Origin of the sequence: Saccharomonospora sp. CUA-673, assembly GCF_001942305.1 — a bacterium.
Lineage (GTDB): Bacteria > Actinomycetota > Actinomycetes > Mycobacteriales > Pseudonocardiaceae > Prauserella.
Genome location: NZ_MKKE01000077.1, coordinates 56288 through 171630, shown reverse-complemented (window position 1 = coordinate 171630; position 115343 = coordinate 56288). Strand labels below are relative to the sequence as shown.

The 115343-nt window shown below is 70.0% G+C and carries 96 protein-coding genes, 4 tRNA genes and 16 pseudogenes (2 of these 116 running past the window's edge); 44 read left to right on the top strand and 72 right to left on the bottom strand.

The genetic code is table 11. The features are described 5' to 3' along the window. The 4 genes from BJF85_RS24465 to BJF85_RS24450 all read right to left on the bottom strand — a co-directional run. Nucleotides 1–565, bottom strand: the start of a protein-coding gene (locus tag BJF85_RS24465; protein ID WP_075850277.1) for a glycosyltransferase family 4 protein. It extends 701 nt beyond the left edge of the window; 565 of the gene's 1266 nt are visible here — the first part of the coding sequence; it begins with the start codon at nt 563–565; the stop codon falls past the left edge of the window. Further along, nucleotides 562–1512 carry an NAD(P)-dependent oxidoreductase gene (locus BJF85_RS24460; protein WP_255375906.1) on the bottom strand — a complete coding sequence of 317 codons (951 nt, stop codon included), beginning with the start codon at nt 1510–1512 and terminating at the stop codon, nt 562–564. The genes BJF85_RS24465 and BJF85_RS24460 overlap by 4 nt, the downstream gene beginning before the upstream one ends. Before the next feature lie 150 nt (nt 1513–1662). After that, on the bottom strand, nt 1663–2160 hold the full coding sequence (locus BJF85_RS24455) for a hypothetical protein (protein WP_075850276.1): 498 nt from the start codon (nt 2158–2160) through the stop codon (nt 1663–1665). A 197-nt stretch (nt 2161–2357) separates the two neighbouring features. Next, nucleotides 2358–2714 carry a hypothetical protein gene (locus BJF85_RS24450; protein WP_255375905.1) on the bottom strand — a complete coding sequence of 119 codons (357 nt, stop codon included), beginning with the start codon at nt 2712–2714 and terminating at the stop codon, nt 2358–2360. Between the two features lie 1003 nt (nt 2715–3717). Here BJF85_RS24450 and BJF85_RS24445 point away from each other — a divergent pair. Continuing rightward, a complete protein-coding gene (locus BJF85_RS24445; protein WP_158057141.1) occupies nt 3718–4641 on the top strand; it encodes an XRE family transcriptional regulator in 924 nt (307 codons plus the stop codon). Further along, the gene (locus BJF85_RS24440) at nt 4638–5201 is read left to right on the top strand and encodes a GNAT family N-acetyltransferase (protein WP_255375904.1); all 564 of its coding nucleotides are present in this window, start codon (nt 4638–4640) and stop codon (nt 5199–5201) included. Before BJF85_RS24445 ends, BJF85_RS24440 begins: the two co-directional genes overlap by 4 nt. Nucleotides 5202–5462: 261 nt before the next feature. Here the strand turns inward: BJF85_RS24440 and BJF85_RS29275 are convergent, their stop codons facing one another. The 11 genes from BJF85_RS29275 to BJF85_RS24395 all read right to left on the bottom strand — a co-directional run bounded on the left by BJF85_RS29275 (nt 5463) and on the right by BJF85_RS24395 (nt 17183). After that, nucleotides 5463–6083, bottom strand: a complete 621-nt coding sequence (locus BJF85_RS29275; RefSeq protein WP_222844663.1) for a hypothetical protein — start codon at nt 6081–6083, stop codon at nt 5463–5465. 107 nt (nt 6084–6190) lie between these two features. Then, a complete protein-coding gene (locus BJF85_RS24435; protein ID WP_222844662.1) occupies nt 6191–8530 on the bottom strand; it encodes a type I restriction endonuclease subunit R in 2340 nt (779 codons plus the stop codon). A 5-nt stretch (nt 8531–8535) separates the two neighbouring features. Beyond that, complete coding sequence (locus BJF85_RS24430; RefSeq protein WP_083666676.1) at nt 8536–9546, bottom strand: restriction endonuclease subunit S; 1011 nt, start codon at nt 9544–9546, stop codon at nt 8536–8538. A 184-nt stretch (nt 9547–9730) separates the two neighbouring features. Further along, complete coding sequence (locus tag BJF85_RS24425; protein WP_075850273.1) at nt 9731–11737, bottom strand: class I SAM-dependent DNA methyltransferase; 2007 nt, start codon at nt 11735–11737, stop codon at nt 9731–9733. Nucleotides 11738–12196: 459 nt separating this feature from the next. After that, nucleotides 12197–12272, bottom strand: a tRNA-Arg gene (locus BJF85_RS24420). A 62-nt stretch (nt 12273–12334) separates the two neighbouring features. After that, nucleotides 12335–12424: transfer RNA gene (locus BJF85_RS24415), tRNA-Ser, on the bottom strand. A 99-nt stretch (nt 12425–12523) separates the two neighbouring features. Continuing rightward, nucleotides 12524–14560, bottom strand: a complete 2037-nt coding sequence (locus tag BJF85_RS24410) for an acetoacetate--CoA ligase (protein WP_075850304.1) — start codon at nt 14558–14560, stop codon at nt 12524–12526. Between the two features lie 10 nt (nt 14561–14570). Next, on the bottom strand, nt 14571–15329 hold the full coding sequence (locus BJF85_RS24405) for an ESX secretion-associated protein EspG (protein WP_075850272.1): 759 nt from the start codon (nt 15327–15329) through the stop codon (nt 14571–14573). Nucleotides 15330–15335: 6 nt separating this feature from the next. Next, complete coding sequence (locus BJF85_RS28285) at nt 15336–15479, bottom strand: hypothetical protein (protein ID WP_158057139.1); 144 nt, start codon at nt 15477–15479, stop codon at nt 15336–15338. 235 nt (nt 15480–15714) lie between these two features. Next, nucleotides 15715–16668, bottom strand: a complete 954-nt coding sequence (locus tag BJF85_RS24400) for a PPE domain-containing protein (RefSeq protein WP_075850271.1) — start codon at nt 16666–16668, stop codon at nt 15715–15717. Then, the gene (locus BJF85_RS24395; RefSeq protein ID WP_075850270.1) at nt 16665–17183 is read right to left on the bottom strand and encodes a hypothetical protein; all 519 of its coding nucleotides are present in this window, start codon (nt 17181–17183) and stop codon (nt 16665–16667) included. The genes BJF85_RS24400 and BJF85_RS24395 overlap by 4 nt, the downstream gene beginning before the upstream one ends. 155 nt (nt 17184–17338) lie before the next feature. On the opposite strand from BJF85_RS24395, the gene hisC reads away from it, so the two are divergent. Further along, nucleotides 17339–18415, top strand: coding sequence for a histidinol-phosphate transaminase (gene hisC, locus BJF85_RS24390; protein WP_075850269.1), 1077 nt, complete (start codon nt 17339–17341; stop codon nt 18413–18415). Here hisC and BJF85_RS26910 read toward each other — a convergent pair. Genes BJF85_RS26910 through BJF85_RS24380 form a run of 3 tightly spaced genes read right to left on the bottom strand, consistent with a single transcriptional unit; the run spans nt 18390 to nt 20132 of the window. After that, entirely contained in the window at nt 18390–18764 is a 375-nt protein-coding gene (locus tag BJF85_RS26910) for a ketopantoate reductase family protein (RefSeq protein WP_158057137.1), read from the bottom strand. The genes hisC and BJF85_RS26910 overlap by 26 nt on opposite strands. Next, nucleotides 18713–19300, bottom strand: a complete 588-nt coding sequence (locus BJF85_RS24385) for a ketopantoate reductase family protein (RefSeq protein ID WP_139320835.1) — start codon at nt 19298–19300, stop codon at nt 18713–18715. Before BJF85_RS24385 ends, BJF85_RS26910 begins: the two co-directional genes overlap by 52 nt. Nucleotides 19301–19322: 22 nt before the next feature. Beyond that, nucleotides 19323–20132 (bottom strand): sulfite exporter TauE/SafE family protein, encoded by an 810-nt coding sequence (locus tag BJF85_RS24380; RefSeq protein ID WP_075850268.1) that lies wholly within the window; start codon nt 20130–20132, stop codon nt 19323–19325. A 261-nt stretch (nt 20133–20393) separates the two neighbouring features. Here BJF85_RS24380 and BJF85_RS24375 point away from each other — a divergent pair, with 261 nt between their 5' ends. The 5 genes and pseudogenes from BJF85_RS24375 to BJF85_RS24355 all read left to right on the top strand — a co-directional run bounded on the left by BJF85_RS24375 (nt 20394) and on the right by BJF85_RS24355 (nt 24953). Continuing rightward, nucleotides 20394–20855, top strand: a complete 462-nt coding sequence (locus BJF85_RS24375; protein ID WP_075850267.1) for an ATP-binding protein — start codon at nt 20394–20396, stop codon at nt 20853–20855. Then, a pseudogene (locus BJF85_RS24370) lies at nt 20852–21645 on the top strand (SigB/SigF/SigG family RNA polymerase sigma factor). The gene BJF85_RS24375 and the pseudogene BJF85_RS24370 overlap by 4 nt, the downstream one beginning before the upstream one ends. A 73-nt stretch (nt 21646–21718) precedes the next feature. Continuing rightward, nucleotides 21719–23208 (top strand): annotated as a pseudogene (locus tag BJF85_RS24365) (adenylate/guanylate cyclase domain-containing protein). A gap of 537 nt (nt 23209–23745) precedes the next feature. Beyond that, nucleotides 23746–24639, top strand: a pseudogene (locus BJF85_RS31775) (DUF222 domain-containing protein); the annotation flags it as partial. A gap of 77 nt (nt 24640–24716) precedes the next feature. Continuing rightward, the gene (locus BJF85_RS24355; protein WP_075850266.1) at nt 24717–24953 is read left to right on the top strand and encodes a hypothetical protein; all 237 of its coding nucleotides are present in this window, start codon (nt 24717–24719) and stop codon (nt 24951–24953) included. A 28-nt stretch (nt 24954–24981) separates the two neighbouring features. On the opposite strand, the gene BJF85_RS24350 is transcribed toward BJF85_RS24355, so the two are convergent. Further along, complete coding sequence (locus tag BJF85_RS24350) at nt 24982–25644, bottom strand: response regulator transcription factor (protein ID WP_075850265.1); 663 nt, start codon at nt 25642–25644, stop codon at nt 24982–24984. 96 nt (nt 25645–25740) lie between these two features. On the opposite strand from BJF85_RS24350, the pseudogene BJF85_RS24345 reads away from it, so the two are divergent. Continuing rightward, a pseudogene (locus tag BJF85_RS24345) lies at nt 25741–26639 on the top strand (oxidoreductase). Between the two features lie 11 nt (nt 26640–26650). Here BJF85_RS24345 and BJF85_RS24340 read toward each other — a convergent pair. The 3 genes from BJF85_RS24340 to BJF85_RS24330 all read right to left on the bottom strand — a co-directional run bounded on the left by BJF85_RS24340 (nt 26651) and on the right by BJF85_RS24330 (nt 30568). After that, on the bottom strand, nt 26651–27655 hold the full coding sequence (locus tag BJF85_RS24340) for a beta-ketoacyl-ACP synthase III (protein ID WP_255375903.1): 1005 nt from the start codon (nt 27653–27655) through the stop codon (nt 26651–26653). Between the two features lie 162 nt (nt 27656–27817). After that, complete coding sequence (locus BJF85_RS24335; protein WP_075850264.1) at nt 27818–30136, bottom strand: beta-glucosidase; 2319 nt, start codon at nt 30134–30136, stop codon at nt 27818–27820. 75 nt (nt 30137–30211) lie between these two features. Beyond that, entirely contained in the window at nt 30212–30568 is a 357-nt protein-coding gene (locus BJF85_RS24330) for a hypothetical protein (protein ID WP_075850263.1), read from the bottom strand. 939 nt (nt 30569–31507) lie between these two features. Here BJF85_RS24330 and BJF85_RS24325 point away from each other — a divergent pair. Beyond that, a pseudogene (locus BJF85_RS24325) lies at nt 31508–31917 on the top strand (SsgA family sporulation/cell division regulator). A 28-nt stretch (nt 31918–31945) separates the two neighbouring features. Here BJF85_RS24325 and BJF85_RS24320 read toward each other — a convergent pair. Continuing rightward, nucleotides 31946–33091, bottom strand: a complete 1146-nt coding sequence (locus BJF85_RS24320) for a glycoside hydrolase family 3 protein (protein WP_075850262.1) — start codon at nt 33089–33091, stop codon at nt 31946–31948. A 650-nt stretch (nt 33092–33741) separates the two neighbouring features. On the opposite strand from BJF85_RS24320, the gene BJF85_RS24310 reads away from it, so the two are divergent. Genes BJF85_RS24310 through BJF85_RS24300 form a run of 3 tightly spaced genes read left to right on the top strand, consistent with a single transcriptional unit; the run spans nt 33742 to nt 35326 of the window. Then, nucleotides 33742–34143 carry a helix-turn-helix domain-containing protein gene (locus BJF85_RS24310; protein WP_075850260.1) on the top strand — a complete coding sequence of 134 codons (402 nt, stop codon included), beginning with the start codon at nt 33742–33744 and terminating at the stop codon, nt 34141–34143. A gap of 4 nt (nt 34144–34147) precedes the next feature. Then, complete coding sequence (locus BJF85_RS24305) at nt 34148–34771, top strand: ImmA/IrrE family metallo-endopeptidase (RefSeq protein WP_075850259.1); 624 nt, start codon at nt 34148–34150, stop codon at nt 34769–34771. A 48-nt stretch (nt 34772–34819) separates the two neighbouring features. After that, nucleotides 34820–35326, top strand: coding sequence for a DinB family protein (locus tag BJF85_RS24300; protein WP_075850302.1), 507 nt, complete (start codon nt 34820–34822; stop codon nt 35324–35326). Between the two features lie 94 nt (nt 35327–35420). Here the strand turns inward: BJF85_RS24300 and BJF85_RS28280 are convergent. The 5 genes and pseudogenes from BJF85_RS28280 to BJF85_RS31770 all read right to left on the bottom strand — a co-directional run. Next, nucleotides 35421–35509 (bottom strand) — tRNA-Ser (locus tag BJF85_RS28280). Nucleotides 35510–35906: 397 nt separating this feature from the next. Further along, nucleotides 35907–36128, bottom strand: coding sequence for an HAD family hydrolase (locus tag BJF85_RS26900; RefSeq protein ID WP_158057135.1), 222 nt, complete (start codon nt 36126–36128; stop codon nt 35907–35909). Between the two features lie 8 nt (nt 36129–36136). Continuing rightward, on the bottom strand, nt 36137–36544 hold the full coding sequence (locus BJF85_RS26895) for an HAD family hydrolase (RefSeq protein ID WP_083666672.1): 408 nt from the start codon (nt 36542–36544) through the stop codon (nt 36137–36139). 3 nt (nt 36545–36547) lie between these two features. After that, the gene (locus BJF85_RS24290; RefSeq protein WP_369822294.1) at nt 36548–37102 is read right to left on the bottom strand and encodes a hypothetical protein; all 555 of its coding nucleotides are present in this window, start codon (nt 37100–37102) and stop codon (nt 36548–36550) included. 78 nt (nt 37103–37180) lie between these two features. Then, nucleotides 37181–37393, bottom strand: a pseudogene (locus BJF85_RS31770) (GntR family transcriptional regulator); the annotation flags it as partial. Between the two features lie 201 nt (nt 37394–37594). Here BJF85_RS31770 and BJF85_RS24285 point away from each other — a divergent pair. The 5 genes from BJF85_RS24285 (at nt 37595) to BJF85_RS24265 (ending at nt 42009) form a co-directional block, all read left to right on the top strand. Then, nucleotides 37595–37855 carry an AlpA family transcriptional regulator gene (locus BJF85_RS24285; protein ID WP_255375901.1) on the top strand — a complete coding sequence of 87 codons (261 nt, stop codon included), beginning with the start codon at nt 37595–37597 and terminating at the stop codon, nt 37853–37855. A gap of 1 nt (nt 37856) precedes the next feature. After that, on the top strand, nt 37857–38312 hold the full coding sequence (locus BJF85_RS24280) for a hypothetical protein (protein WP_075850257.1): 456 nt from the start codon (nt 37857–37859) through the stop codon (nt 38310–38312). A gap of 193 nt (nt 38313–38505) precedes the next feature. Beyond that, on the top strand, nt 38506–39699 hold the full coding sequence (locus BJF85_RS24275) for an AAA family ATPase (protein WP_083666671.1): 1194 nt from the start codon (nt 38506–38508) through the stop codon (nt 39697–39699). A gap of 739 nt (nt 39700–40438) precedes the next feature. Then, on the top strand, nt 40439–40654 hold the full coding sequence (locus BJF85_RS24270; protein WP_075850256.1) for an excisionase family DNA-binding protein: 216 nt from the start codon (nt 40439–40441) through the stop codon (nt 40652–40654). Next, the gene (locus BJF85_RS24265; protein ID WP_075850255.1) at nt 40654–42009 is read left to right on the top strand and encodes a site-specific integrase; all 1356 of its coding nucleotides are present in this window, start codon (nt 40654–40656) and stop codon (nt 42007–42009) included. Before BJF85_RS24270 ends, BJF85_RS24265 begins: the two co-directional genes overlap by 1 nt. Nucleotides 42010–42066: 57 nt before the next feature. On the opposite strand, the gene BJF85_RS24260 is transcribed toward BJF85_RS24265, so the two are convergent. The 3 genes from BJF85_RS24260 to BJF85_RS24250 form a co-directional block, all read right to left on the bottom strand. Then, nucleotides 42067–42151, bottom strand: a tRNA-Ser gene (locus BJF85_RS24260). 22 nt (nt 42152–42173) lie between these two features. Continuing rightward, complete coding sequence (locus BJF85_RS24255) at nt 42174–42605, bottom strand: MarR family winged helix-turn-helix transcriptional regulator (protein ID WP_255375900.1); 432 nt, start codon at nt 42603–42605, stop codon at nt 42174–42176. 239 nt (nt 42606–42844) lie between these two features. Next, on the bottom strand, nt 42845–44347 hold the full coding sequence (locus BJF85_RS24250; RefSeq protein WP_075850253.1) for a M20/M25/M40 family metallo-hydrolase: 1503 nt from the start codon (nt 44345–44347) through the stop codon (nt 42845–42847). A 170-nt stretch (nt 44348–44517) separates the two neighbouring features. Between BJF85_RS24250 and BJF85_RS24245 the strand changes: the two genes are divergently transcribed. Further along, nucleotides 44518–45492: an NAD(P)H-quinone oxidoreductase gene (locus BJF85_RS24245; protein WP_075850252.1), complete on the top strand. Its 975-nt coding sequence runs from the start codon at nt 44518–44520 to the stop codon at nt 45490–45492. Nucleotides 45493–45507: 15 nt separating this feature from the next. Here the strand turns inward: BJF85_RS24245 and BJF85_RS24240 are convergent, their stop codons facing one another. Then, complete coding sequence (locus BJF85_RS24240; RefSeq protein WP_075850251.1) at nt 45508–46707, bottom strand: cysteine desulfurase-like protein; 1200 nt, start codon at nt 46705–46707, stop codon at nt 45508–45510. A gap of 304 nt (nt 46708–47011) precedes the next feature. Between BJF85_RS24240 and BJF85_RS24235 the strand changes: the two genes are divergently transcribed. Beyond that, nucleotides 47012–47563, top strand: coding sequence for a bacterial proteasome activator family protein (locus BJF85_RS24235; protein WP_075850250.1), 552 nt, complete (start codon nt 47012–47014; stop codon nt 47561–47563). A gap of 1 nt (nt 47564) precedes the next feature. Here BJF85_RS24235 and BJF85_RS24230 read toward each other — a convergent pair whose 3' ends face one another. After that, entirely contained in the window at nt 47565–49064 is a 1500-nt protein-coding gene (locus tag BJF85_RS24230) for a hypothetical protein (protein WP_075850249.1), read from the bottom strand. Between the two features lie 324 nt (nt 49065–49388). Here BJF85_RS24230 and BJF85_RS24225 point away from each other — a divergent pair, with 324 nt between their 5' ends. From BJF85_RS24225 to BJF85_RS24215, 3 genes and pseudogenes are all read left to right on the top strand, one after another. Continuing rightward, nucleotides 49389–50309 (top strand): ABC transporter permease, encoded by a 921-nt coding sequence (locus BJF85_RS24225; RefSeq protein WP_075850248.1) that lies wholly within the window; start codon nt 49389–49391, stop codon nt 50307–50309. 5 nt (nt 50310–50314) lie between these two features. Further along, a complete protein-coding gene (locus BJF85_RS24220; RefSeq protein WP_075850247.1) occupies nt 50315–51190 on the top strand; it encodes an ABC transporter ATP-binding protein in 876 nt (291 codons plus the stop codon). 12 nt (nt 51191–51202) lie between these two features. Continuing rightward, nucleotides 51203–52090: pseudogene (locus BJF85_RS24215) on the top strand (glycosyltransferase); the annotation flags it as partial. A gap of 110 nt (nt 52091–52200) precedes the next feature. On the opposite strand, the pseudogene BJF85_RS24210 reads toward BJF85_RS24215, so the two are convergent. Then, nucleotides 52201–52976 (bottom strand): annotated as a pseudogene (locus tag BJF85_RS24210) (ESX secretion-associated protein EspG). Nucleotides 52977–53149: 173 nt separating this feature from the next. Between BJF85_RS24210 and BJF85_RS24205 the strand changes: the two are divergent. Further along, nucleotides 53150–53392 carry a hypothetical protein gene (locus BJF85_RS24205; RefSeq protein ID WP_075850245.1) on the top strand — a complete coding sequence of 81 codons (243 nt, stop codon included), beginning with the start codon at nt 53150–53152 and terminating at the stop codon, nt 53390–53392. A gap of 69 nt (nt 53393–53461) precedes the next feature. Here the strand turns inward: BJF85_RS24205 and BJF85_RS24200 are convergent, their stop codons facing one another. Together BJF85_RS24200 and BJF85_RS24195 are read right to left on the bottom strand one after the other, a co-directional pair. After that, entirely contained in the window at nt 53462–55336 is a 1875-nt protein-coding gene (locus BJF85_RS24200; protein WP_255375910.1) for a glycosyltransferase, read from the bottom strand. Nucleotides 55337–55525: 189 nt separating this feature from the next. Then, nucleotides 55526–55957 (bottom strand): GtrA family protein, encoded by a 432-nt coding sequence (locus BJF85_RS24195; protein ID WP_075850243.1) that lies wholly within the window; start codon nt 55955–55957, stop codon nt 55526–55528. Between the two features lie 152 nt (nt 55958–56109). On the opposite strand from BJF85_RS24195, the gene BJF85_RS24190 reads away from it, so the two are divergent. Further along, nucleotides 56110–57510, top strand: a complete 1401-nt coding sequence (locus BJF85_RS24190) for an FAD-binding oxidoreductase (RefSeq protein ID WP_075850242.1) — start codon at nt 56110–56112, stop codon at nt 57508–57510. Continuing rightward, on the top strand, nt 57507–58262 hold the full coding sequence (locus BJF85_RS24185; RefSeq protein ID WP_075850241.1) for a decaprenylphospho-beta-D-erythro-pentofuranosid-2-ulose 2-reductase: 756 nt from the start codon (nt 57507–57509) through the stop codon (nt 58260–58262). Before BJF85_RS24190 ends, BJF85_RS24185 begins: the two co-directional genes overlap by 4 nt. 68 nt (nt 58263–58330) lie before the next feature. On the opposite strand, the gene BJF85_RS27770 is transcribed toward BJF85_RS24185, so the two are convergent. The 3 genes from BJF85_RS27770 to BJF85_RS24170 form a co-directional block, all read right to left on the bottom strand. Next, nucleotides 58331–58552, bottom strand: coding sequence for a hypothetical protein (locus tag BJF85_RS27770; protein WP_075850240.1), 222 nt, complete (start codon nt 58550–58552; stop codon nt 58331–58333). 11 nt (nt 58553–58563) lie between these two features. Further along, nucleotides 58564–60615 (bottom strand): glycosyltransferase family 39 protein, encoded by a 2052-nt coding sequence (locus tag BJF85_RS24175; protein ID WP_075850239.1) that lies wholly within the window; start codon nt 60613–60615, stop codon nt 58564–58566. A gap of 61 nt (nt 60616–60676) precedes the next feature. Beyond that, nucleotides 60677–62191: a hypothetical protein gene (locus BJF85_RS24170; RefSeq protein ID WP_075850238.1), complete on the bottom strand. Its 1515-nt coding sequence runs from the start codon at nt 62189–62191 to the stop codon at nt 60677–60679. A 186-nt stretch (nt 62192–62377) separates the two neighbouring features. Between BJF85_RS24170 and BJF85_RS24165 the strand changes: the two genes are divergently transcribed. Beyond that, the gene (locus tag BJF85_RS24165) at nt 62378–65221 is read left to right on the top strand and encodes an arabinosyltransferase domain-containing protein (RefSeq protein ID WP_075850237.1); all 2844 of its coding nucleotides are present in this window, start codon (nt 62378–62380) and stop codon (nt 65219–65221) included. A 226-nt stretch (nt 65222–65447) separates the two neighbouring features. Here BJF85_RS24165 and BJF85_RS24160 read toward each other — a convergent pair whose 3' ends face one another. From BJF85_RS24160 to BJF85_RS24135, 6 genes and pseudogenes are all read right to left on the bottom strand, one after another. Continuing rightward, nucleotides 65448–66035 carry an arabinofuranosyltransferase gene (locus tag BJF85_RS24160; RefSeq protein ID WP_075850236.1) on the bottom strand — a complete coding sequence of 196 codons (588 nt, stop codon included), beginning with the start codon at nt 66033–66035 and terminating at the stop codon, nt 65448–65450. Further along, nucleotides 66014–67540 carry an arabinofuranosyltransferase gene (locus BJF85_RS24155; RefSeq protein ID WP_075850235.1) on the bottom strand — a complete coding sequence of 509 codons (1527 nt, stop codon included), beginning with the start codon at nt 67538–67540 and terminating at the stop codon, nt 66014–66016. The genes BJF85_RS24160 and BJF85_RS24155 overlap by 22 nt, the downstream gene beginning before the upstream one ends. A gap of 13 nt (nt 67541–67553) precedes the next feature. Then, on the bottom strand, nt 67554–68504 hold the full coding sequence (locus BJF85_RS24150; RefSeq protein ID WP_075850234.1) for a decaprenyl-phosphate phosphoribosyltransferase: 951 nt from the start codon (nt 68502–68504) through the stop codon (nt 67554–67556). A 29-nt stretch (nt 68505–68533) separates the two neighbouring features. Beyond that, the gene (locus BJF85_RS24145) at nt 68534–69022 is read right to left on the bottom strand and encodes a phosphatase PAP2 family protein (RefSeq protein ID WP_075850299.1); all 489 of its coding nucleotides are present in this window, start codon (nt 69020–69022) and stop codon (nt 68534–68536) included. A gap of 127 nt (nt 69023–69149) precedes the next feature. Beyond that, nucleotides 69150–70285, bottom strand: a pseudogene (gene glf, locus BJF85_RS24140) (UDP-galactopyranose mutase). 333 nt (nt 70286–70618) lie between these two features. After that, nucleotides 70619–71527 carry an LLM class flavin-dependent oxidoreductase gene (locus BJF85_RS24135; RefSeq protein ID WP_075850233.1) on the bottom strand — a complete coding sequence of 303 codons (909 nt, stop codon included), beginning with the start codon at nt 71525–71527 and terminating at the stop codon, nt 70619–70621. 142 nt (nt 71528–71669) lie between these two features. On the opposite strand from BJF85_RS24135, the gene BJF85_RS24130 reads away from it, so the two are divergent. Further along, nucleotides 71670–72488, top strand: coding sequence for an HAD family hydrolase (locus BJF85_RS24130; protein ID WP_075850232.1), 819 nt, complete (start codon nt 71670–71672; stop codon nt 72486–72488). Nucleotides 72489–72506: 18 nt separating this feature from the next. Here the strand turns inward: BJF85_RS24130 and BJF85_RS24125 are convergent, their stop codons facing one another. Together BJF85_RS24125 and BJF85_RS24120 are read right to left on the bottom strand one after the other, a co-directional pair. Further along, complete coding sequence (locus BJF85_RS24125) at nt 72507–74207, bottom strand: glycosyltransferase family 39 protein (protein WP_083666669.1); 1701 nt, start codon at nt 74205–74207, stop codon at nt 72507–72509. A 172-nt stretch (nt 74208–74379) separates the two neighbouring features. Then, nucleotides 74380–75015, bottom strand: coding sequence for a TetR/AcrR family transcriptional regulator (locus BJF85_RS24120; RefSeq protein WP_075850231.1), 636 nt, complete (start codon nt 75013–75015; stop codon nt 74380–74382). A 143-nt stretch (nt 75016–75158) separates the two neighbouring features. Here BJF85_RS24120 and BJF85_RS24115 point away from each other — a divergent pair, with 143 nt between their 5' ends. Together BJF85_RS24115 and BJF85_RS24110 are read left to right on the top strand one after the other, a co-directional pair. After that, nucleotides 75159–76124: an ABC transporter ATP-binding protein gene (locus BJF85_RS24115; RefSeq protein WP_075850230.1), complete on the top strand. Its 966-nt coding sequence runs from the start codon at nt 75159–75161 to the stop codon at nt 76122–76124. After that, the gene (locus BJF85_RS24110; protein WP_075850229.1) at nt 76121–77731 is read left to right on the top strand and encodes an ABC transporter permease; all 1611 of its coding nucleotides are present in this window, start codon (nt 76121–76123) and stop codon (nt 77729–77731) included. Before BJF85_RS24115 ends, BJF85_RS24110 begins: the two co-directional genes overlap by 4 nt. 85 nt (nt 77732–77816) lie before the next feature. Here BJF85_RS24110 and lhgO read toward each other — a convergent pair. Together lhgO and serS are read right to left on the bottom strand one after the other, a co-directional pair. Next, nucleotides 77817–79012 (bottom strand): annotated as a pseudogene (gene lhgO, locus BJF85_RS24105) (L-2-hydroxyglutarate oxidase). 58 nt (nt 79013–79070) lie between these two features. Further along, a pseudogene (gene serS / locus BJF85_RS24100) lies at nt 79071–80336 on the bottom strand (serine--tRNA ligase). Nucleotides 80337–80487: 151 nt separating this feature from the next. On the opposite strand from serS, the gene BJF85_RS24095 reads away from it, so the two are divergent. Both BJF85_RS24095 and BJF85_RS24090 read left to right on the top strand, forming a co-directional pair. Next, nucleotides 80488–80931 (top strand): SRPBCC domain-containing protein, encoded by a 444-nt coding sequence (locus BJF85_RS24095; RefSeq protein ID WP_255375899.1) that lies wholly within the window; start codon nt 80488–80490, stop codon nt 80929–80931. Then, complete coding sequence (locus tag BJF85_RS24090; protein WP_075850227.1) at nt 80928–81248, top strand: helix-turn-helix transcriptional regulator; 321 nt, start codon at nt 80928–80930, stop codon at nt 81246–81248. Before BJF85_RS24095 ends, BJF85_RS24090 begins: the two co-directional genes overlap by 4 nt. 199 nt (nt 81249–81447) lie before the next feature. Here BJF85_RS24090 and BJF85_RS24085 read toward each other — a convergent pair whose 3' ends face one another. From BJF85_RS24085 to BJF85_RS24070, 4 genes are all read right to left on the bottom strand, one after another. Next, nucleotides 81448–82350: a haloalkane dehalogenase gene (locus BJF85_RS24085; protein ID WP_075850226.1), complete on the bottom strand. Its 903-nt coding sequence runs from the start codon at nt 82348–82350 to the stop codon at nt 81448–81450. Between the two features lie 16 nt (nt 82351–82366). Beyond that, nucleotides 82367–82813, bottom strand: coding sequence for a DUF350 domain-containing protein (locus BJF85_RS24080; RefSeq protein ID WP_075850225.1), 447 nt, complete (start codon nt 82811–82813; stop codon nt 82367–82369). 94 nt (nt 82814–82907) lie between these two features. Then, entirely contained in the window at nt 82908–84071 is a 1164-nt protein-coding gene (locus tag BJF85_RS24075; RefSeq protein WP_075850224.1) for a glutathionylspermidine synthase family protein, read from the bottom strand. Nucleotides 84072–84076: 5 nt separating this feature from the next. Then, nucleotides 84077–84703 carry a hypothetical protein gene (locus BJF85_RS24070; protein ID WP_369822289.1) on the bottom strand — a complete coding sequence of 209 codons (627 nt, stop codon included), beginning with the start codon at nt 84701–84703 and terminating at the stop codon, nt 84077–84079. Between the two features lie 111 nt (nt 84704–84814). Between BJF85_RS24070 and BJF85_RS24065 the strand changes: the two genes are divergently transcribed. Both BJF85_RS24065 and BJF85_RS24060 read left to right on the top strand, forming a co-directional pair. Beyond that, nucleotides 84815–86014: a septum formation family protein gene (locus BJF85_RS24065; protein ID WP_075850223.1), complete on the top strand. Its 1200-nt coding sequence runs from the start codon at nt 84815–84817 to the stop codon at nt 86012–86014. Between the two features lie 15 nt (nt 86015–86029). Continuing rightward, the gene (locus tag BJF85_RS24060) at nt 86030–86368 is read left to right on the top strand and encodes a metallopeptidase family protein (protein WP_369822293.1); all 339 of its coding nucleotides are present in this window, start codon (nt 86030–86032) and stop codon (nt 86366–86368) included. A 19-nt stretch (nt 86369–86387) separates the two neighbouring features. Here BJF85_RS24060 and BJF85_RS24055 read toward each other — a convergent pair whose 3' ends face one another. From BJF85_RS24055 to BJF85_RS31765, 3 genes and pseudogenes are all read right to left on the bottom strand, one after another. Further along, nucleotides 86388–87392, bottom strand: coding sequence for a helix-turn-helix transcriptional regulator (locus BJF85_RS24055; RefSeq protein WP_075850221.1), 1005 nt, complete (start codon nt 87390–87392; stop codon nt 86388–86390). Continuing rightward, entirely contained in the window at nt 87389–87865 is a 477-nt protein-coding gene (locus BJF85_RS26890) for a peptidoglycan-binding protein (protein WP_139320833.1), read from the bottom strand. Before BJF85_RS26890 ends, BJF85_RS24055 begins: the two co-directional genes overlap by 4 nt. A gap of 167 nt (nt 87866–88032) precedes the next feature. Further along, nucleotides 88033–88299, bottom strand: a pseudogene (locus BJF85_RS31765) (helix-turn-helix domain-containing protein); the annotation flags it as partial. Between the two features lie 578 nt (nt 88300–88877). Here BJF85_RS31765 and BJF85_RS24045 point away from each other — a divergent pair. Next, a complete protein-coding gene (locus BJF85_RS24045; RefSeq protein WP_083666665.1) occupies nt 88878–90197 on the top strand; it encodes an MFS transporter in 1320 nt (439 codons plus the stop codon). Between the two features lie 17 nt (nt 90198–90214). On the opposite strand, the gene BJF85_RS24040 is transcribed toward BJF85_RS24045, so the two are convergent. The 3 genes and pseudogenes from BJF85_RS24040 to pheA form a co-directional block, all read right to left on the bottom strand. Beyond that, complete coding sequence (locus BJF85_RS24040) at nt 90215–91060, bottom strand: DUF4232 domain-containing protein (protein ID WP_255375898.1); 846 nt, start codon at nt 91058–91060, stop codon at nt 90215–90217. 173 nt (nt 91061–91233) lie between these two features. Next, nucleotides 91234–91851, bottom strand: a complete 618-nt coding sequence (locus tag BJF85_RS24035; RefSeq protein WP_075850219.1) for a histidine phosphatase family protein — start codon at nt 91849–91851, stop codon at nt 91234–91236. After that, a pseudogene (gene pheA, locus BJF85_RS24030) lies at nt 91848–92767 on the bottom strand (prephenate dehydratase). The gene BJF85_RS24035 and the pseudogene pheA overlap by 4 nt, the downstream one beginning before the upstream one ends. An 81-nt stretch (nt 92768–92848) precedes the next feature. Between pheA and BJF85_RS24025 the strand changes: the two are divergent. Together BJF85_RS24025 and BJF85_RS24020 are read left to right on the top strand one after the other, a co-directional pair. Further along, on the top strand, nt 92849–93490 hold the full coding sequence (locus BJF85_RS24025) for a macro domain-containing protein (RefSeq protein WP_075850218.1): 642 nt from the start codon (nt 92849–92851) through the stop codon (nt 93488–93490). Between the two features lie 38 nt (nt 93491–93528). Beyond that, nucleotides 93529–94371, top strand: a complete 843-nt coding sequence (locus BJF85_RS24020) for a hypothetical protein (protein WP_075850217.1) — start codon at nt 93529–93531, stop codon at nt 94369–94371. Nucleotides 94372–94375: 4 nt separating this feature from the next. Here the strand turns inward: BJF85_RS24020 and BJF85_RS24015 are convergent, their stop codons facing one another. The 3 genes from BJF85_RS24015 to BJF85_RS30775 are packed head-to-tail and all read right to left on the bottom strand — an operon-like array spanning nt 94376 to nt 96553. Beyond that, nucleotides 94376–95296, bottom strand: a complete 921-nt coding sequence (locus BJF85_RS24015; RefSeq protein ID WP_075850216.1) for a hypothetical protein — start codon at nt 95294–95296, stop codon at nt 94376–94378. A gap of 4 nt (nt 95297–95300) precedes the next feature. After that, on the bottom strand, nt 95301–95861 hold the full coding sequence (locus tag BJF85_RS24010) for a type VII secretion target (protein WP_255375909.1): 561 nt from the start codon (nt 95859–95861) through the stop codon (nt 95301–95303). After that, entirely contained in the window at nt 95753–96553 is an 801-nt protein-coding gene (locus tag BJF85_RS30775; protein ID WP_075850214.1) for a YbaB/EbfC family nucleoid-associated protein, read from the bottom strand. Before BJF85_RS30775 ends, BJF85_RS24010 begins: the two co-directional genes overlap by 109 nt. A gap of 201 nt (nt 96554–96754) precedes the next feature. Here BJF85_RS30775 and coaA point away from each other — a divergent pair, with 201 nt between their 5' ends. Both coaA and BJF85_RS30770 read left to right on the top strand, forming a co-directional pair. Beyond that, nucleotides 96755–97687, top strand: coding sequence for a type I pantothenate kinase (gene coaA / locus BJF85_RS24000; RefSeq protein ID WP_075850213.1), 933 nt, complete (start codon nt 96755–96757; stop codon nt 97685–97687). A 267-nt stretch (nt 97688–97954) separates the two neighbouring features. Further along, the gene (locus BJF85_RS30770; RefSeq protein ID WP_255375897.1) at nt 97955–98080 is read left to right on the top strand and encodes a hypothetical protein; all 126 of its coding nucleotides are present in this window, start codon (nt 97955–97957) and stop codon (nt 98078–98080) included. A gap of 10 nt (nt 98081–98090) precedes the next feature. Here BJF85_RS30770 and BJF85_RS23995 read toward each other — a convergent pair whose 3' ends face one another. From BJF85_RS23995 to BJF85_RS23985, 3 genes are read right to left on the bottom strand one after another with little or no spacing between them, the layout of a single operon-like run. Beyond that, the gene (locus BJF85_RS23995; RefSeq protein WP_075850212.1) at nt 98091–99008 is read right to left on the bottom strand and encodes a hypothetical protein; all 918 of its coding nucleotides are present in this window, start codon (nt 99006–99008) and stop codon (nt 98091–98093) included. Between the two features lie 12 nt (nt 99009–99020). After that, nucleotides 99021–99434 (bottom strand): hypothetical protein, encoded by a 414-nt coding sequence (locus tag BJF85_RS23990; RefSeq protein ID WP_075850211.1) that lies wholly within the window; start codon nt 99432–99434, stop codon nt 99021–99023. Further along, nucleotides 99431–101149, bottom strand: coding sequence for a hypothetical protein (locus BJF85_RS23985; protein ID WP_075850210.1), 1719 nt, complete (start codon nt 101147–101149; stop codon nt 99431–99433). The genes BJF85_RS23990 and BJF85_RS23985 overlap by 4 nt, the downstream gene beginning before the upstream one ends. 256 nt (nt 101150–101405) lie before the next feature. Between BJF85_RS23985 and BJF85_RS23980 the strand changes: the two genes are divergently transcribed. From BJF85_RS23980 to BJF85_RS23970, 3 genes are read left to right on the top strand one after another with little or no spacing between them, the layout of a single operon-like run. Beyond that, the gene (locus BJF85_RS23980; protein ID WP_139320832.1) at nt 101406–101915 is read left to right on the top strand and encodes a hypothetical protein; all 510 of its coding nucleotides are present in this window, start codon (nt 101406–101408) and stop codon (nt 101913–101915) included. A 3-nt stretch (nt 101916–101918) separates the two neighbouring features. Continuing rightward, nucleotides 101919–102587: a hypothetical protein gene (locus BJF85_RS23975; protein WP_075850208.1), complete on the top strand. Its 669-nt coding sequence runs from the start codon at nt 101919–101921 to the stop codon at nt 102585–102587. A gap of 50 nt (nt 102588–102637) precedes the next feature. Further along, the gene (locus BJF85_RS23970; RefSeq protein ID WP_075850207.1) at nt 102638–103282 is read left to right on the top strand and encodes a response regulator transcription factor; all 645 of its coding nucleotides are present in this window, start codon (nt 102638–102640) and stop codon (nt 103280–103282) included. Between the two features lie 120 nt (nt 103283–103402). On the opposite strand, the gene BJF85_RS23965 is transcribed toward BJF85_RS23970, so the two are convergent. The 5 genes and pseudogenes from BJF85_RS23965 to BJF85_RS23945 all read right to left on the bottom strand — a co-directional run bounded on the left by BJF85_RS23965 (nt 103403) and on the right by BJF85_RS23945 (nt 112073). Continuing rightward, nucleotides 103403–104422: an NAD-dependent epimerase/dehydratase family protein gene (locus BJF85_RS23965; protein ID WP_075850295.1), complete on the bottom strand. Its 1020-nt coding sequence runs from the start codon at nt 104420–104422 to the stop codon at nt 103403–103405. A 104-nt stretch (nt 104423–104526) separates the two neighbouring features. Next, nucleotides 104527–105666 (bottom strand): GAF domain-containing sensor histidine kinase, encoded by a 1140-nt coding sequence (locus BJF85_RS23960; protein ID WP_075850206.1) that lies wholly within the window; start codon nt 105664–105666, stop codon nt 104527–104529. Then, nucleotides 105666–109114: pseudogene (gene cydD, locus BJF85_RS23955) on the bottom strand (thiol reductant ABC exporter subunit CydD). Before cydD ends, BJF85_RS23960 begins: the two are co-directional and overlap by 1 nt. A gap of 7 nt (nt 109115–109121) precedes the next feature. After that, complete coding sequence (gene cydB, locus BJF85_RS23950; protein WP_075850205.1) at nt 109122–110132, bottom strand: cytochrome d ubiquinol oxidase subunit II; 1011 nt, start codon at nt 110130–110132, stop codon at nt 109122–109124. A 318-nt stretch (nt 110133–110450) separates the two neighbouring features. Further along, nucleotides 110451–112073 carry a cytochrome ubiquinol oxidase subunit I gene (locus tag BJF85_RS23945; protein ID WP_075850204.1) on the bottom strand — a complete coding sequence of 541 codons (1623 nt, stop codon included), beginning with the start codon at nt 112071–112073 and terminating at the stop codon, nt 110451–110453. Nucleotides 112074–112321: 248 nt separating this feature from the next. On the opposite strand from BJF85_RS23945, the gene BJF85_RS23940 reads away from it, so the two are divergent. Further along, entirely contained in the window at nt 112322–112924 is a 603-nt protein-coding gene (locus tag BJF85_RS23940) for a TMEM165/GDT1 family protein (protein ID WP_075850203.1), read from the top strand. A 7-nt stretch (nt 112925–112931) separates the two neighbouring features. Here BJF85_RS23940 and BJF85_RS23935 read toward each other — a convergent pair. Beyond that, nucleotides 112932–113791, bottom strand: a pseudogene (locus BJF85_RS23935) (hypothetical protein). 247 nt (nt 113792–114038) lie between these two features. On the opposite strand from BJF85_RS23935, the pseudogene BJF85_RS23930 reads away from it, so the two are divergent. Next, nucleotides 114039–114770 (top strand): annotated as a pseudogene (locus BJF85_RS23930) (DUF2470 domain-containing protein); the annotation flags it as partial. Nucleotides 114771–114957: 187 nt separating this feature from the next. Here BJF85_RS23930 and BJF85_RS23925 read toward each other — a convergent pair. After that, a protein-coding gene (locus tag BJF85_RS23925; protein WP_369822287.1) for a BCCT family transporter crosses the window boundary here: on the bottom strand, nt 114958–115343 show its 3' end. The gene runs 1333 nt beyond the window's last position; the window shows 386 of its 1719 coding nt (coding positions 1334–1719); its start codon lies beyond the right edge, outside the window; its stop codon occupies nt 114958–114960.

The window sequence follows — 115343 nt, the reverse complement described above, 5'->3', positions numbered from 1 at the left end:
AGCAACGGCGCTGGTGCGGGTCCGCGCCGTTGGGCAACAGCGCGGTGCGCGGCGCGGGAATGCCTGCCGTGGCTGCCATCGCTTGCTCGTTGCGCGTGGAGACGATCACGTTGTCGGCGGTGCGCAGCGCGGTGCGCTGTGTCGTCGCGTGGGTCCGCACGGTCTCCTGCGGCTCGCCGACGCTGGCAGCGACGGCAGCGTCGTCGTCGTGCATGTCGTAAACCAGGCGCGCATCCAGCAGTCCGGCCAACTCACGCCCGATGGCCACGAGCGCTTCTGCTTCGCACAGGACAAGAAAATCCGCCGCATCCATTCCGAGAATCCTCGCGAGGGTTGCGGGAGCGTAGAAGTCGCTCGGATGGACCAACGCCACGTCGAATGGCCAATCTTGCTCCGTACCGTACTCCGCGCCGCGATCACACAGCACCACCGTGACAGCGGCGCCCGCTTGGTGACTGTGTTCGGCGAGGGCCAGAACGCGGGCCGGGGTGCCCGCCAGTGCCCGACCTCGCCAGACATTCGGGGTGTCCAGCAGAAAAACGATGCTGGGAACTGCCTCGCTCACGATGCTTTGCCCTCCGACTCGTCAACGCGGGCAAGAAGATCGGCCGCGATCGTTCGCCGAATGCCCTCCCGCAACGGGGTGTGCGGCCACCACGGCACGATCTGTCGCAGGCGCTCCGGATTGGCGCAGGACACAGGCCGCGACCGGTGCCGAAGTCGGTCGGGATCGACCCGTGTTTCCAGGTGCCGTCTGGTAAGGCTCCCCACAAGCTCGACCAGTTCTCGGCCAGCGACCGGAACTCCAGCGCCAATGTTGAAAACCCCGGCGCATGGAGTGCGCAGGAGCGCTAGCAATGCCTCGGCAACATCATCGACGTAGACGAAGTCACGGGCGGCGTTCAGGTCGCCGAGGTCGAGCGTCTGGCCGTGCCGTGCCTGCTGGAGTACTTCCGGAAGCAGGTGCGGGTGCGGATCACCGGGTCCGTAGACGTTGAACAGGCGGGCGATTACCGCTGTGCAGTGGCCGAGTCGGTGCGCCTGGTCCTGCAACAGCCGTTCGCCGAACAACTTGGACCAGCCGTACACGCCCTGTGGCCCTACCGGATCATCCTCGTGATGCGGGCTTTCGCTCGCGGCGTACACGTCGGCGGTTGAGGTGAACACCAGCCGTTGCGGCGGGTGAACAGCGCAGGCATCCAGCACGTGCTGAGTGCCCAGCACGTTGATCGCCAATGTTTCGGCGGGGGCGCTGTCACAGGCCGGAATGAAGTGCTGCGCAGCCAGATGCACCACAGCCCACGGACGTTCGGCTGCCACGAGCTGCAGCAGCTCCGAACGTTGACGAACGTCGAGCACATGACGCTGCACCTCGGCGCAGTCGGCGAACTCGTCGAGCCGGTGCAGCGTGCCCGCGCTTCCGTCGTCGACCGCCACTACGCGGAAACCCCGGGCGCGCAGCAGCCGTACGACGGGCACGCCGATCAAACCGGCTGCTCCCGTGACGAGCACAGCTGGAGCACGTATCGAGGTGCCTGCCGACGCGGAGGGAGCAGCTGTGCCAGGCGGCATGTCGTGTACCTCCGGAACCTGAAATCGGGTGTCGGACATGGAGGACGGCGGAGCGGTGCGCGGTCGGGGTCGACACCGCCCCGCCGCCGGTCATGGGCAGTGCAGGGGTGTCATGTGGGCGAAATCGGCACAGGTGTGGACGGTGTCGGACAAGGGGACTTGAGGCATCGGCTGGCGTAGACCGGTGTAATCGGCCCAACGGCAGTCCTCCTGCGGCGATAGCGCCGCGCTCTCGATGGCTGTTTCCCACAGCAGGGAAAGGGTCGCCGCTGGGTCGGTCGCCGCTCCGAACGCACCGACGAAGGTCAAGGCCGACTCAGGCATCGTGAGCCCGGTTTTCTCTCGGACGCGCTCGACCAGTGACTGCGTCACACGCACATCGCGGACAGATCCGCCGGGCAAAACCCAGGACTCACCTTGTCCACGGACGACGACGATGTTGTCCTCGCCGGACCTGTCGTCCTTCGCATGAACCACGAGGTACGCGTATATGCGCCACAGGTCTGCGGCCTGGCACATCCCTGTGCCGGAGTCGACGTCTCGACGGCTCGTTACGTCAGCGTCGTACTCGACCGGTTGATCGATCATCGTGCCGGAGTCTTCCTTTTCGCTGGTTACAGGCTGTTCTTCAGAGCGTCGAGGAGCCGTGTGAGCAGCTCGGGAGTTGGCGTTGCCACGTGTGGTGCAGTGGCGTGTCGACTACCACGCAACGAAGGGGTTCGGTCGGGATCTCGTCCTCAAGGTCGCCGGAGAAGACCCCGATGCGGTCCACGCCATGTCGGTTGTCAGATGTCACGGGGAATCCAGAGTGCGCTGGAAGGGCGGCGTGCAGTCGTCGGTGCGCCCGGCGTTCCGTTCGGAGGCAATGCCAGAAGCGCCGTAACTACGTCGGCGACTGTGCCGTGCTCCTGCCAGAGCGGATGGCCACTCGGGTAGTCCTCAGTGCGAAACCGCGCAGCCACGGCTTCGGTCGTGGCCTGGACCGTGTACGTCTCAATCAGCCCGCCAAGCCGACGCTCAGCATGGATAGCCTCGACGGCCTGGCCCGTGCTGTCGTAAAGATGCAGAAACCGGAACCCGACACTCATGCTTCGCTTGATCGCGGCGAGATGCGACGCTTCATCCGCGCTGAGGGAGGTCATGATCGATCTTTCGTGAGGAACTGCCGAACCTCACTTCGGGCGAGGCGGGCGTGGAGGCCCTGCTCGGTCCGGTCGAGGGGACGACGGGGTCCGGACCGAGCAGGGGGCTTGGAGCAGAGCAGTCTCCGGATCCACAACCACATATGGCCCCGGCGTTCCCTCTGCGTGTCGGCGCGCGTCAAGCGAGGCCGGGCCTGGAAGACGCGCCGACAACCGACGCATCGAGGCCCTGGAGATGCTGTCAGTGGCACCGGCATCACGACGTGACCACAAGCTGCCCCGGGTGCCGTGCCTGTTCTGAACGCCCGTCCGGATTCCTGGTCGGGCACGGCGTGACTCCACCCATCCTTCGCGCTGGTGAACCAGGTGATAAACCGGTACTCCGCGTACTGCGGAGCCGCAAGCGACCCGCCTGGTATCGAATGCTGACCGGTCGTGCCCGGTAGTTCGCTGTCCGTCATGGCGACAGATTGGCTCGGCGATCGTTGTCACGGGAATGACGCGTCGGCTGCCATCTCATGACTTCTGCTGCCATCCACCATCGACGCATCGCCAGGTCGACACTGGTCGGTTTACGCTCGAGCCGGCGATCACCGAACCTGTGGGGGTTGTTGTGACGGACACCGGCGTACCGCGCACACGGTTGGAGCAGGTGCTCCGCCAAAGGCATATGACCCTGGACAGCCTCCGCTCGGAGTACGCGCGGGTCGCTGGGTTGGACCTGTCGGAAAGGCAGGCGCATCGATGGGTCGCCGGTGACATCCGCGGACTTCCGTATCCACACGCCCGCGCAGCACTTGAGCGTGTGTTCGGCGAACCGGCGTGGCGCCTCCTGGGCCCGCCATTCGGAATCGGTGCTCTAGACACGACCGACCACCGGAATGCGCCATCGCGACGGCCTCCCCAGCGTGATCATTGGCAGGGACAGGTGGTCGCTCACGCCGCTCAACAGGCGCGCGATTTCCTTACGAAGACGGAGGCCTCGACCGTGGGAGCCGAATCCTTGGACCAGCTGACCGACGACGTGCGTCGGCTGACTGGTGCCTACCAGCAGCAGCCGTTGGAACAGCTGCTCGGAGATATCGCCGACACGCAATCGCGGGCATTCTCCCTGCTCGGCGGACACGTCAGGCCAGATCAAGCCAGAGATCTCTACCTTCTAGCAGGAGTGGCATCCGGCTTGATGGCAAAGGCCTCCCACGACCTCGGCTCGCCCAGCGACGCGATGACGCAGGCTCGTGCGGCCTATTCGGCCGCGGACAACGCAGGCCATGACGGACTCCGTGCCTGGGTACGCGGGTTGCAGGCGTTGGTGTCGTATTGGTCCGGCCAACTGGTCGAGTCCGCGCGCTACGCCAGGAAGGGCGCCGAGTTCGCGAGGCAGACGCGCGGCACGTCGTCGGTGTGGCTCGCCTCCAGCGAAGCGCGCAGCCTCGCCGCACAAGGCGACGTCACCGGTGCCCAAGACGCGATCGACCGTGCCACCGAAGCTCGTGAACATGCCACCGGCGACGAGCTGGACGAGCTGGGCGGCCTCTGCCGGTTCGGCAGGCCACGCCAGCTCTACTATTCGGCGGATGCTCTGGCCTGGGGCGGCGGACCGGTAGCGGATAGAACCGAGGTTCTCGCAGGCGAAGCCTTGGACGCCTACGCCCACGCACCAGCACCCGAGCGGGCCTTCGGCGACGAAGCCGGTACCCGCTGCGCACTTGCGATCGCCAGGGTTCATCGCGGCGAGATCGACGGTGCTGCCGAGGCGGTCGCACCCGTCCTGGAGTTGCCTTCATCGAAGCGAATCCACGGCGTGGTGACAGCCGTCGATCAGGTGCGGCGAGCAGTACAGGCCGTGGAAGGCGGCCCAGTCGGCGGCGAGTTGCACGACCGCCTGCATACATTCAGCAGCGAACCCCTTACGTTGCCCCAGTGACCAACCACCGAATCGATCTCGTTGGCAAACACGTCAGGATCCGGGAATTCACACCTGACGACCTCGACGACGTGCACCGCATCGTCGGCGATGAGCGCGTGACGGCCCACCTCTCGTTCGACGCACGCACCCGCGACGAAGCCTCGGCCATGCTGAACGGGATCCTGGAACGCGCCCAGGTCGAACCCCGGTCGGAGTACTACCTCGCGATAACCCCGAAGGGGGAGAGCCCATCCGGCGGGGTCGTCGGCTTCGCACGTCTCGGCTTTGCCGGTGTTCAGGCCGCGAAGCTGGGCTACGCCATCGCGGCCGACCACCAAGGCCGTGGATACGCCACCGACACTGTCCGCGCCATGCTGGAACTGGCCTTCGGAGCCCTGCAACGACACCGGGTGTCGGCCGCTATCGGGCCCGAGAACGCGGCCAGCCACGCCGTCGTCCAGCGCGTCGGATTCACCCGCGAAGGTATACTGCGTGATCACGTCTTCACCAACGGCGCCTGGCGAGACTCCGTGCTCTACTCGATACTCGCCGACGAATGGACCACCCACCAGGCATGAGGCCACGCAAGTAGCGACGCGATATACACGCCTACCCCGAACTGGTTTCGACCTTCGTGGAAACGCTCGGAGGTACGTCGTCGTGAGGTGCTATCGCGACGTTCGAGACACGACCCGCTACGGCTGCGTACCTCGGCCTGTCCGCCGATGACAAGGCGATCACCGCCGAAGGCGAGGCCATCTCGAACCGTTACGCCGCCGGAGACCGCACGCCTCCCTCGCTACCATCCACCGTCGACCTCCTCGAGGCGCCTCTGCTGGCTATTCCTCAGCGTCGTCGGGTTCCGCCTCGTTGTCCGTCCGGAGTCGACGCGCCTGGTAGAGGTATGCGCCGATGAGGCGAATGAACTCGTCGGCGCGATCGCTTTCGCCGGTGAGTGCGCCGGTGAGTTTCCCGAACGCGCCCTCGTTGAGCACGGCTGCGTCGGTGAGGGTCTCGCGCAGCTCGGGCGAGGACATGAACTGGTCGAGCGCGTTGTGGTCGATCTGGTCGGCGATGCGGGGGTCTTCCTCGGCCATGCCGGCGGCGGCAACGACGAAGCCCTCGATCTGCGGGTCGGCGAACTCGGACCCGAACAGGGCGTTGATCCGGGCCACCACATCGGACAGCAGTTCCTGCTGCGGGTCCTGGCGCGAGACGCGGGAACCGACACCGGTGATACCGGCCAGGCTCGGCGTGTCCTGGTCTCCGGACAGGGCAATGTCGGCCTTGCCCTGGTCGACCTGACGCACGCGCCGCAGCTCGAGACCGCTCACGTCGACGGCCTCACCGGAGTCCTCTGACCGCAATACGTGGACGAGCTGGCGTAGAAACTCCGCGAGCTTCTCCAGATCGCTGGTGCCGTAGTCGACGACCTGGGACATGAAGTCGTACAGCCGCACGTAGGAACCGCAGTCCTTGCGGAAGGTGCGCAGCTCGTCGAGAGCCTCGCTGTCCTGGGCATCGAGTGCCTCGTTCCAGCGGTTGGCGTACTCGTCGCATGCCGGCGTTACCGCCGCCGCGAGTGCAGCGTGGGACTGTGTCGGCGCCCACCGTCGGGGTCGTTGACGAAATCCAGCACAAAAGTCCGGTCCTTCACCTCCCCAGACGGGGCCCGATAGGTGCGATTCAGGCGTGACAACGTCTGCACCGCGTGGACGTCCGGTAGCTTCTTATCCACGTACATCGCGCATAGCAGCGGCTGATCGAAACCGGTCTGGAACTTGTCAGCGACCAACATGAGCCGGTACTCGGGCCGACGGAACTCCCGGGCCAAGTCAGCACCGAGGCCCGGGTTCAGCGTCGCCTCGGTCGCATCGGTCAGCGCGTACTCGCCGTCACTGATCTTGCCGCTGAAGGCCACGATGGACTTGTAGCCGTAGCCCTTCTGAGCGAGGTACTTGTCAGTCTCGATCTTGTACCGCACGGCGGCCTGGCGCGAGTCGGTCACGACCATCGCCTTCGCATGTCCGTCCAGCAGGTGGGCGACGTTGGCGCGGAAGTGCTCGACGATGATTTCGACCTTCTGTCCCACATTAGTGGGATGAAGATTGGCGAAACGCATGATCTTGCGCGTCGCCGCCTTCGGGTCGACGAGCCGGTCCTCGCCGCCGTCCGCCCCGACGGTGATGCCGGTGACCAGGCCGGTGTCGTCGTGCTGCTCGATCTCGAACGCGGTGCGGTAGGTCTGGTAGCCGCGCAGCACATCGAGGATGAAGCCCTCTTCGATCGCCTGCCGCATCGGGTAGACATCGAAGGACACTGGCTTACCGTCATTATCATCGCGGCCGAACAGCTGCTTCGTTTTCGCCTTCGGCGTGGCCGTGAAGGCCAGCAGCGACACATTCCGCGCCCCGGCACGGGCGGCTGTGTCCGCATTGATCTGCTCATCGAGCGAGGAACCGGACTCGACGACCTGGTTGACGACGTCCTGGCTGTCGAGCTCGTCCTCGTCGGTGACGTGACCGCTCTCGGTGAGAACCTGCTTCAGATCCGCCGCGGTCTTGCCCGACTGCGACGTGTGCGCCTCATCGACAATCACCGCGAAGTTCCGATCGCCCAGCGTCGTGTCCAACAGCCCCTTCACGAAAGGGAAGGTCTGGATGGTCACCACGACGACCAGGGGCGATCCGGTCAGCGCGTCCAGCAGCGCCCGCGACTTCGACCCACCCGAACGACGCACCGCCGCGGAATCGATCACCGCGACCGTGCCCGCCGTGTCATCGACCTGCTCGACCGCCTGCTGCAACTGAGCATCCAGGACTCGGCGGTCGGACACGATGATGACCTTGTCAAACACCTTCTCGTTCGCCTCGTCATGCAACCGGGCAAGGCGGTGCGCCGTCCAGGCAATCGTGTTGGTCTTGCCCGAACCAGCGGAGTGCTCGATGAGGTAGCGCCGGCCGGGCCCCTCGTCGGCGACCGCGTCGACGAGCTTCGTCACTGCCCGCCACTGGTGATAGCGCGGGAACATGAGTGTCGTGGACCGTTTGATCTTGCCGGTGGCAGGATCCTCGTCGACCTCGGTCTTGAGGAACATCTGCGATCCGAGGATCGCCAGTAGGTTGTCACGCTGCAGAACCTGCTCCCACAGGTACGACGTGGCCGCCCCGCCGGGATTCGGCGGGTTTCCGGCAGCACCAGTGTTCTCGTGGCCGCGGTTGAAGGGCAGGAAGTAGGTCTTCTCCCCGGCAAGCTTCGTCGTCATATGAGCCTGGTCATCATCAACAGCGAAGTGAACCAGAGCCCGAGTGCCAAAGCCCAGGAGTGGTTGGCCGGCCGGGTCCCGGTCCTTCCGGTACTGCGTCACCGCGCTGCGCCACTTCTGCTTGAAGAACGACTTCAGCTCACACGTCGCGACCGGCAAACCGTTCACAAAGAAGACCAGGTCGATCGAACGCGTATCGCCCCGTTTCGGGGAGAAATGCACCTGCCGTACAACCCGCAGCCGCACCTTCCGGTAATGCTCAGTGGTCTCACGGTTGAGCGTCGTAGCCGGTTTGAACTGGCACATCCGCAAATGCGCAGTCGCGCCTCGGGTATGGGAGAATTTTCGCCGCAGCACGTTCAACGTCCCGCCACCGGAACTCATCGGCGTGTCCAGGCGAGATACCAGAGACGACAACAGCGCCTCACGATCCCCAGCCTCCGCAGCAGTGCCGACGCGGACAACCTTGGCGTACTCGTCTGGTTGCGTCTCGGTCAGCCACCAGATCACGTCCTCTGGCCAGATCGCCCGCTCGGCGTCGTATCCCGCGTCGGTCTCGCTGTACTCCCAGCCATGCTCGGCCAAGTACTCGGCGATCTCCGTCTCGAAGGCCTTCTCGCCCGTCGGGTCAGCAGTCACCATCGTCCTCAGCCCGCCTTCCGTGCCGTGCGTACATCGAACTGCCCCGTCACCGCCGCCGCGATCAACGCCGAGCGGCGCTCCTTCGCCAACGCGATGTGCTCTTCAGCCTTAGCGATCAGTGTGTCGATCTGGGATGTCTCCGACTTAATCCGCACAGCGGCGGTTCGCTGCTCGGCGAAGGGCGGGACGATCACCTCAACGTCGCCCAGGTCCTGCCAGTAGAGACGCCACTGGGCGGGCCGGACGCCCCGTGAGCGGAGCCGGTACTCAAGCACCATCTCCGGCGATCGCAGCCGGAAGTGGGCATATTCGGGATCGAGATCTGACGTCGTCGGACGTAGCACCTCGTAGTCCCCGCTGACGATTCCGCGATGGGCCGAGATCCCCAGCGAACCTTGCCATGCCTTCATCTTGTTGACGACCAAGTCATCAGGCCGAACCAGGAGGTAGCGATCGACGTTCTCAGGCGTCTTGTTGAAGTTGTCTGTCCGAGATGACTTCGAGATGACGCCGTGCTCGCGGTAGACGGACAGCACCTCTTCATCGGGCTTGTTCGCCTCGCTCGACGGTCGGTACAGCCATCGCAATCGCCGAGTCTCACCATCGACGTCCGCCAACACGTGATCCAGCACCGATCGCTTGCGCTCGGCCAGATACGTCAGCAACTCCTCCTGCTTCGCCACGAGCGCGTCGATCTGGGCTGTCTCACGGTCCAGGTAGTCAGCGATGGCGCGCTGCTCGTCGAGAGGTGGAAGCGGGATCGGCATGTCGGTGAGCATCCACCGACGCACCGAGTCCACCGTGGTCCGTGCAGATCCATCCTGTGCCATGAGTCGGAAGAAGGATGAGAAGTGGTAGAAGAAATAACGCGGAACCACGCCGCGGAAGTTGCTCAGAACGTAAACGCGCTGATGGGCGTGGAACTTGCCATTGACGTGGTGAAACACTTCGCCCACAGCCCCATCGCCTGCCGTGAGCACGGCCTCCGTGTCGAACGTAAAGTTTGTACTTTGCAGGGGGTTCGGTGACCGAACAAAAAAAAACTGTACTCACCGTCAGGGTCGGCATCCTGAGTGTCGCCGGATCCAGTCGCAATATCGCAAGTGAACCGCAACCTGGTGACTGACCAGTCGGCGGGCAATTCCGCCAGCCAACGGTTCCCGACTTTCTGGACCTCGCGCCCAGCCGCCTGAAGCGTCGTCACGACTCCACCTCCCGCAGCAGCGTCATGATCTCGCCGACGACGCGCTCAAGGTCCTTGTCGATCTCCTCAAGGGGACGGGGTGGTTCGTAGGTGTAGAAGTGGCGGGTGAAGGGGATCTCGTAGCCGGTCTTGGTCTTGTCCCAGTCGATCCAGGCGTCGTCGATGTGGGGTTTGACCTCGGCGTCGACGTATGCTTGGACCGTCTCTTGGAGGGCTTCGTGGGTCTTGGGGTGCCCGCCCCAGCCGAAGGGGACGTTCTCGGTGTCCCGCAGCCCGGGGTCGGGCTCGATCTCGCCCTTGTTCTGCCCTGAGGCGACGCGGCAGTATTCGGCTGTCTCGTCGTGGACGCCGATGGTCTGCCACAGGGCCTTGCGTTGCGCCGTTGTCAGCGTCAGACCGGTACCGCCGAAATGCCTGCCGAGTTCGAGCATGAACTTCTCGCGATTCAGGTAGGGCTCATCACCGAAGGACTCCAGCGCTTCGGTGAGTCCGGGGATCTGCCCGAGCTTCTTGTGCTCCGCGACTGCGCTGATCGTTTCCGGGGTGCACTCAAACCGGAGCTGGAGGGGGCGTTCGACCGTGATGGTCCAGTAGGCGAAGTCGCGGTTGGCGAAGATCTTCACCGGCACCGCTGTGTCGTCGTCCTCGCCCGGGTCGCCGACGAACGCGCGGACGATGTCGGCGCGGTGGTCATCGGAGATCTCGACGCGCTTCGATCCGATCGACTTGCGCATCTTCGAACCCAGACCTGTGGCGTCAATGAGTTGCACCGTGCCCTGGCGTTCCGGAGACTTGGAGTTCGACAGAATCCACAGGTAGGTCGCGATGCCGGTGTTGTAGAACATGTCGTTAGGCAGGGCCACGATGGCCTCGACCAGGTCGTTCTCCAGCATGTGGCCGCGGATGTCCGACGGGCCGGAGCCTGCACCGCCATTGAACAGCGGTGAGCCGTTGAGGACGATGCCGGCTTTGCCGCCGCGGCCAGTGCTGTCGACGTCGCGCATCTTCGAGGCCACGTGCAGCAGGAACAGCATCGCGGCGTCGCCGACAGCTGGCAGCCCGGGCACGAACCGGCCTTGACCGCCGCGGGCGTGCTCGTGCTTCACATCCGACTCGATGGCTTTCCAGTCGGTGCCGAACGGCGGGTTGGACAGCACGTAGTCGAAGCGGACGTCGGCGAACCGGTCGACGACGAGTGTGTCGCCCTGGCGGACGTTGGAGGGATCCTGGCCCTTGATGAGTAGATCAGCCTTACAGATCGCGTACGTCCGCGAATTGATCTCCTGGCCGAATAGCGCCGTCGACGCCTCCGGGTTGAGCCCATGCAAGTGCTCTTCGGCCACCGTGAGCATGCCGCCGGTGCCGACAGTCGGATCGTAGATCGACCGGACCGTGCCGCGGTCGCGCAGCGCATCGGTGTCCTCGGCATAGACCAGGTCGACGAGAAGCCGGACGACGTCACGCGGCGTGTAGAACTGGCCGGCGCCGTCGTTGGCCGACTCGGCGAAGCGGTAGATGAGGTTCTCGAACAGATCGCCCATGTCGGCGTTGGAGACCGCGTCGGGCGATAGGTCGATCTTCTCGAAGTGGCGCGTGACCTGGGCAAGCCGGTCGCGGGCGTCAAGCGTGCGGATGACCGTCTCGAAGTCGAAGGACTTGAACACGTCCAAGTTCGCCGAGAACCCGCCGACGTAATCGATGAGGTTCTCAGTCAGGTTGTCCGGGTCCTGTAGTGCCTTCTTCAGCGTGTAGTCGCTCTCCGTCCAGAAGGACAGTCCCGCACTATCGGGCGTGCGGGTCTTGAGCTTCAGATGGGTACGGCGCTGTTGCTCACCCGGGTACTGGGCGACGATCTCGGCCATCGTCTCGCGGTGCGGTTCCATGACGCACTCGAGGCGACGCAACACCGTGAAGGGAAGGACAACCGAGCCGTACTCGGCCTCGGAGTACGGACCGCGCAGGGTGTCGGCGACACTCCACACGAAGCTGGACAGGACTGACACGACAGGCAGTTCTCCGTATCGGGACGAGGTCGATGGGCACACCGCAAGCGCCAACAGGCGTTGCGGTCGTCTCTACCGGACCCTAGTCGAGTCACCCGGATCTGAAGCCGCGACTGGCGAGGCCAGCACGACGCCAAGCACCCAGTCGATCGTGCGGGCGGACTCGCCGATGCCATCCAGGTCCACTCGGAGCCGGTTCCACGATTCGGAGGAACTTCTCCGTGCGATCAACCGCAGCCACGGCACCGGACTGTACCGACGAGGAGCGACAACCCTTCGCGAATTACCCATAGGTCGCCACCAGTTCATGCGCGGCCACTGCCCCATTAGACCGGAGTTGATCTTGCTTTCGGCACGCCAACGCGATCGGGGACGCAACGGAGCTCACCAGGCCGTTCCAGCGAGCATCAAAGCGATCTTGAAACGCAAGAAACCCCCTGTGTACAGGGGGTTTCTTGGTGGCGCGCCTGTAGGGATTCGAACCCCAAACCTTCTGATCCGTAGTCAGATGCTCTATCCGTTGAGCTACAGGCGCATCAGTGTTCAATTGTACCCGACCTGTTGTCGGGCCCGACGCTCGGGGCTGCCGAGTGTCAGCGGAGGCTGCGGGATTTGAACCCGCGAGGGAGGGTCACTCCCAACCGCATTAGCAGTGCGGCGCCATAGACCGGACTAGGCGAAGCCTCCCGGGTCGGTCGCGACCACTGTCGTCATAGTGTACGCACCTCCCCGATCTCCGCTCCACGCACCCCCGGCCTAACCGGACGCGCGTGGAGCAATCCCTCGTCAGCCGCGCGCTGCGTACTCCACGAACGCGGCGAGCGCCTCCGGGTTGGCCAGTGCGTCGCGGGACACGGCGCGGTCCGGGTCGCTGCCCGAGAGGATCTTCTTGACCGGCACCTCGCACTTCTTGCCGTTCAGCGTCCTGGGCACGGCCTCGACCACGACGAACCGGTCGGGCACGTGCCGCGGCGACAGCGCCCCGCGCAGCTCCTTGCGCAGGTCGGGCTCCAGATCGGCCAGGTCGACCCCCTCGGCCAGCACGAGGAAGCACACCAGCTCACCCTCCTCACCGGCCGCGGAGGTGTCGATGACCAGCGAGTCCAGCACCGCGTCGTAGCCCTCGACGACGCGGTAGAACTCGGCGGTGCCCATCCGCACCCCGCCGCGGTTGAGCGTCGAGTCGCTGCGCCCGTAGATGATCCCCGACCCGCGCTTGGTGATCTTGATCCAGTCGCCGTGCCGCCACACACCCGGGAAGTCCTCGAAGTAGGCCTCGCGCAGCCGCGAACCGTCCGGGTCGTTCCAGAACATCACCGGCATCGACGGCATCGGCTTCGTGATCACCAGCTCGCCGACCTCCTCGACGACCGCGCGGCCACCGTCGTCGAACGCGTGCGCCGCCGCGCCCAGGCACCGGCACGACAGCTCGCCCAGCCACACCGGCACGTCCGGCGCCGACCCGACGAACGCCGTGCACAGGTCCGTACCACCGGACACCGAACAGATCTGCACCTCCGGCCCGATCGCCTCGGCGATCCACCGGAACCCCTCCTCCGACAGCGGCGCGCCCGTCGACCCGATCGCCCGCAACGCCGACAGGTCGAGCTCGTCACCCGGCTTCAGATGCGCCTTCAGGCAGCTCTGCACGAACGGGGCGGACGTGCCGAACACGGTGACCCGGTGCCGCTCGGCCAGCCGCCACAGCACCCCGAGATCGGGATGTCCGGGGCTGCCGTCGTAGAGCACGATCGTCGAGCCGACGAGCAGACCCGAGACCAGGAAGTTCCACATCATCCAGCCGGTCGTGGTGAACCAGAAGAACCGCTCCCCCGGCCCCAGGTCCTGCTGCAACGCCAGCGCCTTGAGGTGCTCGACCGTGATGCCGCCGTGGCCCTGCACGATGCCCTTCGGCAGACCGGTCGTGCCCGACGAGTACAGGATCCACAACGGATGGTCGAACTCGACCGCGTCGAACGTCAACTCGGCGCCGGCGTGTTCGGCCAGCACCTCGTCCCAGTCCACTGTGGACGGCATGCGGCCGCCGCCCTCGTAGTCGATCAGCAACGTCGCGCCCAGGCCGGGCAGTTGGCCGCGCAGCTCCTCGACCGTCGGCCGGATGTCGAACGAACGGCCGTTGTAGCGGTAGCCGTTGACCGCGATCAGCACCTTCGGCTCGATCTGCGTGAACCGGTCCGCCACCGCGCGCACGCCGAAATCGGGCGAACAGGACGACCAGATCGCGCCCAGGCTCGCCGCGGCCAGGAACGCCACGAGCGCCTGCGGGCAGTTCGGCGCGAGCGCCACCACGCGGTCGCCCTTGCCGACGCCGAGCTCCCGCAACGCCGACCGCGCGGCCGCCACCTGTGCGCGCAGCTCGCCGAAGCTCACCTGCAACTCGAGCCCGTCCTCGCGCGTGAACAGCACGGCGACGTCGTCGTCGGCCTTCTCCGCGCCGGCGACACCACCGGTGAGTGCGTGCTCGGCGTAGTTGAGCGTGCCGCCCTCGAACCACGTCGTGCCCGGCATCTCCAGTCCGGACAGCACCGTGCCCGGCTCGTCGTGCCAGCGCACCCCCAGGTACTCCGCGACGGCCGACCAGAAATCGCCCAGCGACGACGTCGAGAACTCCCACAGCTGCGCGTAGTCCTTCGTCGTCACGCCGCGCTCCTCGGCGAGCCACCGCCGGAAGTCCGCGATCCGCGTCGCCTCGACCTGCTCGGCCGTGGGCCGCCACAACACGGTGTCCTCCGCGGAGACGGAAGGGGTGTCGGCGGGCGTTTTGTCGGGAGTGTCGGCACCGTTGCGCGAGGTACTGCTCATGCCCGGCACTCTAGGTCAGATCGTCGACCATTTCTTGTGCCATAGCACGCAATCTCGCCCGGTCGGCCGGCGTCACGGTGACCCAGTCGCCGACCATGCGCAGCACGTAGCGGCCCTGATCGGTGTCGACCCAGTTCACGGTGCTCGGCGTGCGCCCGCGCGCGACCGACGACGCCCCGACGTACCCGCCGGAACGCCTGCCCTCCACGGCCCGCAGGAACGTCGCCGCCTCCGACGAGCGCACCCCCGCCTCCCGCAGCACGTCGAGGAATCCGCTCGCGCCCTCGCGGGTGCCCGCCTTGCACGCGCGGAGGTAATCGGCGTGGCCGACGTTGCCCGGGGCGCCGGGCCCGGCGTCGACGTCGGCGAGCGCCTCGAGCATGCGGTCGACCAACTCACCCCGGCGCACCGGGCCGAGCAGCACCTCCTCGCCCGACGTGCCGACCGTCGCGGCGCCGCGCTCGGCGATCGCGCCGAACGAGCGGAACGTGACGTCCGCGCCGGAGGCGACCAGGTCGACCGACACCTCCGGTTCGGCCAACGTCCGCAGCAGGTGCTCCAGATCGGCGTCCGGCCGTCCCACCGTGCCCAGGTCGCGACCGGACAGCGAGTCGTCGACCAGCGCCGTCAGCTCCGCGCGGTACTCGGCCGTGCGGCCGACCGGCGGCACCTCCAGCACCGCCGGCGTCTCACCGAGTCCGAGACCCCGCCACAGCAGGTAGAACTCGCCCGGATGGAGCGTGATCCAGCCGGTGTTCTCGTCGCGCACCCGGCGTCACTCGTTCCCACGTCGGGGCAGCTCGCCGATCACCGGCGGCGCGACCGGACCCGGCACACCCCACACGTCGTCCTCCTCCTCGAGATACGACGGCGTGGTGCGTTCCTTCTCCTCCTCGCCGGAGGGCCGTCCGCCCGCCATGGGCCCGCCCATCATGCCGCCGACCGGGGCCGCGCCCGACCGGGCCGCACCGGCGGCCGCCGACGCCGCACTCGGCTGTCCCGTCGGCCCGGCCCCGTGGCACCGCCCGGCGCCGCAGCCGCACCTGCGCCGGGCGCGGCTCCCGTGGCCATGCCCGGGGCGGGCGGCGTCGCGGCCGCCCCCGCGGCGATGCCGGCGGCACCCGCGGCCAGCGGTGCCGCGACGACACCCGGTGTCATCGCGCCGAGCCCGGCGCTGTCCGGCGAACCGGCGCGCGCGGCCCCGGTGTCGGGGTTCTCCGGCGGACCCGGGTCCGGATCCACCGTGATCCGCGGATCGTCCTTGATGATGTCCTCGCCCGGCATCCGGAACTGGGGCACGCCGCGGAAGACGTTGCCCGATTCGAGCTGGTAGGTCTGCATGACCTCGCGGCGCGGCGATGCAGTTCCCGCTGCCGCTCGCGCACCGCGTCCGGATCGCCCGGCAGAAGGCCCGCCTCGCCGAATCCGCCGCCACCGCCGCCCCCGGACGACGAACCACCCGAACCACCCGAACGGCCGGAACCGCCCGAGCCGCCGGACGTTGCGGCCGGACGGTCGCCCAGCGACGATGCGTCACCACCGGACCTGTCCGGCCCCTCCCCGAGAACCTCGACCGTGCTCCCGAAGCCGTCGCCGCCACGCGTGGGCGGGGGCGCGCCACCGCCGAGCGCGTCCAACGGAGGCACCGGCTGCGGAACCGGCTGGGGAGTCGGCCACGGCAGCGGCGGCCAGCCCTGCGTGGGCGGTTCGGGCATCGCGTCCTTGGCCCACTTGGCCAGATTCGCCTGCGCACGGACGGCGTTCGCGACGCCGTGGCTGTCCCGCGACGTCTGCGCCGTCCAGTGCGACAGCTGGTCGACCTTCCCCCTGGCCTCCTCGACGCCGCCGCCGCGCCAACCCTCGGACGCCTTCTCCAGCGCCGAGCGCAGACCGTCGCCGATCTCCTGCAACCGGCCGCCGAGGTGGGCCCACCGGCGGGCGACCTCGTCTGCGGTCTCGGCGTCGACGCCCGCGGTCGCCATGCGGTACAGCTCCGGATGCGTGCACACCGACCAGTCGAAGTCGGACTCGAGCGCCTCCTCGCCCGGCTGCGGCTCGTTCGGCTCCCGCGGCGGCCACGGCACCGGCAGACAACCCACGATCTTCACGACAACCTCCCCTGCTCGCCGCCGTGCTCGACGACCCCGCCGATGCCGTGCAGCGTGTCCCGCGCGTCGTCGTCGGTGGTGGTGATCAGCCCCGACGCGGTGCGGATGATGCCGATGAGCTGTTCGATCTGCTCCGAATAGGCCGTGAGCACGGGCAGCGCGGCGTTGTCGCCGCCGTCGACCGCGCCCTTGAGCCGCTGCGCGAGCGTCTCGCCCACGAAGTTGTCCCCGAACCGCAACGGGCGGTCGATGTTCTCGCCGGCGTGCGCGATGAGCTTGTGCACCTGGCCCTGCAGCTCGAGCAGCTCCCCCAGCAGCTCGTGCGCGGTGTCCGGGTCGAACCACAGCTCCCCGCGTTCGACCTGGTCACGCACCTGACGCAGGTCCTCGGCCACCGGAGCGAGCCGCCACGCGGCACCCTCGCCGAATTCCCGCGCGGGCAGTGCCGGTGCATTCGACCCCGGCAGGTCGGGCGCGGAGGCGGGTCCACGCGCCGTGGTCTGTGGTTCCGTCACGATGTCCCCTGATCAGTGGTCGGTGCGGCGAACGGTAACTGGGACGCACGAGAACAGCGACCGGTTCACCCCCTTTTGCCATCCTCGATCCGCCCGACGCGACTGCGCGTTACGTTGAGGTGACAACACCGCGAACACAGCAGGGAGCCGACACCGTGTCCAGCACACCCGACAAGCACCAGACCGAGCTGCACCCACGGGCCGATCTGGGGAGCCTGCCGGCCTACGTCGCCGGCAGGACCGTTCCGGGCGCGGTGAAGCTGGCCAGCAACGAGACCCCCGGCGGCCCCCTGCCGAGCGTCGCGAAGGCCATCGCCGACGCCGCGACCGAGGTCAACCGCTACCCCGACATGGTGTCGACGGCGCTGACCGAGCGGCTGTCGACCGAGCTCGACGTGCCGACCGAACGGATCACCGTCGGCTGCGGCTCCGTGGCGCTGTGCCAGCAACTGGTGCAGGCCATGTGCGCGCCGGGCGAGGAGGTCGTCTACGCGTGGCGCTCGTTCGAGGCGTATCCGATCGCCACGCAGATCGCCAACGCCGCGGCAGTGCCCGTACCGCTCGACGCCGACCACGCCCACGACCTCGACGCCATGCGCGCCGCGATCACGCCCGCCACGCGGCTGGTGTTCGTGTGCAACCCCAACAACCCGACGGGCACGGTCGTGCGCCGCGACGCGCTCGTGGAGTTCCTCGACGCCGTGCCGTCGCACGTGCTCGTCGTGCTCGACGAGGCCTACCGCGAGTTCGTCGCCGACCCCGACGTGCCCGACGGCATCGAACTCGGCCGGCGCTACCCGAACGTGCTGGTGCTGCGCACGTTCTCCAAGGCGTACGGGCTCGCGGGCCTGCGCGTGGGCTACGGCATCGGCCCGGCCGACGTGATCACCGCGCTGCGCAAGGTCTACGTCCCGTTCAGCACCAACGCGCTCGCCCAACGCGCCGCGATCGCCTCGCTCGACGCGGCCGACGAACTGCTCGAACGGTGCACGGCGATCGTCGCCGAACGCACCAGGGTCGCCGACGCGCTGCGCGAGGCCGGGTTCGCGGTGCCCGAGACGCAGTCCAACTTCGTGTGGCTCCCGCTCGGCGACCGCGCCATGGAGTTCACCGAGCACGCCCTGGAACACAAGGTGGTCGTGCGCGGCTTCGCCGGCGACGGCGTCCGCGTCACCATCAGCACCCCCGAGGAGAACGACCTCTTCCTCACCGCCGCCCGCGCCTTCCCCTGAGCAGCTCCCGCTTATGGGGAGACGGCGGACAGGAGGGCGAGCAGGGAGCGGTTGGCGGGGACGTCGATGCGTGGTGATCGCCGAGGCGCACGACTGTTCCCGTGAGGCCGTCGTGTTCGAGGGGCCTGCCGGCCTCGCGGTCCTGCAACATCGACGTCGTGCTGCCGGGCGCAAGCGTTTGCAGCCACGCGAGGACGTCGCGGGCGTCGCCGTCGTCGATCCGCGCGCCCTCGGCCACGCCCACGGCGACCGCCTCCCGCAGCAGGCGCATCGCCAGCTCCGCCACCGCCGGTTCGGTCAGCACCTCGACGCGACGTCCGGTGAGCGCCGTGATCGGGTTCGCCGACACGTTGGTGAGCATCTTGCGCCACGCGGCCGTGCCGAAGTCGGCCGAACGCTCCACAGCCAGGTCCGTGCCCTCCAGCACGCGACCGCCTCGGCGACGTGCTCGCCGTCGGGCACGACGAGGTCCCGTCCGCTCCTGCGGGTGTGGACCGCGCCGGGGCCGATCCGCTCGACGTTCGTGTAGACCAACGCCGGGACGACCTCGGCCGCCACCAACGGTCCGATGCGCTCACGCTGGTCGACGCCGTTCTGCGCGGCGACGACGTGCCCGCCGCCCGCGGTCGACGCGGCCAGCCAGTCGGCGACGGCGGCCGTGTCGTGGATCTTCGTGGCCAGGATCGTCAACGGCACGGGGCCGACGTCGGCGGGCTCGGCGGCCCACCGCACGGGGTAGGTGCGCGTCACCCCGTCGTCGGTGACCTCGATGCGTTCCAGGCGCCGCCGTCCGCACGCCACGACGTCGTGCCCGGCCTCGGCGAGCGCGCCGGCCAGTGCCGTCCCCACGGCGCCCATCCCGACCACCGCGACGGTCCTGCTCACGACCGATTCCGCCACGGACTCCTCACAACCAGTGTGTCGCGACGAGCTGGATGACGGCAGCGAGGCCGATCGCGACGATCGCGCCGCGCAGCATCTTCGGCGACAGTTTCCGGCCGATCTTCGCGCCGATCTGCCCTCCGATGATCGAGCCGACCGCGAGCAGCGCGACCACGGGCCAGCTGATCGGGGCGGTGAACGCGTAGATGATGCCGGCCACGATGTTCACCGCCGACGACAGCACGTTCTTGATGCCGTTGAGCGTCTGGATCGGGTCGGTCATCAGCACGCCCATGATCGCCATGAGCATCACGCCCTGCGCCGCGGTGAAGTAGCCGCCGTAGATGCCGACGACGAAGATCAACGTCACCAGCAGCGCCGCGCTCTTGGCGCTCTGCCCCGACAGCCCGGGACCGGCCGCGGGCGCACCGTCGGCGTGTTCGCGCTCGCGCCGGCGCGCCACCCACGCCGACACCCGCGGCTGGATCACCACCAGCACCAGGGCCAGCACGATCAGCACCGGAACGATCATCTCGAACGCGTCCGACGGCAGTGACAACAGCAGGATCGCGCCGACGACCGCACCCAGCATCGACGCCGGGATGAACGAGAGCAGCGTGCGCGTCTGACCACGCAGCTCGTGGCGGTAGCCGATCGCGCCGGACACGGTGCCGGGGGCGAGTCCGATCGCGTTCGACGTCGTCGCCGTCACCGGCGGGAAGCCGAGCGCCACCAACACCGGGAACGTCACCAACGTCCCGGACCCCACGACCGTGTTGATCGTCCCGGCCCACACACCGGCCACCGCGATCAGAACCGCATGCCACCACACCACCGGGCGACGATATGCCTCCCGAGCCGATCATCATCGCCGCGGCCGCGATTCCGTGGCCAGATTCACCGATCGACGTTTCGACACCAGGCCGGGTGGTTACCCGTCCCCCCGGACGGGCAGCGAGGCGCCGCGCGGCGGAGACGACGAGATGCAGGCGCGGCGACGAGGAGGTAGAAGTGGCGACAAGACGCCTCACGTCACCGGTCATCATCGACGAAAGACACCCACGGCCCCCATCGGCCCGTCCCCACTGAGGTGAAAGTGACAGATACAGAGTCCGCCGGAAACACGGCATCGTCCGCGCCGGCCCCCGAACCGGGCGCGCTGGGCGAGGACGACGTCGAGGTGCGATTCGGGGCGAACCTGACGCATCTGCCGATCGTCCGGTCGGTCGCGGCCAACGTCGCGGTGCGCGCCGACTTCGACATGGACGCCATCGCCGACCTGCGCCTCGCGGTGGACGAGGCGTGCTCGACGTTGATCACCCGCGCCGTGGCCGGTTCGACCATGACCTGCAGATTCGCCATCGGCGACGGGGAGCTGCGGTTCCACGGCACCGTCGCCAGCGCCGACCAGGAGCCGCCCAGCACGGCCTCGTTCGGCTGGAAGGTGCTCACCACGCTGGCCGACTCGGCCAACACATGGCTCGAGAACGGCACACCCGACACGGCGAACGGCCAGGTGCACGTCGAACTGACGAAACGAAAGCCGACCCTTACGTGACCGAATCCACCAGACGCGGATCGCGTGGTTCCTCCGAGGACTACGACCACCTGACCCCGCTTTTCGACGAACTGGTGACGCTGCCCGGCGACGACCCGCGGCGCACCGAACTGCGGGAGGAGCTCGTGCGCGGCCACCTGCCGTTGGCCGAGCACATCGCGCAGCGGTTCTCCGGACGCGGCGTGGCCAAGGAAGACCTCGTCCAGGTGGCGCGCGTCGGATTGATCAACGCCGTGGACCGGTTCGACCCACGTCGTGGTTCGGACTTCCTGTCGTTCGCGGTGCCGACCGTGATGGGCGAGGTGCGCCGGCATTTCCGCGACACCGGCTGGGTGATCCGCGTGCCGCGCAGGCTCAAGGAACTGCACCTGTCGATCAACAGTGCGAGCACGCACCTGTCGCAGAAGCTGGGCCGGGCACCGACGCGAGCGAGATCGCCGAGCACCTCGGCATCTCGCAGGAGGCCGTGTTCGAGGGGCTCGACGCGGGCAACGCCTACCACTCCATGTCGCTCGACGAGGTGCTGTCCGGCGAGGTCGAGAACCTGGCGCTCGGCGACACGCTCGGCGAGGAGGACTCGGCACTCGAGGGCGTCGAGAACCACGAGACGCTGCAGCCGCTCGTGCGGCAGCTGCCCGAACGCGAGCGCAAGATCCTGGCGCTGCGGTTCGTGCACAACCTGACGCAGACGCAGATCGCCGAACAGGTCGGCATCTCGCAGATGCACGTCTCCCGACTGCTGGCGCGCACCCTCGCCAAACTGCGGTCCGGCCTGGCCGACGAGACCTGACGTCCCCGGGCGCATTCTCGGCGAGCTGCGCGGCGGCTTCCGGCCGCTTCTCCGGCGGGCATACGATCACGCAATGCCCCGACCCCGGCTACCCGATCGGCTGCGTCCAGTGCTGCGCACCGGCCTCGGCCTCGCTGCGCTGGGGTTCTTCTCGAGCTTCTTCGGCGCGGGCGTCGTGTTCGTGGTGCTGCTGCTCCAAGGCGTGCCGCCGACGCCGACGGCGACGAGTGGATCATCTCGGTCGTCGCGGCCGGATACGTGCTGCTCGCGGTGCTGCTCGGCACATCGGCGGTCGTCTTCGTGCAACGCCGCACCGCCGTGTGGTTCGTCCTCGGCCGCACGCCCACGCGCGAGGAGGCGCGGCGCGCGCTGCGCCTGCCCATCGACCTGGCCAAGGTCAGCGGCTGGCTGTGGACCGGCGGGATCATCGTGCTCGGCACGCTCACCGCCATCTTCGGCACCTGGTTCGACGTGCTCGGCGTCGCACTCGCGATCCTGCTCGGCGGCATCGCCACCGTCGGCGTGAACTACCTGGCCAGCGAATGGGTCGCGCGGCCTGTGCTCGCCGTGGCGCTGCGGTCGCTGCCGCGGCGCGACTCGCTCACCACCACAGTGCTGTCCCGCCTCGTCGTCACGTGGATGCTCGTCAGCGCCACCCCCATGATCGGCGTGCTGATCCTCGTGATGCCGCCCCACATCGGCGGCGACCCCTCCTACAGCCTGATCATGCTCGCCGTCCTCGGCCTCGCACTCGGCGCGCTCGCCACGTTCCTGCTGGCCCGCTCCGTCGCGCAACCGCTGCACCGACTGCGCGACGCACTCGACGAGATCGCCCGCGGCAGGCGCGACGTCACCGTCGGCGTCGACGACGCCAGCGAGATCGGCATGCTGCAGGCCTCCGTCAACGACCTCACCACCGGCCTGCGCGAACAGGAACGCCTCCGCGACCTGTTCGGCAGACACGTCGGCGACGACGTCGTCCGCCACGCCCTCGAACACGGCGCATCCATGTCCGGCGACGTCCGCGTCGTGACCGCCCTGTTCGTCGACGTCGTCGACTCCACCAAACTGGCCGTCCAGTTCGAACCCGACGAGGTCGCCCGCAAACTCAACGGCCTGTTCGCCGTCGTCGTCGACGCCGTCAGCTCCCACGGCGGCCTCGTCAACAAATTCCAGGGCGACGCCGCACTGTGCATCTTCGGCGCACCCACACGGCACGCCGACCCCGCCACCGCCGCACTGCGCACCGCCCGCACCATCCGAGACGCCGTCAACGAAGCCGCCGAACTCGACCTCGGCATCGGCGTCGCCACCGGCCCCGCCTTCGCAGGACAACTCGGCACCGCCACCCGCTTCGAGTACACCGTCATCGGCGACGCCGTCAACGAAGCCGCCCGCCTCACCGAACACGCCAAACACGTCGACGGCCGCATCCTCGCCAGCGGCGCCGCCATCGAGGCCTCCGAGGAGGGCGAGGTTTCGCGGTGGGCTGCGTACGAGACGTATCGGCTGCGCGGCCGCACCGACCCGACCCAGGGATGGACCACCCCCGAGCCCGGGTAACGCCCCCACATCGCCGTGTCGGCAACCTGCGTCGCCGTGTTGGCACTTCGCGGCGCCGTGTTGGCGATCCATGCGGGCGTGTCAGCATCTCGCGTCGCCGTGTTCGCAGTTCACTTGGCTGTGTTGGCAGCTCGTGGTGCCGGTTTGTTGCGTTGGGGGGACGGTGCCTCGCCGGCGGGCAGGTCTCCGGGATGGTGGGGCGGCTTTGCCGCCGGCGAAGTGTCATCCCGTCGACTTCCGGTTTTGGGTATCACACTGCAGTCAGGGCGCAAGGGTTTGTTGTTGGGTGCCTGTTTGGTTTTGGGTTGCGCCCTGGCTGCAGTGTGATGGTTGCTTTTTAGGTCGACGGGATGACACTTCGCTGGGGCAGTTCTGTGGGTGGGGTGGTTGGCGGGTTTGGCCTTGCTTCGCTTCGGCGGGGGCGGTATTTGGGGTGGCAGTGGTGGGGTTACTTTGCGTGGTGATTCTTTGTCATGCTTGTGGGTGGTGGTTCTCGATCAGTTGTTCGGTAGCATTGGTTGCGTGACAGGTGTTGAGATGGTTGTTCGTCGGGCTCGCGGGGTTCTTGCGCTGCGGGCTCGGGCTGATGCTGCTGAGGTGTCGTTTCTTGCTTCGTTCGACTCTGGGGCGTCGTCTGATTCGTGGGAGCGGCGGTCGTTGGCTGAGGCATTGGCGCCTGAGCTTCGACTGTCGCCTCAGGGGGTTTTGGATCGGATTCATACCGCTTTGGCTCTGACTTATCGGATGCCTCGACTGCTTTCCGCTATGCGAGAGGGGCAGGTGGATCGGTATTGCGCCGAGCGGGTGTTGAATACTGTTGCTCCGGTTTCTGATTCTGATGCGCTTGAGGTTGATCGGCTGCTGGAGGAGAAGCTGGCTCAGCTGTCGATTACTGCGTGGCAGCCTCGGAATATGGCTTGGCATGCGTCGCAGATCGTCAAGCAAGTCGATCCCGGCGCTGAGACCGCTGCCGCTCGCATGGCCCACGAAGGTCGGAAGGTGACCTTGGATCACGGCGCCTACGCCCAGTCACGCATCTCGGCCGATCTTCCGTCCGATGTTGCCTCCGCCGCCTACGCGCGGGTGGATGCGATGGCTCGCAAGCTTCGACTGGGCGACACCTCGCGGAATCTCGACCAGCTGCGCGCCGACGTGTTCGCCGACCTGCTCCTGGGCAACGATCCCGGCGTCACCGTGCCCCAGTCGGCGGCGATGGTGTACCTGCACATGCCTATCGACACGGCGCTGTCGATGTCCGAGACCGGAGCGTCCATCGATGGAATCGGGCCGGTCCCCGCGGCCTACGCGCGGGAGATCATGACCAACCCCAAGTCCGTCTGGCGGAAGGTGCTCTGCGACCCGGCCACCGGCAACCCCGTTGACCTTGGCCGATCGTCGTATCGCCCGAACTCGACGATCCGCAAGGTCGTCGAAGTCCGCGACCGCATGTGCGTTGTCCCGTGGTGCCGCCGGCCTGCTCGGCACTGCGACTTCGACCACCAGAAACAGTGGGCCAAGGACGGTGGCTCAACATCGACGGCCAACGCCGCACCGCGCTGCGACGCCACCACCGGCTCAAGAACGCACCCGGCTGGATCCACACCTACGACCCCACCCACGGCACATCCTCGATCACCACACCCCTCGGCGCCACCTACACCGACAAACGCGAAACCGTCCTCCCACCCCGATCGCCCGACCCCGACGACCGGCCCGACCCGAACCTCGACCCGCCTCCGTTCTGACAGCCGGCCCCGCCGCGCCCCGAACGGGTCAGACCAACCCGAGTTCACGGGCACGGACACCCGCTTGGAAACGCGACGTCGCACCCAACGCCGCCATCAGCTCGCCGACCCGGCGGCGATAGGTGCGCACGCTCAAACCCAACTGCCGTGCGGCCGACTCGTCCTTCTCGCCCTGCCCCAACAGGTCGAGAACGGCGGGGGCGAGCTTGCGGATCTCGGCGACCTGCGCGTCGTAGACATCCAGGTCGGTGGCCGAACGCCACACCGTCTCGAACAACGAGACCACACCCTGCACCGTCTCCGGCTGGGTCAACACGCTGTAACTGCGCAAGCCGTCGACACGGCCGCCGGCCAGAATCGCGACCCGGTCGTCGACGACCACCGTCTCGTTCAAATCGTCCGACGTGATGCGGATCTGCGCACCATGCTCATCGCGCCGACGAGTCAACTCCTGCGCCGACACGGCATCCAACAACAAACCCGACGAATACAACTTACGAATGCGGACCCGACCGGAACGCGACACGACGGACTCGAAATTGCCCGTGTCCGACACCCACCGTGTCACATCGCCGGCCATGCAGGAGAAATCCGTCGCCGCCAACACCAGATGACCGATCCGGCGGAACAGCTCCTCCTCGCCGCGCACGATCGTGACCGCCGCCCCGCTCCGCACATCGCCCGTCGCCATGCCACCGATTGTGCGCCCAACCCGGCCACCACGCCCACCTTGGCAACTTCCTGCCAATCACGGACAACCACCCACCCGCGCGAGCACGGTGGCGACATGACCACAACCACCACACCCACACCCAGGGCCGACGCCGCCGGGACCTGGCGACTCGGCGACCACGACATCAACCGGCTCGGGCTCGGCGCGATGCGCCTCCCCGGCATGCCCTGGGACCCTCCCCGCGACCGCAACGACGCCATCACCGTCCTGCGCCGAGCCGTCGACCTGGGCGTCAACCACATCGACACCGCCACGTTCTACTTCTCGCCCACCCGCTCCGCCAACGAACTCATCAGCACCGCACTGCAGCCCTACCCCGACAACCTCGTCATCACCACCAAGGTCGGCCCCGACCGCAACCGCGACGGCGACTTCGAACACGCCCAACCCGAACAACTGCGCAGCCAGGTCGAGGAAAACATCCGCCAACTCGGCCGCGACCACCTCGACGTCGTCAACCTGCGCCACGGAGCCGGACTCGACAAAGCACCCGGATCGATCGCCGACCACCTCGGCGCGCTCGCCGAACTCCGCGACGCCGGACTCGTCCGTCACATCGGCGTCTCCAACGTCACCACCGAGCAACTGGCCGAAGCCCTGACGATCACCCCCATCGTGTGCGTACAGAACCGCTACGGCCTGACCGACCGCCACGACGACGACCTCGTCGCCCAATGCGCCGACCACGGCATCGCCTTCGTGCCCTTCTTCGCCATCACCGGCGCAGGCCCCACCGAATCACCCACCGACAGCGGCCGAACCGAACTCGAATCCGTCGCCCGCGCCCACGGAGCCACCCCCGCACAGGTGCGCATCGCCTGGACACTCCACCAAGGCCGGCACGTGCTCGCCATCCCCGGCACCGCAACCCGGCCCACCTCGAGGAGAACATCGCAGCCGCCGGCCTGCACCTCACCGACGACGAACTCGCCCTGCTCGACTCCGTCGGCTGATCCGGAACGACTCAGAGGGGGTCGACGTCGAGGTCCGGCCAACGCAAACCCGTTGCGCCCCAGGTGAAACCCGCTCCGAACGCGGCCAACAGCACCCGGTCGCCCGGTCGGAGGCTGCCGTCGCGGACACCGTCGACCAAGGCCAACGGGATCGACGCGGCGCTCGTGTTGCCCGTGCGGTCGATGTTGACGACCAGGCCGTCGGCGGGGAGGCCCAGCTGCTTGGCGACCGTGCTGAGAATGCGCACGTTCGCCTGATGGCCCACGAAACGGTCCACCTCGCCGACGGTCCAGCCGAGCTCGTCCAACACCGCCCGCGACGACTCGGCCATCCGCGTCGTCGCATGACGAAATACCGCCTGGCCCTCCATCCGCAGATAACGATCACGCGGCTCGACCGGCCGCGGCTGCCGCGAACCACCCGCCGGAACGATCAACAACTCCGCCTGATCGCCGTCGCTGTGCAGGTCGAACGGACCGAACGCGCCGGGCTCGCCCGGATCGCCGGCACGCAACACCACCGCACCCGCGCCGTCGCCGAAAATCGGGACCGTGCCGCGATCATCCGGGTCGAGCAACGTCGTGAACGCATCGGCGCCCACCACCAGCACATCGCGCACGACCCGCGCCGCGATCAGACCCGCCGCCGTCGCCAAGGCGTACACGAAACCACTGCACACTGCGTTGACGTCGAACGCGGCCGCCTCGCCCTGCCCCAACCGGCTCGCCACCTGCGGAGCGCTCGCCGGACACGGCTGGTCCGGCGTCGCCGTCGCCAACACGACCGCACCGACCCGATCGACCCCCGCCGACCGCAACGCCCGTCCGCCGGCCGCCACCGACATATCCACAGTGGACATACCGTCGTCGACGACCCGGCGCTCGGCGATCCCCGTGCGACTCCGGATCCACTCGTCCGACGTGTCGAGCCTGGCCGCCAACTCCGCGTTGCCGACCACCCGCGGCGGCAACCACCCACCGAGCCCGGCCAACACCGCCGACGAACCTGCGACCACTGGCGAAACTCTCCTGACCGAAGAACCTGACGAGACCTGGAACGGGCCGAACCGAACCCGCCCACAGAATCTGGGGGCTACTTTTCGGTAGAAGTTCGGCTTGTGACCTAGATCTCGTCAGGCTCAGTCGTCAGGGCCAACCGTCAGGGCCGGCCATCGGGATCAGCCCTCCGCGGTCGGGTTCGCCGGCTCCTCCTCGGCCTGCTTGCCCGGCGGGAGACCGAACAACGAGATACCACCGAGCACCGCCGAGTACAGCGCCTCGTCCGGGCACCGCGCCACGTTGCCCGCCACCGTCAACGCCGGGTCACCGGCCTCCGGCGCCTCGGGCGGCGGCGGGGGCGTCGGCTCGGACACCGGAGTCGTCTCCGCCACCTCGAGATCGGCCGTCAACGGCAGGTCCTGCGACGAACCGCCCACCGACAGCGTGTACTCGCCGGCGCTGCGCACCCATTGCTTGCCGCCGGTGTCCCAATGCGCCAGCGACCGCTCGTCCAGCTCGAACGACACCCGCTCGCTCTGCCCCGGTTCCAACTCGACCCGCTGGAAACCCTCGAGACGCTTCGGCGGCGCGTCGTCCGACTCCGGCTGCGTCACGTACAGCTGCGCGACCTCGGACCCGGTGCGCTCACCGGTGTTCGTGACCTCGGCACTCACGGTCGTGCCGGCACCGCCGTCCCCCTCGACGCGCACGTCGTCGTAGTCGAACGTCGTGTACGACAGGCCGAAACCGAACGGGAACAGCGGCTCGATGCCCTCGCGGTCGTACCAGCGGTACCCCACGGCAAGGCCCTCGTCGTAGGCACCGCCGGGGAACCGGTCGGGCGAGGCCGCCGGCACATCCGCCTGCTGCACCGGGAACGTGGCCGGCAGCCTGCCACCCGGCTCGCTGTCTCCGAACAGGACGGACGCGAGCGCCGAACCGTACTCCTGGCCCGGGTACCACGCCGCGAGCACGCCCGCGACGTCGTCGAGCCATGGCATCTCCACCGGGCCCGCCGTGTTCAGGACGACGACCGTGTTCGGATTCGCCGCGGCCGTCTCCGCGATCAGCTTGTTGTCCCGATCGGACAGTGCGATGTCGCGGTTGTCCACCGTCTCCGTCGACCACTTGCTCACCGCGACGACCGCCACGTCCGCCTCGCCCGCGACCTCACCGGCGCGCTTGCCGTCGTCGAAGGCGACGTCGATCCCGTCGGCCTCCGCGCGCTCGGCGATGCCCTCGAACGGCGTCACGATCCGCTCCGCCGTCACGAGCGGGCTGCCGCCACCGGAGCCGATGACGTCCTGACCGGCCGCATCCCCCAGCACCGCAACGGATTCGACATCGTCGGAGATCGGCAGCGGCGCCTTGCCGCCACCGTCGTTCTTCAGCAACGTCATGCCCTGCTCGGCGACCTGCCGAGCCACGGCCTCGTGGTCGGGATTGGTGACGACGTCGTCCGGCGAACCCTCGTGGTCCCGTTCGAAGAGCCCGAACTCGAACATCGGCCGCAGGATGCGCGAGACCATGTCGTCGAGCTTCGCCGTCGTCACGGCGCCGCTGTTGATGCCGTGCCGCAACCGCGGCCCGTAGTGGCAGCCGCCCGGCATCTGCATGTCCATGCCCGCGTTGGCGGCGGCGTGACTGGCCTGCGTGGCGAACCAGTCCGACGTCACGAAACCGTCGAAGCCGAACTGTCCTTTCAGGACCTGGTTCAGCAGGTAGCTGTTGTTGCAGGCATGCACTCCGTTGACCCGGTTGTAGCTGCACATCACCGACGCGACGCCCGCGTCGACGACGGCCTGCACCGGCGACAGGTACACCTCCTGCAGCGTGCGCTCGTCCACCTTCGAATCGTTGAAGGGCAGATTGCGCAGCGTCTCCTGGTTGTAGGCGGCGATGTGCTTGGCCTGCGCCATCACGCCCTCGCCCTGAATACCCTCGATCTGCGCCGCGGCCATCGCGCCGGTCAGATGCGGGTCCTCGCCGAGCGTCTCGAACGACCGGCCCGCCCGCGGATCACGCAGCAGGTCGACGGTCGGCGCGAGCGCGACGTCGGCACCCTTGCCGAGGCTCTCCCGTCCGATCAGCGCGCCGTAGCCGGCGGCGAGCTCGTCGTCCCACGACGCGGCCAGCGACATCGGCGACGGCAGCTGCGTGACACCCGTGTGGCCGTTGCCGACCCCCGCGGGTCCGTCGGTCAGGCCCAGCTGCGGGATGCACAGCCGCGCGTTCTCGCTGACCATCCCCGCGTACGTGGGGCCGATGAACTGGAGCGGGCCCGCGGCACCGCTCACCATGTCGAGCTTCTCGCTCAACGTCATCCGCGACAGGAGCTGCTGGACACGCTCCTCGACGGGGGCGTCCGAATCGACCCACGGGCAGTCCGGATTCGCCTCCGCCTCGGGGGTTTCGGCGTTCGCGCCGGTGGCGAGGGACGTCGCCAACAGCAACGACGCGAGAACGGGCGCCAGGACGGTCCGCAGGCTACGTCGCACGGGCTCACCTTCCAGTCGGAGCCGAATGCGAAGTAGTTTCACATATCCGGCGTGCCCTGACCAGAGTGGTTGATCTCAGTCGCCGATCTCGACGTCGATCTCCTCGTCCCGCTCGACCTCCCGGTCCTCGGTGATGTCGGTGCGCTCGGTGGCGTCGACGCCGCGGGCAACGGTGTCGTGCGGCTCGACCTCACCGACCTCGATATCCCGGGGTGCCGCATCCCCGGACTCGGCGTCCCGGGACTCTCCGGCCCGAGGCTCGGCGTCCCGGGGCTCGGCGTCCCGGGGCTCGGCGGAAGGGATCGAGGCGCGCGGCTCGACCGGGGCCGCGTGCCGACGTTCGAGGATCTCGTTCTGCTGCCGGAGCACCGCGGCGTGCACCTGCCGACGAACCTCGCGGGCGAGCCGGTCGGCCGTTTCGCTGCGGTCCATGTGCGGCCGGGTCGCGACGCACCGGGCGATCGGCCCGCGGCCGGGTTCCCGGCGCGCGGCGTGTTCTCGGCGCGCGCGGCGGCGGCCCGTCCGGACGCGGGCCCTGCGGATTCGGCGGCGACCGCGCGGACCGAGCCCGATGCGGCATTCGAGGACACAGCATCCGACGCACCGGCGCCGACCCGGGGCGAACCCTGCTGCGATGCCGGCTCGTGCGACGCGACCTCCGGGGTCGCAGGCTCCTGCGGTGCGACGTCGACGGGCGCCTGGGGTTCGGGCACGCGCGGCGGCTCCGACGCCGGCGGTTCCGCACCGACACCCGGACCGTCGTCACCCGCGTCCTCGGGATCGCCGGAACCCGGAATGCTCGGACGCTGCATGGGAGAAGGCGGCGCCTGGGTCGCGAGGTCGTTGCCCGCGATGTACAGCGAACCGCCGTCGTCGCCACCACCCCGGTCGAGCTCGTGCATACCGGTGACGCCGGCCAGGACCATCAGCACGAACACCAGGAAGCCGGCCGCGCCGGAGCGGTTCATGCCGGGGCGCGGCGGCACCGTCGAACCCCCGGCCGAGGCGCCGATGATGCCGGACCGATCGAGCAGGGCGTCCTGGTGCGGCGTGGGACGCGGAGCCTTCGGCGCCATCAGCCCTCCAGGAATCACTCGGCGGAACCGCCGCCCAACACCCCAGTTGCGGAACGGTTCATCGGGATTATGGGCCATTAACGCGCGCGTGGGGCCTGAAGTCACGGCGGCATCCCGGATCGGCAACCAGATTGACTCGATGGGGTGAAGACGCGCATACGGGCGGTCATTGTGTGCCCCAATCGGGCGAAGTCCTGCAGTTTTCCCACCGAAGATGCATCAGAGTGCGGCGAGCCAGGAGTCTCACTCGCGAAGGCCGCTGCAGGGGGCGGCACCGGAGAGACGGGAGTGTGCAGTGCGTAACGACGCCGTACACCAGAGCCAGTTCGTGTACCTCAACGGTTGCAGCACGCCGGTGCTCGCCCGTCTGATGTACCGCGCGGACGACCCGTTCGCCGTGTCGCTCGCGTTCCGCATCGACGCGAGCGAGTGGGTCGAATGGGACTTCTCTCGTGAGCTGCTGTTGACCGGACTGACCCAGCCCGCCGGCATCGGAGACATCCGACTCCGGCCGGACCTGGCCACCGACGAGACGTTCCTGGTGCTCGAGCTCGAGTCGCCGGACGGCTACGCCGTCGTGGAGATGGAGATCGCGACGTGCGGCGGTTCGCCGAGGCCACCACGGCGATCGTGCCCGTGGGCACCGAGGCCGACCGGGTGGACCTCGACGCGCTGATCAGCGAGCTGACGACCGCGCAGTTCTGAACCGCCCGGCCGCCGGCCCGCCCGATCGTCAGCCGCAGGCGTCCTTGGCGCGCAGCACGCGCGTCAGGGACTCGTCGACCTGATCCTCGGGCAGGTCACCGTCGCGGTATGCCTGTTCGAGGCGGTCCAGCACGGGTGCAACGTTGCCGCCGGAGGACCACAACGCCTGGTCGGCGCCCGCCTGCAGGGCGCGCAGCACCGCCTCGGGCAGCGGGTGCCGGTCGGTGATCGCCTTCATCGCGCCGAGGTCGTCGGTGACGACGGGGCCATCGAACTCGTAGTCCTCGCGCAGCAGCTCGTAGGCGGCCGGGGAGATCGACGCGGGCTCCCCCTCGGTCAGCTCGGGCACCGTGAGGTGGCCGACCATGACGCCGACCTCGCCGTACTCGCCGAGCCGCTCGTACGGCTTGAGGTCGTGCTCGCGCAGTTCGGGCAGCGGCGGGGTCGTCACGTCGCCGACGTGGGAGTCACCGCTGGCGTTGCCGTGGCCGGGGAAATGCTTGACGACCGGCCGGATACCGGCCTCCTGCAGGCCGTCCCCGAACGCCTTGGCGTACTCGCGCGCCGTTGCCGGGTCGGTGCTGAACGAACGGTCCCCGATCGCCTCGCCGGCCGGTTCGTCGGTGAGGTCGACGGTGGGTGCGTAGTCGACCGTGACGCCGCGGTCGACCATCTCCCGGCCCCGCTCGGCGGCCATCTGCCGCACCTCCTCCGGCGACATCGACGCGGCCATCTCACGGGCGCTCGGCATGTCGCCCACGAGGTCGTCGAGCCGCTGCACCCGGCCGCCCTCGTCGTCGATGGCGATCGACACCGGCACGTTCGCGGCCTCCTGCACCGACTGGAGCGCGCCGCCCTCGAACAGGTCGGTCGCGTTGCCGCCGACGAACAGGCCGCCGATCTGCTCGTCGGTCACGATCTGACGCGTCGCGTCGACGCCGGTCTCGACGCCGACGACGACGAGCTGCGCGACCTTCTCGCGCGGCGACATGTCGGCCGCGGCCGGGCAGGTGTCACCGCCCCGCTGCTGCGGTGACGACTCGGCAGGCGCCGACGACGGGGCCTCCGACGTCGCCGATCCCGGGGTCGGAGCATTCTGGGTTTCGGTGTCGGACGTGCCGCACCCGGCGACGAGCAGACCGCTCATGGCCGCGAACAAGAGACGCTTTCTCATCAAGCATCAACGGTACGGCGTTCGTCGGAGACGCGCGCTCCGGCGGTGTCGCGGCGCGCCGGAACCCGTGTGCATGGGCCGCGGCGGCCGAATCGAACTGTCACGAACGGCGAGTTCGTGTCGTTGTGGCGGCAGGCGCGGACCGGTCCGGAGCCGGACTCGGAACCGGGCCCGGCGACCGGCGGGGTCCCCGTGACGGTGTCGTAACGGCGCACCGCCTGGCGGGTGCCGTCCATCCGCTCGATCTCCAGTCGCTCGGTCGCAGGCCTCGCGCGTGCGCGGCTGCCAGCCGTTCGGCGTCGCGCTTGCGGACATGGCGCGACAACACCACGTCGTCCCTGGTCACGAGCCAGGTCAGAGAATCGGGCGAGAGTCGGAACCGCACGGCGAACAGCGCGGCAGATCGACCTCCCTCGCCCCCACCGTCTCCCCCGCTTCCGCTGCCACCGATTCCGTCGCTGCCGACGGTTCCGTCGGTTCCGTCGACGTGTTCGTGGCCCTCTCGAGCACTCATCGGACTGTCCCCACCCCTCGTCACCGCGTGTGTTTCAGTTCTGCAACGCTATCGCAGTACTGCAATGCGGCGCTAGTCATGCGGGTCGGGTTCCTGCAAGGCTTGCGTGGTCAACACTCTGCCCGAAGGAGCCGACATGTCCGGTCGCATCGACCTGCCGCGGCTGACCGGCGCGCTCGACGACCAGCGCGCGGCACGCGGTCTGTCGTGGCGCCAGGTCGCCGACGAGGCGGACGTGAGCCCGTCCCTGCTGAGCCGGATGCGCAACGGATTACGGCCCGACCTGGACGGGTTCATCGCCCTCGTGCAGTGGCTCGGCACGCCCGCCGAGCGGTTCACGACCCACCCGGACGAAGACCCCGAGCCCGCGCTCGAGACCCAACTGGCGATGCTCCTGCGTGCGCGCACCGATCTCGCCGAGGCCGACAAGGAGTACCTGCTGGAGATCGTCGGCGCCACGATGCGGCGCATCTCGCGGAACCGGACCGACGGGGCTGACGGTGGGAGCGCCGGCGGCGCCGACCAGGACGAGGGGTGAGCAGATGGTGCTGCGACGTGGATTCAAGGCGCACGCCGCACGACTCGCGCTCCAGGTGCGCGAGGAACTCGGGGCGACACCGCTCGACCCCCTCGACCCGTACGCGCTGGCCGAGCTGTACGGCATTCCCGTGCACAGCCTCGCCGATCCGCACCTGCCGCGGGCCGCGGTACGGCATTTCACCGGCCCCGCGGCAGACACGTTCTCGGGCGCGCTCATCGCGCTCGGCGACGTGCGGGTGATCGTCGAGAACCACGTCCACGACCACCGACGCAGGCGGGCGACCATCGCCCACGAGATGGCGCACGTGCTGCTCGAGCACGAACTCGACCTGCCCGCCTCCGGCGCCGGAATGTGCGGCACCGCCCCGACATCCACCCCGGCGACCGTCTCGCTGCCGACCCGGGCGGCCGCCGAGCACGAGGCCGACGAGCTCGCGGGCGAACTGCTGATCCCGCGGGACGCCGCCCGCGTCGCCGCGCTGCGGGGGTGGTCGGACGCCACGGCCGCCCGACGGTTCGTCGTCAGCACGGCGATGGCCCGCTGGCGGCTCAACGCGACCGGTGCCCGCACCATCGCGGGCCGGTACCGCGCGAAACGACCGCGGCCTGCGGCCACGGCGGCCTGACGGTCGACGAGGGCGAAACCGTCGGGGCGGGGTGCCATGCTCACGGCCATGACTGTCGAACGAGTCCGCCCACCGACGACCGCGGGCGAGGAGACCACGCTCGCGGCCTGGCTGAACTTCTACCGGGACACCCTCGCGCTCAAGTGCGAGGGCCTGGACGAGGAACAGCTGCGCACCGCCTCGGCACCGCCGTCGTCGCTCACCCTGCTGGGCCTGGTGCAGCACATGACCGAGGTCGAACGCGCGTGGTTCCGCCGGACGCTCGCAGGGGAGGACGTCCCCGCCGTGTACCCGGCGACCGGGGAGGGCGGGCACGACGAGGGATTCACCCTCCACGACGACGTGTCCGCGGAGCAGGCGATGGCGGCGTGGCGCGAGGAGATCGCCGTGTCCGTGCGGAACTGCCGTGGGCGCGCGCTCGACGACACGGCGTCCTTCCACGGGATGGAGGTGAGCCTCCGCTGGATCTACACCCACATGATCGCCGAGTACGCCCGTCACGACGGGCACGCCGATCTGCTCCGGGAACGCATCGACGGCAGCACCGGCGTGTGAACCGGGACCGAGACTGAGACCAAACTGAGACCAAGCATGCGAAACGCCGGACCGAACGCGAGGTCCGATCCGGCGTTGTCGCTGGTCACAGCTGCGGAAGCGGAGGGATTTGAACCCCCGGTGGGTTGCCCCACGCTCGATTTCAAGTTCGAAGAATGGCAGTTCGGCAGCGATCAACCCTTCGCTGACCTGCGCGCGATGAGAATGCAGCAACACGTGTCGGTGGTCCGGCCGTCGGTGAACTGCAACCCAAACTGCACACCCGGAACCCAGGGCCCGACGTTCGCGGACAGGCAAGTACGGCTGGAACACTCGGGGCGCTCCCCCGATATCTCAGCCTGCCCACCGGGCCTGCACGAACTAAACGAACTTACGAACTAACTCGCTTACCAGCGAAAACGGCGCGTCCGTCGACGACTTAGTTCGTAACATCGTCGCAGCACCAACGATCGGGCCCCGTCCATCACACCAGAGACCTCGTGCGAACCGCTCCACGGGCAAATCACAGCGACATGAGATCGCCCATACGGCGTCGACACATCAAGCACGACGGCTCACTACCCACCAGTGTTCCAGCCGTTCAGAGAGCCTCCAGACTCTCGCGAAGTTCGTCCATGTCGTCGACGATCGCGTCCGCGCCGGCGGCCTCGAACATCGCGCGCTTACCTGCCTTGTTGGCCAGGGCCACGCAGCGGAGGTGCGACTTCTTGGCCGCCTCGACGTCTGTCCTGGAATCGCCGACGAAGACAACCTCGGCGCGCTCGACCTTGATCGCGTCGAGGGCCGTTTCCAGCGGCCACATGTCCGGCTTCATCCGTTCCGCGCCCGGTACGGCCTCCCAACGACCGGCCAGACTGGCCCTGCCATGCCCACCCGGAACAGGAACCGCTCTACGGCAGCGCCGACGTTGTTACTGACGACACCGACGCGTAGCCCGGCATCGAGCGCGACACGCACAGACTCCAGCCCACCGGCGGCCGCAACAGCCGACTCCACTGCAGTCAGCTCAGCCGCAACAAGCGCATCCTCCACCGCATCGAGCACAGGACTGCCGGCGGCGTTCCGCAGGACCTCGTGTGGGTCATCGATTCCGCTGTCACGACCGGCCACCCTCTCCAGCTCACGCGCCACCGAGGGTGCCGAGTAACCGGCGAAAACGTCACAGATCGGGCCGTCGAAGTCGAAGAGCACCGCCTTGATCGGCGCCAGCTCGAACATGGTTCAGCCCTCGAGCTTCTTCGCGACGGAGTCCCACACGCTGTCGAACCACAGTTGCGACTGCTCGACGTGCTGGGACTCGACGGAATCGGCGTCCTCGGTCGTCGAGTAGTGGAACAACACCGAGTCTTTGCCCATGGCGTCGAAGATCTCAACGGGTTCACCGGAGACGGCAACAGAGTGCCGGACGACCGTGTAGAAGCCGAAGAAGACCTCGGAACCGTTGAGGATGTAGAGCTTGAACAACGGGGCCGCGTGGAACGTCCGCACCTCGGCTGTCGCCGACTGGACCAGACCCAGAGCGCCCAGCTCGTGCACCGTGTCCACGAGTCCCTGAATCGACCGCTCCGCGATACGCCGTGCACGCGCTCGCACGGCCGGTGAATCCGTGCCATCCACCGCCAAAGACGGAATCCCGATCGGCTGCGTGAGGTCCGGAATCAACACTCGCACGCGCACGCTGGACGGCCTGAGCTTGCCCGCCCGGATCTTGTCCAGCGGCTCGCTCACGACTCCGTACAGGGTTTCGCCGGAGAACCCCGCGAAGTCGATCGACACGTCTCCCTGCTCAAAGACCTGCTCGACGTGCGGTCGGAGTCCGACAGCACGTTCGGTCTTCTGGCGAACGAACGAACCACGCCCCTGCCGAGTCACGATCAAGCCCTCATCGCGGAGGACACCGATCGCTTTCTGCACGGTCATCGGCGCCACGCCGAATCGTTCGGCCATCTCGGCATAGGACGGCAACCGATCGCCAGGCTCCAGCTTGTTCGTCGCGATCGAGGCACGCAGAACGTCTACGACCTGCTGAAACGGAGGGCGCGGGTCATCCGGATTTAGCGGTTCCATGCCGGACACCGTACCCCACGCCCAGCTAGCCCATATAGGTGAACTACCACTTGCCACAAGGTTTACTAGTAGACCTAGCTTGACTCTGCTAGCAGACCTATCTAACGTCTCTGGTGTCGCTCACAGAGCGGTGAAACGCAAAAGCCCCGCACCGGTGCTGGCACACCGAGCGGGGCGGACATCGAGACTTTGGGAGCATCGATGCAGTTCGAGGGTACCCGGATGTACCGGGTGAAGGCAGTCGCGGAGGCCCTGGACGTCTCCGTCGCGACGATCTACCGCGCGATCGAGTCCGGCAAGCTCGACGCCCTCAAGCTCGGTACGGGCAAGGGCACGCTCCGGGTTCCGGGTAGCGCCGTGAACGCCTATGTCGACGAGTGCGGCGAGGCCGCCTATCAGGCGTACGTCGTCGAAGGCGTTTCGGCAGCCGCCAGCGACGAGCAGGCCGGGGAGGTGGCCTGACATGCATCGCACGGACGCCACGTTCACGGGAGACAAGGCCACGGCTCGCGGCATTGCGAGCGCCGCCGGGCATTGCGACGCGTTCATCGCCTCGCACCGACAGGACAACCCCACTCCGGTGCTGGTTGAGCTGACCATGACGGTTCCGATGTCCGCGGAGGACATCGCCAACATCGTCTACACGCTGGTCTGGGACTGCGACGACACAGATTTCGCCGACTTCCTCTCCTCCGACGAGGAGTTCCGCGCGATGGTCGGCGAGCTTGTGTTCGGACACGGCGCGCTCGGCATCGAGGAAGCGCAGGTCTCGGCAGCCGCCATCAAGCGCGGCACCCGTGCCTACCGCCGCTTGCAGCAGATCCGGCAGCGCGTGCACGAGCTCTACGGTCAGCCGCCGGCGGCCACACCCCGGCAGCGCACGGCACGCCGGCGCGAACTGGCCACCACCGCCGGCTGAACCACGGAGTCCCACACGTCCGGCCCGGCGGGGAGGTCCCGCCCGCCACCGATCCGGTGGTGTTGAACGCCCCCGCCGGGCCGGATTCCCACGCGATCGACCTGCACGCCGATCGACCCCGATTCACGTCTGCGACCAGCAGGAATCGAGGTCGATCGGGGAACGCCAACTCCGCTCGTGAGGAGCATCAACAGTGACGCACCCGAACACCGCCGCGCGGCACCTGCACCCGGTGGACGGCCCGGAAGCCGCGATTCCTGAGCCACCACCAGACGAGGACCCACCACCAGCGCCCACGGGCGGGCGGCGGGTCACGCTCACCCCGGCCGCGGGCATCCGCCTGCGCCCGACGTACTGGCTGTGGGACGGGCGCATTCCGCATGGCGCCCTGACGATCGGCCCCGGTCGCGAAGGCATCGGCAAGTCCCTGTTCTGCGCCTGGCTCGCTGCCCGCGTCACGCTCGGCGAGTTGCCGGGTCTGCACCTGGGCCAGCCCCGGGGCGTCATCTACGCCGCCACCGAGGACTCGTGGGAACGTACGCTCGCCGGACGACTCATCGCCGCCGGCGCCGACATGCAACGCGTGTACCGCGTCGAGGTCGAACACGTCACCGGCCACACCCTGCCGCTGTCACTTCCGCGCGACTGCGACGCCCTCGCCGGCGAGATGGCCGTCCACGACATCGGGTTACTCGTGGTCGATCCGCTCATGTCCGTGGTCGACGCGACGATCAACGTGAACCAGGACCGCGATCTTCGCGGTGCGCTCGAACCACTCGTGCGGCTCGCAGACACGGCCGAATGCGCGATCTTCGGGCTCGCCCACTTCAACAAGGCCAGCGGCACCGACGTCCTGAGCCGGATCACTGGCTCGCGCGCCTTCTCCGCCGTCGCCCGCGCAGCGATCGCCTTCGCCCGCGACACCACATCCGATGACGGCACCTGCGTGATCTCGCAGGCCAAGAACAACCTCGGCAGCCTCGATCTGCCCTCCTATCGCTACACCGTCGAGTCCGTCGAGCTGGACACCGATGAGGGCCCCGCCTCGTGGGGGCGGCTGGTGATGCTCGGCGAGACCGACGTGCACGTCAACGAGCTGCTCGACGACGCCCCGCCGGCCAAGGGCGAAGCCAGCGAACGCGACGAGGTGCGCACATGGTTGCGCGAGTACCTGCGCAGCCAGGGTGGCAGCGCGCCGGCCGCCGACATCACCGAGCAGGGTCACGCGGCAGGCATGTACAGCAAGGACCAGCTAAAGCGCGCCAAGACCGACATCGGCGCTCGCTCGGTCAAGGACGGCACGGCGTGGGTCTGGCGGCTCGACGAACCCGACGACACCAAGGGTGCAAGGGAGCAAGAGCGCAAGGGAGCAGGAGTGCGCTCATGACTGCACCCTTCCCAACCGAACCGGCACCGAACACCGGCCCGACACCTGTCACATCGGTTTTCGCAGGTCACAGGGCATCGAGTGACACAGTGACAGATGTGACCGGCGTGCCGTTGTCACCGTGTCACACCTGTCACCGCCCCAAACCGCGCGCCAAGAGCGCGCCAAGGGAGCACCCCTCTGCGCCCTTGCTCCCTTGCACTCTTGCTCCCTTCATCACCATGCGTGACACGGATAGCACAGTGCGTGCGTATCGGCGGAGGGGATCGACAGGGAATCAGCGAGGGAGTCGACCGAGAGCGAGGGAGTTTTCCCTGCCCGCCTCCCTGGCTCGACTCCCTAGGACTGACCTGCAAAAACAGCCCTCAAGGGAGTCCAGGGAGGCGAGGGAATCGACGCCCTGGAAGGCCCCAGAACGCGGGTTTTCACGCCGCCGTGCCGACTCCCTCCCTTCGGCCGGCCGCGCGCCACCAAGCGGCCATGCGCGAGTTAGCCGACGAGTTAGCCCGTCCCAACCGAGTTAGGAATCTAACTCGACTGCTCGCCGGACCGACATCCGCGCTGAGCAGCAGAAAGTTAGCCGAGTTAGCCAGTTAGCCCCACGCGCAGCGGCCCCGCCAATAGGCCCCAGAAGACCCGCGCCGCCAGAGCGCACCGAACTAACTCACCCGTCGACACGAAGGAGAAAAACCATGCCAGTCCAGCGACCCGCAACCACCGCGAACCACGGGAGCACACGTTGGACACCGCCCAACACACCACCAGCACCACCACCACGCGCGTACTGCTGACCGTCGAAGCAGCCGCCGACCGACTCTCCGTCGGCCGCACCACCATGTACGCGCTCATCAAGGCCGGACACATCACCACCGTCCGCGTCGGCCGCCTCCGCCGCATACCCGCCGACGCCCTTACCGCGTACACGCACCGTCTGACCGAAGGAGCACTCGCCTGATGGCACGCAAGAAGAAGAACCCCGACGGCACCCGACGACCCAACCGCGCCAGCTCCATCTTCGAGGGATCGGACGGCTACTGGCACGGCTGGGTAACCATGGGCGTCCGCGACGACGGCAAGCCCGACCGTCGCCACGTCAAGCGCAAGAGCGAAGGTGCCGTGATCAAGGCTGTCCGGAAGCTCGAACAGGAGCGAGACAGCGGCAAGACCCGGAAGCCGGGTCGTGCGTGGACAGTTGAGCAATGGCTCGTGCACTGGGTGGAGAACATCGCCGCACAGTCCGTCCGCAACAACACCCTGGTCGGGTACCGCGCATCGGTGTACGGCTACCTGATCCCCGGGATCGGGGCGCACCGCATCGACAAGCTCCGCCCCGAGCACCTCGAATCGCTGTACAAGCGCATGTCCACGGCCACGGGAAAGCACGGCAAGAACCTCAAGCCCGCGACCGTCCACCACGCACACCGGACGATCCGAGCCGCGTTAAGCGAGGCCACTCGCCGCGGACACGTGGCGACGAACCCCGCGAAGATCGCTCGTGCCCCACGAGTCCCGGAGGACGAGATCGTCCCGTTCACGAAGGAGGAAGCAACCAAGCTGCTCGACGTCTGCCGGACTCGTCGGAACGGCGCGCGCTTCGTCATCGCACTGACGCTCGGACTGCGGAAGGGTGAAGCGCTGGGCCTGCAATGGCGAGACATCGACTTCAACGGGCGGACGCTCGCCATCCGGCGATCGCTCCAGCCCGTGAAGTGGAAACATGGCTGCACCGCGGCGAACCCGTGCGGACGTCGGCACGCCGGACACTGCCCCCGGCGCCACGGTGGCGGCGTCGTCGCGCAAGAAGTGAAGTCCCGCGCCGGCCGTCGAGTCGTCGCGCTGCCCACACCCGTGTTGCGTGCCCTCAAGCAGCACCGGAAGGACCAGGAACGCGAGCGGGTCCAGGCGGGCGACCTCTGGACGGACGAAGGCTGGGTCTTCGCGAGCCCGACCGGCACACCGATCCACCCCCGCACCGACCACGGCGCGTGGAAGAGCCTGCTCAAGGACGCGGGAGTCCGTAACGCGCGGCTGCACGACGCCCGGCACACCGCAGCGACCATGCTGCTCGTGCTCGGCGTTCCAGGGCGGGCGGTCATGGACGTCATGGGCTGGTCGCACGTGGCCATGACGACCCGGTATCAGCACATGACGCCGGAGCTGATGACGTCGATCGCGGACCAGATCGGGGACCTGTACTGGCAGCCCGAAACCGAGACCGAAGGGAGCGGCGAAGACGACGGCGGTGAGCCTCCGGAGGGTGCCCCGACACCGTCTGAGGTGGGGAACTGCAACCCAAACTGCTCACCCTGACGCGAAACGCCGGGCCGGATATCTCGTCCGGCCCGGCGTTTCGCCTGCTCACAGCTGCGGAAGCGGAGGGATTTGAACCCCCGGTGGGTTGCCCCACGCTCGATTTCAAGTCGAGTGCATTCGGCCGCTCTGCCACGCTTCCTCGCGGGAGCCAGGGTAACGGTTCACTCGTCGAGCTCGGTCAGGTGTGCGGACACGCGCGTGAACACCTCGCCCAGCGCGACGTGCTCGTCCGCGGACAGCAGATCGATCAGATGGGCCCGCACACCGCGCACGTGCGTGGGCGCGACCGCGTGCAACAGTTGCTGCCCCTCGTCGGTCAGTTCCGCGGTGACACCCCGCTTGTCGCCGGGGTCGGATCCCCTGCGGACGTAGCCGACGCGTTCCATGCGCGCGACCTGGTGGGACAGGCGGCTTTTCGTCGACCCGAGCATGTCGGCCAGTTCCGTCATCCGCATCGCACCGTCCGGTGTGGACGACAACGCGGCGAGGACCTCGTAGTCGATCAGTGAGACGTCGTGCTCGTCGGCCAGCTCGCGGTGCAGGCGCTGCCGCAGTCGCAACGTCGCGACCATGTACGGCCGCCAGGCCGTCATCTCCGTGTCCGTCAGCCAGCGCGTCCCACCCATGCACGGAGACTAGACGGATCCGCCCTGCCCACCGCGCACGGCTCCCGCGACCGGCCCCCGCGCCCGGTCGGAAAAACACAGGCCCAGCCGCAAAACATCGGCGCGCTCCCCGGGGGAAGCGGGCGCGAGGGATTGTCAGCCGCGTCAGCCGCGTCAGCCGCGTCGGCCGGACTCGCCGGTGTCAGCGGTGATGGCCGGAAACCGCGTCAGCGCGTGTTCTCGTGCGCGCCGGCGGCGGCCAGCGTGGTCTGCTGCGCGGAACGCTGCTCGGCGACGGCCGCCCGGTCCTTGGCCTCTTGCGGCGCGATGCCGTTGACGTCCTCGGTGCTCATCGCGTAGTCGGCGATCACGTCGGCCATGCCCTGGCCGTTGACGGTGAACGCGTCGTAGTCGACGTTGCCCAGGTTGTCGCACGGCGTGTGGTAGCACGGGTCGAAGGTGACGCCCGCTTCACCGCCCCACTTCTCGGCCTGCTCCTCGGTCTTCACACCGTCGGCACCGGTGTAGACGCCGCCGATCGGGATGCCGTAGGCCGCGAACTCCGCGTAGTCCGACCGGCCGCTGACCGGTTCGGTCTCCAACTCGATGCCGCGGCCGTCCATGGCCTCGGTGAACGTGTCGGTGATCGCCTGTGTGCCGTACGGCAGCCCGCTGTCCGGGTAGGTGCCGTCGTAGGTGAAGTAGCCGGCGTTGGGCGAGCCGATCATGTCGAAGTTCAGGTACATCGCGATGTCGAGCTGCTCGTCGGCCGACAGCGAGTTGACGTAGTGCGTGGAGCCGATCAGGCCGAACTCCTCGGCGCCCCACCAGGCGAAGCGGACCTTGTTGTTGATGTCCGGCGAGCCGCCCAGCTGCAGCGCGGTCTCCAGCAGACCGACCGAACCCGTGGCGTTGTCGTTGATGCCGGGCCCGTCGGCGACGCTGTCGATGTGCGCGCCCGCCACCACGACGTTGTCGTCGCGACCGGTCGTGGTCTCGGCGATGAGGTTGTAGGTGTTGCGCTCCTCGATCAGCTGCCGCACGTCGACCGTGACGTCCTGACCGTCGGCGTCGATCAGCTGCTGCGCGTCCTCCTGGGCCACGCCGGCGGTCGGGATGCGCGCGGCGTCGGCGTCCCCGAGCGTGCCGTTGAGCGGGCCGGGCTCGTTGTTGTAGATCAACGCGGCGACGGCGCCCGCGTCGGCGGCCGCGGCCTGCTTCTGCGCGAAGTCGCACTCACCGCGCTCGACGAGGGCGACCTGGCCGGTCACGTCGCCGTAGTCGGAGACGTCGCAACCCGGGGCGTCGCTGGACTCGACGACCGCCAGCGGCGCGGTCAGCCCACCCTCCTCGGTCGATTTGGTGAACGACATCGCCGTGATCGGCACGTCCTGTCCGCCGACGGAAAGCTCCTCGGCGAGCGTCTCGTTGTAGTCGAAGGGGAATTCCTGGCGCGTGATCTCGAAGCCCTCGGCCTCGAGCCGCTGCGCGACGTACTCGGCCGACGTCTCGTGGCCGAGCGAACCGGAAACCCGGTTTCCCCCATGTGCATCGGCAATGCGCTGCATCGCGATCAGGTGTCGCTGAAGCTGGCTGCGCTCGATCGAATCGCCGAGCAGCTCGTCCTGGGTGGTGGTCGTGGCTGCCGCGGTGGCGGAGCCGGTGAGCACCAGGCCCGCACTGGCCGCGATCGCGACGGCGGACCGTAACTTCCCTATGCGGAATGACATTCTTCAGTCCCCTTCTTTGCTGTGCGGCGTCACTTTTGTGCGAGTTTTCCGGTACGTCAAGGTCCGTTCGTAGGAAAGACACGGGCCGTCCGCGCACCGCTGCAGGTCGGGCGCCGGCGCCGCCTGCGCCGTGGCTGAAGTGAGACGGAGTGGTGACATACAGTCGCGGTATGCGCGCGATCACGATCCGGGAACCAGGACCGCCAGAGAACCTCGTGCTGACCGAGGTCCCCGATCCCGAGCCCGCGCCCGGCGAGGTGCTGCTCGACGTCGCGGCGACCGCGGTCAACCGGGCGGACGTGATGCAGCGGATGGGCAAGTACCCGCCGCCGCCCGGCGCGAGCGAGCTCCTCGGGCTCGAGTGCTCGGGCACGATCACGGAGCTCGGCGAGGGCGTCACGGGGTGGCAGGTCGGCGACGAGGTGTGCGCGCTGCTGGCCGGTGGCGGCTACGCGGAGAAGGCGGCCGTGCCGGCGGGACAGCTGCTGCCGCTGCCCAGCGAGGTCGGCCTCGTGTCCGCGGCGGGTCTGCCCGAGGTGGCGTGCACGGTGTGGTCGAACCTCGTCATGCACGCCGGGATGTCCGAGGACGACGTGGTGCTCGTGCACGGCGGCGCGGGCGGTATCGGCACGCACGCCATCCAGGTCGCCAAGGCGCTCGGCGCGACCGTCGCGGTCACCGCCGGCTCGGCCGAACGGCTCGAGAACTGCCGTCAGCTCGGCGCCGACATCACCGTCGACTACCGCGAGCAGGACTTCGTCGCCGAACTCGCCGCGGCCACGGGCGGGGCGGACATCGTGCTCGACAACATGGGCGCCAAGTACCTCGACCGCAACATCGACGTGTTGCGCGACGGCGGGCACCTCGTGATCATCGGCATGCAGGGCGGCATCAAGGGCGAGCTCAACATCGCCAAGCTGCTGGGCAAGCGCGGCACCGTGTCGGCGACGGCGCTGCGGTCGCGTTCGCTCGAGAGCAAGGCCGAGATCGTCGCCGACGTCCGCACGCGGCTGTGGCCGCTGATCGACCAGGGCACCGTGCTGCCGGTGATCGACCAGGTGCTGCCCCTCGAGGACGCGGCGCGGGCGCACCGCACGCTCGACGAGGGCGGCGTCTTCGGCAAGATCATCCTGACCGCGAAGTAGCCGAGCCGGCCGGGGTCAGGCCAGTTCGTCGAGGACCCGCACGAGCTGGCCGGCCTCGAAGCTGTTCGAGTAGTGCGCCAGTCCGATGCGGACGGCGCCGCCGACCTCGCCGATGCCGAGGGCCTCGAACAGGCCGCCCGCGCCGTTGTCGGCGAACGCGCACAACCCCTGGCGTGCCAGGTACTCGGCGACGTCGGAGGCCTTGCGGTCGCGGACGTAGAACGCCAACGCGGGAATGCGCCGCACCGCATCGCCCACGACCGTCACGTGCGGCAACGACCGCAGGTCCGCGGACAGCTGGTCCAGCAGCCCCGACTGGTACGACTTCGCCGAGCCGAGCGAGGTCAGCAACCGCTCCCGCCTGCTGCCCGACGCGGAGTCGTCCAGGCCGGCGAGGTAGTCGACCGACGCGATCAGACCGGCCAGCAGCGGATATGCGTGCGGGCCGAGCTCGAGCCGCTCCGGGCCCTGGGCGTCCGGGTCGAGCGCCACCGCGGGGAGTCGTTCGATGAGCGCCGGGTCGCGGAACACCAGCGCGCCCATCGGCGGGCCGCCCCACGCCTGGGCCGACAGCACCACGACGTCCGCGCCGAGGGTGTCGACGTCGAGCGGCAGGAACGGCGCCGCGTAGGTCGCGTCGACGACCATCAGCGCGCCCGCCTCCTCGGCCGCGGCGGTGATGGGGCCGAGGTCGGGGCGGGTGCCGACGGAACCGGACGCGGCCGTCACCGTGACGGCCTTCGTGCGCGCGCCCATCAGGTCGCCGTACTGCCACGCGGGCAGTTCGCAGTTCTCGATGTCGATCTCGCCCCAGCGCACGTTGCCGCCGACGCGGTTCATCGCCCGCACCCACGGGGCGATGTTCGCCTCCTCGTCGAGCCGCGACACGACGACCTCGTCGCCGAGGGTCCAACGGGTCGACAGGGTGTCGGCCAGCTGCGCGACGAGCACAGCGGAACTCGGCCCGAGGACCACGCCCTCGGGCTCACCTCCGACGAGGTCAGCCACTGCCCGGCGCGCCGCGGCGACGATGCTCTCCGCACGCTGTGAGGCCGGAAACGCTCCGCCCGGTCCGGACACCGGAGCCCGCATCGCCGTCGAAACGGCCGACGCGACCTGTTCAGGGACGAGCATTCCGGTTCCACCGTCGAAGTGAATCCAACCGTCACCCAGCGCGGGGAACAACCCACGGATCCGAGCGACGTCAAACGCCATGCGAACAAGGTACGGAGCCGCGTTTTCGCCGCGCAGCCGGGGCCGCTGTGCTGCGCGAGGACCACCCGACCGGCAGAGCGCGCTCGACACAGCGTGACCGCTTGCGCCACCGAGAAACCGGACGAATCAACCGAACCGGTGGGGGATTCACGTATATCCCCAGGTGGAATCCGAGAACGTGCCGGCACCGATTACGCTCGGGAATCGGGCGGTCCCTGTGGCGGGCGGCACGACCGACGGCCACACCCCGGATGCCCGGCACCTCAACGCTGTACGTCAACCGAGCCTGCGCCAGGATGGAGCTATGACGGAGTCGAACATGCCGTACGCGGCAGGAGCTGCCGACGAACACAACGTCATGGTGGTCGGACCGGACGGTTCCCCGGTCGGTGCCGCGCGACTGAACCAGCAGGGCGAATCCGACGAGCACACGGCCGACGCGGTCGGCGAGATGGTCGAGGAACCCGCGAAGGTCATGCGGATCGGCACGATGATCAAGCAGCTGCTCGAGGAGGTGCGCGCCGCACCGCTCGACGACGCGAGCCGGGACCGGCTGCGCGAGATCCACCAGACGTCGGTCAAGGAGCTCGAGGAGGCTCTCGCACCCGACCTGCGGCAGGAGCTCGAGCGTCTCGTGGAGCCGTTCACCGAGGACCGCACGCCGTCGGACGCCGAGCTGCGCATCGCGCAGGCCCAGCTCGTCGGCTGGCTGGAGGGGCTGTTCCACGGCATCCAGACGGCGCTGTTCGCCCAGCAGATGGCCGCCAGGGCCCAGCTGGAGCAGATGCGCCGCGGCCTCCCCCAGGGCTCCGGCGAGGCCCCCAGCGGCATCGGCAACCCCGGCCAATACCTGTAGCTCAGCGGCGGACGCTGTCGAGCCAGCGGTTGATGGTGACCTCGTAGTCGTTGCCGTACTGCTCCTCGCCGCGGGCGACGGCGGCGCGCACGGCCACCTCGACCTGGTTCGCCCACTCGGGCCGCACGTAGACGAACTGCCAGCTGCCGTCGCGTGCCTGGAACGGGCCGACCTGCGAGTAGCCGGCCACCGCGACCGGCACGTCGAGGCCGCTGACGTTGTCGGGGATGTTCTCGTCGGGCGAGGGCACCACGATCACCGACGGTTGCGCGCCGCGCACCACGCCGTCGGGCCGCGCGCCGTCGGTGATCATCGCGTCGTTGCGGCCGCTGTAGTCGACGGCGTGCCAGCCGCTGTAGTACGGGATGACGCCCGGGTCGGCGACGGCGACGCTGCGCGAGCCCGCGTCGACGTCGGACTCGGCCAGTCCCCTGCCGATGGCCTCGTGCGTGCGCTTCAGGTCGACGCCCATGGTGGCGGTCGAGGCCAGGTCCGGTGACAGCGCACCCGTCACGGCCACCCAGCCCACCACGAGGAAACCGACGATCGCCTGCACGAACCGCACGCCGGTCATCGCCGACACGGCGACCCCGGCGGCCAGGCACAGCACGGGGAACATCGCGAACGCGTACCGGTGCAGATCGTCGTCGGCGAGGTCGACCCGCATCGCGTACGGCAGTCCGGCGGCGAGCACGGTGGCGCAGAAGAACGCGCCGACGCCGCGCAGTTCCGGCCACGTCAGCAGGCCGACCGTGAGCAGCACCAGCGGCGCGAACACCAACAGCGTCGCACCGAGCCAGGCCGTGTTGAGCCCGACGTCGCCGAACACGTCGGCCACCGGCCGGGGCACGAAGTGGCCGTACTGCACGACGGTCCACACGAACGCGCCCACCGCCAGCAGCACCGCCACGGTGATGCCCGCCCGCGCGGAACGGGAGAACCGCCGCGAACGGAACCACACGACGAACCCGGGCAGCACCGCCAGCAGGATCTCGGGGCGCAGCGTCGCGGCGAGCAGCAACAGCAGCGGCGGTTCGAAGTCGGGCACGTGCCGTTCCTCGATGACCCGCATGCCCAGCACGGCCATCCGCAGCACGACCAGTGCCACGGCCGCCGTCTCGAGGCCGCCGGTGAGGTGGAAGAACGTGGGCAGGAACAGCACGTAGGTGCAGCCGGCGACGACGGCGGCCGAGCCGTCGACGGCGCGCATCAGCAGCGCCAGCGTCAGGACGCCGAGCGCCACGCCCGTCACCTTCGCGACCAGGACCGGGTCGGCGCCGAATACCGCGAACAGCGCGTTCCACAGCGTCCAGGCGAGGCTGCCGAATCCCTCGACGGAGCTGTAGTCCGCCGGGTTGAACACGAGGCCGTGCCCGTCGGCGAGGTTCGTGGCGTACCGGAGGGCGACCAGCGTCGCGTCGGTGACGTGCGACCACGCCAGCCACACGCCGAACGCGAAGACGACCAGCAGGCCCAGCGCGGTTCCGACCAATCGGTTCACGGCCGCAAACTACCAGCGCCGACCCCGCAGCCGGCGGACTCCCGGGTCCCGCAGCGCCGACCCGGCACGTGCCCTCACACGGCCCTCACATCGGGCTCCGCACGCGACGGTGACCCTTCGGGATCCAACGCCGTGACCAGGGATTTCCGACGTCGCACCACCCGGACGGGCGACGCGCCGACGCCGGAACCCGACGCGCGCGCTCGACCGATCTCGGCAGCAGTACCCTCATATCTCGTGCATGCCACAAGCACCTCAAAGGCACCTGATTCCCACGGCGGCGGATCAGGCGAATCAGGCGAGGACCCAGGGACGAAGTCATCGATGAACGCCGACGCCACCGACACCGAGCCCGTCACCGGAAGCCGGTCCTGGAAGCGCGCGTTCGGTGACATCCGCACGGGTCTGAGCCAGCGTCAACTGTGGGGCCACCTGGGCTGGCAGGACATCAAGCAGCGGTACCGGCGGTCGGTGATCGGCCCGTTCTGGTTGACGATCACGCAGGGCGTCATCGCCCTCGGTCTCGGCCTGCTGTACTCGCAGCTGTTCGGTCTGCCGATCGAGACGTTCCTGCCCTACATCGTCACCGGCTTCATCGTGTGGGGCTTCATCAGCGGCTGCATCACCGAGGGCATGCAGACCTTCATCTCCAACGAGGGTCTGATCAAACAGATGCCGGCGCCGCTGACCATCTACGGACTGCGCACGGTGTGGCGGCAGACGTTGATGGCCGCGCACAACGTGATCGTCTACGTGATCATCGTGGCGATCTTCTTCCCGGCCCTGTCGCAGCAGTACTCCGTCCAGGAGGACGCCTGCGTCACCGGCCACGGCCTGTGCCACCCGGGCATCGACTGGATGATCCTCACCGCGATCCCCGGCTTCGTCATCCTGGCGCTGAACGCCGGTTGGGTCACGTTGATGCTGGGCATCATCTCGACGCGCTACCGCGACATCCCGCAGCTCATCAACTCGCTGATCCAGCTGCTGTTCTACCTGACGCCGATCGTGTGGCCGATCGACCAGCTGTACGCGGGCGGCGGCCGGGACGGCGTGTCCTGGGCTCTGCCGTACATCGAGATGAACCCGCTCTACCATTTCGTGCAGATCGTGCGTGCGCCGTTGATCGGTCAGCACATCGACGGCATCAGCTGGATCGTCGCCATCGCCATCACGGTCGGCGGCTGGGCGCTCGCGCTCGTGGTCATGCGTAACTACCGTGCCCGTGTCTCGTATTGGGTGTGACACCAATGGTCAGCATTGACGTCCGCAACGCCTACGTGGACTTCCCGATCTTCGACGCCAAGACGCGGTCGATGAAGAAGCGGGTCCTCGGCAAGGTCGGCGGCAAGATCGGCTCCGATTCGAAGGTCCCGATCGTCGAGGCCCTGCAGGACGTGAACCTGCAGCTCCGCGACGGCGACCGGCTCGCACTCGTCGGCCACAACGGCGCCGGCAAGTCCACGCTGCTGCGACTGCTGTCGGGCATCTACGAGCCCACGCGCGGTTCGGCGCGGGTCCGCGGCAAGGTCGCGCCCGTGTTCGACCTGGGCGTCGGCATGGACCCGGAGACCTCCGGCTTCGAGAACATCATCGTCCGCGGCCTGTTCCTCGGTAAGAGCCGCAGGGAGATGGAGAAGCGGCTCGACGACATCGCCGAGTTCACCGAGCTCGGCGACTACCTGGCGATGCCGCTGCGCACCTACTCGACCGGTATGCGCGTGCGGCTCGCCCTGGGCGTGGTCACCTCGATCGACCCGGAGATCCTGATCCTCGACGAGGGTCTGGGCGCGGTCGACGCGTCGTTCATGAACAAGGCCCGCGATCGGCTCAAGGACCTGGTGAAGCGCTCCGGAATCCTGGTGTTCGCCAGCCACTCCGACGAGCTGCTGCTCGAGCTGTGCGACCAGGCGATGTGGATGGACGAGGGTCGCGTGCGCGAGCACGGCCGGCTGCGCGAGGTCCTCACCGAGTACAAGGGCCGGGACCCGTTCCAGAACGTCAGCCGCGAGGTGCTCGAACGTCTCGGCCAGGCCAAGGCCAAGGACGCGCCCGCCGCTTCCGCCGATGCGGCCGACTCCGCTGCCGACTCCCCGGCGCCCGCCGGGTCCACGAACGGCGGCTGACATGCAGGCCCTCCCCGAGGCGCGGTCGCCGGTGTCGTCGTCACGCGCAACCGCCGTGAACTGCTCGCCGAGTCGTTGAAGGTCCTGGAGTCGCAGACGCGGCCGGTGGACCATCTGATCGTCGTGGACAACGGTCCGGACGAGGAGTCGGCACGCGACGTCGTGGAGGCGTACGGGCGGCCGGTGACGTACGTGCCGTCGTATCGCAACCTCGGGGGTGCGGGCGGGTTCGCGCTGGGCATGCTGCACGCGTTGGCATTGGGCGCCGAGTGGGTGTGGCTGGCCGACGACGACGGCAGGCCCGCCGACGAGCACGTCCTGGAGACGCTGCTGGCCGAGGCCGAGCGGCGCGGGCTGGCGGAGATCTCGCCGACGGTGGTCAACATCGACGAGCCGGAGAAGTTGGCATTCCCGTTGCGGCGCGGGTTGACGTGGAAGCGTTCGTCGGCGGAGCTCGGTGAGGATTTCCTGCCGGGCATCGCGTCGCTGATGAACGGCGCGTTGTTCCGCGCCTCGACGCTCGAGGTGACGGGCGTGCCGGATCTGCGGTTGTTCTTCCGCGGCGACGAGGTGGAGCTGCACCGGCGGTTGGTGCGTTCGGGGTTGCCGTTCGGCACGTCGCTGCGTACGGCGTATCTGCATCCGAACGGTTCGGACGAGTTCAAGCCGATGCTCGGTGGCCGGTTCCACGCGCAGGACCCGGAGAACGAGGTCAAGCGCTACTACACGTACCGCAACCGGGGTTTCCTGTTGTCACAGCCGGGGATGCGCAAGATCGGCGCGCTCGAGGTCCTGCGGTTCGGCCTGTACTTCGTGGGCGTCAAACGCGACCCGAAGGCGTTCGTGGAGTGGCTCCGCCTGGTCCGCCAAGGCCGAAAAGAACACTTCTACCGCTACTAGAAGCCCCCGAGGGCCCCATAGTCGCGTTGAGCGCTACCAAGGGACCGATGGTCGCGTTGAACGCAACCAAAGGGCCCTCGGGAGCATTCACGCGCCCCGCTACGCGGGCCTCACAAATACGGCTCCAACTGGGTGTAGAGCTGGGTGACGATCCTGGCGTTGTCGGCGGGGGCGTAGGTGGCCCAGATCTGACCGTCGTCGGCGGAGCGCTGGGCGCCCATGTGGCGGCCGTCGTCGTTGTCGAACCACATGACGGGGTCGAGTTTGGTGGGGGCGCCGTCGGTGCCGGGAACGAAGGCGGTGAGGAACCCGACGCGTTTCATGGGTTTCTCGAACAGCCTGGCCACGGCGCGGTCCTGGGCGGAGTTCTGCGCGGAGCGTGGGGCTTGGACGCCTGGAAGGGGTCGTAGCCTTCGCCACCCCCACCGGTGGTGCGCCGCGGGGGGCGTGAGGGCACGGTGATGGACTGCCCGGGTGCGGGTTTGGTCAGGGGCAGCAGGTCGACGAGTTCGGCGACGAAGTTGGTGGGCCGGACCTCGGTGAAGACGAGTTCGTTGTCCTTCTGGCGCACGAGCAGTCCGGTCTGCCGGTCGGACACGGCGCGGGCGTGGATCTCCTCGTCGTCGTCGATCTTGCCGACGAGGCCGACGACGAGGGGCGCGCGGACGAACAGTTCGACGGCGGTCCGGAGTTCGGGGTCGGGTTGTCCGCCGCGGGCGAGGCCGCGTTTCTCGAGGTCGTAGAACACCGCTTCGCGCACCTGGGCGCGTTGGGACTGCGTGGTGCCGATGTGTGGGATGTCGAACGGGAAGGGCGACCTCCCGAGTCCCAGCTGAGCCAGCAGAATGTCCGCTGCCACCAGCGGCAGCGAGAACGAATGCGCCATCTCTCCCCCGGCCTGTGCTGCACGTGCGGGTTGGAACGTTAGCAGCCCGCGATCATCGGGCGGGGCGTGTCCGGCAAACCGGACCGCCAGTTGGGAACACCGCCGAACTCTGCCGGACTCCGCTGTCAGCGAACCGTGTTGCCGCGGGCGAACCCGGGTGGTCAGGTTGACGTATGGCCGACTCCAAACCCGCACTCGTGCTGCACCTGGTCAGTGGCGGGGAGCCGCTCGTGTTCCCGTTGCACCCGGATGTCGTCGACGAGGTCACCAAGCAGCTGAACCTGCATCTCGATCACGGTTCGGTGCAGAGCGTCCGCGACGCCGACGACCGCGCGCTGCAGATCAACTTCGCCCATGTCGCGGTCGCCTACGTGGACGACCTGCAACGGTCCGGCAAGGTCTTCGGCATGCGCTGAGTCGTTGCCTGAGTCGAGCCCGGCAAGGCCGCTGCGGACCCTTTGGGTCCGCAGCCGCCCGGCCCGGTGTCACAGCTCGTACAGGCGCTTCCAGTTCTCGCGGCTGGTCAGCTCGGGCATGGCGCGCTTGTACTGCGCCTGCACGGCGTGCCCCTCCTTGCGGAGCCTGCTGATGACCTCGAAGGCGCGCTTGGCGAGGTCGATCATGCGGTCCTTGTCGTAGGAACGGACGCGCACGCCTTCCTGGGAGGCGTCGGTGACGATGGCCGTCTTGAACAGCGACACGTGCCACCAGTGCGCCTCGTCGGCCGGGATGGCGCCCATGCCGAAGCGGTGCCGGCCGGCCAGCCGGTCCACGATGCGCTTGAGCAGGATGATCCGCTGCAGGCTGGGCCGCGGGGCCGTGTTGTTGAGGACGATGTCGTTGGACGGGATGCCCGGCACGTTCGTCGGGTCGTGCCGCTTGGTCTCCGGGTACTGGGCGCGGATCTCGCGGATCTCCTTCATCGCGGCGACTCCGCCGTCGTGCAGGATCTCCGGGCCCTCGAGGAAGTCCTCGACGGCCTTGATCAGCGTGGCCGTGAGGCCGTACTGCATGCCCAGCAGGTAGCGCACCACCTGCGCCATCAGCACGCGCGAGAGCACGTTCAGGTCGAACGGGCTGTGCAGGGACGCGGTGATGATCGAGTTACGCAGGTTGAAGTAGCGGTGCCACTCGTCCCAGTCCTTCCAGTGGAAGTCGGCGTGCCACACGCCCGCACCGGGCAGCGTCACCGTCGGGAACCCGGCCCCGCGGGCACGGTAGCTGTACTCGGCGTCGTCCCACTGGAAGAAGAACGGCATCGGGTAGCCGACCTTGCGCACGACCTCGGACGGGATCAGGCAGGACCACCAGCCGTTGTAGCCGGCGTCGAGCCGCCGCTCCTGGCGGTTCTTCTTGCCCGTCTTGCGGTCGACGCCGAGCAGGTCGGCGGTCTCGAGGCTGTGCTGGACCGGCACGCCGGGCTGCAGCGCGTTCAGCTGGGCGTACTCGGCGCCGACGTGCAGCTGGTTCGGGTGCAGCAGGTTGAGCATCTGGCCGCCGACGATCATCGGGTTGGCGGCCTTGTTGGAGAACGCCGTCATGCGGATGACGATGTCCGGCTCGAGCAGCACGTCGTCGTCCATGAACAGGACGTTGGCGTGGTCGGTGGCCGCGGCGTCGGCGACCTCGTAGAGGCCGCGGGTGAATCCGCCCGCGCCGCCGAGGTTGGGCTGCTTGATGTACTTGAGCTTGTCGCCGAGGGCGGCCGCGACGTCGCCGAACCCGTCCCGCGAGTCGACGGTGTCGGTGCCCTGGTCGGCGACGTAGATCGCGTCGAGGGTCTCCAGCGCGGGCAGCGAGTCGGCGAGCGTGCGCAGGTTCGACAGGCAGTCGTCGGCGCGGTTCATCGTGCAGATGGTCACCGCGGTCGGCCGGATCGTCTCGGGGGCCTCGACGGTCCAGCGCACCTGCGCGACCGTGAGCCGCTCCATCGAGTCGGTCTCGAGGTCGAGCCACAGGGCGCCGCCGTCGAGGAACTTGTCGAGCTTCGCCTCGAGCGTCACGGTGCGCTGCACGACGTCGGTGACCTCGTGCGCGGTGATCGTGCGGATCTCGCCGTCGATGTCGGAGGCGCGCACCGCGAGGGTGCCGGAGCCGCTGACGACGGCCTCGACGGTCACCGAACGGACCGTCGACCAGCGCTGCCAGTACGACGCGGGGAACCGGCCGAAGTAGGTGTTGCCGGTGGCCTTCGCGGACGCCTCGAGGGTGACCGTCTCGCGGTCCCGCGACGCGACACCTTCGACGACCTCGAGGTAGAGGTCCTTGCTGACGATCGGCGACGGGCCCTCGAACAGGCCCCGCTGGGCCAGCAGACGCCCCGATGCCGGGGTGTGGGCTGTGAACAGCGCGCCGGCCATCGGGCTGCCGGCCTCGGTCACTGTTGCTTCACCGGACATGAGTGGCGTCCTCCAAGTAGTGCTGGCCACCGAACTGCGTGATCGAAAACGGTGCATTCGCCGGGGTCGGCCGATGCACCCGCGCCCCGGACGAACGCCAGTAAGGTACAGGCCCCGCGTGGGTGGTTTCGCATGAGGCTCGCGCCCCGTTCAGTCGCGGGCCTCGCGGAACACGACCCATTTCAACATCACGAAATTGATGGCCGTGGCCGTGCCCTGAGCGATGATCCACGCCGTCGCGACGCGCCACGTGTAGTCGGCCGACAGCGTCGCGAGCATGAGCGCGTTCGTACCGACGTTGACGAAGAACGTCGTCGTGTACAGCGCGGCGAACCCGCCGATCTGGCCGGCGCCGCCCTTTCGCGCACCCGTGAATGTGAAGCGTCGGTTAAGGAAATAGGCCGTGGTGGTTCCGGCGATGAAACTGATCGCCTTCGCCAAATGCACCCACGTGCCGCCCTGCAACAAAAGCCAGTACAGACCGGAGTCGACGAGGGCGCAGAACCCTCCGATCAGGACGAACCGCGCGATCTGCGCGCCGAACCCCGGCGATGCCGCTTCGCCGCCTGACCTGCGGAAGATTCCATCGTTGTCACCGCTGCATCCTTTGCACCCTCGCGCTCTCCCGCGTGCGTTCCCGCCGCGGCTGTCGGGTCGAATCCGGATTCACGTGTTGCCGCCCAATGAGTGTAGGGATGCGACATTGTGAGTCCGGAGACAGGCCTTATCTCGAGATGGTTACCCTGACTCGAGTGAGCGCACCGACTCCCGAACGACACATCGAACGGCGCACCCTGTCCGGCTGGGGCAGGACCTCGCCGACCACGGCGACCGTGCTGACCACGCCCGACGCCGAAGTCATCGCCCGGGCCGTCGCCCAGGCCGGGGAGCGCGGAGTCATCGCGCGCGGACTCGGCCGTTCGTACGGCGACCCGGCCCAGAACGCGGGCGGTCTCGTCGTCGACATGACGGCGCTGAACCGCATCCACTCGATCGACCCGGACAACGCCGTGGTCGATGTGGACGCCGGCGTCAGCCTCGACGCGCTGATGCGGGCCGCCATGCCGTACGGCCTGTGGGTTCCGGTGCTGCCCGGCACACGGCAGGTGACGATCGGCGGCGCCATCGCCAATGACATCCACGGCAAGAACCATCACACCGCGGGCAGCTTCGGCAACCACGTGCTGTCGATGGACCTCGTGACCGCCGACGGCCGCGTCCGCACACTGACGCCCGACGGCCCGGAGTCCGAGCTGTTCTGGGCCACGGTCGCGGGCATCGGCCTGACCGGCATCATCGTGCGCGCGAAGATCCGGATGAAGCACACGGAGACCGCGTACTTCGTCGTCGACGCCGACCGCACCGCGAACCTCGACGAGACGCTCGAACTGTTCACCAACGGTTCGGACCTCGGCTACGACTACTCGATGGCCGTGCCGGACCTGATCGCGACGGACGCCAAGCACGGCAGGGCCACGTTCTCCCGCGGCTCGCTGGCCACGCTCGACCAGCTGCCCGACAAGCTGCGCGCCGATCCGCTGAAGTTCGACGCGCCGCACCTGATGACGATCCCGAACGTCTTCCCGCACGGGCTGGCGAACAAGCTGACGTTCGGCACGATCAACAACCTGTGGCAGCAAACGGTGCCGAAGAAGGGCGCCCGCGGCAAGATCCAGAACCTGACGCAGTTCTACCACCCGCTGGACATGCTGCCCGAGTGGAACCGTGCGTACGGGCCCAACGGGTTCCTGCAGTACCAGTTCTCCGTGCCGTTCGGCCGCGAGGACGACCTCAAGCGCATCTGCGGCAAGATCGCCCGCTCGGGCCACTACTCGTTCCTCAACGTGCTCAAGCGCATGGGAGAGTCCAACCGCGCCCCGATGTCGTGGCCGACGCCGGGGTGGATGCTGAGCGTCGACTTCGCCGTGCAGGGCGACGTCGGCCGGTTCTGCACCGAGCTCGACGAGGACGTCCTCGCCGCGGGCGGGCGGCTGTACACCGCCAAGGACTCGCGCACGACCGCGGAGACGTTCCACCGCATGTACCCGCGTCTCGACGAGTGGAAGAAGGTCCGCCACTCCGTCGACCCCTACGGCATCTTCATCTCCGACATGGCCAGGAGGCTGGAACTGTGATCGACGCGGTGGGTAACCCCCAGTCGCTGCTGCTGCTCGGCGGAACCTCGGACATCGGTCTGGCGATCGCCGAGAAGTACCTCGCCGAACGCCCGATGCGCGTCGTGCTGGCGGGGCGCCCGTCGCCGCGGCTCGACGACGCCGCCCGGCGCCTGCGCGACAAGGGCGCCGACGTGGAGACCGTCGACTTCGACGCCGCCGACACCGACGGGCACCCGCTGGTGATCGACAAGGCGTTCTCGGGCGGCGACATCGACGTGACGGTCGTGGCGTTCGGCCTGCTCGGTGACGCCGAGGAGGCGTGGCAGGACCACGCGCAGGCCGTCGAGATGGCGACCGTCAACTACACCGCTCCCGTGTCGGTGGGCGTGGCGCTGGCCGAGCGGCTCAAGCAGCAGGGGCACGGCGCGGTGATCGCTCTGTCGTCGGTGGCCGGTGAGCGCGTGCGCCGGTCGAACTTCGTGTACGGCTCCACCAAGGCCGGCTTCGACGGCTTCTACCTGGGCCTGGGCGAGGCGCTCGCCCCGTACGGCGTGCAGGTGACGGTCGTGCGCCCCGGCCAGGTGCGCACGAAGATGACCGAGGGCATGGACAAGGCCCCGCTCGAGCAGACCGCCGAGTCGGTCGCCGACATCGCCGTCGGCGCCGCCCGCAGCGGCAAGGAGCTCGTGTGGGCGCCCGGCACGTTCCGCTGGGTCATGTCGGCCCTGCGGCACGTCCCCCGCCCGATCTTCCGCAAGCTCCCCATCTGAGCCGTCCCCGGCACGAGAAAAGCCCCCGAGGCCGATGGGCCTTCGGGGGCTTTTCTCGTACGGGCGCTCTACTGGGTGACCCAGTAGCCGTAGCTGGTGTATTCCGGGTAGGGGCTGAGGAGGGGGCGGACCGGTTCGAGGGTGATCTCGGCGTCGGGCGAGTCGATGTAGCGGGCCGGGATGTCGAACGAGCGGGTCTCCCAGCTCTCCCGGTTCGGCCCGAGGTTCCACACGCCGACCTCCTCGCCGTCGACGCGCACCCGCACGAACTGCTCGATGCCGTTGACCATCACGCGGCTGGTCAGCGTCGCGTCCTCGCCGGGCTCGAGGTTGCGACGCGGAACGTCTCGCCGCCGAGGATGTAGCGGCTGCTGTCGATGATCCCGTCCTGGCGGCGCAGATCGGTGTACGGCTGCACCCCGGGCTGCTCCATGTTGGCCTCGTACTCGTGGTCCAGCTCGGACTGCAGCGAGCCGACGTCGAGGTGGGCGCGCACGTCGCCGTCGACGGGCGAGCGGTCGCCGGTGCCGGCGAGCGTCCAGTCGGCCTCGTACACGTTCAGCTCGTCGAACGGCACGATGCTCCAGCCCGACGAGTCGCGCGGCACGTTGAGTTCGAACGTCATCGTCGGTTCGGTGACGAACACCCCGGTGTCGACGAACGCGCCCATCGGCGCGCCCGGCCACTGCTCGTACACGGCGAAGTAGTCGGGCCGGTCCTCGGGCGGCAGCGACCGCAGCTGCTCGTACAACGCGCCGGGCCCGTGGTTGCTGGCCTCGGCGAAGCCGTTGGACGTCAGGCCGATCGTGTCGACCACGCGGTGCCCGCTGTAGTAGGCGACCGCGCCCACGTCCTTCACGCCGACCACGGAGTTCGGCGGCAGGTTGCCGCGCAGCCACTGGGCCACCGACACGTTCGTGTCGCGGATCGTCGCGGCCTCCCAGCCGAACCGCCACGCCCACTGCGGCAGCGCGACCAGCGAGTACAGCAGCGCGATCGCGGGCAGCAGGTGCAGCGCGGCGGTGCGGAACCGGCCACGCGCCACCAGGCGCGACAGCGCGTACAGGCCGATCACCGTGAACAGGATGTAGATCGGCAGGAACGGCTGGAAGTAGCGCAGTTCGTGGATCAGCGCGGTCGACAGCGTCGACACCGACGCCACGATGCCGGCGAACCCGACGACCATCGCGATCACCAGCGGACGCCACGTGCGGTGCTTGACCAGCACGTACGCCAGGCCGAGCACGAAGATCACGAGCATGCCGGGGAAGGCGTAGTTCTGCCCGGACATCCCGTTGAAGAAGCCGACCGCGCCGCGCAGGTTGTCCATGGCGCGGTTGACGAAGTCGCCGATGTAGAACTGCGGCCGGTCGGACATCAGCGACTTCGACTGCACGCCGTTGGCGCTGAACGTGCCGGTCGCGATGCGGTAGAACGCGTACTGGCAGATCGGCGCGAGCAGCGGCAGCAGTGTCCACAGCGCGGCGCGGCGGCTCGCGGGCGCACCGCCGCCGTCAGCGCCGTCTGCCTTGTGTTCGCGGCGGCGGCGCAGCGTCGTCCACAGCATCGCGCCGGACAGCGCGATGGCCAGCACCATGCCCTCGGGGCGCACGAACGCGAGCGCCACGCCCACGACGGGCGTCCAGCGGAACCGGCCCGCGAGGTGTTCGCGCACGAACAGGTACACCGCGCCGGTCGCGAGCAGCGCGGTGAGGCCGACCTCCATGCCGCTGGCCGCGCCCCACATCAGCGGGCCGGACACGGCGGTCAGGACACCGGTCCACACGCCGGTCGCGCGGCCGACGAGCACGCGGCCCAGGTGGTAGGCGAGCCCGGTCGCGAACGCGGCGCACACGATGCCGAGCACGACGGCGTAGCCGAGCAGGCCGTTGCCGGTGAAGCCGAGAAGGTGGCCGAACGCGAGCACGAACGTGTACAGCATGCTGCTGGCGCCCGTGCTGATCGGATCGCCCGGGTTGAACCGGAACAGCTCCCCGCTGCCCAGCTGCTTGCCGTACTGCAGGTGGATGTAGACGTCGTCGAGCGGCGCGATGAACGAGCCCTGGTTCCACGCCAGGTCGACGATCACGAACACCGAGGCGACCGCGGCGGCCAGCACGCCGAGGATCCACGCGATCGGGTCACGGCCGTGGCGCACCCGGGCGAGGAAGCCGCCCGGCCGGTCCGGGGACGCGCCTGCGTCGGCCTTGTCTGAGGTGCCTGCGGGCGGATCGGACACGGTGGGGTCTGCGGAGGTGCCGGTGTCGGTCACGTTGTCGCTGCTCGCGGCTGCCGTGCCCTGCTCGCCGTCCTGCGCGGTCCTGGGCGTGTCCGCATCGTGTGTCGTCGTCATCGCTCCTACCCGTTCGACCACGGACAAGCTACCGGGTTCGCCTCGGAACCGAACCGCTGCGTCAGCCGATACGGACGAGGCTGAAGTGGCCTGTGCCCTTTGCGTCGGAATGTACGGTCCATGTGCGCGGCCCGTCGCCGGGCCCGGACTCGTACCGGATCTGATAACGCGGGGTCAGTGGCTCGCGGTCGCGGTCGAACCACAGGTAGTTGACCTCGAGCAGCGCGGATGCGACGGAACCCGAGTCGGCGAGGCGCGCCTCGAGCAGCTCGGGGATGCGTCCGCGGTCGGAGAACGCGTCGACGATGCGGCATTCGCAGAAGTAGGCCAGCGTGCCGATCTCGCCGGGCGAGCGGACGACGTCGTCGCCGACGATCCGCCCGATCTCCTCGCCCACGCGCGCGTAGTCCTGGGCGCTCGCCCAGTTGCCGAAGATCGCCGGCGACCGCCACGGGACTCCGCGGCCCACCTCGGCGACCGCGGTCGTGGCCACCACGAGCGCCATCGCGACGAGGGCGGCGAGCGCGGCGCGGGCGCGGCGCGCGCCGTATGCGGACGCGAGCGCCAGCACCCCGCACATCGCGAGCGCCGTCAGGGGCGGTGCGTAGTACCAGTGGTACGGCCCGACCCCGAGCGCGATGTAGACGAGGTAGTAGGCGACGCCGCCCAGTCCGAGTCCCACGGCCGCCCCGAGCGGTGGACGTCCCTCGTCGGGCACTCGTCGTACGACCCGCGCCGCGAGCATTCCCAGCGCGGCCAGCAGGGCCACGGCGCCGGCCGCCGCGGGCACCAGGCCGAGCAGCACCACGGCGCTGTCCGAGCGCAGGTACAGCCCGAGGCCGGTCGCGTAGGTCCACGGGTCGAACAGGCCGTCCTGGGACTGTTTGATCACGAGCGTGTCCGGGACCGCCGAGCCGAACGCCACCCAGCTGGTCACGAACCAGGGCGCCGCGACGGCCACCGCGGCCCCGGCGGCGGCCGGCAGCGCCCGCACCCGGCCGCGCGCGCACGGCCCGGCGGCAAGGACGAGCGCCAGCACCGCCACGAACACGACGAGGTCGAGGCGGACCAGCAGCGCGAGCCCGGCGGCCACGCCGAACACGACCGGCCGGCGTTCGGCCGTCGCCGCTGCCAACCAGGCCAGCACCGCGGGCACCAGCAGCACCTCGAGGCCGATCGCCGACAGCACGAACGGGTTCGTCACCACGACCGCGACCCCGAGCAGCGCCACCGGCAGCGGGAACGGCAGGGCTGCGGCGAGACGTGCCCACGCCCAGCCGAGCGCGGCCGTCGCGCCCACCGTGACCGCACCCAACGCCGCGATCGGCTGCGCCTCCCCGAACAGGCGGGTGATCGCGGTGCCGAGCGCGAGGAGCAGAACGTTCAACGGCGACGTCGCGGAATTGCTCGCCGCGTCGGGGATGATTCCCCATTCGCCGTGCACCGCGAGGTTTCTGGCGTAGGTGAGCGTGATGTAGGCGTCGTCGGTGAGACTCGTCCGCGTGAGCAGGAACGCGAGTGCCCCGGCCAGGGCGGACACGCCCGCGATCCCGGCCGTGCGAACGGATGCTGACATTCTTTTCTTCCTGCATGAGAAATGGCGACGAATGCGCCTTTCGGACCAGCGTCGACTCATCCTTACAGGCGCAGTCGGTTACCGCTGGGTATTGCAACGGTGATGTCCGATTGACGTATCCGATGCGCCCGCGTGTCCCAGGGGGCTTCACGCCGAGCCACACCTCGGTTATCTAGAGTTTCCGCCGTGGCAGCCACCGCGACCGCCCCCGAACCCAGCGCGGCGCGCCGCCCGTGGGCCGTCGTTCTGGGACTGTTGTCCGCCCTCGCGGCGGTGCTGTTCATGCTCGCCCCAGTCACGCACGACCCGGTGACCCACACCTGGCCGGACGGTTCCCCCGGCGACCGTGCGCTGCCACTGCTGCCGTACGCACCCGAACGGCTCGACGTCACGTTCTCCTGCGCCGACCTCGCCGCGCTCGGGCCGGGCGGGGGCACGCTGGTGTCGACGACCGGACCCGGCGGCGAGCAGCCTGCGCCGGACGGGCTCGCCGTCACGGTCGCCGGTGACCAGGTGACCGTGTCGCTCGGCGACGAACAGCTCGTGGCCGCACCGCGCGCCGACACGTGCGCATGGACGGTGACGGCCGACGAGCACGGCACCGTCGTGCACGTCGACGGTGAGCGGATCGGCGCCATACCGGAACGTCCCGCCGTGAACGGCCTGTTCACCGACGCCACCGAGGCCACCGAGGCCGGAGACCTGAGCGTCGAGGTCACCCCCGACACGCGCTACGAATCGAGTCCGAGCGCGCTCAAGATCGCCGCCGGACTCGTCGCGCTGGCGAGCCTCGTCGGCATGCTGTTCGTCCTGCGCCGCACGGAGTTGGGGCGTCGCTCGGAGTTGGGGAGCCGGGACTCGGGGAGCCGTGGCCGGCGGGTGCGGTTGCTGCCCGCGCTGTGGGCCCGGCCGCGGGTGGCCGATGCGGTCGTCGTCGGTGTCCTCGCCGTGTGGGCCGTGATCGGGGCGTCCACAACGGACGACGGCTACATCGTCACGATGATCCTGTCGGCCGAGCACACGGGCTTCGTCGGCAACTACATGCGCTGGTTCAACGCGCCGGAGGCCCCGTTCAGCTGGTTCTACGAGCTGTACCGACCGTGGGCGGAGATCAGCACGACGACGCTGTGGATGCGCGTGCCGTCGCTGCTGCTGTGCCTGGCGTCGTGGTGGATCATCGACCGCCTGCTGTTGCCCCGGTTCGCGAAGGGCCGGTTGACGCTCGCCCGGTGGACGGCCGCGGGCGTGTTCCTGCTGTGGACCGTCCAATTCGGAATCGGCCTGCGCCCGGAACCGTGGGTGCTGTTCGGCTCGCTGGTCACGTTGGCGTTGCTGGAACGCGGCATCGCGACGCGGCGGCTGTCGCTGCTCGCCGGGGCTGTCGTGGCCGCCGGGGCGACGACGACGATCACGCCGACCGGCGTCGCCGTCGCGTTCCAGCTGCTCGTGGCGCTGCCCGCGGCGTGGCCCGTCCTGCGCGCGTACGGCCCGCGCGCGCCGGCGATCCTGCTCGGCGCGGGCGCGTCGGTGCTGCTGTTGATGTTCCACGGCCAGCCGTTGGACGCCGTCCTGCACGCCACCCAGGTGCGCACCGAGATCGGCCCCAGCTACGGCGTGTTCGGCGAGGGCAAGCGGTACGAGTGGCTGTTCGACCAGGCGCAGGGCGGGACGAACCGGCGGATGCCCGTGCTGTTGCTGTGGTTCGGCGTGGCGGTGCTGACCGTGCTGCTCGTCGCGCGCCGCACGCCCAAGCTCGCGCTGACGCCCACGCGCCGCCTGCTGATCGCGACGGTGCTGTACTTCGCGGCGCTCGCGTTGACGCCCACCAAGTACACCCACCACTTCGGCGCGCTCGGCGGCGTCGGCACGCTGCTGGTCGCCGTCGTCGTGCACACGCTCGCGCGCGGGGCGCTGAAACGCGCCTGGCAGTTGTCGCTGGTGTGCGTCGCGTTGACGGCCGCCGTGGCGATCGGGCTGGCGGCGCCGCTGCGGTGGTGGTTCCTCGGCGGGTTGAACGTCAAATGGGCCGACGTACTGCCCGGCGTGGCGAACATCGACGCCGCCGACATGGCGCTCGTCGGCGGGCTCGCCGTGGCCCTGGCGGGCCTCGTGGGCGCCTGGCGATGGTTGCGCACGCCCGCGTGGTTCGTGCCCGTCGTGGCGTTCGGCGTCGTCGGCGCGCTCGTCGGGACGATGGCCTACGCGATGGTGCCGCGCGCGCAGACCTACACCACCGGCGCGTCGAACCTCGCGGCGCTCGGCGGGGATCCGTGCGGTATCGAACGGTGGCTGCAGGTGGAACCCGACATCGGCGCCGGCGTCCTCACCCCGTCCGGACCGGCCACAATGGACGGTTTCGTCGAGAACGGCGAGTTCCCGCGCGGCGATCTCGCCCGGCCGTACGGCAGCGCCGAGGCGCCCGTGTGGCGCAGCGACGGCAACGCGGGCAGCGTCACGACCTCCTGGTACCGCCTGCCCGACGCGGCGAGCTCCCCGTCGGCGCCGCCCGTCGTGCTACCCGCGCGCGGTTCGGGCGAGGTGTCGTTGACGGCCGAGTTCGGCGACGCCGACGGCCGCGTGCTGTGGTCGGAGGAGGTCGACGTCGATCCGGAGTGGACGGACGTGCGCCTCGATCCCGGTGCTGCCGCGCAGGTTCGCGTGACGATGGTCGACGAACGCGGCGGCGACGGCACGGCCGACGTCGGCACCCCGCGACTGCCGGAGGTCGTGCCGGTACAGGACCTGGTGCCCGCGTCGGAGCCGGTGTTGCTGGACTGGGTCGGGGCGTTCACGTTGCCGTGTCGGCGGGCGCCGTCCGTGGCAGGCGGGGTCGTCGAACCGGTGCAGTACCGATTCGCCTCCGGCCCGCACATCCGGGCGATCGCCAGCGTGTCGTACATCGCCTCCGCCGGCGGGCCGTACGTGCCGCTGATGCAGCTCGCCACGGAAACCCCCGTGCCCACCTACCTGCGCGGCGACAAGCTCACCGAACCGATCAGCATCTCCCGCCTCCACTACCCCACCCCCTGACCCCCACGACCCGTGTCAGCACCCCACGTCGCCGTGTCAGCACCCCACGACGCGGTGTTGGCGTTTCACGTACGCAGATGTCGCGGTGTCGCGTGCAGAACTCTCGGTGTGGAACGCAGAACTCGGCGATCGGCGCCGTGGGATGCCAACACGGCGACGCCGGGTGCTGACACGGCGTCCCCAAGTGCTGACACGGCGACGCCAGGTGCTGACACGGCGGTTCGGGTCAGCGGACGGCGATTACCACGTAGGGGCCTACGTCACGGGTTTCGAAGCGGGGGGAGTCGAACAGGGACGGGTCGAACGTGACGGGGCGGCCGAGCGAGGCGACCTTCCGCGGGAAGGTGCTGTACTTGACCGTGTAGAAGTAGTTGCCCTCCGGGCCCTTCTCCAGCACGAGCATCGTCGGGGCCCGGTACGGACCGTCGTGCATCCGCTCGTACAACTGCTCCGGGTCGGACGCCTCGGCCCACGTGTCGATCTCCGCGGCCCGCTGTGCGTGCTGCGACAACGGATTCGTGTAGTGCGGCCGGTGGTCGTGGAACACCCAGAACGGCCGGAACACCTTCATGTGGTGCTGTTCCGACAGGATGGTCTCCCGCTCGGGCACGCCGGTGCCGAGTTCGTCGATCGTCGCGAGCAACTGCCCGCTCCAGATCCCCTCGTCCTCCTCCTCGCCGGGGACGTGGTGCCGGCTCTCGGGAGTGCGGCCGTTGTCGAAGTAGCTGGTCATGGCGTGCTCGATGCCGCCGGACATCGGACCGCGCATGGACTCCTGGAACACCGCGACCGTCATGCCGATCGCGACGACCATACCGACGGCGACGATCCGCCGCCGCCACTCGACACCCTGCTCCTCGACCTGCGCACCGGCATCCCCACCGACAGCGGCAGCCCCGGACTCGGCATCCGCAGCCTCGGCCCGCTCCGCGGCCGCCCTGCGCTCGGCGACCCGCTCCTCGGCCCGGCGCAGCGCCCACCGGAACACCTCGACGCGGCGAAGACGCCGGCGATGGCGAGGGTGACGTTGACGGTCACGTTGAACCGGAACGCCAGCAGGGTCGTGTCGAACGCCAGCGCCAGCGTCGACAGGACGTACCAGACGTAGACGGCCGCGACGGTCACGACGACGACCACCGCGACGCGGCTCGAGCGCAGCCGCGCGACGGCCCACACGAGGCCGGCCAGGCACAGGATGCCCACCGGTCCGCTGGGCGTGAACGGCGTCGGGAAGTAGGCGCTGGCCGCGGGCAGGTACTGGGCGGCGACGTTCTTCGCGCCGATCCCGCCGCCGAACAGGTACGGCGCCCACACGACGAGCATCAGCGCCGCCGACACCCCGGCGACGACGGCCACCCGGCCGGCCAGACCCCGCACCACGGAGCCGCGATCTCCGCCCTCGCGGACCGCCAGCACACCGGCCACGACGGCCAGCACCACGACGACGAGCGCGGCGAACACGAGGTGCAGCGTGTACGTCATCGCGCACACGCCGAGGTAGACGCCGACGAGCACGAACGGCCACAGCGGCCCGCCGGAACGGCGCAGGCACGTCCACGTCAGCACCAGGACGGGCAGCAGCCAGGCCGTGGTCGGCCAGGCGTACGGCTCGCCGACGGCGGGCACGTGCAGCCCCATCACGAGCGTCGCGAGGCTCGCCAGCACGGCGATGCGGCCGCTGACCACGAGTCGCCACAGCACGAACGTCACCGCGGCGGTGACGGCCATCGTGGCGATCGAGAACGGCTTGTAGGCCTCCCAGCCCTGCATCCCGGCGAGGTTGGCGAAGCGGCCGCCGAGCCAGAACCAGCCCGCCGGGTAGAACGGCGGCAGGCCCTCGTAGTTGAAGTCGGCGAGCCCGGCACCGGAGGTCATGCGCTCGAAGTAGCGCAGGCGGAACTCGTTGTCGCCGCGCGTGCCACCCAGGTAGTGACGGGTGGCCAGCAGCGGCAGCGCGAGCGCGAACGTGGCGAGCGCGGCGAGTCCGCCGGTGGCGCCGACGAACCGCACCCAGCCTGGAGCCGTCCGCACCCGCCGCACGACGAGACCGCCGATGAGGCACCCGATCAGGCCCGTGGCCAGCAGGGCCAGGGCGGCGTCGGGAACGTGCGTGTCGGGCACGAGGGTCGGGCCCTTGGCGATGACGAACTGGATCGCCATGCTGAGCACGAGCGCGCCCACGACGGCGGCGACGAGGTCGACGGCCGTCCGGCCCGCGCCGAACCGCGGACCGCGGATCACCGGGTGCGTGGACCCGCCCTCGTACGCGCGGGTGCGGGTGGTGGGCGGCACGGTGGTGTCGTCCATCTCGGAGCTCACGCGCGGCCGGGGCTCAGAGGTAGAAGCCGATGACGAGGAGCACGACCCACGATCCGCCGAGCACCTGCAGCACCCTGTCGCTCAGCGCGATCTCGTCGGGCGCGCCGGCGTTGCCGCTGTCGACGTCGACGGCGTAGCGCAGCACGGCCACCACGAACGGCACCAGCGAGATGACGCTCCACGCCATGCCCTCCGACACCGCCTGCTGCTGCTCGAAGGCCCACAGCGAGTACGACATGATCAGGATCGCGGCGGAGGTGGCCCACACGAACCGCAGGTAGCTCGCCGAGTACTTCTTCAGCGACGAGCGGATCTTCGCGCCGGTGCGCTCGAAGAGCATCACCTCGGCGTAGCGCTTGCCGGCGACCATGAACAGCGAGCCGAACGCGGTCACCAGCAGGAACCACTGCGACAGCGCGATGCCGGTGGCGACACCGCCGGCGATGACGCGCATCAGGAAGCCCGAGCCGACGATGGCCAGGTCGACCACCGGCTGGTGCTTGAGCCCGAAGCAGTAGCCCAGCTGCACCGCCATGTAGACCACGAGCACCACGCTGAGCTGCCACGATGCGAGGAAACCGAGTCCGCAGCCGGCGAGGAAGAACACCACCGAGGCCACGTAGGCCGCCGGGACGGGCACGATGCCCGCGGCGATGGGCCGCTTGCACTTGGTGGGGTGCGCGCGGTCGGCCTCGACGTCGATGGCGTCGTTGACCAGGTACACCGCCGAGGCGACGAGCGAGAACGCCGCGAACGCGATGAGCGCGTCCACCAGGACGCCGCCGCTCGCGATCTCGCCCGCCGTGAACGGCGCGGCCAGCACCAGGACGTTCTTGACCCACTGCCGCGGCCGTGCCGTCTTCAGCAGTCCGGTCACGAGGTTTCCGCCGGCAGCCTGGCCGGCCGTCTGTTCGCTCGACACGCTCGTCTCGCCTGCCTCGGCCTCGTGGGTGGTCTCGCTCATGGTCAGCTCCGTCAGCTCCGCTCTCGGGGTCAGCGCTTGCGCTTCAGCCTGCGCCGCAGCAGCCCGCCGACGGCGCCGCCGAGCGCGGCGCCCGCGAGCACGTCCGTGGGGTAGTGCACGCCGAGCACCAGGCGCGAGGCGAGCATCGGCGGCACGACCGCCGGGACGACGTTGCGCCCGAGCAGGCCCGAGTAGAGGACGGCCGCCGCGGTCGTCGACGTGGCGTGCGACGACGGGAAGCTGAGCTTGCTCGGCGTGCCGACCCCGACCTGCACGCTCGGGTGGTCGGGACGCGGCCTGCGCACGACGCGCTTGACGGCGATCGACGCCGCGTGGGCGCCCACGATGCCGGCGGCGGCGGTCAGCCAGTCCTTGCGTCGCTGCTTGTCGATCCCGGCGCCGACCAGCGCGAGCCCGAACCACCCGGCGCTGTGCTCGCCGAAGTGGGACATGCCGCGCGCGATCTTCACCGTCGTCGGCGTCGTGATGCGCTCCTGCACGGCCGCCAGCACCGCGATCTCACCCTCCGGCGGGGTGGTGAGTGCGGCCGTGTTGTCAGCGGCCTTGTTCTCGACGGCGCTGGCGTCGTTCGCGTGCACCGGTGCACCCGGCGTACCGGGCGCGGTCGTCACGGCGGGGTCCTTCTCAAGCATCGATCGAACCGTCCAAGGGGGCGCCGTCGGTCAGGTGCGGCGCGATCTTGTTGTCGAACATCGACAGCGCCGACCCGATGGCCATGTGCATGTCGAGGTACTTGTAGGTGCCGAGGCGGCCGCCGAAGAGCACGTTCCGATCCTTGGCCTCGGCCTTGGCGAGCTCGCGGTAGCTCTCGAGCTTCTCCCGGTCGTCCGGCGTGTTGATCGGGTAGTACGGCTCGTCGTCCTCCTTGGCGAACCGCGAGTACTCGCGCACGATGACCGTCTTGTCCTTCGGGTAACGGTCCTCGCGCTCGGGGTGGAAATGCCGGAACTCGTGGATCCGGGTGTAGGGCACGTCCTCGTCGTTGTAGTTCATGACCGGGGTGCCTGGTAGTCGCCGGTGGGCACGACCTCGGAATCGAAATCGAGCGTGCGCCAGCCGAGCCGGCCCTCGGAATAGTCGAAGTAGAGGTCCAGCGGTCCGGTGTAGACGGTCGGCGTGCCCGCGGGGATCCGGTCGCGCACGTCGAAGTAGTCGACGTTCAGGCGCACCTCGATGTTCGGGTGCTCGGCCATCTTCTCGAGCCACGCGGTGTAGCCGTCGACCGGCAGGCCCTCGTAGGTGTCGTTGAAGTAGCGGTTGTTGAACGTGTAGCGCACCGGAAGCCGCGTGATGTTGGCCGCGGGCAGTTCCTTCGGGTCGGTCTGCCACTGCTTGGCCGTGTAGCCGCGAACAAACGCCTCGTACAGCGGACGGCCGATCAGCGAGATCGCCTTTTCCTCGAGGTTCTGCGCTTCCTTGGTGTCGATTTCACTGGCCTGCTCGGCGATGAGTTCGCGCGCTTCGTCCGGCGAATGCGACTTGCCGAAGAACTGATTGATCAGTCCCAGGTTCATCGGGAAGCTGTAAACCTGCCCCTGGTACTTCGCGAAGACCCGGTGTTGGTAGTCCGTGAAGTCCGTGAACTGGTTGACGTAGTCCCACACGCGCTTGTTGGAGGTGTGGAACAGGTGGGCGCCGTAGGTGTGCACCTCGATACCGGTCTCGGGCTCCGGCTCGGAATAGGCGTTGCCGCCGATGTGGTGCCTGCGCTCGAGCACGAGGACACGTTTGTCGAGCTGGCTGGCGACACGTTCGGCCACGGTCAGGCCGAAGAACCCGGAGCCGACCACGACGAGGTCATAACCCTCGAAACCGGCATTTCCGTTGCTGGGAGTTTCGGTAAGCGCGCTCACGGTGCAAAAGGCTACCGACGCGCTGCGGCACCCGTGCGGCGAGGCTCCCTCACGTCATTCCTTGCATGACGTTCCCCGACGTTTCGCGCCGACCTCGCCGCACGGATGCACACCATCCAGCACCCCCGAATGATCGGCGAGGCGGCTCACACGGTCCACACATCCGCCGGTCATCCCGCACGCAGAACGCCCCGCGTACGTCAGGACCGACGCACCGGCCCCGGCGGCCGGTTCCCCGTGTCACCCGTTCGGGTCAGTCTCCGACGGCGGGCGGTTCTGGAGCCCCGGCAGGACCTCGTCGACGACCTGTTCCAGGACGATCTCCCGCCCCTCGTACGGGCTCCCGCTGCGCGGCCAGTGCACGACGATGTCGGTGAACCCCAGGTCAGCGGCCCGGCCCGCGGCGTCGGCGAACGCCTCCTTGCTGGTCAGCGAGTACACCGGCGCGGCGTCGAGGCTGAGGTACTTGTCCACGGTCGCCGGATCGCGCTCCGCGGCGGCGACGTCGTCGTCGAAGCGGGCCGACAGCTCGGCCACGCCCTGCCACCAATCCTCGAGTTCCTCCGAGTTTCGCCCCGTGGTCAGCCAGGCGTCACCGGTGCGGGCGGCGAATCGGACCATTCGCCTGCCGTTGGCGGCCAGCACGAACGGCGGCCGCGGATGCTGCACCGCGCCGGGCAGGTTCCGCCCGCCGCGCACCGCGTAGTACTCGCCGGAATGCTCGTGACGGTCCTCACGCAGCAGCCCGTCGAGGGTCGTCGTGAACTCCACGAACCGGTCCGCCCGCTCCTTCGGGGTCAGCTCCGGTTCGCCGAACACCGTCGTGTCGTAGCCCGTGCCGCCCGCGCCGATCCCGAGCAGCAGACGTCCGTCGGCGAGGTCGTCGAGCGTGATCGCCTCGCGCATCAACGTCAGCGGATGCCGGAAGTTCGGCGAGGTCACGAACGTGCCGAGGCCGATCCGCGAGGTCACCATCGCCGCCGCCGACAACGTCGGCACGGCCCCGAACCACGGCCCGTCGACGAGGTTCCGCCACCCCAGGTGGTCGTAGGTCCAGGCGTGGTCGAACCCGTACTCCTCCGCGGCCCGCCATTTCGGCTCGGCCGCCCACCAGCGGTCCTCCGGGAGAATCACAATGCCAACGCGCACGGCGCCACACGCTATCGGTGTGCGCCCCCGCTGTCGCCCATGCCCACGTCGAGTACCGGCCGGCGTGTCGCCACCAGGCGTTCGACTCGGTGTCACGCGGAACACGCGGGGCGTCGCGACACGCTCTGGGACACTGGACGACGTGGAGAAACCGAGTCTGATCGCGTCCGACGTCGACGGCACCCTGCTGTCGACGCACACCCACCTGAGCGCGCGCACCGTCGACGTCGTCGACAGCGCGGTCGGCGCGGGCGTGCCGGTGGTGCTCGTGTCCGGCAGGCCGCCGCGGTGGATCCCGCAGGTCGCCGAACAGGCCGGCCTCGAGGGCTACGCGGTGTGCGCCAACGGCGCGGTGCTCTACGACATCGGCGCCGACCGGGTCGTCGACGTGCACGGACTGCTGCAGCCCGACGAGCTCGCCATGGCCGCCGACGCGCTCGAATCCGTGCTGCCCGGCTGTCACCTGGCCGCCGAACGCGTCGGCACCCGCGCCCACGACACGGACGTCGAGACCTTCGTGATCGAGACCGGCTATCACAACCCGTGGGGCGACGGCGGCGAGGGAACGCGGTCCGCGCGCGCCGAGGTCGTCGGCCTTCCCGCCGTGAAACTCCTGGTCAGCCACCCGAACATGACGTCGGCGGCGATGGCGCAGGCCGCCCGCCAGGTGCTCGACGCGCACGTCGACATCACGTTCTCCACCGGCGGCGGGCTCATCGAACTGGCCGCGCACGGGGTCACGAAGGCCACCGGCCTGTCGGGCGTCGCCGCGCGGTTCGGCCTGGGCGCCGACGACACGATCGCGTTCGGCGACATGCCCAACGACGTCGAGATGATCCGCTGGGCCGGCCACGGCGTCGCCGTCGCCAACGCCCACCCCACCGTCCTCGACATCGCCGACGAGGTCACCGCACCCCACCACGAGGACGGCGTGGCCCAAGTCCTCGAACGCTGGTTCTGACGCCCCCGAGGGCCCACCTCAGCAGGGGTGGGCGGTGAAGTGGGGGTGGGCGGAGAGGGTCTCCGTGAGTTGGGCTGCCAAGGGGCGGCTCAGGTAGAGCTCCACCCAGCGTTCGCCCTCGGCGGCGGCCCGGAACGGGACGACCTCGTACGGGCCGGCGTACTCGGTGCGGATCTCGCAGGTGCGCTCGGGCAGGTAGCCGCCCGCCAGGTCGACGACCACCGCGGGCATGCGGCTGCCCACGACGTACGCGTGGTCCTGCGGGTTGCGGGCCAGATGGTCGTCGGTCGTGCCGCTCGGGTCGACGATGAACAGCTCCGACCCGGCCGCCGCCGACAGCGCCCCCGCCGGCATCGCGCTCACCGCCGTCCCCGCCGGCAGGTGCTCCCCCAGCCACGCACCGATGTCGGTGAGCTCGTCGGTGACGTCGCGCAGCTCGTGCATGACCGGGGCCATCCGCGTGAGGCTCAGACCCAGCGACAGTCCGGTGAGCGCCACCGCGACGAGCGCCACCCCACGCCCGGCCGCCGGCGCCGTCGCGCGTTCCGGCCCCGAGTCCGACCTCCCTGAAACCGAAGCTCCCGAAGCTCCGGCCCCGGAACGCCCGGCCCGCACGTCCTCGGCCTCGGCATCGTCGACACCGTCCCGCACTCCCGCCGCAGCGAATGCGAACCCGCTCGCCGCGGCCACGGCCAGCAGCACGGGCACGGGCGCCAGCTGGCCCCACGCGGGCAGCGTCGGACCGCCGGCGACGATCACGAACAGCGCCTCGGCGATCGCCAGCCACAGCAGCAGCCACACGTAGCGCGCGCCGGGTCCGCGCCGATAGCTGAGCACGCCGATCGCGACCGCGGCCACGATCAGGAACGCCTGGTACGTCAGGGCGAAGTCGACGACGTAGGTCCAGCCCTCGTCGAGCCGGCCCAGCACGCTGTCGCTGCCGGCCGAGAGGCCCGCGACGACGGCGGTCGGCACGAGTTCGCCGTAGTAGGTCATGCGCCACGCCAGCCACGGCACGAGCAGGACGGCCGCACCCAGCAGGTACACCGCGGGCGCCGACCACGACACCCGCCTGCTCGCCGCGACGGCCACCAGCCAGGCTCCGGCGACGACCGCGACGACGAGTCCGTCGAGCCGCGTCATCACCGCCAGCGCCGCGACGACCCCCGCCAGCACGGGGTTGCCGTTCACCAGCGCGTACACCAGCGCGAGGACGAGCAGCACGAACAGCGGCGTCGACAGTCCGGAGGGCCCGTAGGCGGCCAGCGAGCCGACGCCCGCCGTGACCGCGGCGGCCGCGACGGCGAACGCCGGATCGGTGCCGCGCAGGATCCGACCGGTGAGGGCGTACACGACGAGCACCGTCAGCAGCACGCACGCGACGCCGAGGACGACGGCGATCGTCTCGACCTCACCGCCCGTCAGGGCGCGCCCGAGCCCGAGCAGCACGAGCCACGCGAAGTCGGTGTAGCCCTCGACGTACTCGCCGGGGTTGAAGACGGCGCCGTACCCGTCGGCGATGTTGCGGGCGTAGCGGAAGCCGACGTGCGCCTCGTCGGGCACGGTTCGGTAGACGAGCTGGTGCACGGCCGCGACGGCCGTCGCCGCGACGAGCGCCGCGATCCGCCAGCCGCGTTCGACGGCGAATCGACGCCAGCCGACGACGAGCAGCACCGCGACACACATCCACAGTGCGATCACCGCGATTACGGCGAACACCCCATCACCCCCGCCCGGAGCCGAGAGCAACGTACCGAGAACGACGCCGCGGCGCCTCCGCCAGGTGGCCGTGTCGCCGTGTCAGCACTTCACGCGGGCGTGTCAGCACCTCACGCCGCCGTGTTGGCAATCCACGTCCCCGTGTTGGCACTTCGCGCACACCCCGGAGCCCTCAACCGGCCACCGATGGGAACGACAGGCCCTCGGTGAGCATGGTGACGGCCTCGTCGATCACCTCGCCCAGCGGTTCGCGGGCGCCGGTGTCGTGCCAGTACTCGACCGCCGCGATGATGCCGCGCACCATCGCGGTCACGAACACACGCACACGCATCGAGTGGGCCTCGAGGCCCGTCCGGGCCGCGATCATCTCCCGCAGCACCGCCTCGACCTGGTCGATCTCCTCGCCGAGTACCCGGCGCACCGACGGTTCGGTGAGCATGAAGTGCAGGCGGCTGCGCAACTGTCCGGTGTCGTCGGGCACGTAGCTCTCGATCTCCCGCAGGAACCGCCGCAGCGCGTCGACGGGCTCGTGTTCGGCGAGGAGCTCGTCGAACCGGCGCAGCCCCACCGGGTCGGTCTCGTCGTAGAGGATGAGGTGTTCCTTGGTGCCGAAGTAGCGGTAGACGCTGCTGGGCGACACCTCGGCCTCTGCGGCCACGCGTTCGATGGTGACGGCGGCGAAACCGTGCTCGACGAACAGGCGCACGGCCGTGTCCTGGATGTGGCGCATCGCGGCGAGCTTCTTGCGCTCGCGCAGTCCCGGTTCCCGCTGGTAGCGCTCGCGCAGCGGTTCGACCCCGTTCACCATGACCACCAACCATAGCAGTGACTGTCCTTTGACAGTCACTTGCATAAATATCGGACACGGCCGTAGAGTTGCTGTCACATGACAGTCACTTCCACATTCGAGTCACTCCCGGATGCGGAGTCGCTCCCAGCCTTGGAGTCGCGATGACAACGCTGACCATCGACGCGGCGGGCCTGGTCAAACGGTTCGGCCGGTTCCGCGCCCTGGACGGCCTCGACCTGCGGGTCGAACCCGGCGAGGTGCACGGTTTCCTCGGCCCCAACGGCGCAGGCAAGTCGACGACGATCCGCGTGCTGCTCGGCCTGCTGCGCGCCGACGAGGGCCGCGTGCACCTGTTCGGCGGCGACCCGTGGGCCGACGCCGTCGACCTGCACCGCCGGCTCGCCTACGTGCCCGGCGACGTGCACCTGTGGCCGGGCCTGACCGGCGGCGAGGTGATCGACGTGCTCGCCGGCGTCCGCGGCGGACTGGACCGCCGGCGCCGCACGGAACTGCTCGAGCGCTTCGAACTGGACCCGACCAAGAAGAGCCGGACGTACTCGAAGGGCAACCGGCAGAAGGTCGCCCTCGTCGCAGCCCTCGCCTCCGACGCCGAACTGCTGATCCTCGACGAGCCGACCTCGGGCCTCGACCCGCTGATGGAGGCCGTCTTCCAGCAGTGCATCGCCGAGGCCGCGGCCGACGGGCGGACCGTGCTGCTGTCCTCGCACATCCTCGCCGAGGTCGAGAAGCTCTGCGACCGCGTGAGCATCATCCGCGCCGGTTCGACCGTGCAGACCGGCACGCTCGCCGACCTGCGCCACCTCACCCGGACGACGGTCGACGCACACACCCGCCTGCCCGCCGACGCGATCGCCGGCCTGCCCGGCGTGCACGACGCCACCATCGACGGGGACGGGAGCGGCAGCCATGTGCGCTTCGACGTCGACGCCGACCACCTCGACGAGGCCATGGGCACCCTCACGACGTTCGGCATCACCGCCCTCACCTGCACCCCGCCGTCGCTCGAGGAGCTGTTCCTCCGGCACTACAGCGTGGAGGGGGCCGACACGGAGGAGTCCGATGTGGACGCCGGCGCGCCGGGCGAGCTCGAAGGGACGCACCGATGACGACGTTCGCCGGCACGGCCGCGCTGATCCGGTTGACGCTGCGCCGCGACCGGGTGCGGCTCGCGGTGTGGTTCGCGGCGCTGATCGCATTGCCGCTCGTGGCTGTCGAGTCCTTCGACTCGCTGTATCCGACGCAGGCCGACCTCGACGCGTACGCGCGCATGGCGAGTGCGAGCCCGGCGGGCATCGCGCTCAACGGACCCGGGCACGGATTGCACGACCTGGGCGGGCTGATCGTCTTCGAGGTCGGCGGTTCGGTGGCGATCGGCATCGCGCTCGCGTCGATCCTGCTCGTGGGCCGCGGCACGCGCGGCGAGGAGGAACAGGGCCGACTCGAGCTGCTGCGCTCGGCCCGCGTCGGCCGGCACGCCGGCCTGGCCGCGACCCTGCTCGTCGTCACCGGACTGCACGTCCTGATCGGTGCGACCGTCGCGGTTTCCCTGGGCGTGCAAGGACTTTCGTGGCCGGGCAGTGTCGCGTTCGGACTGTCGCTGACGTCGATCGGGGTCGTGTTCGCCGCGGTCACCGCGGTCGCCGCGCAGCTGGCCGAGTACGCCCGCGGCGCGTACGCCATCGCCGGTGCCGTGTTCGGTCTCGCCTACCTCGCCAGGGCCGCAGGCGACGTCAGCAGTGCCGGCGACGCCGGCGGGTCGTTGGGTGCACTCACGTGGTTCTCCCCCGTCGGCTGGGCGCAGGCGACGCGGCCGTTCGCCGACGAACGGTGGTGGCCGTTGCTGCTGGTCGCCGGTGCGGCCGCGGTGTGCACGGTCGCGGCGGTGACGTTGGAATCGCGGCGCGACCTCGGCGAGGGCATGGTCGCCAACCGGCCGGGACCGCGCGCGGCGACGGCATCGTTGACCACCGGGATCGGCCTGGCCTGGCGACTGCAACGCGGCAACGTCACCGGCTGGACCGTCGGCGTCGTGGTAGCCGCCGCGACGCTCGGCGCGACCGCCGAGTCCGCCGACGACATGCTCGGCGGCAACCCCGAGCTGCAGGCGATGCTCGGCGGGGCGGGCGCGGGCGAGCCGACCGACGTGTTCTTCCGCATGACCGTGCTGCTGTTGGCCGTGGCGGTCGCCGCGTACGTCGTCGGCGCCGCGGGTCGCGCCAGGGGCGAGGAGCAGGCCGGACGCGCCGAACCGCTGCTGGCCGGCGCGCTCGACCGCAGACGATGGCTGCTCGCGCAGCTGACGATCTCCGCGGTCGCCGGTGCGTGGCTGCTCGCCGCGGGCGGGGCCGCCGCCGGTGCGGCGTACGCCCTGATGGCGGGCGAACCGGGCCACGTGGCTTCGGTCGCCGGCGCCGCGCTGGCGCAGCTACCCGCGGTGTGGCTGCTCGGCGGTGTCACGGCGGCGCTGTTCGGGCTGCTGCCGCGGGCATCGGCCGCCGCGTGGGGTGTGCTGACGGCCGCCGCGGTCGCATCGGTGCTCGGTCCGGCGTTCGACCTGCCCGGCGGTGTCACGGCACTGTCGCCGTTCGAGCACATGCCCGAGCTGCCCGGCGGCGACGTCGCCGTGGCCGCACCGGGAGCCCTGCTCGCCGCGGGCCTCGCCCTGACCGCCGTCGGCGTCCTGACCTTCCGCCGCCGCGACCTCACCCCGTAAAAGCTCCCGTCGCCGTGTCAGCACTTCACGTCGCCGTGTTGGCACAAAGCGGCGACGCAGGGTGCTGACACGGCCGGGCGGAGGGTCAGGCTTCTGTTTCGTCGGCGATGTGGCGGGCGATCTCGAGGGCGCTCGTCGCGGCCGGGGACGGGGCGTTGAGGACGTGCACCTGTCCCGGCGCGCGGTCGATGAGGAAGTCGTCGGCGAGCGATCCGTCGGGCAGCAACGCCTGCGCGCGGACGCCCGCGCCGTGGCGTTCGATGTCGTCGACGCCGACCGCGGGCACGAGCCGCGCCAGGCTCCGCGCGAACCGCGGCCGTGACAACGAACGTCGCACCTCGTCGAGGCCCACCGGGAACGCATACCGGCGCGCGAGCCGCCACGACCCGGGGAACCGTGCCACGTCGAGGACGTCACGGGCGGACACGTCGCGCCAGCGGTAGCCCTCCCGACGCAGCGCGAGCACGGCGTTCGGTCCGGCGTGGACGGTGCCGTCGAGCATCCGCGTCAGGTGCACCCCGAGGAACGGCAACGCCGGGTCGGGCACGGGGTAGATCAACCCGCGCACCAGATGTCGCTTCTCCGGGCGCAGCGCGTAGTACTCGCCGCGGAACGGCACGATGCGCGCCTGCGGGCGCACGCCGGCGAGCGCGGACACCCGGTCGGCGTGCAGTCCGGCGCAGTTGACGAGCACGTCGCCGCGCACCACGTCGGCACCGGACGCGACCGCACCGCGACCTCGACGCCACCACCCGACCGCGGCCTGATGCCCGTGACCTCCGCCCCGGTGCGCAGCTCCGCGCCCGCCTGCGCGGACACGCGCGCGAGCGCCTCGCACACGGCGGGGAAGTCGATGATCCCGGTCGAGGCGACGTGCAACGCCTCGACGCACGCCACCTCCGGTTCGTACTCGCGCGCCTCGGCCGGGCCGATGAGCCGCGCGGGCACGCCGTTGGCCTCGGCACGGTCGGCGAGCACCCGCAGCTGGGCGCGCTGCGCGTCGTCGGTGGCGACGACGAGCTTGCCGCACACCTCGGCGGGAACGCCGTGTTCGGCGGCGAAGGCGAGAATGGACCGGTTGCCCGCCACCGACATCCGCGCCTTGTAGGACCCGGGCTTGTAGTACAGCCCGGCGTGGACGACGTTCGAGTTGTGTCCCGTCTGATGCGCCGCCCAGCGGGTTTCCTTCTCCAGCAGCGTCACGTCGGCGCCGCGCGCGGACAGTTCGCGCGCCACCGCCAGTCCGAGGATCCCGCCGCCGATCACGACCACTCGTTGCACGGCGGCCCACCTTAACGATCACCGCGCCCCGGAGGGCAGCCCTCGCGGGGGCCGGTGGTTACTCGCCGGACGGGGTGAGGACCTCGCGGCCGCCCAGGAACGGGCGCATCGCCTCGGGCACGCGCACGGAACCGTCGGCGAGCTGGTGGTTCTCGAGGATCGCGACGAGCCAGCGCGTGGTGGCGAGGGTGCCGTTGAGGGTGGCGGCCGCCTGCGGCTTTCCGCCCGCGTCGCGGTAGCGCACGCCGAGCCTGCGGGCCTGGAACGTCGTGCAGTTCGACGTCGACGTCAGCTCGCGGTAGGCCTCCTGCGTCGGGATCCACGCCTCGCAGTCGTACTTGCGCGCCGCGCTCGTGCCGAGGTCGCCGGCCGCCGTGTCGATCACGCGGTACGGCACCTCGATCTTGGCGAGCATGTCCTCCTCGAACGCGAGCAGCTTCTCGTGCTCGGCCTCGGCGTCCTCCGGCCGGCAGAAGACGAACATCTCGATCTTGTCGAACTGGTGCACGCGGATGATGCCGCGCGTGTCCTTGCCGTACGAACCGGCCTCGCGGCGGAAGCACGTCGACCAGCCAGCGTAACGCTTCGCGCCCGAGCCGAGGTCGATGATCTCGTCGGCGTGGTAGCCGGCGAGCGGCACCTCCGACGTTCCGACGAGATACAGGTCGTCCTCGTCGAGGTGGTAGATCTCCGACGCGTGCGCGCCGAGGAATCCGGTGCCCGCCATGACCTCCGGCCGCACGAGCACCGGCGGGATCATCAGCTGGAAGCCCTGCGCGCCGGCCTGCGCGGCGGCCATGTTCAGCAGCGCGAGCTGGAACTGCGCGCCCACGCCGGTGAGGAAGTAGAACCGCGAGCCCGACACCTTCGCGCCGCGTTCCATGTCGATCGCGCCGAGCCGTTCGCCGAGGTCGAGGTGGTCGCGCGGGGTGAAGTCGAACTCGCGCGGGGTGCCGACGTGCTTGAGCACCTCGAAGTCGTCCTCGCCGCCCGCCGGGACGCCGTCGAGCACGATGTTCGGCACGGCACGGTGGAGTTCCTCGAACTCCTCCCCGGTGCGGGCCTGTTCGGACTCGGCGTCCTTGACCTTCGCGGCCAGTTCCTTGCCGCGCGCGAGCAGTTCCTGCTTCTCGTCGCCGGCGGCCTTGCCGATCTGCTTGCCGAGTTGTTTCTGCTCGCGCGCAGCTGGTCGCGCCGGCGATCGCGGACCTGCGCTCGGCGTCGAGGGACAGCAGCCGGTCCACGACGCCCTGGTCCTCACCGCGGGCGCGCTGCGAGGCGCGCACCAGGCCGGGTCTTCGCGCAGAGTCCTGAGGTCGATCACACAGGGATCCTAACCGTCCTCCAACTGCAACCGACGGGTTGCATCAACGCCGAGGACGTGCAACCCTGTGGTTGCACGCAAAAAAGCTCCCAAGGGCCCCATAGTTGCGTTGAACGCGACCAAAGGGCCCTCGGGAGCATCGGCAGAGGCTTTGACCAGAGAGGGCACCGAGATCATGGACATGGACCGGATCGAACGTGAGATCCAGATCGACGCACCGCCGCAGCGCGTGTGGGACAAGCTGACCGAGTTCTTCTGGGTCAACGAACACGGTGAGCAGCCGGCGATCGAGACGGGCACGACGTTCGTCGCCAAGGACGAGAAGGACGTCGAGTATCCGACCGTCATCGAGACGTCCGAGCCGTACACCTACCTCGCGTACCGCTGGGCCAGCGCCTACCCGGGCCGCACGCCGGGCTCCGGCGATTCGACACTCGTCGAGTTCACGCTCACCGAGCAGGCGGGCGGGACCCGGTTGCGCGTGGTCGAGAGCGGGTTCGCGACGCTGCCCGAGCACGATGGGCGGCAGGCGTTCAAGGACAACAGCGGAGGCTGGGATTGGGTGATCGAGCAGCTGCAGACGGCGCTCGCGTGACGAAACCCGAGGTCGACGCCGTACTCGGCGCGCTGGCCGACCCGACCCGGCGGGCGTTGCTCGACGCGCTCGCCGCGCGCGGACAGGCCAGCGCGTCGGTGCTCGCGGCGGATCTGCCCGTGTCGCGGCAGGCGATCGTCAAGCACCTCGGAGTGCTCGACCAGGCCGGACTCGTCGCGGCCGAACGCACCGGTCGCGAGGTCCGCTACACCGTGCGTTCGGAGGCCCTCGACGCCACGGCCTCGTGGATGTCGGCGCTGGCGAACCAGTGGGACCGCCGACTCGAGGCGATCAAGCGCGCCGCCGAAGGCCCGTGACCCGTCCCCGAAACGCCAACACCGCGCCGCGAGTTGCCAACACCGCGACGCCAAATGCTGACACGACGACGCAGATTGCTGACACGACGACGCAGATTGCTGACACGACGACGCAGATTGCTGACACGACGACGCAGATTGCTGACACGGCGACGCAGATTGCTGACACGGCCGCGTGGGGTGCTGACACGGCGAGGGGTTAGGGGTGCACCAGGGTCTTGACGGCTTCGGCCAGGGCTTCGGGGTTGTCCTCCTGGAGGAAGTGGCCGGCGCCGGTGATCACGGGGTGTTCGCGACCCTCGGCGCCGGGGAGGCGTTCGAGGACGGGACGCATGCCCGCGGTGATCGGGTCGCCGTCGGAGAACGCGACGACCATCGGAACCCTCAGCTTGCCCAACGTCGCCCGCGCGGCGCGGTTCGCCTCGGTGGCCGGGTCGTCGGGCGTCGTCGGCACGAGCCCGGGCATCGCGCGCGGGCCCGCCTTGTACATCTCGTTCGGGAACGGCGCGTCGTAGGCGTCGCGTTCGGCCTGACCCAACTCCGTGCGGCAGCCGGACTGCACGAACCGCGCGACGTCGAGGACCTGTGCGTTCTCGACGGCGTCGTGGAACTTCCACCACACGTCGGGCATGCCCTCGTCGCCGGTGGGCAGGCCGGTGTTGGCCGGCACGACGCCCGCGAACCGCTCGGGGTGCTCGGCCACCAGCCGCAGTCCGATCAACCCGCCCCAGTCCTGGCCGACGAGCGTGACGTCGCGCAGGTCGAGCGCGTCGAACGCGAACGCGCGCATCCACTCGACGTGGGCGGCGTAGCTGTGGTCGGCGACGTCGGCGGGCTTGTCCGAGCGGCCGAACCCGACGAGGTCGGGCGCGATCGCGCGGATGCCCGCGTCGGCGAGCACCGGCAGCATCTTCCGGTACAGGAACGACCAGGTGGGCTCGCCGTGCAGGAGCAGCACGACGGGCCCGTCCGCCGGGCCGGCCTCGACGTAACCGACGCGCACGACGCCGGCCTCGGGAGTGTCGATCTCGGCGTACCGCTGGGGAACGTCGAAGTCGGGAAGGTTCTCGAAACGATCTTCTGGAGTCCGCAGTAGCCGCACGCGGCCACGGTAGCTGCTACGAGATGGCGACGGCCACCACGAGACCGAGCGCGAGGTGCGCGGCCGCCACGACGAGGCTCGCCGGCTGGAACTTCTCGTCCTCGACGGTCGAGCGCACGTCGATGCGGGTGGCGAACTCGAGTGCCCGCACCGCACCGACCTGCACGACGATGCCGATGAAACCGAACACGAGCGACGTGATCAGCCCTTCGGCCAGGTCACCGGTGGAGGCCCAGATCGCGACGACGACGATGAACGCCATCGACAGCAGACCGGACGAGACGATGATCACGGCGTTCGGCAGGCCGCGGCGCACCAGATCGGACAGCTTGCCGGGCGTGGTGAAGTCGATCGCGTAGAAGCCCGCGAACATCAGCAGCAGGCCGACGATCGCGTACAGCGTGATCGCGCCGATTCCCCAGGCGAGGTAGCCGCCGAAGTCCTCGGGCAGGGCGAGAAGCACGTCGGTGTCTCCTTAACGTCGGTTCGGCGACAGCTGCCGCCGAAAGCTCACGGGGTGTGTCGCACCGGAGTCGGACCAGGGCCGCGGGCGCGGACTACTCCGGGATCCGGTGCGGGACGAAGGCGGCTCCGTCGTCGGTGACGAGACCCGCCGTCTCGCGGATGCCCAGGCCCGCGGCGTTGTCGCCGACGATCCACGCGCCCAGTGCGGGGCGGAAACCGTCGAACTCGGGCAGGGGGTCGAACGCCTGATAGGTGTAGCCCTCCGAGCCGTAGACGCCGCCGGTCTCGGTTTCGTAGCCGGGCGCGACGATCTGCACGTTGGCGCCCTCGCGGCCGAGTTTCGGTTTGCGCACGTACTCGGTGAGCAGTCCGGGTTGGTCGTTGAACGCGGGCAGCAGGTTGGGATGTCCGGGGTAGTTCTCCCAGAGGATGCCGAGCAGCGCCTTGTTGGACAGCAGCATCTTCCACTGCGGTTCGATCCACAGGGTCTGCGGCGCGGATTCGGCCGCGTGCCTGCCGAACTCCTCCTCGACGACCCATTCCCACGGGTAGTTCTTGAGCACCGTGGACATCGGCGCCTCCTCGAGGTCGACGAACCGCTTGAGCAGCGGGTCCCAGCCGATCTCCTCGATGACGAGCGCGACGGTGTCGAGTCCGGCCTCGGCGGCGGTCTCCTGCAGGTACGTGGTGGTGATGTGGTCCTCGCCGCTGGTGTCGGCGCTCGACCACGTGAAGTGCACCTCGTTGGACGGCAGCAACCCCGCGATGTGCTGCCAGCGTTCGACGAGCTGTTCGTGGATCGAGTTCCACTGGTCGTCGTCGGGGAAGACCTCGGTCTTCCAGTGCCACTGCAGCACCGCGGCCTCGAGCAGCGAGCTCGGGGTGTCGGCGTTGTACTCGAGCAGCTTGCCAGGGCCGCGGCCGTCGTAGCGCAGGTCGAACCGGCCGTACAGGTGCGGATCGCGGCGCTTCCACGACTCGGCGATGTAGGACCACGACCACTCGGGCAGGCCGAACTCGGCGTACCGCTCGGCGGTGATCACGTGGTCGACGGCCTCGAGGCACATCGAGTGCAGCAGTTCGACGTCGGCCTCGAGGGCGAGCACCTCGTCCATGGGCAGCACGTAGTGCACGGACTCGTCCCAGTAGGGGCGCGCCTTGCCGTCGCCGTACCGGGCGGGCGTGCCGAAGACCAGGCCCTGTTCCTCGACGGTGCGCTGCCAGTCGCGCCGCGGCGCGGCGGTCGATCGATGCATGCGCGTCAGGCCCCGCCCGAACCGAAGCTGCCGCCGCTGACGCCGAACCCGCCGCGCTGCACGGTGGTGCCGGACCTGCTGGTGATGTTGGCGTTGTCGGGCCGGTTGAACGTGCCGCCCTGCACCTGCTGGCCGGGCTGGCCGGTGCCGCCGTAGTTGTAGCGGTACTGCTGCATCCCGCCGCCGGGCAACGGGATGAACATGAACCCGCCCGCGCCGACGTAGCCGCCCTGCTGCTGGGCGTAGTCCTCGTCACACAGCCGGTCGTCCTCGACGACCGTGCCGTCGGCGGTCGTGCAGGTGGCCGTCACCTCGTCGGGCTGGGCCACGAGATACCAGCCGGCGACGAGCCCCACCAGGCCGACGCCGACACCGGCGCCGATGAACAGCTTGCGCCGCGTCTCGGAGCGCTCGTCGGCCGCGAGCTGCGCCCGTTCGGCCTGTTCGGCGCGTTCCCGCTCCTCGAGCACGGCCTGCCGCCGGGCGCGCTGTTCGGCGAGCGTCGGCTCGCGGCGGGTCGTCGACGACGGATCCTGGAACCGCATGCCTCCGCGGTCGGGCGGCTCGCCCCGACCTCCGGAGCCCGGGCCGGAACCGGGCGAACCGCCGGTCGGGTTGTTCTCGTCGCTCATGTTCGAAGGCTCCACCTGTCGCACGCACTCACCCACTCGGGGCTGATCCCCAGCCTAGCGACCCACTCTTGCGACGTCGTCACGAGCGGGCATCAGGCATCATGAGAGTTGATGTCCAACGACCGTCGCCGGTTCCCGTCGGAGAACCGAACCCGAAGCAAGTCGGCACGTCGTACCCGCGTGCTCGTCGCGGGTGTCTTCGTCGGCGCCATCGCGGCCATGTCGTTGTCCTGGGTGCTCGGCTGGGGTTTCGAGACCGAGGAGGAGCGCCACCAGGCCCGGGAGGAGGCCGCGGCCGTCGCCCGGTACGAGGCGTTCAGCTCCCCGCCCGGCACGTGTCTGACCTGGCAGGCCCCCGACGCGGCCGACATCCGCACCGTCAGCTGCACCGAGCCGCATCTGTTCGAGGTGATCGACGCCGTCGACATCTCCGCGCAGTACCCGCCGAACGCGGCCAAGCCCAACGACGACGCCTGGCGCACGTTGACGATGCAGCGCTGCGGCGAGTCGGCCGGCGAGTACCTCGGCGGGCCGCTGGACCCGGAGGGCAAGCTCAGCATCGGCGTGCTGCAGCCCGACGAGCACCAGTGGTCGCAGGGCGAGCGGAAACTGCACTGCGGTCTGCAGCGCACCGCCCCCGACGGGTCGTTGCAGCCGCTCGAGGCGCCCGTGTCGGAACTCAACCAGTCGGACGTCTGGGAGGAGGGCACGTGCCTCGGCATCGAGGACGGCTCGCCCACCGCGCCCATCGACTGCGCCGAGGAGCACGCCTACGAGATGGTCGCCGTGGTCAACCTGGCCAACGAGTTCGACTCCTTCCCCGAGCCCGAGGACCAGGACGAGTTCCTCGACCGGCGCTGCAACCGGCTCGCGAACGAGTACTCCGGCGATCAGGACCTGCGGGAACAGGGCCTGATCGTCACGTGGGACACCCGCACCCAGGAGAGCTGGGACGCCGGCTCCACGCTCGTCAACTGCAAGGTCGCCGCCCTGCTCGAGGACAACAGCGGCCTCGCGCCCGTGCGCGGCAGCGTCTCCAAGGACGCCGAGGGCCAGGCGCAGACCGACGAGGGCGGCGGCTCGCAGGACGGCACCGACGGCCGCGGTGAGAACGGCGGCGACGGCAACAACGGCGGTGGCAACGACGGCGGCCAGGGCAACAACGGCGGTGGCAACGAGGGCGGAAACAACGGGGGCGGCAACGACGGCGAGAACGGCGGTGGCCAGGACCACGGCGCGTCGCAGTCCCCCGTGCCCGACTCCGAGGAGTCGGGCGACCTGACCGATCTGATCCCGGGGAACGGAGGCTGACGCGTGGCGGTCGACATGCCACTGACCCGATTCGAGGAGCTCGTCTCCGAGGCGCTCGACCAACTACCACCCGAGTTCGCCGCCGCGATGGACAACGTGGTCGTGCTGGTCGAGGAGCACGACGAGCACGAGCCCGACATCCTCGGCCTCTACCACGGCGTGGCCCTGACCGACCGTGGCCACGACTACGGCGGCGTGCTGCCCGACCGCATCTCGATCTACCGGCAGCCGATCCTCGCGATATGCCACAGCGAGCAGGACGTCGTCGAGGAAGTGAAGATCACCGTCGTGCACGAGGTCGCCCACCACTTCGGCATCGACGACCGGCGCCTGCACGAGCTCGGCTGGGGCTGAGGCCCCCTCACCGGCCTGCTCAGCCGCCGGTGAAGCAGGTCCGCTCGCCGTCGCGGACCAGGCAGGCCCGCACCCGGTCGAGCCGTTCTGCCGGCACCGCGAGCATCGGCGTGGCCAGTGCGCCGCGGGCGTCGAACTCGTCGCGCACCAGCGCCTGCTGGGTCTCCCCGGCCTCGCCGTCCGGCCCGGCGACCTCGACGACGTCGCCGATCACGCCGCGGTCGATGCGCGCCCACACCGTCTCGCACCCGGGCGAACTGTTGATCTTCACGACGGTCCCCTCGGCGAACCGCCTCTCGTCGACCGGGACGGGCGGGGAGTCGACCGTCGCGCACGCGAGCGTCTCCGCGTCCTCACCGGCGCACTCCTCACCCCGGCACAGCGGGCCGCCCTCCTCGGTGCCGGGCCGGGCACCGGAGGGGGCGTGTTCGACATCGCCGCCGGCGGCGACCTGTCCCCCGCCGCCGGGCTCGCCGGACTCGCCGCCGGAGTCGCCGCCCGGCAGGAGGCCCCAGGCGAGCACGCCCACCAACGCGACCACCGACACCACCGCCACGCCGACCATCGTGGGGTAGCCCGACCTGCGCGCCTCCCCGCGGGACGCCGGCGCGGCATCGGCCCCGTGGTCCCCGCCGGACTCCGTTTCGGGCCGTGGGTCGGGCGGTGTGGCCCCGGTGCCGGCCTCCGCCGCAGCGCGTCGTTTCCGTGCCTCGTCGGCGATGTCGCGCAGCATCACGACCCGTTCGACACGGTCGGCCTCGACGCCGGCGAGCGCGCACAGCCGGGTCACGGCGTCGCGCGGCGGCACGGCCTCACCGCTCAGATACCGGCCCCACGACGACTTGCTGTACGGCGTCTTCGCGGCCAGCGCGGCCAGGCTCAGCCGCGTCGCGGAGCGGATCTCGCCCAGCGTCTCGGCGAGCCGGGCACTCTCCGGCGGGACGGCAGGCTGCGCCGTCCGCCGGGCACGCGACCGCTGCTGGGACCGGCCCTGCGACTGGGACTCGGGGTCGGGCCGGGTCACGGCTCCTCCTGTCCGCGCAGCACACGCCACGTGTCGGGGCCGACGATGCCGTCGACGGCGATGTGCGCCTGGTCCTGCAGGCGCCGGACGGAACGGTCCGTGGCCCAGCTGTACTGCCCGTCGACGGCGCCGGGCGCGATGTCGTGGTGCTCGAGCAGGCACTGGATCTCCACGACCGTCCAGCCCTGCGTGTCCGGCAGCACGAGGTCGGTGCGGCTGCGGCTGTAGCCGGCGTAGAGGAGGTCGTCGTCGGCATCGCGGTCGACGTCGCACTCGTGGCGGGCGCCGGGTTCGAAGGTGTACTCGCCGAACTGCGGATGCGGCGGCTCGTCCAGCGTCCCGTCGTCCTCGGCGGCACCTCCCTGGGCGGCACCGTCCTGGGCCGCACCCCCGCCTTCCGTGTTCTCCCAGGGGGCGAGCACCAGCAGGCCGGCGAGCATGACGAGTGCCGTCGTGACGCTCGTGAGCAGCATCGGGATCCACGGCACCGGCCGGAACTGCACGGCCGGGCTGGGAGCCGGAGCGGGGACCGGCGCGGGGCGGGTTCGGACCGGGGTCCGGGATCCGGCCCGGGTTCGGGGTCGGCCTGGTCGGCGGGTGGTTCGGCGGCGAGCTCACGCAGAGCCAGCAGCGGTGCGGGCGCGGCGCCGGCGAGGCGGGCGATTCCCTCGATCGCGTGCTGCGAGGGCAGGGCCCTTCCGTTGAGGTAGCGATCCCAGGACGATGTGCTGACCTCGGTCCGCGCCGCGATCGACGCGATACTCAGCTCGGTGCGGTCCTTGTGCTCGCGCAACGCCTCGGCGAGAGCGCGCGCATGCGGCTCCAGCGATTCCGGCAGCTCTCTCCACCGAGCCACATGACCCCCTTCGGGTACGTCGAACCGGGCACAAGGTGCAAACGTCTGCATCTTGCCCGGTCGAGTCCCGCCACCGGAAGGGCTCCCCGGCGTCCCGGCGGGACATCACAGCCCGCGGCCCAACCGCAGGTCGCCGGCGCATTCGTCCCGGGGACACCCCACTTCGCCGTGACGTCTGGCCCCGGCCCCACCGCGACCCGCACGCTGGAAGCACGCAGGTACCGCATGCCTGCGGCCGACCCGGGTCTTTCGCAGGGAACCGCTGGGGGAAGCGCACGAGGGGCGATCGACCCGGGTCACTCCAGTCCCGTTCACCGCACGGGGAAGGGCGGTGAACGAACACGACCGGACCGCCGCCGGGCCCAGCACGGGCCGGGCACAGGTCCGCGACCACTGGGGGTAAGAGGTGCCCGGCGGCCGGTTTCGGCCGCCGGGCACCTCCTCTCCGAACCGCCGCACGGCATCCACACACCGGCGCTCAGCGGGCCGCGGTAGAGATCAACTTGTCGACTTTCCAGGGCCAACAGGGTGATCTCTCCCCTGCGAAAGTTGCATCTTCGGACAAACCACTCGCCCATTCGGGTTGAATCACTGGCGGCGAACACGCCGACACGCTCTGCTCTACATCGATGCCCAGCGATGCCCCGAGCGCCGGCGCTCCCCCGCGCAGCCGGCGAGGACTACCCCTGCTGTTGGGCGCGAACGCGGCCGCGAATCTGGGTGACGGCATCGCGAAGGTCGCGTTCCCCCTGCTGGCCGCGACGGTGACGCGCGACCCGGTGCTGATCGCGGGCCTGTCGGCCGCCCAGTTCCTGCCCTGGCTGCTGCTGGCGGTCCTGGCGGGCGCGATGCTCGACCGGATCGACCGACGCAAGGCGATCGTCGTCGCCAACGCGGCCCGGGCCGCGGCGATCGGCGGCATGGCCGTGCTCGTCGCGCTGGGTGAGGCGTCGATCTGGATGGTCTACGTCGGCGCCGTGGTCGTCGGCGTCGCCGAGGTGGTCGCCGACAGCGCGGCCAACGTCCTCGTGCCCTCGGTGGTCGACAAGAGCGGCCTGTCGGGGGCCAGCAGCAAACTGCAGGCCACCGAGATCATCGGGCAGACGTTCGCGGGCGGACCGCTCGGCAGTCTCACGTTCGCCGTGTTCGCGGCGTTCCCGTTCCTGCTGACGTCGGCCTCGTTCACGATCGCCGCCGCGTTGATGATCGCCCTGGCCGGCAGTTTCCGCCCCGAACGACCACCGGCCGACGAACGCCCCGCGGCCGCGTTACGCCGCGACCTCGGCGACGGCATGCGGTGGCTCACCAGGGAACCGACCATGTGGCGGCTCGTCATCGCCGCGGGCGGCCTCGCGTTGACCTCGGAGCTCGCCCAGGCCCAGCTCGTGCTGTACGCGCTGGAGGACCTGTCGCTGACCGAGGCGGCGTTCGGCGTGTTCGGCCTCGCGGGCGGGGTCGGCGGACTGGCGGGCGCGGCCGTCGCGTCCCGCCTGGTCGAACGGTTCCGCGCCCGCTACGTGCTCGCGGGCGGCATGGCCACGAGCGGGCTGGGGTTCATCGCCATGGGCCTCACCGACAACCCCGTGCTGGGCGCGGTCCTGTTCGGACTGTTCGCGGCCGCGATGGTCGTGGCCAACGTCCTGCTCGCCACCGTCCGCTACCGCCTCGTGCCCGAGGAACTGCTCGGCCGGGTCCTCGGCGTGTGGCGGACGGTGGTGTGGGGCATGCTGCCCGTCGGCGCCCTGCTCGGCGGCCTGCTGACCACCGTGCTGGGCACCACGAGCGCGACGTTCGCGTTCTCCGGCGCCTGCCAGGTGGCCCTCGCCGTCGTCACGCTCATCGCCGCGACCCACCTGACCCGTAGCAAGGCCCGGGCCCGGGCCGCGGAGCCGACGGATTCCGCCGACTCCGAGCACGGCCCGACGCAGGACGGGACCACGCGGGACTGACACCGCGTCCGGGGTCGTCAGCCTCCCGGCTCGATGGTCTTGACGGTCAACTGGTGTCCTTGCGGCGTGGTCGCGCAGCCGGTGCCCGGGGCGGGCAGGTACATCGCGTCGGTCTCCTGCGGCGCGTACACGCGCAGCCCGCGCACGGGCGTGGGGTGGCAGTCGGCCGGCGCGTAGTTGTGCACCTGCACGAACCCGACGGGTGCGTGCGCGACCTGCCCCGGCTGCAGCGTCACCGGATCGCCCTTGGTTCCCGCGCGGTAGGCGGCCGGGCCGACCTGGTGCCCGTCGTCGCCCGCGACGTAGGAGACGCCGGGGAATCCGTGCAGCGCGCACGGCGCGTCGCCGGTGTTGGTGAACCGCAGCGGCCGGTAGTGCGTGCCGGTGGCACCCTCGCCGCGGCCGAGGGACAGCTCGAGATCGCCCGCCCGGCACAACTCCGCGCCGGCACCCTCCCGGGACTCGCCCGCCGGATTCTCACCCGTATTCGCACCCCCGGGAACTGTCGGAACCGCCTGTTTCGGCGCATCCCCTACCGTTCCGGCGGCATTTCCGTCGCTTTCGAGGCGATTGTTGTCGTTGTTGCTGTTGTTGCTGTTGCCGATGTGGTTGCGGTTTCCGTCGCCGCTGTTGTCGCGACCCTGCGTCGCGGGGGATTCTTCCGGCGCCTGCGCGGTCGACTGCTGTCCCGGCATCGCGGGCGGGGCGACGTCGAGGCCGCCGTGTACTGCCGCGGGGTCGGCTCCGGCGCCGCCGCAACCTGCGAGAACGAGGGCCAGCGCCCCCGCGACCGCGGTGCCTGCGACGGTTGCCGGCGTGCGCCGGGCCGATGTGGTCGGGGCGGTTTCACCAATCTTGTCCATCACGCGCCTCCCTGTGCCGAGTGTCGGCTACCCCGAGGACGTAACGGAAACGCGATCGGTTGCGTGGATTCTTTCCACAATGCGCCGATGGTGCGACGGAACGTGCCCCTATCCGGCGAACCGAGCCGGGAACGAGAGCCTGGATGAACGCGAATTCCGCCCGGCCGAAGGCGTCAGTTCGACACCGGAATTCCCGCCCATTCGGAGCAGCGCCAGACGTGGTCGGGGTCGGCGTCGAGGCGGACGTGGGCGGTGTTGGGCAGCAGGCCGGTGTCGGTGATCTCGGGCGTCACGTTGGGCGCGAGCCATTCGGCGGCGAGCCGGATCGCGCCGCCGTGGCTGACCAGCACGACCGTGTCGGCGGTGCCGAGGTGGCGTTCGCGGATCGCGTCGACGGCGGCGAGGTAGCGGCTCCGCACCTGCCGGCCGCTCTCGCCGCCGGGCAGCGGCACGTCGAGGTTGCCCTGCACCCACTGGTGCACGACCGTGCCGTAGGCCTCGATGGCCTCCCGGTCGCCGCGGCCCTCGAGGTCGCCGACCGACACCTCGTGCACCCCGTCGAGCACCCGCACCGGCAGCGACAGTGCGTCGGCCAGGGGCGCCGCGGTCTGCTGCGCGCGCGTCGCGTGGGAGGCGTACACGGCGGCGACCTGCTGCGGGACGAACGTGTCGATCAGCGCGTCGGCCTGTTTCCGGCCCAGTTCGGTCAACGGCGGGCCGGGCAGTGCGGTGTCGAGGATCTTGTGGACGTTGGCCTCGCTCTGGGCATGCCGCACCAGGTACAGCCTCACGCGATCTCTCCCTTGCGGACGGCCTCGACCCATGCGTCGGCGGCGACGAAGTCGTCGTTACCGGCGCCCGGTTCGATCGTGGCCGCGACCCCGTCGGCGCGCGGATGGGAGCCGAGGAAGCCCACGGACAGGGATCGCCTGCGCAGCGCCGTCAACGCGTCGGCGATGCGGGGTTCGGCGATGTGGCCCTCGAAGTCGAAGAAGAACCGGTAGGTGCCGTAGTCGCCCTTGACGGGGCGGGCGTCGAGCCGGGTGAGGTTGATGCCGCGCGTCGCCAGCTCGGCGAGCAGCCCGGCCAACGAACCGGTGCGGTTGGCCGCGGCGACGACGATCGACGTCCGGTCGGCGCCGGTCGGCGCGGGCAACGTGCCCGGCCTGCGCAGCAGCAGGAAACGGGTGCGGGCGTCGGCGAGGTCGGCGACGTCGGTGGCCAGGGTCTTGAGCGGGTAGTGCTCGGCGGCGACCGGGGCGACGACGGCCGCGTCGTACTCGCCGTTCAGGACGCCGACGGCCGCGCCCGCCGTGGACGAGGCGGGCAGCTGCTCGGCGTCCGGCAGGTGCTCGGCGAGCCAGTCGCGGACCTGTGCGAGCGCGTGCGGATGGCTGGCGACGGTGCGCGGCGGGTCGGCCACCGGATCGCGGTCGGCGCCCACGAGCACCGTGAACCGGATCGGCAGGAGCGCCTCGCGACCGCGACGAGCGGGTCGCCGGACACGGCGCTGTCGAGCGTCGCGGTGACCGGACCCTCGACGGAATTCTCGACCGGAACGCACGCGCCGTCGGCGGCTCCGCCGCGCACCGCGTCGAACGCCGCCGGGATGGTCTCCACAGGCACCAGCTGGTCACCGCCGGCGAGAACCCTCGCCGCCTGTTCGGTGAACGTGCCCTCCGGGCCGAAGAACGCGATGCGTACCACAACGGACAAGGCTACCGACCGCGAAGATGTTCACTCCCACAGCCCGTTACACGAGTTGCGCGCATTTGCAATGCTGTATACGTGACCGCCGAATCAGGCACCCATATGACGTGGAATGGCGTGGCTGACGTGACCGGTGCCGGACGCGGCACCGGGGAGTCGAGCGCCACTCCGCGGCTCGTCCTGTGCGCCATCGACGAACCGTTGGCGCGGGCGTGGGAGACGGTGCCGGAGAAGGTGTCCGGCACCGTGTCGGTGCACCAGGGGTCGGTGCTCGACATTCCCGCGCAGGCACTGGTGAGCCCCGCCAACTCGTACGGCTGGATGCGCGGCGGCATCGATGCGTTGTACGCCAAGGCTTTCCCCGAACTCGAACAGCGCGTGCGGAGCGCGGTCCTGGCCTCGCACGGCGGGGAGCTGCCCGTCGGCGAGGCGCTCGTCGTGCCCACCGGCGAACCGGAACCGGCATGGTTGATCAGCGCGCCCACGATGCGCGAACCCGGCGAACAGCTGCCGCCCGACACCGTGCACCCCTACCTCGCGGCCAAGGCCGTGTTCGACCTGTGGTCCACCGGCACCGTCGAGACCGAGGAAGGCACCCACGCCCTGCGCGACGTCATCACCACGATCGCCATGCCCGGCCTCGGCACCGGCGTCGGCGGCGTCGCCCCCGACACCTGCGCCCACCAGGTCGCCGCAGCCTGGGACGAAGTCTTCGGCTGACCGGGCGACCTGGGCGTTTCCGGCTACGATCGGCGGTCATGTCGCAGCCGTTCGCCGTGCGCCCCGAGTGGCAGGCCGAGTTCGAACGACGGTGGTCGCGGGCGAGTACGACACTCACCGTCGCCGTGGTGGGCTCGCAGACGGTCGTCCTCGTCACGACGGTCATCGCCCTCGTCCTGTCGCGGTGGTGGGCGGCGGCGCTCTCGGTGCTGCTCGTCGTGCCGATCGCGGCGTACCTGCTGTGGTTCGTGCTGTCCTCGCGCTACCTGACCCATCCGCAGCGCAAGTGGTGGATGCTCCGCGTCGCGGGGCTCGGCGCCCTCCAGCCGTACGGTGTGGTGTTCCCGGTGGTGCTGTCCGCGTTCCAGGGGCGTGAACCGGCGTGGGTGCTCGTCGTCATCGCCGTCGTCGCGGTCGTCGCCGCCTCGCTGGCCACCTGGTCCGCGCACGGCATGCTGTACGGCTCCCCGGCCGGCGACCCGACGTCGCCCGCCGACCCGATCGCCCTGGCCGCCGCGGCCCCCGGGCTGTTGCTCGAGCACGACATGCGGATGCACAGCACCCTCCGGGACTGCCGGGTGTCGATGGACGGTCAGGCGCTGCGCTGGCGGCTACGGGCCGCGTCGGGCGGCCTCGTCAGGTTCACGGTCGGTTCCGGGCAACTGCCGCTCGAGCACATCACGGGCATCCGCTTCGCCCGCGTCGATCCGGGCGCGGAGCCGCTGCTGGACGGGCGCGTCCCCGTGCCGGCCGGTCCGGTGGTGGTCGTCGCGACCCCGTACGGCGAGGTGCCGTTCGCGGTGAGGAATCCGCCGCTGTTCGCCGCCCAGCTGCACGCACGTCTGCAGAACCTCGGCCGGCAGGTGCCGACCCCGCACTGACGGGTCAGGTCGTCGTTCGGTGGGCCTGCTTGACGTCGTCGAGGGACTGGATCAGCTCGACGCACAGGGCGCTGAGCCGGGAGATGGCCACCGACAGCGACCCGATGACGTTGGACGTCTCCATGGCCACCTGGGCGATCCGCTGGATGATGGAGCGGACCGCGTTCGGCGCGAGCACGACCGTCGCGGCCTGGATCGCCGCGCTCACCAGCGTGCCGGCCAGATCGGCCAGCAGGTCCCGGACGAAGTTGCGCACGGCGGCGACGACCTGCGCCATCTGCATCGACGCGCTCTCCAGCGCCGACGACGCCTCGACGGCCGCGCGGATCTCCGTGACGGCCTGACCGAGCTTCTCGGCGTAGGCGGTTTTGCCGACACCGCCCCAGGTCCCGGTCTCGTTGATGAACGCGGTCACGCATTCGCCCTGGTCGGTCGCGAGGGACTCGCCGACGTTGGCCCACGTCTGCCCGTACGCCTCTACCATGCTCGGCTCGCCGGTCAGCTGGTGCAGCACCATGCGCAGCGGTTCGACGTGTTCGAGCATCCACCCGAGCAGCTGGCTCGCGACGGCGGCGATGGGGTCCGAGATCGCGCCGGCGATGTCCACGCCGAGTCCGACCGCGCTGGTGACGGCGGAGGCCCAGTCGCCGTCCTGGATCTGCCCGGCCATGTCCAGCACACCCTGGGCCATCGTGCCCTTGGCGAGGTTGTAGGCCGCATCGCCTGCGGTGTCGCCGGTCATGTTGTCGAACTGGCCGGTCGCGGCCGCAAGGCCGAGGCCCGCGGGGCCACCGAGCGCCAGTCCGGCGACACCGACGGCGTTGGCCGGGTTGTCGAGCACGTCGTACTCGTTGCGCGCGTCGGTGCCGTCGTCGACGAGCGGGTTGTCCGACGACGGGTCGTCGCCGATCAGCGGTGAGGACATCGGTTCATACCTCCCGGACGTCGCCCTGGCCCGGCTCGGTCACCGGAGGCGGAAGGGGCGTGGGCATGGGCGCGGGCGGCGGCACGTCGCCGCCCCGCGGCGGGGTGGGTGTCGGCATCGGCACCGGCTCCCCACCACCCGGCGGGGGCATGGGCGTCGGCATGGGTGTCGGGGTCGGCACCGCCCCGTCGTCACCGGGCGGCATGGGTGTCGGACGGGTGCCGGGTGGGAGCGGCGGGGTCGGGTTCGGCATGGGAACGCAGCCGCCGCCGTTCGGGCCGTCGAAGTTGCCGGACCGGCCCAGCTCCTCGGCCAGCCGCTTGAGTCTCGCGCTGGTTGCGCGCTCCTGCTCGTCGTACGCGTCGGCGGCCTTGGTCAGGTTGTCCGACAGCTGCTGCAAGTCCTTCTGCGCGTCGGCGATCATCTGCGCGCAGCGCTGCTGCGGACCCATCAGGATCATGGGCAGGCCCATCTGCTGGCAGATGATGCCGTAGGCGTCGCCCAGATCGGCCACGTGCGAGGCCGCTTCCGCCGCCGTGCCCACCGACTCGGCCTTCCCACCGATCGTGCCCGCATGCGTGCGCAGCTGATCGGTGTCGACGGTGAACTCCTCGTCACCCTTCGGTGCCATCTGCTCCCCTTCCCGAGCGGCCGACCCGACCGGTCACCGCAGGATCGATCCGCCGAAGCCGTCGTCGTCATCGTCGGTGCCGTCGGTGCTGTCGGTGCTGTCGCCGCTGCGCCCACTCTCGTCGCGGGCCGGTCGGGAACTCGGACGCGAGTCCGTGTCCTGCGGTTCCGTGCCGTACTCGGCAGTCTCGTCCTCGAGCGCGCCGATGTCGTGGGTCGCCTCGTCGGCGACCCGCCGAACGCGGGTTCGGGGTCGGGGAACTGGTCGCGGTAGCCGGCGACGACGTCGTTGCCGGGGCCGTCGTCGCCGACCGTCTCGGTGGTCAGCGTGGCGACCCGGTCCCGCAGTTCGGCCTGCGCCTGGCGCATCGTCGACATCAGCACGGCCGACAACGCCTGCGGATCGGCCCCGCGTCCGCGGTCGGTGATCGTCAGTTCCGTCGGCACGCCCTTCGCGTCGACGGTCACGCGCACGGCACCGTCCGATGACGTGCGGGTCACGGATGTCGCGTCGAGCCGGCTCTGCAGTTCGCCGTAGCGCGCGGCCTTCTGTTCGAGACCCTGCGCCCACGTCTTCAGATTGTCGGCGAGCTTCGTGGGATCCGGCATCGAATCGGGCGCGGTCATCGGTTCTCTCCCCTGTCTCCGCTGGTGGCGCTCTCCCCTGATCGTGCTCCACCCAAAGAAAGCACCATCGGACGCTAACAGCTTCCCCACGCATTCGGGTGCACAACGTCACAGTCCGTTCGCCGCCGTTACGGCTTACCGTAAGAACTGCGTTACGAAGTCGCGGGATCGCCGGCCCACCGACGGGCAAGGAGTGAGCGAATGCCACGGGTCCGTGAGCTGAGCCCATATGTCGAATTACAGCGTGATCAGTGGCGGGAGCTTCGGCGCTCCACGCCGCTGCCGTTGACGGCTGAGGAACTGATCGGGCTCAGAGGTCTCGGCGAGCAGATCGACCTCACGGAGGTCGCGGAGGTCTACCTCCCCCTGTCGCGGCTCATCAACCTCCAGGTCGCCGCGCGGCAACGCCTCTACGAGGCCTCCACGACGTTCCTCGGCGAGGACACCCGCGGCACGAAGGTCCCGTTCGTCATCGGCATCGCGGGCAGCGTCGCGGTCGGAAAGTCGACCACCGCGCGCATCCTGCGGACCCTGCTGGCGCGCTGGCCCGACCACCCGCGGGTCGACCTGGTGACCACCGACGGCTTCCTGTACCCGCGTGCCGAGCTGGTGCGACGCGGCATCATGCACCGCAAGGGCTTCCCGGAGAGCTACGACCGCCGCGCGCTGCTGCGGTTCGTCACCGAGGTCAAGTCGGGCGCCGACGAGGTGCACGCTCCCGTGTACTCCCACCTTGCCTACGACATCGTGCCCGGGCAGGAGCAGAAGGTGCAGCGCCCGGACATCCTCATCGTCGAGGGTCTGAACGTGCTGCAGCCGGGGCCGAGCCTGACGGTGTCGGACCTGTTCGACTTCTCGATCTACGTCGACGCGCACACCGGCGACATCGAACGCTGGTACATCGAGCGGTTCCTCGAACTGCGGCACACGGCGTTCGCCGATCCGAACTCGCACTTCCACCACTTCGCCGGACTGTCCGACGAGGACGCCCGGTTCGAGGCGCAGCACCTGTGGAAGACGATCAACGAGCCGAACCTGGTCGACAACATCCGTCCCACGCGCCCGCGCGCGACGCTCGTGTTGCGCAAGGACAGCGACCACGCGATCAACCGGGTGCGGCTGCGCAAGCTCTGACGGCCGGGCTTCCGGTTCGGCTGTCGTTCGGCTCTCGTGGCGGCGACGCATACGTGGCCGGTCGCCGGCAAGCTCTGAGTTGTTCGGGTCACGGCGGATCACCCACATGCCGCTCGGCCGTTGCATCGACCGCGGAGCGCGAGAATTCCCGTACTTTCGGCGGATGATCGGGCGATGACATTAGCCGGTCGGCCGATGGCCGTGTCCCGCGCGGCGGGCGATTCTTAGGGGCGTACTCACCGCCAACGAGGGGGAAGGACGGCCATCGTGCTCTCGGACATCGTTACCTGGGTCGGCGCCGTGCTCGGCATGATCGTGCTGCTCGCCATGGCATGCGGGGCGTTCGCACTGGACGTCGACGAGTCGCGGCGCGCGCAGAAGCCGGCCCCCTGAGGACGTCGGTTCAGACCTCGGGAGTGCTGCGGCGGGAGGTCTTCGGCAACGCGATCCGCGCCTTGCGGATCTCGTCCATGAGGCGGGTCTTGCGGCCGTGGGCGGCGACGATGTCGGCGAGGTGGGCCGTGAACTCGTCGCGGGTGCCGGCGTCGCGGTGGAGGGTCCGCAGCCGGCGCAGCGCGACGGCGGCCCTGGCGTAGTTCGCGGCGGGATTCCTGGCATCCCTGCGTTCGATGAGCTCGTCGACGTGCTTGCGGTAGATCTCGGCCGCGACGTGCGCAGATCCGGCGGGTAGCTGTTTCGTCAGGGTCCAGGCGTCGTCGTCGTGACCCGCGGCGAGCAGTTCGGCGATCCGCGACGGGTCGGTGCCGCGGGCGCGCGCGGCGTGGGCGATGGCCTCGGCGTGCCGGCCGGCCGCGCGCAGCGCACGGACGATCTTGAGACTGATGTCGACGTCGGGCAGGAGTTTCGTCCACGCGGCGATGAGCCGGTCGACGTCGCCGGTGAGCTCGGCGACCTCCTCGGCGAGCCGTTGGGCGATCGCCTGTTCGCCGGTGGTGGCCGATTCCGGTGTGGACAGCGCGAGCTTGGCGTCCACTGTGGAGCGTATGTGCTCGAGTCCGGTGTCGCCGAGCGGCCGGGCGAAACCGGACAGCGGAACGGTGACGGGCGGGTCGTCGAACGACACGGTCAGCACCCAGTCGGCCAGTTCCACCGGGTCGGGCGGATGCGCGGCGCAGGCCCGCGCGTACAGGGCGATGGCCCGGTCGAGCAGCCCCTGATCGACGTCGGCGGTGTCGTCGGTGAGCCGGTCGACGGCCAGCCGGGCGAGGCGCGCGACGTCGGCCTGGGTGCCGGAGTCGAGCAGCCGGTTCAGGGTGTCGAGTACCGCCTCCACCTGCGCAGGGTCACCGGCTCGACGCATCGGATCATGGTGTCATGACGCGGGTTTCGGCGGTAGCGCGCGGTGCGGGTACGCCGCTACGGCGCACCGGACGTACGTCGGCTGCCGCGACGTGCGCGCGGGCGAGCGGCGTGCCTGCGGGGCCGCGGCCAACGTCGCGGCGTCCGCGAGCAGGTACAACGTCGACCGGGCGCGGCTGGTCGCCGACGCGAACGCGCGGGTGCGGGCGTGCCAGTCGTCGGCGGCCAGATCGACCAGGACCACGTCGAACTCGTCGCCGTGCATCGTGCGCGCGGTGCCGACGGCCAGGTCGAGCCGGTCGCCCGCGGCGGCGAGCCACGTGGCCGCCGACGTCCGATGTGGAGCGATCACCGCCGCGCCGAGGGGCAGCGACGCGACGACCTCGCCGTGGCGCACCGCCTCGCCCTCCGTGTCCAGGACGATCACCCCGTGCGCTCCGTCGGAGCCGGACGCGCGGTCCAGGCCGACGCGGCGGCGTCGGCGGTGAGCACGTAGCAGCCTGCGTGGTCCACGGCGTCGGCCTCGGTGCGGATGCCGCAGTGGGTGAACGCGGTGGCCCCGCACCAGCGGCGGACGGCCGGGTCGTCACGCAGGCCGGGCCCGATCCACGGTTGCGGCGATCCGGTGTCGCCCGCGATGACGGCGGTGTGCCTGGCCAGCGCGACGGCGGCGAGCGTTTCGGACAGCGGCCTGCTGCCCGCGTCGTCGACGAGCACGACGTCGAAGGTCTCGCCCACCGGCAGCCGGTCGGTGCGGACGATGCGTTCGTGGGGCAGGTCGTGCGGCCGGGCGCGTTCGCCGAGCCACCAGAGGCGTTCCTGCAGCTGGCCGCGGCGGGCGGCGTGTTCGCCGGCCACGCGGGCGAGCTCGTCGTGTTCGGCCTGCAGTTCGGGCAGGCCGCGTTCGACGCAGTCGGCGTACAGGCGCACGTCGGCGTCCGTGGGTGTGTTCGCCCGCAGTGCGGCGATCTTCGCGTGCAGCGCCTCGACGTGGGTGTAGGCCTCGGACTCGGCGCGGGCGGCCTCGTCGAGCCAGTGGTGCGCATCGGACAGTGTGGTGTCCAATGCGGACGCACGTTCGGCGGTGATGGCCGTGGCCGCCGCCTCCTCGACGCGCCCGCGGAGGGTGTCGCGTTCGCGTTCCATGCGGTACAGCGAGGCGCGGTCGCGCGCGCGGCCGCGGTAGCGACGCCGGTCCACGGTCAGGTGCAACCGGGCGAGTTGGGCGTCCAGGTCGGCGAGCTGCGCGGACAGGGCGCGGTGTTCGGCCAGGCCGCGGCGGCCGTCCTCGGCGTGTTCCCAGACGGTGCGGGCGCGGCGCAGTTCCTGGCGGGCGGCGGCGAGTTCGGCCGCCGCGGCGTCGTGGACGTGTTGCGCCTCGACGAGTGTCGTCTCGAGGCTGCCGATCCGGTGGTTCTCGTCGATGCGGCGCGCGGCGGCGGCGAACGCCTCGGGGTCGAAGTCGGCCAGCTGCACGCGCAGGTCGGCGATGCGCCGCTCGGCTGCGGAGATGTCGACGAGTTGTTGTTGGACGGACGCCCTGGCCGGATCCGTTGCCACGGTGAGGGTGCGGTCGGTGCGGCTCAGCAGGAGCACGCGATGTCCGGCGTCGGCGAGGTCGACGGCGGCGCGGGCCAGCAGCGTGGTCTTGCCGGTGCCGGGGCCGCCCTGGATGAGCCGGACGCCGGGCAGGAAGCAGGCGCGCCGGGGGTCGCCGTGGGCGCGGTCGGGCTTGCCGGCGGCGAGCCGGTCGGCGAGCGGTGCGTGGTCGAGGCCCTCGAGGACGGCCGGTCGCGGGTCGGTCGTGTCGGCCAGACGTGCCCACGCGCGGTCGCATTCGGCGGGCAGCGGTCCGGGGTCGTCGAGCCGCAGCACGCCGCGGCGCAGCTGTCCGCCCGCGGGCACGGCGGCGCCGCCGCGGGGCCCGTCGGGGCCGGCGAGGCGGAGGTCGAGCATCGCCGGCGGCTGCTGTCCGCGCAGGTCGACGGCGAGACCGTCGTCGGCGACACGGAGCGGTCCGAGCTCGTGCCACGTCGGGTGTTGCGGGTCGGTGTGCGGTTGTCCGTGGGGGTGCCGTCCTCCCCCGGTGTGGGCGATCTCCGTGGCGACCGCCGAGGCAGCATCGCGCCGCCAATGGGCCATCTCTTCCCCCTTCGGACGTCTCGTCATCCAACCGCTGCCGGCGCCGCGCCGGGGAGAATGTCCTACGAGGGTGTGGATTCGCCGTGTCGCGTGTCCCCGATCGTGGCGAGCGGTAACGCCCGCGCCCTGCGCAGCGATGCCCGCCGCCCGAGTACGCCGGCCGAAACCGTCACGTATCGGACATGACCGGTTGCGCACCGTTGCCGGGACCGCTACCGTTCGCCCGCTTTGCTCACACGGTGATGGGGGGACGGTCATGGCAACGACCGATGTGGACGGACGACTGCGGCGGACGGCACCGCTGGCGGCGCTGGTGGCGGGGGTGTTCCTGCTGAGCGCGTGCGGCGGAGGCGACGCCGCGTCGGAAGAAACGTCCAAGCGGCTGCCCGAGGGCAACGACGCGTGCGAGCTGCTGGAGCAGGGAGCCGCGGCCACCGCGCTGGGCGTGTCCGACGTCGAGGTCACGCCGAGCGGCTTCCAGTGCGACTTCCGCGCGGTCGACGGCTTCGCCGGCGCCAACGTCATCCGTGGTCAGGCGATGGACGCCATGGCCACCGGCGAGGAGGTCGACCTCGAGGGAACGCCGGGCACCCGGCTGGAAGGCGCGGGCGAATCGTCGTGCGGCGTCGGCGTCACGCTCGACCCGGACGACGAGGCGCAACAGTTCGCGGTCATCGCCAACAGCGACACCAGCGACGACGCGAAGGACCCCTGCACGCTCAGCGACGACGTCGCCCAAGCCGTCCTGAACGGCCTCCCGGAGTGACCGATGCCTGACTGGTTCTGGTACGTCGTCTCGCCGCTGGTCATCGGTGGCTACTTCTACTTCCAGTGGACGCAGAAGCGGAAGACGAAGAACAGGTACGAGAAGCTCGCGAAGAAGCGCGGGTGGCAGTACGACGCGTCGGACTCGTCGCTGGCCAGGAAGTACCGCGGGGAGCCCTTCGACTGGGGCCGGTGGGACAAAGCTCAGCACGTGTTCCGGGGTCCCTGGAGGAAACGGCAGATCGAAGTCTTCGAGTACAGCGCGGCCATCAAGGAGAACGACCGTGCCGGCGACGAGGTCACCCGACGTCGGCAGTTCCAGGTCGTCTCCCTGAAGATCCCCGGCGATTTCCCGGAGGTCCACGTCGAGCAACGAGGCGTGGTCGGGAAGATCTCGCAGAAGCTGGGCGGAGGGGGCCTGCAGACCGGTGACGAACGGTTCGACGCCAAGTACGCCGTCACCACGAGCCATCCCGAGTTCGCATCGGCCATCCTGACCGACGACATGCGCTCGTGGCTGCTGTCGACCAACCAGCTCGAGAACAACCCGATCCGCCTGGTCGGCGACGCGATCCTCACGTGGCGTCCCGGGCCGCTGGAGCTCGGCGACATCGAACCCCGCCTCCAGTTGCTGAGCACGTTCCTCGATCACGCCGCGCCCGGCGGTCGGTGAGGTCGGGCACGGGTCTCGCCGAGGCGGCCGGGCGGCCGTAATCTCGGGACATGGCCATCGAGGTGCTGCTCGTCGACGACCACGAGGTCGTGCGGCGCGGGTTGCGCGACCTGCTCGGCGACGAGCCCGACATCACGGTCGTCGCGGAGGCGGGCAGCGCCGACGAGGCACTCGCCGTGGCGCTGCACGTCGAGCCCGACGTCGCCGTCGTCGACATGCGGCTCGGCGGTTCGGAGAGCGACGGTGTCGAACTGTGCCGCAACCTGCGCGCACTCGCCAGCCCGCCGCAATGTCTCGTGCTCACCGCGTTCGAACACGAGGAGGCCATGGTGGCCGCCATCCGTGCCGGCGCCTCCGGCTACCTGCTCAAACAGGTCCGCGGCCAGGACGTCGTCCACGCCGTGCGCGAGGTCGGCGCCGGCCGCTCGCTGCTCGACCCCGTCACCACTGCCCGCCTCCTCGACACCATGCGCGGCGACAACACCGCCGAGGACGACCGCTTCGCCGCACTGTCCGAACGCGAACGCAGCGTCCTCGAACTCATCGGCCAGGGCCTGTCCAACCGCGAGATCGCCCAGCAACTGTTCCTCGCCGAGAAGACCGTCAAGAACTACGTGACCTCCCTGCTCGGCAAACTCGGCATGCAACGCCGCACCCAGGCCGCCGCCTGGGTAGCCCGCCACACCCCCGAATAACGCCGTGTCAGCACCCCGCGCGGGCGTGTCAGCACTTGGCGTCGCCGTGTCAGCAACTCACGCGGGCGTGTCAGCATCCTGCGTCGCCGTGTTGGCACTTGGCGTCGCCGTGTTGGCACCTCACGTCAGTCGACCGCCGTCGAGCAGGGTGCGTTCCTCGTCGAGGGTGAGCCCGGCCTTGCGGGTCCGGTCCATGCCGCGGGCGCGTTCGTCGGCGAGCGCGGTCAACGCGACGTCGGTCAGCGAACGGCCCGCCAGGCCCGCGGCCGCGGCGGGTTCCGGGTCGTGCGCAGCCAATCCGGTGTAGCCGGTCGGCAGCCACAACGGCAGCGACGCCGGCCCACCCCACGGCTGGACGCCGGCCCCGGTCAACGCTTCCTCCGACATCGGGACGAGCTCGAGGTCGCCGGCGCCGACCGTGGCGGCCATCGCCGACAGCACGTCGCCGAGCCGCAGCACCGGGCCGACCGCGTCGAACACGCCCGCCGTGCGCGTTTCGGCGGCCGTGACCAGCCACGCGGCGAGGTCGCGGACGTCGACGTGCTGGATCGGCTGGTCCGGCGCGTCGGGAATCACGGTTCGCCCCCCGCGGGCGAACCGCGCCGCCCAGTACCCGAACCGGTCCATGACGTCGCCGGGGCCGCTGATGATTCCGGGCCGCACGATCAACGCCCGGCCGTCGCCGACGCGGTCCCGCACGGCCTGCTCACTGGCGACCTTCGTGCCGCCGTACGTCTCGATGGTCAACTCCTCGGGCGCGAGGTGGCGCGGATCGTCGACCGCGGGCACGAGTGGCGCGTCGACGCCCTGGCCGGGTGTCGCCACGTCGGCGTAGACGTTGACGCTCGAGACGAACGTCCAGTGTGGAGCGTCGGGACCCTCGCCGGCCAGCACGTCGAGTACGGCGCGGACCCAACCGAGCGCGCCGGTCGCGACGTCGACGACCGCGTCGAACCGCTCGCCCACCAGCACCGCGACCGCCCCGGGTTCGTCCCGGTCGACGGGGATCAGCCGTGCGCGGTCGGGCACCGCACCGGACCGGCCGCGGGCCGCGCACACGACGTCGTGGCCACGCCCGACGGCCTCCACCGCCACCCGGCCCGACAACCCCGTCGTGCCACCGAGAACGAGTAGTCGCATGTCCACACGGTGCTCGCCCCGCGCTCCCCCGCGCCACCGATATCGCACCGGGCGAACGCGAACCCCCACACAGCGACGCAGAACGCTGACACGGCGACGTTCGCCTAGAGGGGGATTTCCAGGGCGACCATGGTGCCCATGCTCGGGGAGGAGTTGACGTCGAACCGGCCGCCGGCGGCGCCGGCGCGTTCGGCGAGGTGGCGCAGGCCGCGGCGGGCGACGTCGGCGGGCACGCCGCAGCCGTTGTCGCGTACGCGCAGCCGGATCTCGCGGTCGTCGCGTTCGAGGGTCACGCGCACCTCGCTGGCACCGGAATGCCGCACCACATTGGACAGTGCCTCGCGCAGGGCGGCGCGGATGTGGTCGCCGCGTTCGCCCGGGATGCCGGCCAGCTCGCCGGACAGTTCCAACGTCGGCGGATAGCCGAGCAGCTCCCCGGCGATGCGCACCTCGGAGCGGGCCGATTCGGCCAGGTCGCCGTCATCGGGCGTCTCGGGGACGGGTTCGGGCGAGCGCAGGTCGCGGACGGTACCGCGGATCTCCTCGATGGTCTGGTCGAGCTGTTCGATGGCCTCGCCGAGCCGGTCGCGTTCGGTGCGCGCGAACCGTCGGTGCAGCCTGCGGTGCACCCGGTCGAGCTGCATGCCCGCCGCGTACAGCCGTTGCACGACGACGTCGTGCAGTTCGCGGGCGATGCGTTCGCGTTCCTGGTAGAGCGTGAGCCGGTGGCGCGCGTCGGCGCCGTCGGCGAGTGCGAGCACGACGCCCGCCTGGCCGGCGAACGCGGTGAGCAGCTCGCCGGTGCCGGTGTCGAAAATCGGCCGGTGCGGCGACCGGTACACGGTGAGCACGCCGAGGCGGGTGCCGACGGTGCCGAACGGTGCCGCCGCGAACGGCCCGTACCCGGCGAGTTCGGTGGGCACGTACTGGGAGGTGCGCGGGTCGCTGGTGACGTCGTCGGCGAACACCGGTTCCGCGCCGCCGGCGACCCGGCCCGCGGCCGATTCGGGCGGCAGGACGAGTCCGACGAGACCGGAGGTGTCCGCGCCGTCGCCGTAGGCGGCCTCGACGGTGACGCTGCCGTCCTCGTCGCGCACCATGAGCAGGCCGAGGTCGGCGTCGGCGATCTCCACGGCGTGCCGCACGACCAGGGGAAGCACCGCGTCGGGGTCGTCCCCGGACAGCACGGTCCTGGTGATCTCGGTGGCGGCGGACAGGGCGCGCGCGGCGACGGTCGGTTCCATTACGAGTTCGACGGTACGACGCCTCCTCCCGCGCGGTCGCGCAGACGTGTCCCGGGTCGCGTGTGCACCCACCCGTTCGTGACCTCGACGACCAGGTCGGCACCGGCGACCTCCTCGGGCCGGTGGGTGACGTGGACGATCGTGCTGCCGTCGAGGGCGGCGCGCAGGTCGGCGAGGACGCGGTCGGCGGTCGGTTCGTCGAGGTGCGCGGTGGGTTCGTCGAGCAGGACGAGGTCGGCGCCGGGCGCGGCGAGCAGTGCCCTGGCGAGCGCAACCCGCTGTGCCTGCCCGCCGGACAGTCCGGCGCCCGCGGAGTCGAGCATCGTGTCCAGGTCGGCCTCGACGTGGGCGGTGCGCAGCGCGGCGGCGAGTTCGTCGGCGCCGGCGTGCGGGTCGGCGAGTTTCAGGTTCTCGGCGACGGTCGTCGACACGAGCTGCGGGTCCTGCGGCGCCCACGCCACGCGCGCGGGCACGTCGGCCTCGCCGCGCACCGGGCGCAGGAAGCCGAGCAGCACGGCCAGCAGGGTCGACTTTCCGGAACCGGACGGTCCGACGACGGCGACGTACGTACCGGGCGCGATGTCGAGGTCCACGTCGCGCAGCACGGGACGTCCGGTGGCCGGCCACGCGATGTCCGCACCCCGCAGGGAGATGTGACCCTGACGCGTGGTCGGTTTTTCGACCGCGGGCGTTTCCGCTGGTAGAGCGGCCGGCGGAGCCCCTTCCGTGGCTTCCGTGGCGGCTCGGGTCTCGGCTTCGGCGAGGCGGGTGCGGGCACCGCGGAGGGTGTCCCAGTGCTGCGCGACGGGCGGCAGCAGGGCGAGGACCTCGGCGAGCGCGAGCGGCACGAGCGCGACGACGGGGGCCAGGACGGGGTTGAGCGTTCCCGCGGCGACGGCCGTCCCGGCGAGCCACGCGCCCGCGACGGCGGCCACGCCGGTGGTGGCGACGATGACGGCGTCGGCGGCGCCCTCGCCCCACGCCTGCCTGCGCGCGGTCGCGGCGAGGTGGGAGTCGAGGGTGGCGACGTCGCGCCGCCTGCGGCGGTGGGCGCCGAGGGCGATGAGTTCGGCGGCGGTGTCGAACAGGGCCAGGACGCGTTCGTCCAGTCGGCGGCGACCGTCGGCGATGGCGGAGGTGGCGCGGCGTTCCACGGCGAGCGCGGCCGCGGGCGCGGCGACGGCGCGATCAGCACGGCGACGGCGAGGACGGCTCCCGCGGCGGGCAGGACGAGCGCGACCGCGATGCAGGCGGCGAGCGACGCGGCGGCGACCACGAGCGGCGGGGTGAGCACGCGGGGCAGCAGGTCGCGGACGGTGTCGACGTCGCCGACGAGCCTTCGGTGCTGCTCGCCGTGTCGGAGGGCGGCGGCCGGTCCGCGGGCGACGAGCGCCCGCCACAACCTGCCGCGCAGGGTGGCGGCGATGCGGAACGCGGCGTCGTGGGTGACGAGCCGTTCGACGTAGTTGAGGGCCGCCCTGGCCAGGCCGAACGTGCGGACGCCGACGACGGCGACGCCGAGCATGAGGATCGGCGGCTGTTGGGACGCGCGGGCGATCAGCCAGCCCGACGTCGCGGTCAGCGCGACGCCCGCCACGAGCGATCCCGCGCCGAGCGCGACCCCGCCGAGGAACCGGCGGCCACACAGGCTGCGCAGGGCGAGCGGACCGGTGGGTGCTGGGTCGGCGTTGTCCGCGCTGTCGGCCGGGTCGCCGGTGTCGTCGCCCGCATCCGCGGTGTCCTCGGCGCCGTCCGCGTCGAGGGCGGTGCGTTCGTGCGCGGCGATGATCACGGTGCAGCCGGCGCGGGCGGCCTCGTCGACGAGGTCGTGGACGCGGCGGGCGTTGGCGGCGTCGAGGTGCGCGGTGGGTTCGTCGAGCAGCAGCAGCCACGCGCCCGCGCGGACGCGCGCGAGGGCGCGGGCGACGGCGAGGCGTTGACGTTGGCCGACCGACAGCGTCGCGACGGGCCGGTCGGCCAGGGCGGCGAGGCCGAGGCGCTCGAGCAGGTCGTCGACGTCACCCACCGTGCCGCCGCCCACGGGCGCGGCGCCCGTGTCGGTGCGCGGCGCGGCGAGGTCGAGTTCGCCGCGCACGGTGCCGCCGGTGAACGTGGGCGACTGGGGCACCCAGCCGATGCACCGGCGCCAGGCGTCGGGGTCGAGGTCTGCGAGGGGGATGCCGGCGACCTCGACGTCGCCGCCGTCGGGGCGGACGAACCCGAGGAGCACGCCGAGGGTGGTGCTCTTGCCGGCGCCGCTCGGCGAACGCAGCCGCACGGTGCGGCCGGGGCGGGCGGTGAACGTCTCGCCGTCGGGGGCGGCGCGGCCGCGGCGGTGCACGCGCAGGTCGCGGACGTGGATATCGCCGCGGCGCGGCGGGAGCATGCCGTCGGTCCCGTGCGCGGGTTCGGCGAGGACGTCGGTGACGCGGCGGACGGCCTCGACGCCGTCGGTGCTCGCGTGGAAGGCGGTGCCGACGTTGCGCAGCGGCTGGAAGCATTCGGGCGCCAGCAGCAGCACGCCGAGGCCGATGGCGAGCGGGATGTCGCCGTAGACGAGGCGCACGCCGATGACGACGGCCACGAGCGCGACCGACAGCGTCGCGGCGAGTTCGAGGGCGAACGCGGAGCTGAACGCGACGCGCAGGGTGCCGAGCGTGGACCGGCGATGCCGGTCGGACACGCGCCGCACGGTGTCGGCCTGGGCCTCGGCGCGGCGGAACGCGGCGAGCACGGGCAGCGCGCGGACGAGTTCGAGCACGTGCGCCGACAGGCGGGCGACGGAGTCGCTGGACGCGGCGACCCGGTCGCGGGTGTAGGAGCCGATGAGCGCGCCGAACAGCGGCAGCAACGGCAGGGTGATGGCGATGAGCACCGCGGACGGCCAGTCGGCGACGAGCACGGCCGCGCCCGCGGCGACGGGTACGACCGCGGCGGTGACCAGGGCGGGCAGGTAACGCGTGAAGTAGGCGTCGAGGGCGTCGAGGCCGGTGGTGGTCAGGGCGGTGAGTTCGCCGGGGCCGCGGCGGCCGATCCATTCGGGGCCGAGGCGCAGGGCGTGGTCGAGGGTGCGGGCGCGGAGTTCCTCCTTGGCGCCCGCGGCGGCGCGGGCGGCGACGACGCGGATCGCCCACGTCGTCAGCGAACGGCCGACGACGGTGGCGACGAGCAGGGCGAGCCGCGGTGCGAGGTCGGCGGTGTCGGCAGCGGCTCCGGTGACGATGTCGGCGAGGACGGAGGCGAGCAGGAACGCCTGGGCGACGAGGAGTCCGGCGTTGCCGAGCGCGAGCACGCCGGAGGCGACCAACGCCCGGCGCGCCGCCGTCGACAGGGACGGCAGCGCGCCGAGCGGGCCGTGTCCCACCCGCGACCGACCCGGCGTGTCCGGTGTGGACGATGCGGCGCCGAGTTCGGTAGCGGAAGGGGTGTCGCGGGTGGGACGTCTCATGGGTTACCTAGCGCGGGGCGTGGACGGGCGGGATGTGGGAGGTGCGGATGCGTTTGCGGAACACCCAGTACGTCCAGCCCTGGTAGACGAGCACGGCGGGCGTGCCGAACGCGGCGACCCACGTCATGACGGTGAGGGTGTAGTCGCCGGACGAGGCGCCTTCGACGGTCAGCGAGTTCGCCGTGTCCAGTGTGGACGGCAGGACGTCGGGGTACAGCGCGCCGAACAGGGTGACGACGGCGCCGGTGATCACGACGCCGAGCGCGGCGAACGCCTGTCCCTCGCGGCCGACGGTGATGCGCCACCAGGCGACGAACACGGCGCCGACGGTCACGGCGAGGGTGCCGAGCGTCCAGTCCGAGCCGTGGCGCAGCTGCACGAGCGCGGCGAACGCGAGGAGCGGCAGGATCGCGAACGGGAACATGCCGATGGCCAGGCGCCGGGCGCGGTGGCGGATGTCGCCGTCGGTCTTGAGGGCGATGAACACGGCGCCGTGCAGCAGCGAGAAGCCGGTGAGGGCGAGGGCGCCGAGCGCGGTGTCCCAGCGGAACGCCTCGAACGGCGTCCCGACGCGGTTGCCGTCGGCATCGAGGGGAAGGCCGAGGATCGTCGAGGCGAGGATGAAGCCGACGCCGACCGGGGGCACGATCGAGCCGATGACGATGACCTTGTCCCACGAGCGGCGCCACCGCTCGGAGTCGATCTTGCCGCGGTACTCGAACGCGACGCCGCGGCCGATGAGGGCGAGCAGCACGAACAGCAACGGCAGGTAGGCCGCGGAGAACAGGCCCGCGTACCAGGCGGGGAAGGCGGCGAACATCGCGCCGCCGGCGACGATGATCCACACCTCGTTGCCGTCCCACACGGGACCGATGGTGTTGATCATGACGCGGCGTTCCTTGTCGTTGCGACTCAACACCGGCAGCAGCATGCCCACGCCGAAGTCGAACCCCTCGAGGAACAGATAGCCCAACCACAGGAACGCGATGATCACGAACCACACGAGGACGAGTTCCATCAGCGCACCACCCTCGGCTCGCCGGTGCGCCGGGTGGCGGCGCGCCGGGTGGCGGCGCGGTGGGTGGCAGCGGCTGTGGTGGCGGCTACCACGCCGCACCGACATGTTTCAGGTGAAACCTGTTTTCCCCAAGCAGTTGTGCACAACGACCCCAGTTGTCCACAACTTGCTGGACAACGCTGGGGAGAACCGCTCCGGCGGGTAGGCTGGAGTCGGGGTCGCCCCCCGGAGAGGGTGGGGGCGTATCCACCGGAATTCACGATCACCACGTCTCCTCGGACGGCACGTCTCCTTGTCGACACGTGCGGGGGTCGGTCGTCAGTAGGCGAACGAGAGCTTCTCGTCGTCCTCGGGGTTGTCCGGGTCATCCGGGTCATCGGGCCCGTCCCGGCCGCCGGAACCGCCGGAACCGCCGGAGCCCCCGGAACCACCAGGGCCACCGGAACCGCCGGAACCGTCCCCCGGACCGTCGGATCCGTCGCCGCCCATGCGGGCCGCGACGGATCCGGGCATCACGCTCTCGATGCCGCCGCGCACGTACTTCGCCATCAGGAAGACCTGCACCACGCCGAGCGCCGCGTACACCAACGTCAGCGACACCATCGAGAACCACACTTCGCCCTCGGTCACCCGCGACACGGCCATGGCGGTGTACATCCACATCCCGTCGACCCCACTGGGATCCGGGTTCGGCACCACCACGAACGGCTGGCGGCCCATCTCGCGGAAGATCCACCCCGCGCTGTTCGCGATGTACGGCAACGCGATGCTCGCCAACGCGATCCGCGGGAACCACCGGCTCTCCGGGATTCGCCCGCCCCGCGTCAGCCACAGCATGCCCAGGCCGACCATCGCCGACAGCGCACCGAAGCCGATCATGATCCGGAAACCCCAGTACGTCACCGGCAGACTCGGCACGTAGTCGATCGGCTGACCGGCCAACTCACCCAACGCCGGGTCGTCCGGATAGTGCGAGCCGTATGCCTCCTCGTACTGGACCACCAGGTCCCGGATGCCCTCGACCTCGGACGTGAAGTCGCCCTCCGCCAGGAACGACAGCAACGCCGGCACGTTGAACGTCCGCACGCTGTCGCAGTCCGCGTCCCACAGGTCGCCCGCGGCGATGATCGAGAAACTCGCCGGCTGCTCCGTCTCGCACAACGCCTCGGCGGCGGCCATCTTCATCGGCTGCTGCTCGAACATCAGCTTGCCCTGCAGGTCACCGGTCACCGCCAGCACCGAGAACGCGACCGCGCCGGTCACCGCACCCAGCTTCACCGACGAACGCCACACCCCGCGGTGCTCGTCCTCGGTGTTGCGCTTACGCCACAACCGCCACGACGCGATACCCACCACGAACGCCGCGGCCACCGCGAAACAGCCCGCCACCGTGTGCGGCACCGCCGCTAACGCCGTGCTGTTGGTCAACACCGCCCAGATCGAGTTCATCGTCGGCCTGCCGTCGACGAACTCCGCGCCCACCGGGTGCTGCATCCACGAGTTGGCCGCCACGATGAAGTACGCCGACGCCACCGTGGCCAGCGAGAACGCCCAGATGCACGCCAGATGGACCCGCTTCGACAGCCGGCCCCAGCCGAAGATCCACAGGCCGAGGAACACCGACTCGACGAAGAACGCGACGATGCCCTCCATCGCCAACGGCGCCCCGAACACGTCGCCCACGAACCGCGAGTACTCGCTCCAGTTCATGGCGAACTGGAACTCCTGGACGATGCCGGTCACCACGCCCATGGCGAAGTTGATCAGCAGGAGCTTGCCCCAGAACTTGGTCATCCTCAGGTAGCGCTCGTCGCCCGTGCGCACCCACGCCGTCTGCATGCCCGCGACCAGCACCGACAGGCCGATCGTCAGGGGAACCATGAGGAAGTGGTAGACGGTCGTGATCCCGAACTGCCACCGTGCGAGCTCCAGTACTTCCACCGTGCCGACCCTCCTCCGCACGGGCGGACTCCGGCAGGTCCACCGGTCCCGACTCCCGCGGGACCTAGGTCCCGTCCGCGGGGACGATCATCGCTCGTCACACGCCGATTTCGGTGCGCCGAAAAAAATGATGAGACGCACTTGCCGCGCATTTTCCCCACGACCGAACATCCGATTCGAGAATCCGATTTCCTTGATTTCCGTGAATCTCCCTTTATCGTTGAAGTGACCAAGGGGGTGAACACTCGATGTCTTCCGCACTGCCGGCGTTCCTGTCGGCGTTTGCGCTGGTCTTCCTGGCCGAACTGCCGGACAAGACCACTATTTCGACATTGGTGCTCACCACCCGTTACCGAAAGGGCGCGGTGTGGACCGGCGTGGCCGCCGCATTCGCCGTGCACACGACCGTCGCCGTCGCATTCGGCAGTGCGTTGACGCTGCTTCCGGAACAGGTCGTCTCCGTCGCCGCGGGAATCATGTTCGGCATCGGCGCCGCCCTGTTGCTGCGCGCCGGCTACAGCGTGACCTCCGACACCGGCAAGGACGCGATGCGCAGCGGCCCGGGCACGACGTCGTTCCTCAGCGGCGCGGGCGCCAGCTTCGGTTTGATCTTCGCCGCCGAATGGGGCGACGCCTCACAGCTCGTCACCGCGGGCATGGCGGCGCGCTACGGCCAGCCGATCGCCGTGGGTCTCGGCTCGTTCGCGGCCATCGCCGCCGTCACCGCGCTGGCGATCTTCGTGGGCGGCAAACTGCGCGACCGCATCCGCCCACAGCTGCTCCAACGCGCCGCCGGCTTCCTGTTCGCCGGCTTCGCGGTCTACGCCTTCGGCGCCGCAGCCCTGGCCTGACCCACCGCTACTCCGCGGCGAGGAGGCCCAGGTCGACGAGGTCGGTGATCGGCTGGTCGAACTCGTCGCAGGCGTACGAGGCGAACATGGCGCGCACGGCCTTGGCGGCGTCGTCGGACAGGGAGCGCACCTCACCGGCGAGGACCTCGGCGTCGGTCTCGGCGAGCGCGCCGCGCACGTCACCGCCGGACAGGCAGCGCGCGGAGGCCACGATCAGGTTCAGGAAGCGTGGTGCTCGACGCCGTCGTCGTCGGTGTGCCGCACGGCGCGGTGGAGGCTGTTGGTGGCCTTGAACGTCGCACCCGTCGACGCGGCGACCACCGACAGGAAGTCGGCGACCTCGTCGACAGCGGGGAAGTTCTCCGGCGAGGGCCCGCCGCAGCGGATCTTCGACCGGCTGCCGTGCTCGATCACCTTCTGCACGCCGTCGAGCCAGCCGACGCCGCGCCGCGGTTCGACGACGCGCACGACGTCCTCGGGCACGAACTCCGACACCCGCTCGAGCCACATCTCGTCGACGTCGGACGGCGCGGGCATCTCGACCATCTTCAGCGCGAGCAGCTCGCTGCGGGACTCGACGATCGAGATCGCCTTCGGCACCCCGCCCAGGCCGGTGTCGATGATCAGCGACAGCGGCAGCGGTTCGGCGGGCTTGAGCTTGATGAGTTCCGTGATCAACTCGGGCAGGCGCGACGCCTGGCACAGGAACACGCCGCGCACGCCGGCCCTGTCCCCACCGCGCCCCGCGAAGTGAGCCTTCAGCGCCTCCGGCATCGCCGCGTCGCTCGGTGGAAAGAGCGCCGAGTCGTCGATGAGCCGGGCGAACAGCGGAGGGACTCCGCGGGGGCCGGGGGGCGTGAGTTCCACTGCGCTTGACACCCCTCACACGCTAATAGCGGCCACATTCGACGTGAATATCGGGCCGACGACACCGGCCTCACCGCGCTCGTTCGGCCTCCGACCACCAGCGGGCCCGGCGCCACTTCCCTCCCGCCGGACAATAGGTTAGCCTCACCTTAGTTGGAGGTGAGTGGTGACTCGTACACGTCCCCAGACGCCGCGTCCCGCGGAACGCGCCAAGACCATCGCCACCCGCGGAGGGCCCGCGGTGCTGATGCCCGCCGTCGACCACGAACCGGCATCGGGCCTGCGCACCGAGCCGACGCTGCACCACGTGCACGCGAGTGGCCGCGCCAGCATCCTGCTGCCCGACCACGACCCCCTCGTGACCGCGACCCGCGGCGAGGGCCGGTCCGAGGCCGGCCGGAGCGGTGACGCCGACCGCGTCGACGCCGACGCCGCGAACGAGCTGGCCATCACGCTCGAGATCACCGACGAGGCGCCCGTCGACCTGCGGGAACGGGTTCGCGGACTGCTGTGGATCACCGGCTGGCTGCGCCCGCTCGACCGGCGCGCCGCGCGCACCCGCGCCGTCACGATCGCCGAACAGCAGCCCGACGAGCGCCTGCTCGACCTCGACCACGGGCTGACGATGCTCGACCTGGTGCCCGCCTCGTTCGTCCTCGCCGACTCCGAGGGCACACACTCGCTCAGCACCCAGACCTTCGGCGCCGCCACGGCCGACCCGTTCTGCAAGCAGGAGACGCACTGGTTGCGCCACCTCGAGGACGTGCACCCGGACGTCGTCGAGGCCCTGTCCCGACATCTGCCCGCGGAACTGCGCGGCGGCGAGATCCGTCCCCTCGGCGTCGACCGTTACGGCCTGCGCCTGCGCGTCGAGGGCGCCCTCGGCGACCACGACGTGCGCCTCGGTTTCGACCAGCCCGTCAGCTGCCAGCGCACGCTCGGCCTCGCGCTGCGCAAGCTCGTCGGCTGCCCCTTCCTGCACGCGGCCGCGGCGACCCGCCACCCCAGTGACACCGCGCTGACGAGCCACCGACACAGCTCCGACGACCGCAGGCACCCAGCACGCCCCGGACCCACACCACCCCGGACACGAGAACGCGCCCCGGGAGCGTTCCCGGGGCGCCGTTCGTTCTCGCGCGGCTCAGTCGCGATCAGACCTCACGTGCTCAGGCCTTGACCGGGCTGCCCTTGCCGTCGTCCTTGCCGTCCCCGCCGTTGCCGGGGTCGTCGACGACGCCCGCATCCACGAGGTTGCTCGTCACGTGAGTGGCGAGCTCCTCGCGTTGCGCCCGTCGTTGCGCCCGCAACGACGCCGTCCGCTCGGCACTGAACTCGCGCCAGATCGAGATGCACATACCGATCATCACGACGCTGAACGGCAGCGCGATCAGGATCGCGACCAGCTGCAACGTCGCCAGACTCTCGCCGTCGCCCGGCAACAGCAGCGCGACCGCCAGCGCACCTTCGGCGACACCCCAGAACACCCGGCTCCACACCGGCGGGTTCGGGTTACCACCCGAGGCCAGCATGTCGACCACGAGCGAACCGGAGT

What these genes read in the sequence shown, in the direction of transcription:
- BJF85_RS24455 (WP_075850276.1), bottom strand. Translation starts at nt 2,160, where the DNA reads ATGATCGATCAACCGGTCGAGTACGACGCTGACGTAACGAGCCGTCGA.
- BJF85_RS24450 (WP_255375905.1), bottom strand. Translation starts at nt 2,714, where the DNA reads ATGACCTCCCTCAGCGCGGATGAAGCGTCGCATCTCGCCGCGATCAAG.
- BJF85_RS24435 (WP_222844662.1), bottom strand. Translation starts at nt 8,530, where the DNA reads ATGGTGACTGCTGACCCGACGGGCGAGAAGGCCTTCGAGACGGAGATC.
- BJF85_RS24410 (WP_075850304.1), bottom strand. Translation starts at nt 14,560, where the DNA reads ATGAGCAGTACCTCGCGCAACGGTGCCGACACTCCCGACAAAACGCCC.
- BJF85_RS28285 (WP_158057139.1), bottom strand. Translation starts at nt 15,479, where the DNA reads ATGGCGGGCGGACGGCCCTCCGGCGAGGAGGAGAAGGAACGCACCACG.
- BJF85_RS24350 (WP_075850265.1), bottom strand. Translation starts at nt 25,644, where the DNA reads ATGGCGACGGGCGATGTGCGGAGCGGGGCGGCGGTCACGATCGTGCGC.
- BJF85_RS24330 (WP_075850263.1), bottom strand. Translation starts at nt 30,568, where the DNA reads ATGGACCGCAGCGAAACGGCCGACCGGCTCGCCCGCGAGGTTCGTCGG.
- BJF85_RS24320 (WP_075850262.1), bottom strand. Translation starts at nt 33,091, where the DNA reads ATGAGAAAGCGTCTCTTGTTCGCGGCCATGAGCGGTCTGCTCGTCGCC.
- BJF85_RS24310 (WP_075850260.1), top strand. Translation starts at nt 33,742, where the DNA reads ATGTCCGGTCGCATCGACCTGCCGCGGCTGACCGGCGCGCTCGACGAC.
- BJF85_RS24305 (WP_075850259.1), top strand. Translation starts at nt 34,148, where the DNA reads ATGGTGCTGCGACGTGGATTCAAGGCGCACGCCGCACGACTCGCGCTC.
- BJF85_RS24300 (WP_075850302.1), top strand. Translation starts at nt 34,820, where the DNA reads ATGACTGTCGAACGAGTCCGCCCACCGACGACCGCGGGCGAGGAGACC.
- BJF85_RS26900 (WP_158057135.1), bottom strand. Translation starts at nt 36,128, where the DNA reads ATGTGGCCGCTGGAAACGGCCCTCGACGCGATCAAGGTCGAGCGCGCC.
- BJF85_RS26895 (WP_083666672.1), bottom strand. Translation starts at nt 36,544, where the DNA reads ATGTTCGAGCTGGCGCCGATCAAGGCGGTGCTCTTCGACTTCGACGGC.
- BJF85_RS24285 (WP_255375901.1), top strand. Translation starts at nt 37,595, where the DNA reads ATGCAGTTCGAGGGTACCCGGATGTACCGGGTGAAGGCAGTCGCGGAG.
- BJF85_RS24280 (WP_075850257.1), top strand. Translation starts at nt 37,857, where the DNA reads ATGCATCGCACGGACGCCACGTTCACGGGAGACAAGGCCACGGCTCGC.
- BJF85_RS24265 (WP_075850255.1), top strand. Translation starts at nt 40,654, where the DNA reads ATGGCACGCAAGAAGAAGAACCCCGACGGCACCCGACGACCCAACCGC.
- BJF85_RS24255 (WP_255375900.1), bottom strand. Translation starts at nt 42,605, where the DNA reads ATGACGGCCTGGCGGCCGTACATGGTCGCGACGTTGCGACTGCGGCAG.
- BJF85_RS24250 (WP_075850253.1), bottom strand. Translation starts at nt 44,347, where the DNA reads ATGTCATTCCGCATAGGGAAGTTACGGTCCGCCGTCGCGATCGCGGCC.
- BJF85_RS24245 (WP_075850252.1), top strand. Translation starts at nt 44,518, where the DNA reads ATGCGCGCGATCACGATCCGGGAACCAGGACCGCCAGAGAACCTCGTG.
- BJF85_RS24240 (WP_075850251.1), bottom strand. Translation starts at nt 46,707, where the DNA reads ATGGCGTTTGACGTCGCTCGGATCCGTGGGTTGTTCCCCGCGCTGGGT.
- BJF85_RS24235 (WP_075850250.1), top strand. Translation starts at nt 47,012, where the DNA reads ATGACGGAGTCGAACATGCCGTACGCGGCAGGAGCTGCCGACGAACAC.
- BJF85_RS24225 (WP_075850248.1), top strand. Translation starts at nt 49,389, where the DNA reads ATGAACGCCGACGCCACCGACACCGAGCCCGTCACCGGAAGCCGGTCC.
- BJF85_RS24220 (WP_075850247.1), top strand. Translation starts at nt 50,315, where the DNA reads ATGGTCAGCATTGACGTCCGCAACGCCTACGTGGACTTCCCGATCTTC.
- BJF85_RS24205 (WP_075850245.1), top strand. Translation starts at nt 53,150, where the DNA reads ATGGCCGACTCCAAACCCGCACTCGTGCTGCACCTGGTCAGTGGCGGG.
- BJF85_RS24200 (WP_255375910.1), bottom strand. Translation starts at nt 55,336, where the DNA reads ATGGCCGGCGCGCTGTTCACAGCCCACACCCCGGCATCGGGGCGTCTG.
- BJF85_RS24190 (WP_075850242.1), top strand. Translation starts at nt 56,110, where the DNA reads ATGGTTACCCTGACTCGAGTGAGCGCACCGACTCCCGAACGACACATC.
- BJF85_RS27770 (WP_075850240.1), bottom strand. Translation starts at nt 58,552, where the DNA reads ATGGTCAACGGCATCGAGCAGTTCGTGCGGGTGCGCGTCGACGGCGAG.
- BJF85_RS24175 (WP_075850239.1), bottom strand. Translation starts at nt 60,615, where the DNA reads ATGACGACGACACACGATGCGGACACGCCCAGGACCGCGCAGGACGGC.
- BJF85_RS24170 (WP_075850238.1), bottom strand. Translation starts at nt 62,191, where the DNA reads ATGTCAGCATCCGTTCGCACGGCCGGGATCGCGGGCGTGTCCGCCCTG.
- BJF85_RS24160 (WP_075850236.1), bottom strand. Translation starts at nt 66,035, where the DNA reads ATGGTCGTCGCGATCGGCATGACGGTCGCGGTGTTCCAGGAGTCCATG.
- BJF85_RS24150 (WP_075850234.1), bottom strand. Translation starts at nt 68,504, where the DNA reads ATGAGCGAGACCACCCACGAGGCCGAGGCAGGCGAGACGAGCGTGTCG.
- BJF85_RS24120 (WP_075850231.1), bottom strand. Translation starts at nt 75,015, where the DNA reads ATGGTGAACGGGGTCGAACCGCTGCGCGAGCGCTACCAGCGGGAACCG.
- BJF85_RS24115 (WP_075850230.1), top strand. Translation starts at nt 75,159, where the DNA reads ATGACAACGCTGACCATCGACGCGGCGGGCCTGGTCAAACGGTTCGGC.
- BJF85_RS24110 (WP_075850229.1), top strand. Translation starts at nt 76,121, where the DNA reads ATGACGACGTTCGCCGGCACGGCCGCGCTGATCCGGTTGACGCTGCGC.
- BJF85_RS24075 (WP_075850224.1), bottom strand. Translation starts at nt 84,071, where the DNA reads ATGCATCGATCGACCGCCGCGCCGCGGCGCGACTGGCAGCGCACCGTC.
- BJF85_RS24070 (WP_369822289.1), bottom strand. Translation starts at nt 84,703, where the DNA reads ATGAGCGACGAGAACAACCCGACCGGCGGTTCGCCCGGTTCCGGCCCG.
- BJF85_RS24065 (WP_075850223.1), top strand. Translation starts at nt 84,815, where the DNA reads ATGTCCAACGACCGTCGCCGGTTCCCGTCGGAGAACCGAACCCGAAGC.
- BJF85_RS24060 (WP_369822293.1), top strand. Translation starts at nt 86,030, where the DNA reads ATGCCACTGACCCGATTCGAGGAGCTCGTCTCCGAGGCGCTCGACCAA.
- BJF85_RS26890 (WP_139320833.1), bottom strand. Translation starts at nt 87,865, where the DNA reads ATGCTGCTCACGAGCGTCACGACGGCACTCGTCATGCTCGCCGGCCTG.
- BJF85_RS24045 (WP_083666665.1), top strand. Translation starts at nt 88,878, where the DNA reads ATGCCCAGCGATGCCCCGAGCGCCGGCGCTCCCCCGCGCAGCCGGCGA.
- BJF85_RS24040 (WP_255375898.1), bottom strand. Translation starts at nt 91,060, where the DNA reads ATGGACAAGATTGGTGAAACCGCCCCGACCACATCGGCCCGGCGCACG.
- BJF85_RS24020 (WP_075850217.1), top strand. Translation starts at nt 93,529, where the DNA reads ATGTCGCAGCCGTTCGCCGTGCGCCCCGAGTGGCAGGCCGAGTTCGAA.
- BJF85_RS24015 (WP_075850216.1), bottom strand. Translation starts at nt 95,296, where the DNA reads ATGTCCTCACCGCTGATCGGCGACGACCCGTCGTCGGACAACCCGCTC.
- BJF85_RS30775 (WP_075850214.1), bottom strand. Translation starts at nt 96,553, where the DNA reads ATGACCGCGCCCGATTCGATGCCGGATCCCACGAAGCTCGCCGACAAT.
- coaA (WP_075850213.1), top strand. Translation starts at nt 96,755, where the DNA reads ATGCCACGGGTCCGTGAGCTGAGCCCATATGTCGAATTACAGCGTGAT.
- BJF85_RS23995 (WP_075850212.1), bottom strand. Translation starts at nt 99,008, where the DNA reads ATGCGTCGAGCCGGTGACCCTGCGCAGGTGGAGGCGGTACTCGACACC.
- BJF85_RS23985 (WP_075850210.1), bottom strand. Translation starts at nt 101,149, where the DNA reads ATGGCCCATTGGCGGCGCGATGCTGCCTCGGCGGTCGCCACGGAGATC.
- BJF85_RS23980 (WP_139320832.1), top strand. Translation starts at nt 101,406, where the DNA reads ATGGCAACGACCGATGTGGACGGACGACTGCGGCGGACGGCACCGCTG.
- BJF85_RS23975 (WP_075850208.1), top strand. Translation starts at nt 101,919, where the DNA reads ATGCCTGACTGGTTCTGGTACGTCGTCTCGCCGCTGGTCATCGGTGGC.
- BJF85_RS23970 (WP_075850207.1), top strand. Translation starts at nt 102,638, where the DNA reads ATGGCCATCGAGGTGCTGCTCGTCGACGACCACGAGGTCGTGCGGCGC.
- BJF85_RS23965 (WP_075850295.1), bottom strand. Translation starts at nt 104,422, where the DNA reads ATGCGACTACTCGTTCTCGGTGGCACGACGGGGTTGTCGGGCCGGGTG.
- BJF85_RS23960 (WP_075850206.1), bottom strand. Translation starts at nt 105,666, where the DNA reads ATGGAACCGACCGTCGCCGCGCGCGCCCTGTCCGCCGCCACCGAGATC.
- cydB (WP_075850205.1), bottom strand. Translation starts at nt 110,132, where the DNA reads ATGGAACTCGTCCTCGTGTGGTTCGTGATCATCGCGTTCCTGTGGTTG.
- BJF85_RS23940 (WP_075850203.1), top strand. Translation starts at nt 112,322, where the DNA reads ATGTCTTCCGCACTGCCGGCGTTCCTGTCGGCGTTTGCGCTGGTCTTC.